Genomic DNA, 96,236 nt, shown 5'->3' on the forward strand with positions numbered 1-96,236 from the left:
CAAATATAAGTATTTTCACTCATCCTTAACGAATTATCAGTTTATCAGCAGACCCTAATTACAGGAATAACAAAACAGTTTGTTTTACCGCTACCCGTACCCGTTGAAACAACAACATTTTTTCCTGCAACGATTTTCTCGACTGCTTTTTCTTGGTGCAAATACAAAGGACGAGAAACAGGAAGTTTTGGTTCGTGTATCTTGTCTTTTTCCAAATCTCTGAAAAGTGAAGACAATATACCTTTTTCTATCAGTTCATCAAGCGTTTTGCCCGACTTGAACGAATCTTTAATCTCAACAAAAGGTCCACTTGAAACCGTTTTTTCTAATTCTTCAACTAATCTTTTTTGCAGATTTTGATTACGGAAATGAAAGGTTGTACTTATATAACCAATGTACTCTTTCTTTATTTCTTCTGCGGCTTTTGCTGGATTAAACATATTCTTCTTCTTTAAATCTATATAAATTCATCTCGTCATACAGCTCATTTTGTTGTGCAATATTGCAAATACCCTTTCGTCTTTTATCGAAAAACAAACCACCGATAAAGTCATTTTCGCCTTCATAGCCTGCCACTAACCAAAGCGTAAAATTATCTCTCAGTTCAATCCTTACAGGATTTACTTTGTCATAATCTCCATTTTCGTTTTCCATTCTGTTTAACACTCTTGTTTCTCCATTTTGGTCTATTACGCACAATTGTCCTGTGTAATAAACATTTTCTTCTTCTTTAACTAATTCCAATTTGTCAATGAAGTATTTTGGAATAAATGAAATCCATTCAAAAGATTTTGCATTCATACAAGTTGCTGCCAATAGTTTGATTACTTTGTTTTTAAACCTCAATTTATCGAGAGTGCCAACCACTAAATCACCCTCAAAAATAGTATCGTACTTTTCTTCTTTTGAAAAGACATTTTTGTCTTTAATTTTCACAATTATTTTATAAAAATCTTCATCAAAATTACCAAATTGAATGTTTGTTGCACCAACTTTTTTCCTTCCGCTTTTCTCATTTTTTCCATTTGCTTTCGCAATAAGGAAAAAATCATTGTCTTTATCTCCAATAAAAGTATTCTCTACATCCCAACAAACTTTTCCATTTCTGTAAATTAACGGATTTTCCACAAAATGCTCCTTGGTGGCGATATTGAAAAGGTCAAATTTGTTTTTTCCATCTGAAAAACGAACAGAAATATTTGTGTAATTTTCATTAGCATAAATGGCTCGACCAATTTCAAATTTTCCGCTCTGATTTTTTGCAATTTCAAATGATTTACCGTCAACTTTCCCAAGAATAGATACTGTTTCATTTTCTTTTGGGCTGTCTATTTCCAATAAGTCTCCATTTTTCAACAAATCTTTATACCATATTTTTTTGTTAATCGGCTCATTATGCCATTCATCATCGTTTATTCGCCATTTCAAATAAGGTACTTTTACAACAAGAACACCATCGTTTAAGGGGCAAATAACTTCTTCATCTTGTTTACTCCAAGATAATTCTATTGTTTCATTATTGCTGTTTATGGTAATTTTTCGCCCAATGTCTCCGTAGTAAAATGGATTATTGAATTGTATATCAATCTCAGACAATACGATGATAGTTTCTTTTAATAGTTCCTTTTCTTTTTCGTAAGAATATAAGGATATTTCAGTTGGGTAATATTCGGAAATTAACCCAAGTATTTTTAATCCAAATTGATAACAATTCAGTTCAATCCGTTCGTAATTCAGTTCTTGTAGTTTGTAACGTTTATTGTCTATTTTCAATTCCAATGCTTTTAAATTGAAATTTTCGGGTATCATTAACTTAACAGCATTTTTGTACACAATGCAAGAAATATCATCTAATATCCATTCAACATCGGCTACACTCCCTATCAAACAAGCATTTTTGCCTAAACTTGCCGTCTTTGTTTTATCTATGAAAAAGACTTGCTTCGTTTCGCCGACTAAGCATTCTCCTGCATTTGGATAAATATTGTATAGATTTGTTCCAAAAGTTGATAGTTCGCCTGGAACACTTTTTAGTGCATCTATATCTTTTGAATAAACGAAGTAATTTGTCGGTTTATTTATTTGGCTGAAAATTTCTTTTTCGCCTTCAAACAAAATAAATTCTCTGTTAAGTGAAGAGGTTTTGCTCTTTTCCGAATCAAATATAACTATCTCGTTTTCCTTAATTTCAATCTTAATAGTGATAGCATCGGCACACTTCAACAATTCATTTAATTTAAACTCCTTTGTTTTTGTGGCAACAACCAATTCACCTCTTTTAGTCCTTAATTCTTCTGAATAAAGTTGTTCGCCATTCACATAAACCGCAAGCCATATTTTATTATTGCTGTTGTCTAACCTGATTGACGGAATGCAGAGAAAAACCTCATTTTCGTTTCTAATGTATTTCGCAACAATATCATGCTTTGAAACTGTTGGAACTCGTTTTTTGTGTACTATATCATCTGAAAGTTTTTCGGATTCAGTTTTATTTTTCCACCAATCAACAATATATCGTTCTAATCTTGTGTTTTCTTCGACTATCTCCCTATTAAATAGTTTGTTTATATTATAGAATGTATCTTTTATGAATTTAATGAACTCGACAGATAAGCTCTCATTCAAAACAAAAGAGCGTAAACCAATTTTTATAGAATATGCACTCGACCCGATAGAAACTAACTTATCTTCTCGATAGCCGCCTCCTAACACATTTTTCATTTGCTCTGCAGCAATTTCACAAAGCCATTCATCATCACTTGTAAAACCAAAATCTAAATCTTTTTTAAATACATTGTAACAAAGGTCAAAAAATGAACAAATACTGTTTTTGGGTGCAAACGAGTGCATCATCAAGGTGGCATAGTACTTTTGTCCATATGTAACCACTGGAATATTACAACTTCTACCGAGCCAACCAATTACATCTCTGTATTTTTGACAAAGTTGTTGATTAACATCAGAACCAAATAATATTTTAAATACATAATCCCAATATCCGCTGTTTTCTTCACTATCTTCATCAGTGCCGGATTGTTTCCAACGTTTTGCTATTTCAACAAGTGTCGCGAATATCAGATTATGATGATTTTTATTAAAATCATCACTTAAACTACCAACAACATCTACCATTAAGGAATATTCTTCTTCGGTAAAATCATGGTTTCCAATTAATTTATTTTCATTGAAAACTTTTTCTATCTGTTGAAGTAATCCATTCATGTTAATCGCAAATTCTTATTTCATACAAAAATAATAAACATCTAAGAATTAGACATGTTTCTATCTAAAAACCTTTATTTTATCTATTTCTTAGGTTTAGTTTCCTCATACATCTGATACCAATACATCGCTTTCTCTTTCCATTCTCTGTATTCATGAATGAAATATCCGGCAAGGAATGCAGAAGCCAAAGTAATTACCCACATCACAATATACCACTTCAAGCCTTTGGATGGTTGTTTTACTTTTCGAAGTTTATTTTCCATTTCGTTGATAAAGTTCCGGCTTAGTTGTTCAAACTTGTTAGTGTCAATAGAGATTTGCTTCTCACATAAGATATTTACACTCTCCCTGACTTGGTTTGCCGTTTCATCGTTCATTCGGGATATTTCCCTGAGCTGGTAGATTTGACCGCTCAGGATATTATCTGCTGTTTCGCGGGAAATATCCTCTTTTCCGGCAAACTTATTCCGGCGTTTGGAGTTTTTACTGTTGTCGTCCATAATATCGTTTTTTAGCTTTCTTCTTTTTATGTTTCAATGTATTATCTTCTTCTTCGGGATTGTGCCTATTGGGAGTAAACAAGTCTGCCAATAGCGAAGCTATGTCGGAACTTACTCCTGAATAGGATTGTTGATTGCTTGCATCTTGGTTGTGACTCTGCCGAATTTGTTGCGAATGATCCTCTTCCAGTGAAGAGGAAAAATTGTTGGCAAGCGACCGGAATCCAAACTCCCGACCTATTTCAGATGCTTTGAATGTCTGCCCCTCGTAAGTGAAGCGGATACCATAGGTATTCCCTTGCTTGTTCTTTGCTGATTCAACACCTATACTTTCGTTTTCCAATCCACGCAAAAAGCCCTCTAAACTGACGTTCTTGAATAATTCATAATAGGCAATTTGTTGGAGCTTTTCTTTTGTCTTTTGGCGTGCAGGGTCTGTATAGGCTTTCAGATGCTCTTTTTGTTTCTGAACATCCTTAGCTATCGTCAGTCCCATTTCACGGCTTATCTCTTCCGCAATCTTTGCCGAACGGTTGCTCATAAAGGTTGTATCGAATACTTTACTATCTACTCCGATGCGGTTTGCAATCAGGTGGATATGTGGTTTTCCTGTGTCTTTATGGGTGCAGGCTATCCATTGATGATTCTGCAATCCCATTTTTTTAGCGAATGTCCGTGCTATTTTAATCATATCTCCCGGTTTGAGTTTACCAATATCCTGCGGAGATATACCGATTTCATAACGCATATATTTGTTCTTGCATCGGTAGTTGTATTGATTAACCATTTCAAACTCCCGGAGAATGTCGGCAGGCGAATCACTTTCAACCATGTTCCTGCCGACTATCTTATCCAGCTTACCCTCACGCAAGGCATAATTAATCGCATTACCTCCGTGTGCTATTGCTTTTCCTTTTCCAATCATACGCCTAAAAGAATCGGTTATACAACTGTCGGGATTGTTCCAGATATTCCGCAATGGCGATCACTAATTGTGGGTCTTTGTTCCGTATAAGATTGGCAAGTCGGGCAATGGCATTATTATGTTCTTTCAGCTCCCGGAAGTATAAAATCTCTGTCGGGCTTAGCTTCGGGCTGGCAAGTATCCTACCTGTCAGGCATTGTTGCCGGCAATACTCGGAAAGGCTTACTCCCGACCTTTCAGCCATGCCCTCGATTCTCTCTTTTTCTAATTCCGTACATCGGAATTTTATATAGCTATTTTTCATTTGACTACTGATTATTTTGATAAAAAAACTGTCGAGAGCGAAGCGATTGCATTTTCCCGCCAGCGAAAGCGGTTCAGGCGGCAAGCGCAGTTTGTGGTAACAAACTGACGTCTTGCAATGCACTTCGCGCAAAGGTTAGCTCTACATCCTGTGCCCTTTCCTTTTCGTTGGAATCTGCCGTTTAAAAGAAGAGACGGCATTATTCTCTTTGACCTCTTTTTTGGGCTTAAATTTATCCCGCCAGTAATCGTTCAGGTCTTTATGATTTCGATAGAAAACAGACTGGTCGATTACCTCTTTACAAACCGGGCTTAAACATTGAACAGCCCGCTTGCCTGCTTCATCATTATCAAGAAAAGCGTGTATTGTCTGGTGGGTTTGAAGAAAAGGAATCGCTTTTGGAAGATTGGCTAATGAATTTAATATTGCCGAATCTATTGTTGGCGAAGCGTTCTGTTTTAGTGAGAGATAAGAGAGAAAATCAATAAAACCCTCGAATAGCATAACTGCATCATTGCCATTGTTTATAGTCGTAATATTCTTTGGAGTAGTACTTCCTTTGAAATACTTGTTCCGAAGTTCCCAGCCTCCGGCATCATTCTGAAAACCTATTGCAAAATATGGCTTACCATTTACTGAGTAATAAACTTCTTTGCAATATCGGTTTGCAATATCGGTCGAAATTCGTCTTTCTTTTAGATAATCAAGCAAAGCTGGATTTGACAATGACTGTATTTTGCGAATCGTTACTGTAGGTTCTTGTGTTTCCGGAATATTATTTCGTTGAAAAGAAAAAGGGCTCGTCTGTTGTACTGTCGTTATGTTGTACTGACTTAATGAAGTAATAACTTCATTCATTGAAGCATTATTGATTCGCATAACGAGGTCGATAATGCTTCCACCCTCGCCAGTTCCGTAATCAATCCACAAATTTTGATTGTAATCTACTTTCAAGCTGGCATCTCTATCTTCCCGGAAGGGAGAGTGATACATACCATATCGAACATTCTCTTTCGTCGGACATATCCCTATTTGCCCAAGATATTCCCGGATACTTATTTTCTTTATATCTTCTAAAGTCATAATCTTAAATTTTTGTTGATTTGTTGCGAAACGGATATATTTCGCAGATAATAAATGAGTTACGGTATCAACAGGCTCGCAACAAATCTTAGTTTCTAAACTCTTTGTTCTCCACAATCTTCGTTTTGTGGTATCTTTGTTGCGCTGTTGTTGCTTAGTTGTTCTTTTTGATTTTTAATTAGTTATAGATAAAAAAGAACATTACAACAGAATTTTATCTACCAAAGACTTTTCTATTTCTACGAAACGTCCTTTTTTTCTCACTGAATCCAATTCTCCATCAAATCTCTGCGAATAGAGGGTGTAATAACTGTTGTTCTCAGAATGGACACCCCAGTTATCTTTCAGTATATTGCGAATTTGATTGAGGTCGGCTTTCAGTCCGGCATTTTGAACTGCGTTTAATAAATCCTTTGTACAACAACGAAAAGTTATCTGTCCGGTCAACTCCATCATCTCGTTACAGTGAGAAGCCATTTCTATTTCAATCTTACTGGAATTGTATTTCTTGATTTTGTTCAGAGCAGGCGTTTCGAGTAAAGCTGGATTGAACCACATTCGAGACTCGTTCTGAGTGGATAGCTCTCTGTGAAGAAGAAAATGCAGAAAATGAGGAATTTCCTTTTCCATTAATTGTTTCAAGTCGGTTAAATAGTTCTCGACCGGACTGACTTTCCTAACCCAAAAACGGATTTCTTCCTTTGGAATTATAATCGGATTTCGTTCATTATTGGAACATAGAACGAATTTGGCGAAGAATTCAATCTCTCGTCGGTCTTTCCCTTTCGCTTCGATTTTATAATCTCCAGCTGTTGATAGATTCTTAATCTTTTCAGTATCTTCCATTTTGTTAAGGAGAAGTTCATCAATAAGAACCAGCAATCTATTCGCCCAATCAGCATTGAACTGACTTTTGAAGTCTTCGTTTGTGTTAAACGTAGCGTTTTTGCAGAATATCATCTTTAGAAACTTCAGGAAGGTGCTTTTTCCGGTGTTACGTTCAGTCGAGACTAATAAGATGATCGGTAGGATTTGAGTAGGCTTCTTGTAGAGTAGCTGTATATAATCATACGCCAGTTCTATCTGTTCCTCGAAAATATGTTCAAGGAACATGCAAATATATGGAAACTCTCCCTCGCAAGGAACGTGATTGACGGGTTCATATTGGTTTAGATAAGTCCCATATACCTGCATATAGTTGATATGATTCGGAATAATGCAAAAACCATCATACTTTTCAATCTCCGGCAGGTTATTCTTGCCATAATCCTGTCGAAGAGTTTCATAACTCCAAATTATCTTCTCCTCAATATAGTCGCCACTGATTAGCGGACGGCGGACAATCTTGTATAAAGTTGTGCCGACTCGGATATACTTTTCTTTATTTCCCATGACGTACTCCTTTCCTGCCGGTGCGTATCGCTTCGACATCTACGAGTTTGTACCGCTTTCGCCCTCCGAATGGGTAAGACTTGATATAACCTGTCTTCTCCCAACTCCATAAAGTGGAAGAATCAATTTTGAGGAGATTCAGCACCTCTTTTCTGCTGAGAAAGTCTTCTGGAGATTGGTCGTTCGTTTTTGGCTTGATACTACTGACCATCTCTTTGAAGATTTCTCGCAAATCTTCGAGTTTGAGTGTTACACTAACATTCGCCCCGGAATTCAATAAATCACGATAATTCATAATCGGAAATTTTAGAATTAAACAATAAATTACTTTCGGACTCAATCGAATCCGAGGCAAATAAAAAGAGAGATTTTTCGGAGACCCAAATCACTGGGTTATCTCCTCAAAATCTCTCCATTATCTCTAAAAAAAAGGATTATGAACGGTTTTCGGACATATATTTCGGGATATCGTCTATGTTCGGAATGGTGTGTTTCCGTGTTTGGTAGTCGTAAAGTTTCCCTTTTATTGTTGAGGGGGATAATTTATTCAGTTCGGAAAATACTGTTTTAAGCCAAGGAACTACTTCTTGTTTGTCATGCTCAAAATAGTGAGACATGTTCCATCCAAAGTGAAACATATCAGGGTTCTTTAGCTCTCTTGGCTTGATTGGAATTAGATTATCCGGCAAGCTCTCTTTTCGTGCAAAGTATTTGATATACTCATCAAGCCTTAGCAGTTCGTCATTTGTTATGTAGGGAGCCATCGTCAGATGGGAATATTCAATAAACAAATTTATTTTTGCTATTTCTTTATCAATGAATAGTTTATCTGCATTTCGCCTTATCTCGTCTATTGATTGAAGTCTCAACATTTCTTCTTTTTCACTGAGGGCGTTATTTATGTCTTCAATAACTATGCTTGTGGATTTGTTTTTTCTAGGCAATTTTTTCATTACCCAAGGAACAATACTATGAGCTAAAGTTGCAAGGATTATCAAATATAAAACAATGCATATACCGAGAATAATTATAAAAGTTAGATTTGCTGTACCAGTATCAAAGCCTTTCTCAAGCATAATTCTTCGTCCAATCATGGATATGATTACTCCGACAAGAACAACTATCGAGAGTAAAATTATATGGCTGTTGATTTTTCGGTAATCCATAACTTTGTGCTTAGTTTATTTTCCAGTAACCGCCTCTGTCTCCACCGACACGTTCAAGAATACCTTTGGCTTTAAGAGAATCTATATACCTATAAACAGTTGTCGTTCCTATATTTAGTTTTTCAGCTATGGATTTTCTTGATATCTTATTATCTTCTTTAATAAGAGCAACAATATCGGCTTCTTTTTGAGTCAAATTTTCTGCACCACTATCTATACCATTTTCTGCACCATCTGCACTATTTTCTGCACCGTTTTTTATGTCATCTGCACCATCCTCCGGTTTTGGGTCTGCATTCATAACAGTAACTTTGAAAGTGAAAATGTCTTTGAAATCAAAAATGGCTTGTCCGTTTTTATTTTCTTCGAGTATCTCCTGCACCATGTTTATTCCCCGGTTGAAGCGATTTACATAACCAAGGGTTTTCATTGCTTCTGCAATAACAGGATTACGATAGTCGTTTGCATTAGGAAAGTTTTCCGGTTGCACTTTACCATAAAGACCTCCCGGATTATCCAATTCTATCCTATCGGAATATTCATAAAACTTTGCAGGTGCATTTGTTTGATAATTACGGTGCATGATGAGATTCATCGCCAACTCTCTTATCGCCTCGTATGGATAATTGATTTTCATTTCCTCCCGCAAAACCGTAACAAATACCGGACGCTGTTTCTGAATAGTGTATTTGATAAAATAGTCTATCTCTCGCAGCATCGTAATTAGATTACCGGAAAACTGTCTTTCGTTTATTACCTTGGATGTTATTTTCTTTCCGGCAAATTCAACATACTGTATATATGATCCAAAGAGAATACGCTTTGGGTCTTTCCCTATTAATAAGATTCCGGCTACTGTTGGACAGTCTGAAGCTATATCGAAAAGTGTTAATGATGCCAATTGCTGTTTAATATCTCGTTTATCTGCCTTTAAGGTGTCAGTATTTACCATTTTAGGAAGATATTCTGTCCTAAATAAATCTAAGTCCAAGTCATCAATGGTGCTGTGTAAGCAAGGAGTAGTGTCGTATGTGGGAGATTTGACTTCGCTTTTTTCACGAAGGATTCTATCTTCTTCTTCATTGGCTTCGCTTTTTCTTGCTCCAATACGAACATAAGTCGTTCCTTTGTATTTAACGGGTGTAATTTTACTCGGTAGAACTTCAACGACAGCAAGGTCTCCTTCTGGAAAAGAAACTTTTTCTACCATCAATGCAGGTTTGGGCTGTATATTTCCATCAGAACGAAGACCGGCAAGACTACGCAACAATTCATCTGTAACTTTCAATCCGCAAAGAGTGCCATTGTCATGTGCTCCTACCATTAGATAGCCCGGCAATTTCTTATTGGGAAGATCATTAGCATAGGCACATATAGCTTTTGCAAACTTATCTGTATCTTTTGTTGAGATTGTTCGCTCGACACGTTCGTTCTCTATATCTTCCAGTAATTCTTTTATTTCGTCTTTTGAAATCATAAAAATCTGATATTTAATACAAAAGTACGTTTTTATTCTAACATACCGATTAATTCTTTCTTCATCTCGTCATCAATGGTTCTGTACCGGGCAAATGCTTTACTCCCCTCTTTATGTCCGCTCAATGCACCAACCAAATTCGGATCTTTTACTTTTTTATAGATATTTCCAATAAAACTACGCCTTGCCATATGTGAAGAAGCAACTGCATAAAGAGGTCTCTGAACTTCTTCTCTGGTTTGTTGGTCGAGAACTGTAACCATACGATCCAATCCGGCTCTTTTGAATGCTTCTTTTATCTTTCGGTTATAATCTTGTTCTGTATTATATGGAAAAATGGTTTCTCTCTCGTAATCTTTATATTTCTCAATGAGCTGTTTTGCCGTATCACTCAACGGAACTCGAACGGTTATTGCTCGTTCCTCTTTTGTTTTTCTCGGAATATATTCAATCGCATTGTCAATAATGCTTTTATAGGTCATTTTGTATAGGTCGCTAACCCTGCAACCAATCAGACATTGAAAAACAAAAATATCACGTTGGGTTTCCAGCTCTGCATTATCGGACAAATCAGCGTCTAATAGTTTGTTTCGCTCGTCATTGCTTATATAGATGGGAGTACCATAGACAATCTCGCCAATGGTAAAATGTTTGAATGGATTATTTGTGGTGTACTCATTATCGTTTGCCCAAATAATAAAGCTACGAAAACGGAGCATCATATCAGCAACGGAGTTTTGTCCACGAGGTTTCGGAATGCCTTTGGGAACTACGTTGCCATCTTCGTCTAATGTAGGTGGGCGTTTTCTCTTCGGAGTTTTAACTGCTATTTTGCTTGAATACGGAAATTCTTCATATATGGCTGGATATTTGAGAAAAGCCTCCCTCTCATTTCCTAGAAAATCTTCGATCTGTTGTAGTAAATCTAAAGATAAGTTGGCAAAAGACAGCTTAAATCCTCTATGCCCCTCTTTTTTCTTGAATAACTCAAAGCGGTGCAGACATCGCATTATTACTTTGAAATTTTTTTGACGTGGGACTGACAATTTATGAATAGAAAGGTATTTCTCCATCACATCAAAGAAGAATTCTTCTTTGGGAGCAACAGATTTTCGAGTAGGTTTATAAAACTTCTTTATTTCTTTTTCAATGAAAGGTCTGTCTATCGTGTTTTTATCTTCACTTGTATTTATGAGATTTTCAAGGTGTTCGGTCAGAGCTTTGAGTTTAGAACGCTTTTCTAGCAATAGTTCTCTTTCTTCTCCCTGTATCAGCGGAATATTAATATCATTTTTCTTCCCCCAGCGTTTTCTATCAACCCAAATGCCAGAGCCCACCCGGATACGAATATCACGAGAAACATACAACCGCAAACTTATCTCTGACTCTCCCGCGGTATTGACTGCTTTTCCTAAATAAAAATTGGTCTGTGCCATAAGTGAAAAATTTCTATATTCGCAAAGGTACAATAAATAAGAAAATTAGCAAGTTTCCGTGTCCGCAATTTGTCCGCATTTTTCAAAAAGTACTAAAATCGCATCCAAACATACTCAATCAAAATCAACCATTACATATTGTGTATCAAACAAATATACGTTGTTTCCAATTTTATTGATTTGGATGGTTTTGAACTTACCAAAACCGGCTCTGGGTACTGAGGCGGAGAAAGTTGAAAAACTCTCTCCGCTTTTTGTTTTTATACCTCGTAATTCATTGGTTTGCTGATAAATTAAATCAAGTACCATATTATAAGAATTGGTTCGATATGAATTTCCATCAAATGCGACTTTTTCGGGGAACATTGAACTTAATAGCTTGCATTTCATTTCAACCTTACCTTCTTTTATATAGTAATCCATATTGTCTATCAGGCCAATAGAGTACTTCAATTTTGGTTCGATATTAGAACGGTTTAGGTTTTCTTCTATTGTCTTTTTTTCTTGAATGACTGCAATTTCTTTTTATACCTTTCCTTCATCCTATCGTAATCATCCTGTTTTACTTTTCATCTATATACATATCCTCTAATTTGCTTCTTCTTGGTTCATATTTGCCATTTCAATACATACCCTGAGATAATGGGGCGTAAAGTGAACTTTTTTTCGGAACAAGATAAGGCTGCTAATCCAACTGAACACAGCAACAAAGCCAAATGTAATGCAAGCTATTGGAAACCATAAGTATGTTAATAGAATGCATTTCTTTTTTAACAGTTCATATTTATCCATCAAATAATTCCAGATCTTACGATTGGCTTCCTTTTGAGAGTATTTGATATAAGCTAGTTTGTTCATGGATCAAAAATTAGAGTTTATTTAAATTTGATTGCATGCATCTTGCGTCTTTTAGTTATACGTTATACTATACTCCTATTTTGAGGATTACACTCTCTCCAAACTTCTATAAATTATTTTATTTTTTCTTCTCGCAGATATTTTAAAGGGGAAAGTAGTCGTTCACCAAGGCTACGGTCATCGGTAATAATCTCAGCTTGCCCCGATAGTTCACCTGTAAAATTGAGTATTTTTCCTGACGTCGTCATTAATCCTTTAGTTAATTCTACTTCCACAGTATATTTATCTTCTGTTGGAACAAGGGATATATTCCTTATTTTAGCTTTAAGTATTCCATACTCCATATAGGGATATCCATTCAATTTGATGTTTGTAACCTGACCTACTTTAACTTTTCCATATCCAAAAGATGCGATAGCCGTTTTCCCTATGATTTCTCCTGGCTGTTCGGATATAACGGCAAAGACCTTATCCCCCGATTCTACAAACTGGTCTTTTTGCCAGAAAGTATTAAATGTTACAGTTCCATTTATTGGAGATATTAACAAATATGTTTGCTTCCATGCTTCAATGGCGGTAACTAATTCTCTGTATGCCGATCTTAATTCTGAATAATATTGATTCTTGTCCTGAAGGTGTTGCAGAGATAGTTTTTTAACGGATTCATTCATCTGTACAGATTCTACATTCTCATGTATAATTGATGTCTGGAGCTGATGAAAGGATTGTTGCAGGTTTAAATAGGTTTGTTCAGCTGTTTCCAGCTCAGCTTTGGAGATTACACCTCTGTTATATAAACTTTCTTCCCTTTTGTAAGCTGATCGTGCTAATGTCAATTCATTTTCTTTTAATTTCAATTGTTTTTTTTAAGCAATGAAATAGTTCTTCTTTTCTGATATTTGTTTTTGAAGAGCCAGTTTCTCTTGGCTTGTGAGATTGACGGAATGAAAGTTATCATAGTTTACAGCAGCTCTTGTAAATAATGAAAACGTCGATTGTAAATCGCCGAGTTCATATGAGCATGTATAAAGTTCTGTTGGGATATAGAATACGGAATCGGATATAACCACTTGATTTAGCAAATTACCCAGTTTATTTACATCATTTGTTTGTGCTGCATTGTCTATTACAGCCAGAAGATCATATTGGTTTACGTGTTGTTTTTCTCTGCATAATAAATCCTTAATTCGTCCGCTGGATTTTGCAACAAGCCATACTGGAGGGTTCTGTGTCGTTATAACAATCTCTCCAGTTACAATATCAGGATATTTAAAGAAAAAACAACCGATAAACAATACTAGAATCACTCCGCAGATAACCGATATACCATACCTTATAAGAGCATGTGGCGGACGGGTCAGGATTTCCTTGACCTCATCACTGCGTAATTCTATTTTATCCGATTCTTTCAATTTCATCTATAGTTCCAGTTGGTTTTTTACGAGGCTGTAATAAGCGCCTTTATTATTTGTTAACTCTTCGTGTGTTCCTATTTCCACGATTTCGCCTTTTTCCAGCACTACAATCTGATCAGCGTGGCGTACAGTACTTAACCGATGGGCGACAATGATAGAGGTACGTCCTTTAAAAAAATCCCAAAGATTTTCCATGATGGTACGTTCATTATTTGCGTCTAAAGCATTTGTTGCTTCATCAAAGAATACGAATTCCGGATCTTTATATACGGCCCTAGCTATAAGAATCCGTTGTTTCTGACCTTGACTTAATCCATGCCCTTCACTTCCAATTTTAGTATTGTACGAAAGGGGGAGTGACTCTATAAATTCACGAATATTTGCGGTTATAACAGCATTCATTAAGCGTTCCTTATCGATATTTTCTACCTCAGGCGCTATGTTTTTCGCAATTGTATCAGAAAATATAAACCCATCTTGCATAACTACTCCGCATTTTTTACGCCATTCGCGGATACTGTAACTATTTAGGTTGTTTTCACCTAAAAGGATATCACCTTTATCCAAAGAGTAGAATCTCAGCAGAAGTTTTAACAAAGTTGTTTTACCGCTACCGCTAGTTCCAACTATGGCCGTTTGTTTGCCATAGGGAATTAGGAATTCAATATCTTTTATAACGGTTTTACCAATTGATGTTTTATCATAAGAGAAGTTTATTCTCCTTATATTCAGATCTTTATTTGATGGGATATTCTGTATTTGTATCTCATCCATACTCTCCTCTTCTTCTTTTTCATGTATTTCGCTTAAACGCTCTATGCTAAGTTTTGCATCCTGTGTTTGTCGGAAAAAATTTATCATTTGATCAATAGGGCCATTTAGTTGTCCTATAATATACTGTACAGCCGACATCATTCCCAAAGTCATATCTCCTTGCACTACTAATTGAGCAACTAAAGCCGTTATAATAAGATTCTTTACCTGATTAATCAATATAGCACCAGAATTTTGGTACTGTCCTAACGCAAGACCTTTTATACGGATACGAAATAGTTTTGCTTGTATACGTTCCCACTCCCAACGCTTCTGTCGTTCACAAGCATTAAGCTTAATTTCTTGCATGCCTGTTATAAGTTGCACTATATTGCTTTGATTAGCCGATTGTTGCGCGAAATTTTTGCGGTCAAGCTCTTCTCTTCGTTTCATAAATATCCATACCCAGCAGAAATACAGGATACTGCCAATAAAAAAGATAATAAATATTTTCACGCTGTATAGCAATAGTACAATACTGAAAATGATAATATTGAAAAATGAGAATAAAATGTTTAAAGTCGAATTTGTCAGATAATTTTGTATGCGATCATGGTCATTTATACGCTGCAGAATATCTCCGACCATTTTCGTATCAAAATATTCCATAGGTAAACGCATGAGTTTAATAAGATAATCTGAAATCAAGGCAATATTGATTCGTGTTCCCAAATGTAAAAGTATCCATCCCCGTATAAATTCTACTGATGTGCTACTAAGAATTAATACGAGCTGGGCTATAAGTACCAGATAGATAAAACTAAGATTTTGAGTGTTGATACCAAAATCAACAATAGATTGTGTAAGAAAAGGAATTATTAGTTGAATAATACTTCCAAAGAGCAGACCTAAAAATAATTGAGATATGAACTTCTTATAAGGTTTTAAATAAGCAAAAAGGAATCTGAGTCCTACGCGCTCAGCCTTATTAGTTTTCTGCTCATAAAAGTCGGGGGTAGGCTCCAAAAGTAAAGATACACCAACTTTTTCTCCTTCATTAACTGAGCTAATCCAACAATGGCAGAATTCGTCTTTCGTATATTTAAATTTTCCTCCTGAAGGATCTGCAATATATATATAATCAATACCTCTTTTTCTCTTTATTTTATATACAACAACAAAGTGTGATTGATTCCAGTGAATGATACAGGGTAATGTTGCGTCTTTTAAATTATCAAAAGGAATCATTATACCCATTGTACGAAAGCCTATGTTTTCTGCAGCTTCACTGATGCCTAAAAGTGATACACCTTCCCGCGTTATACGTGATTTCTCCTTTAAATCCTCCAATGAATAAGTTCGCCCATAATACGCTGCCACCATTCTTAAACAAGTAGGGCCACAATCAACTAAATCGTGCTGAATAAAAAGAGGGAAGATGTTTTTGTGCATAGAAATGATAACAATATGATAACGTTAAAGAATGTATTTTTATAAAAATTCTAAATAATTTTGAATCTATAAAAAGGACTTATATGATTTCAAAAACCGAGGAAAAAGAATTTTATAAAACAATTTATATATTAACTTTTGGTAAAGAGTTCCATTATTTTTACTCGAATGAAAGTGAGACTATATTAAACTTTCTGAAAAGAGAATTCTGGGGTGAAGATTTGCGTCTCAGAATAAATCTTCTTGCTAAACTCCTTTATTTTGATTCTTTAGTGAATCCACAGATAAGCTCCGAATTAAGAGTAAAATCCAAAGAGCTAATACTGTATGCTACTCACATGCTAGAATAAGTCCCACCCCCTTAATGTTTTTTATAGAAATTGAGGCATCTTCTGATAAATAACGTCTCATTTTGCTGATAAATACATCTAGACTTCTAGATGTAAAATAGTCATTTGTACCCCAAAATTTGATTAGTATATCTTCTCGAAGAACAACTTCTCCTTTTTTATCACATAATAAATTCAATATTTGGGATTCTCTGGAAGTAAGGTTTTGCTTTTTTGAATTATAGTCTAAGTGATAGAGCGTAGGGTCAAATAGATATTTTCCGATTTTATATATCTTTTCTTTATGTTTTATTACCTGATTATATTTTAGCTGCATCAATGCTTTAATATGAGCATCTAATTCATCTGGTAAAAAAGGCTTTTTTATATAATTATTTACTCCGGCTTCATATCCGATTTTAACGTCTGTAGACGAACTCTTTCCTGTAGCAAAAATAATTGGTATATCTGTGTTAGATTTCCGAATGTGTTTTACCATATCTATTCCATTTAAAATTGGCATATCAATATCTGATACAATTACATCGGGAGTATAGTCTGCTAATATTTGTAAACCCTCATCACCATTTACGGATGTTATCACTTCATAACCACCAATGATTTCCTCAAGGCTGCTTTTTATAATATAGGCTAAATTTATATCATCTTCTATTAATAATAGTTTTATCATTTTTATTTGGTATTATTATAGTAAATTCACTGTATAGATCCAATAAACTATTAATTTTTATTTCTCCATCATGTGCCGTAACAACCTGATAAACATGATTTAACCCCAATCCAAATCCACTTTTGTGATTCTCCTTTTTCAGAGAAATTACACGTTCAAACTTATCAAATATACGCTTTTGATCTCTCAACGAAATACCTATTCCATTATCTTTTATTTTTATTATTGTGTTGGATGCATTTTTTAAACAAACAATAGTTATTACAACTTCATTTTTAGAATACTTGATCGCATTATCAATCAAATTGCTAAATGCTTCATACATATATTCTCTATCTGCGTAGATAGTATTTATATTATTATATTCTGTAATGAACTGGATATTCTTTTCTGAATTTAATTTATATTTCTCTATTAATTTGTCGAATATTGATTTTATATCAATATGTTGTTTGGATAAGTTTACCTTTTTTTCTTCAAATTTAGCAATAGTCAATATTTTGTTTGTGAGAGATAAGAGATGCTCTCCTTCTGCAGTTAGAATACTGTAATACTGATCTTTTAATTGTGGTTTGTTATCCAATTTACCTCCTTTTAGAGTATTTACTCCCATTAATATTGTTGTTATAGGATTTTTCATGTCATGGATCATTGCATGTGTAAAATCTTGTCTGATTTCAGCAATGCGATCCTGTCGGGTAATTATTCGGATTTGAAAGAAAAGGCAATAGCCAATAAAGATTGCTATTATAAATGAGGTTATAAGTAATAATAACATTCTGCTGAATATCATTCGATTAGGTGATTTTACTGTTGTTTGAATCATTTCCGATCGATCGGTTTTGATCGGTTTCTGAATCCGAATCCCTGACGATAATTCCTGTTGGAAACCAGTCTCTATTTTTTCTATAATTTCACCATCTGCTCCAATCTTTACTATAGAATAATTAATCTGGTCAAGATTCTTTTTTAACGTTTCTTTCCAGATGCTATCTAATTTAGATATAGAAAAAGGATATCCCTCTGAAGATAAGAATTCACTAAAGATTATAGCATTTGTATAAGAACTATTCTCAGGTTTTGCTCCTGTTACAGTTCTACCACTCGGTATGCGAGATGAATTATTTAATCGAAGGTATACTTCTTTTTCAATTGATTGGACGAATTCTTTTTCGAGTTTATCTTCCAACTCTTTTTCATAGAAAGAATATGTATTATAGAGCCAAATCCCTTGTAGGGCAAATATTAATACAAGGCCGATACAGGTAACTATTTTTATAAGATTATTCTTCATTTTCACGAGATTATACAGTAAACAAATATAACAATATTTAAATAACATTCATATAACATTATATAATTTTTTGATAACATATTGTTTCGTTTTATCTGCCTTACTTTGTTATCAGAATTAATTATCAACTTAAATTATTACAATATGAAAAAAAAATTCGAAAATTTCAGAAAATACGAATTAAGTAAAAATATGTTATCCAGAGTTAAAGGTGGTGGACAATGGGTAAAACTCGAAAACGGAGAGTATGTCTGGGTCGACAATTAAAGATCGTGTTAACAATTATATAACATAAAGATGATATTTCAATAACCTGCTTCAAAGGAAAATGAACAGATATTTGCATTACAAGAAATTATAAACTAAAATAAAAAGTTATGAGACTAGCAGATTTAACAATGGATGATTTCGATTTATTAGAGGAAACAGATCTTGGACTAATAAAAGGAGGTCGGACTAAAAATGTATCGGAGAAAAAAAGAATTTCGGATAATAATTACATTTCTAACGATGACAACTTTTCATTTTTTCTCAAAGGGTACAGACATTAATCTATAAAATTATATTGATCAATTATAAGTAAGTGGAAGCCGAAAAACTTAGAGAGAGTAGGCACTTTTAATTAAAAAATTAAAACTATGAAACCAGAAGAATTAAAAAAAGAAGAAGAACATGTAAATCTAGAGAACGATATCATTGAGGAAGCAGAGGCTGATGCATTAAAAGGAGGTAAAGCTGACTTAGCTCAAGAGTCAGTTGCTCCTGGTACTGCAGGACTCAATGTTTGTTGCAATTTTTAATACATAAAAATATTAGCTATGAAACCAGAAGAATTAAAAAAAGAAGAACAGGTAAATCTTGAAAACGATATCATTGATGAATCGGAGGCTGATGCATTAAAAGGAGGTAAAGCTGACTTAGCTCAAGATTCAGTTGCTCCTGGTATTGCCGGACTCAATGTTTGTTGCAATTTGTAATACATAAAAATATTAATTATGAAACCAGAAAAGTTAAAAAAAGAAGAGGAACAGGTAAATCTTGAAAACGATATCATTGGGGAAATAGAAGCTGATGCATTAAAAGGAGGTAAAACAGCTATTGTTCAAGATTCTGTATCCCGTGACACAGATGGAATTTCAGCTTGTTGCAATCCTACTTAACATAAGTATAACAATAAAAAACGAGAAGGATAAGTAACTGAACCATAAAATTAGTTCCTTTTAGGATTCTGTACTACATCGATCTGATAAAATTTAAGTAGTTGTAAAACAGATTAATTTAACTTTTTTACAAATTAGGAGGTTAATAAGGAAGCCTCCTAATTTTAACAATTTAATTAGGAAATTAATATGAACCAAATATTCACTAATAAAGATTACAAATACACATTAGGAAAAGAATGGGTATTGAGGGATGATTCTGAATATATGAATAAATATTCGGCATTGAACATAAACACTGGTCAAATATTATATTTAAATCAACCCCTTTTTGCTTTTTTAAAGATAATGTCGACAAATTCACTGTCTTTCAATCAAATAACAGAGATGTTCAGGCAGAAAGATATTAATTTTGACTGGAAACATTTCTTTGATATATATAAGAAAAATAACCCTATCAATTTATTAATTCCATCAACTATTCCTTACCAAGAAAAATATCAAAAATATAATATTGATACACATGGTTTATCTGCTCCAGTAGCATCTACTCCATTTGATGCTGAAATCCATTTAACACATAAATGTAATTTAAGATGTTTACATTGTTTCCAAGAATCTGATGCAAAAAGTAATAAGTTCTCACATTTGAGTTTAGAAAAATGGCTTGATATTTTTGATCAATTTGAACAAATGAAAATGTTTCAAATTACAATTTCAGGTGGCGAACCTTTATACTACAAATATTTTAATGAATTGATGGAAGAGATTATCAAAAAGAAACTATGTTACAATATATTGACTAATGGAACTTTAATTAGTGAAAAAAACATCCAATTATTATCTAGTCCAAATATTTTCTTAAATATCTCTTTAGATGGACATAATGCGAACCTGCATGATTCTTTGAGAGGAAAAGGTACTTTTTCTAGGACTGAAAATGCAATAAAGAAATTACTAAATCATGATGCAAAAATAAATATCTCATATACTGTTCATAAAGAGAATTATCAACATATTCGGGATATGGTAATATACGCAGTAAAAATGAATATCAAGTCTATTACTTTTAGTGCTATTGACGCAATGGGACGTGCTGAACTTAATAACAGATTATTACTGTCAGCCAAAGAGTATAAGCAAATAAAAGAGAATATTGAAAACTTAAACTTAGAGTTTGGAGAAAAAATAAAACTTTCTTTTGTTAACCTATCCGAACCAGGCTCAATAACTAATTTATCAACAGATTATATATATTGTTCAGCAGGAACTCGTCGAATAGCAATCAGTGCAAATGGTATTTTATATCCATGTGTATATGGATTTGGTCATGAAGAATTGGCTATTGGGGATATAAAAGAGAAATCAATCATAGACTGCTGGGTTGATTATGAAAAATGGGCAAACTACAGAGGAAAAATAAAATTACAGAATCTAGAAAAATGTGGAGGATGCTCTTTAAAACAAAAATGCACATTAAAATTCTGCCGGCTAAAAGGATATGAAAAAGAAAAAAACTTTTTAGCGAAGCCTAAAAATTGTCTTGCAGATAGAATATATCAATTACAATAAACTAAATAGATATGAAATACTTCTTATTTACTCTTTTTGCTTCTCTTTTTGCCAATACAGCAAATCTTCATGCAAATTTCATATTGTCAGGTAAGATAATAGACTCAATAGAGCACACGCCTATCGAGTTTGCAAATATTGTCATTCTATCGCCAAAAGATTCAACATTTGTTTCAGGAACAATTACTGATGAAGAAGGCTATTTCAAAATTGACAAGTTGGAGCAAAAAGAATATATTTTAAAAATATCATTTATTGGATACAACAGCTATTTTAAAAATATCATTTTACGTTCCGACATAAACAATCTTGAAGATATTATGCTGGCTCCGTCTGCTAAAATGTTGAATGAAATTGTTGTTACACCCAAAGAGGTGCCATTTAAACTCACAGGCAATAGTGGACTAATCGCTAATGTCAGCACCTCTCTCCTAAATAGTGTTGGCACAGCTAATGATGTCATACAAAGGATGCCTGGCATTATTGTGACAGACAACAACATTTCGGTATTAGGAAAAGGTAATCCCATAATATACGTAAATAACAGGCGGTTAAATGATAATCAAGAGTTGGAAAGAATTGAATCATCTGAAATTTCTACTATTGAACTGCTTACTAACCCTGGAGCAAAATATGATGCATCGGGACGTGCTGTATTAATTATCAAAACTAAAAAAAAGCAGAACGGATTTTCATTTCAGATAACAGAAAGATTGAGACAAGCAGCTTATTTAGGGGATAATGAGAATGTTAATATTGCATATTCTACAAGCAATTTAAATCTTTTTGCATCATATTATCATCTTTATGGCAAGATGAAAACAAATGAGAAAGAGTATATTCGTGTTACTTCCGATAATCTATGGGAACATGATTTAGAATCGCCTTATAAATATACAAATGATATTCAGCAAATAAATTTAGGATTGGATTGGAATATTAATGACAAACATGCTGTTGGAGGACAATATCAGTATTATTTTCAATCATCTAGAAATTGGGCTGATATTAAAGGAAAGTCGGTTCTAAATAGTAGTTTCTATGATGAATATATTGCAAACTCATTTATCAAAGAAAAGCCATACAAGCATATCGTTAATGCTTTTTATAAGGGTTCTTATAATAATAGATTCTCGTTACAAATAGACCTTGATTATATCAAAAATCATGGAAGAAGAGATCAGAATACAGAGGAAGTCTCTAATATGGAAAATAGAATAGTAAATACACTCAGCCAATCCGATTATGATCTTTATGCGATGAAGATGACGAATAATTATAAATCGACTATTGGGCTATTAGAATTTGGAGGAGAATATAATAATATTTCTGGATCAGGTTTTATGTTAAATCCAGAAGGTTATACAAAAAATAATATATATACTACAAATGAACAAAAAGCGGCTGCTTTTATAAATTACTCAAAGGAAATTGGTGGTTTTGGGCTCACTGCAGGCTTGCGTTATGAATATACTCATATAAAAGCAACACAGGATAGCATAAAAACCACAAAAACAAACCAGATATATAATGCTTTATATCCTAGTTTCTCCATTGCAAAGAATATAGAAGATGTTCAACTGAGTTTGAGGACCACAAAACGTGTGCAACGTCCTAATTTTTCTGATTTAAATGGTAATACCATATATTTGAATCGCTTTTTATTACAGACTGGAAACCCTTATTTGAAGAAGGTGGATATATTTGATATGAATATACAAGCTAATTATAAAATGTTTTATATCAATGTTGGATATACTTATGAGAAAAATCCAATTACATTTACTCAAAAGGAAGAAGATAATTCAGAATCGATTATACTGGCTGTCGATAATTTCCCCAAATATCAGGAACTTAATATCATTTCCAATTTTAGTCATGAAATTGGAAGATGGTATCCTAATTACACGATAGGTATAAGAGCTCCCTTTTTTTCAGTCGATTATTTAGATAGAAGTGAAACGTATAATAAAACAGATTTATCTTTTAGAGCATATAATGACTTCACTTTACCTTATAATTTTATATTGTCTCTTAATTTCTCCTATCAAAGTAACTTTAGTTATTATTTGATGGATATGAGGCACTATGAAAAAATAGACTTGGGTTTAAGGAAATCATTTTTTGAAAATCGGCTGAAGTTAAACCTGGAAATCCGTGATGTTTTCAATTGGGTAAAAGAAGGAAATGTAATGAAAGTTAATAACGTTTATTTTGATCAATATAAAAAGAGGGAAACCAGATATGGACAACTTACCATAACTTACTTATTCAATAATTATAAGAAGAAATACAGAGGCTCAAACGCAGCTAAAGATGATATTAATCGATTCTAGGTGAGATATTGCTATGAAAAAATTTCCTATATATATACAACCGGATGCTATGGACTGCGGGCCTACATGCTTACGCATGATTTCTGCCTATTATGGTTATAATTGTACCTTAGAAACGTTACGTAATCATTCATACATAGGTAAAGACGGTGTTTCATTATTGGGAATAAGTAAAGCTGCTGAAAAAATTGGACTTAAATCAATAGGTGGACGGTTTACATTTGAAAAATTAATTGAAAAAGCTCCGTTACCTTGTATTGCACACTGGAATCAAGAACATTTTGTTGTAGTTCACCATATCAAAAAGAAAAAATCGGGTTATGATTTATATATAGCAGATCCGGGCAAAGGATTATTAAAATACTCCGATGAGGAATTTAATTCTCATTGGATAAGTACTAAAAAAGATGGTAAAGAGAAAGGAATTGTTCTTATTCTGGAGCCAACAGCAGATTTTTATCAGAAGGAGACAGAAAAAACTAAAATAGATAGTAAATTAAAATTTCTGGGACGTTATTTTATTAAATATAAAAAGTTTTTCAATCAATTATTTATTGGATTATTTATTGCTTGTCTTCTACAACTTCTGTTTCCTTTTTTGACACAAGCAATTGTTGATATTGGAATTGGGAATAAGAATATAAATTTTATATGGCTATTATTAGTCGCTCAATTAATGCTACTACTCGGCCGGGCAAGTATCGATTTTATACGAAGGCGGATTTTACTTCATATCAGTACTCGTATTAACATCTCTCTAATATCTGATTTTTTCATCAAATTGATGAGACTTCCCATGTCATTCTTTGACACGAAGCTTATGGGAGATTTGTTGCAACGCATTGATGATCACAATAGGGTTGAACGGTTCCTTACAGCTCAGTCTTTAAATCTTATATTTTCTCTTTTCAGTTTTATTATATTTGGAATAGTCCTCTTTATATATAGTATCAAAATATTCTTAATATTTATAACTGGTAGTTTACTGTATGGCATTTGGATATTTTTCTTTCTTGAAAAACGCAGGGTGCTGGACTATAAATACTTTGAACAGCAAGCCATTAACCGAAGTAAAACATATCAGTTAATAAATGGGATGCAGGAAATTAAATTGCAAAATAGCGAACAACAGAAACGTTGGGAATGGGAAGATACTCAGGCTGATCTTTTTAATGTAAGCCTCAAATCGCTTTCTTTACAACAAACACAGGAGGCGGGAAGTATTTGTATCAATGAGATCAAAAATTTATTAATCACTGTTTTCGCTGCTACTGCAGTTATCCATGGAGATATGACATTGGGGATGATGCTTTCGACTCAATATATTATTGGGCAATTAAACTCTCCGGTAGAACAAATGATGCAATTTATATATCAATATCAGGATGTTAGCATTAGTCTGGAAAGAATGAGTGAAATACATAATAAAAGTGATGAAGATTCAGATAACAGAATAATCTCAGAATATTCTAATTTAAAGGATAAGACAATCTATGTTAATAACCTTGATTTTCAATATGAAGGTTCTTTGTCAAAAAAAATACTAAATGGAATTAGTGTAATAATTCCGGAAGGTAAAGTGACAGCAATTGTTGGAGCTAGTGGTAGTGGAAAAACGACACTCATTAAACTACTGCTTGGAAACTATTCTGCGACAAATGGAAATATAACAATAGGAAATTCTTCTATCGACAGAATGAATCTATATTGGTGGCGTTCCCAATGCGGAGCTGTAATGCAAGACGGTTTCATATTTTCAGAATCTATCGCTAAAAATATAGCTGTTTCAGATGAACAAATAGACATATACAGATTGCAAAATGCTGCTAAAACAGCAAATATTGATGAGTATATTTCAAATCTGCCTTTGGGTTATAATACAATTATCGGACAAGAAGGACAAGGCCTAAGTCAAGGCCAAAAACAACGAATACTAATAGCTAGGGCAGTATATAAAAATCCTCAATTTATCTTTTTAGATGAAGCAACAAATGCATTGGATGCAAATAATGAGAAAATAATAGTCGAAAATCTGGAAAACTTTTATAAAGGAAAAACTGTAATAGTAGTTGCTCATCGTTTAAGTACAGTGAAAAATGCCGACCAGATCATTGTTCTTGATGGGGGAGGGATCGTTGAACGAGGGGATCATGAAGAATTAGTTCAATTAAGAGGCAAATACTTTCAATTAATAAAGAATCAATTAGAACTTGGAAATTAATAGATTATGTCAGAGTATAAAGATATTGAATTGCGTAGCGAGAAGGTTCGTAACATTATCGGAAAAGTTCCTTCTATTATATTAAGAATTGGGACCTTTATAATCTCTTTTTTAATAATACTCTTTTTAAGTATCGCTTATTTGGTTCCATTCCCTCAATATAATAAGATTATAATTTCATTATATGTAAATCCTACAATTCAAATAGGAGAAGCTTCTCGTTCTGGGATAATTACAATTAATACAAATAAAACTGAAATTTTATTAGATGAATACGTTGGGTCATTAAAAACAGGGCATGATTCTATTATTGTATATAAAGCAATGAACAAAGGTGAAATTTTATACAATTGCGACAATGGGGATTACATAGAAAAAGGAGAGGTCATTTTTTCGATAATACCTGATTCTATCCACTCAATATATGGTATATTCTACATCACTTCCGACCAAATGAAAATTATTCAAAAGGGGCAAGAAGTAGAAATATTATTAGATGAACATTCTTTCATGAGTAAAATATCTGATATATATCCAATAAGCAAAACAAATAATAATGGAACTTTATATAAAGCAAAAATCGATTTTCATGATATTTCTAAAGAAATTAAATTATATAACGATAAAGATATTACGGGAAAAATACTCATTTCAAAGAAACCTTTATTGCAAAGGATATTAAATATTCAACTGTGAATATTCTTATGGTTGTGTACATTGTATAAAATGCTTTTTTTGCCTGACGACTTATTGGGAAATACAAACCAAATTTCATCGGCAGTATAGAAGTTATCCGTTAGCCACTTTCGCCAATCTCCTCGATTTTTTAGATGCTTGATTTTATTTTCTGTTGTCATAACAGTTCATTCAAATTGGTTATTTTACAGCCTTTACTTTCATAGTATTGCAGCATCTCGTCAATTTTCCTTTTATCATAACTCGTAATGCAATCTGACAAGACATTGACATTATAATTTGCCTTAACCAAGTTATAACAGGTTGATTTGACACAAGCAATGGCATCTGCTCCTGTTATATAGAAATCAGATATTCCGTTTTTATTAACAAAGTCTGCGAACTCCTCACTGCTTAATGCGTTTCCTTTGAATTTTGTGAAAATATTTTTTGATACTATTTTCAAATCCGAAACTAATTCAGCCCCTTGTGTGTTGGGTTTAAAAGTCCTGGTGCCGTCTGATAAGTTTTCGTGTCTTATATAAACAACGTGAATACCATTATTGACCGCCCAATCTATGGCTTTATTTATATTGCCGATTATTTCCTTATAATTCTTTGTTATATCATTTTGAATATCTATTATTACTAATACTTTTTCCATTTTGCTTACTTTTTTATGTCCTTGCCGGCCGGTTTATATTTTGTTTTCATTGTCCTATTGCCTATAAAACCATAATATACTTGTAAAATGATATGAATATATGAAATATCCGGACTAATAAATAAAAAATCTCCCCTCTTAATATAGAAAGAGTAAAAGTAGTTGATTCTGATATATTTATCCTTCTGTTCGGTACTTCTATTGTATTGTTTACAAAGATATACAATTATATGACCTGGGAACCTACTCTCTCAACTCATAAATTAAGTATGAACCTCCAGAAGATTTGTACATCGCAGCCCATCATTTGAATGAGGATAGTCGTCAGATCCTAGAGCCTATAACTCAGTTGTCTGGACAAGAAGATGTGATTCGGCAAGTTATTCTTTTCCAGTTTTAATCCAGGTTGCCTTTTTCCATAACCGTTCTAATGGTCCCTGACGGTGTGAACGAAGCCACCAGCGGCAAAAGAAGAACTGAATAAGAAACATTCCGATCCCCATTAAGAAACAGGCTGTAATACCTGTATACTGGTAAAGGCCTAACCCCCAGTTGTAAAATAAAAATCCTCCGATTAAAGACTGCGATAGGTAGTTTGTCAAACTCATGCGCCCATAAGGAGCTAATTGATGAAGAACTCGTCCAGCCTTTGTCAGGTAATAAACAAGTATTACTCCTGCAAACAGAATTCCTGTAAATGCAATATTTGATAGTGACTTAAGTATAAGTGTGGAAGGTACAAGTAGTGCCTCCCGATCTATAAAGTCGGGAAGTATAGCTATCAAACCGTAAATGGGGAAGAAGGCTATAACGGCTATAATGAATACTTTGATCCAGAATTTTATATTTTTTTCTGAATATGGAAATATGTTGCTGCGTCCGATGAGCATACCTATCATAAAAAGTGCAGCGGTTTGAGTAACCCTTCCATGCAACAGCATCCAGCCCATATTAGCTACATTGCCTGTCCATATTGCAGTTTTGCACATTTCCAGGAAAGAACCTTCTTTTTGAACTGTATTGACTATTTCCCAGAAAGGAGCATCGAACTCAGCATTCGCTGTGTATTCGGGGTTGATGAGTGCATAAACTATTTGTCCCCATTCGATAGGTTGCAGTAATAGGATAACCGCTATAACCGCGATTGTGCGGGAAGAAAGGCGACAGACCGCTATCATTATATAACCGACCAATGCATAAAGTACCAATATCTCACCTGGAAATAAAGTTGAATTGATGCAGGCTATAAAAAAAAGCAATACTAACCGCCAGGCAAACCGTCCACGGAAATCTTTCCCTTTTTCTTTTTGCGAGTTGTCTTGAATAAAGAAGCTGAATCCGAAAAGCAAGGCGAAAATGCAATAGGCTTTACCGGAAAAGGCAAAAAATACACTATCCCAGATTACCCTGTCCGTAAATATAAGGAAATTACTGGTTTCTTCCGGAAAGCTATTTAGGCTGAACCCTTCGATAAAATGGATAAGGGTAATTCCCATTACAGCAAAACCACGTAATACATCTGCTATTTCTATGCGATTATTAGTGGTTAGTGTAGAAGACGAGTGCATGCTTTTTAGAGTTTAAAATGTTAACAGATTCTTTTATTTGAGTTGCAAATCTATTATAAACCTTTTATATTCTTTGAAAAATACTATTCAATAAACAATAAAATATGACCTTTAAGGCTTTTGACGATGGGCATTATTTTTGTCCTTTCGTGAATAATCGGCTGAGAATCATATGTTCTTCGGAATTTACGAAATGTGCGGGCCGTCCTGATCCGCGATGCCCAAGACCGCCGCCCCCTTCTGTAAAAGCAAGATTCTTAGTGTTCTTATAAATACTTGATATACGTTAATCGGGATATTAATAACTTTGATTTTTCCCGATCTTTTTATACAGGAAAATATTTCTCAGACGTATTTCAGTAAAGAAGGAATAGACAACAATTCCACATTTCTGCCATCTATCTTTAATAAACCTTCGTCAGCCATCCTTTTTATTTCATTGGCTAGCGCCGGACGGGTCACACTCAGGTATTCGGCCAACTGAGTCTGGTTGTGTTCCATAACAGAAAATGTGTCACTTTGTTTGTGCTCGAACAGATAATAGATAAAGCGGCTTCTTATGCTCTTGTATGATAGAATCCGGAGTCTGCTTACGGTACATGCGTTGCAATTTCCGGTGAGCCTCAAAAAGTTCTTTAAAAGCTCCGGCTCTGAACTTATCAGTTTAAAAGCCGATTCTTTCGTCGCCTTAAATAAAATACCGTCTTCCATAACGGTGAAGGTCGCGGGAAATATACTATTCCCGTCAAACAGGTGAGGGGTGGCAAATGCCCGTGGGCCAATAAGGTTCTCCACCTTGACATTGTTACCCGAAACATCGATAATATTTACCTCAAGATTTCCTTTCAAGAGAATGTACATATGCAGGCAGGGCGTGTTCTGACGGATAATAATTTCGCCTTTGGATATTTCGGTCACAGTATAATCCAGTTTATCTAACAAAGTCCTCTTCGCATCCTCATTCAGTCCCCTGAATAAAGGGATTTTGTGGATGATATTGATTTGTTGGTCGGTCAGATAATTATTGTGCTCCATCAATCTTGTACTTTAAGGTTTATCAAAGATAATTCTAGTTGTTTACTTTACAAAAGAGTTACAGCTTTTTAGCAAGTATGTTTCTTAAAAACGGACAATATGGATCAATCTGTTTTTATCCGTTATTGTAATCATTTTTTTATCGGCTGTTAACAATCCGTCGTGCTGCATATTTGAAAGTTCACGTTCCAGCGATTGGCGCGAAACTCCGAAGTATTCGGCCAGTGCACTTTTGGTTTTATCCAGCTCTATGGTATCCTCCTGTTTCATTTTCGATAAGTTAAGTATATATACAGCCAGCTTCTGACGGATAGTCCTGAAAGACATAAAATGAAGCTTCTTACTTAACCGGGATGCAAAGTCGGCCGAGATATCCAAATAATTCTTCAACAGGGTCTGGTTCATACTCAGCATTCTGAGCACCGATTGTTTTGGTATCACCAGCGCGGTGACATCCTCCCGCGCGATTGCCTGGACAGGAAAACGATTGTCCGGCCCGAATAGAAACAGGATGGCAAGAGGGCTTGGCGCATATATGTCTTCTACTTTCACTACCTTTCCTGAAGGGTCGGTCATTTCACCCTTTACGCTGCCCGAAAGTAGTATAATGAGCCTGTTACATAGTTCATCCTGTAGGGCCAGGACCTCTCCTTTTCTAAATTCTGTTTCGGTAATTTTCAGTTCCGAAAATATCATTTCTATTTCTGCTTCATGTATTGAACGAAAAAGCGGAATCTTTTTTAATGCTGTTAAATCCATATCCTAATCTGTGTATTCAAAGATAAAGATATAATTATTTTGGCTAACGTCGCATATGTGACATATTTCAAACGTACTACCAACTTAATTTTGTAAAAAATAAAAAGGGTAAATAATGAAAAGAACGATCATAAAAATAGATGAAGAACTATGTGACGGTTGCGGTGCCTGCGTATCAGGTTGCCATGAAGGAGCTTTACAGCTTATCAATGACAAAGCCGTTATGATTAGTGATCTCTATTGCGACGGTCTTGGTGCTTGTATAGGAGAATGTCCCGTCGGTGCTATTACTCTCGAAGAACGTGAAGCTGAACCCTATGACGAGTATGCTGTGATGGAACGCATGCTCCCGAAAGGGGAGAAGGTAATACTCGCTCACCTGAACCATCTGAAAGAGCATGAGGAATACGAACTGTTACATCAGGGATTGGAGTATCTGAAAAAGCGTAATGTGAAAGTGAACTTTCCTGCCGAAAATAAACAAAACTCAATTACGCAGGACAAACCCGCTTGCGGCTGTCCGGGCAGCATGATGCAGGAGATTAAAAGGCCTGCCCCATCCGGATTCACGATGGCTGCGCCTGTGATAGTACAACCATCCGAACTGAGACAATTTCCTGTACAGCTTCATTTACTAAATCCGAATGCCGGATTTCTTCGTGGAGCCAATCTGTTACTGGCTGCCGATTGTACAGCGTTTGCCAGTGGCGAGTTCCATAGCCGTTTCCTTAAAGGCAAGGCTCTTGCTATTGCCTGTCCTAAGTTAGACAGTAATACGCAATCGTATATAGATAAGTTAATTGAGATGATTGATGAGGCGCAAATAGATACCCTTACCGTGCTTATCATGGAGGTTCCGTGTTGCGGAGGATTAGTACGGATAGTACAGATGGCAAGGGAAGAGGCTGAGAGGAACGTCCCTGTGAAAGTAATCGTCCTTTCGGTGCAGGGCGATGTGAAAAAAGAAGAATGGATATAATCACTAACTAAAAAATATTATCATGGACATGTTTTGTTTTCAGTGCCAGGAGACAGCTAAAGGCACAGGTTGCGCATTAATGGGTGTGTGCGGTAAAACTCCGGAAGTTTCGAATATTCAGGATTTACTGTTGTTCGTAACCAGAGGGATTGCCGTATACAACAACGAACTGAGAAAAGAAGGAAAGGCTTCATCTACAGCAGTCAAGTTTATTGTCGATGCTATGTTTATCAGCATTACCAATGCTAACTTCGATTTCGAAGCGATAAAGGAGAAAGTAAAGGAAGGTTTATCATTGAAAGCAGAATTATCTGCCCGGCTGGGAAATACATCTATTATTCTTCCGGACGAATGTACATGGAATGGCGATGAATCCGGATTCATGGATAAAGCACTTGAGGTAGGGGTGTTGCGCACAAAAGATGAAGATATACGTTCGCTGAAGGAACTGACGCATTACGGGCTTAAAGGTATGGCAGCCTATGCCGAGCATGCTTATAACCTGGATAAGACGGATGATGAGATATACATGTTTATGCAGCGTGCATTAGCTGAAATTACAAGAGAGGATATTTCAGTAAACGAACTGGTTGCCCTGGCTCTCGAAACAGGTAAATACGGTGTACAGGTAATGGCATTGCTGGATGCGGCCAATACCGGACGATTCGGGAATCCTGAAATTACACAGGTAAATATCGGTGTGGGAAAGAATCCGGGAATTCTTATCAGCGGACATGACCTGAGGGATATTGAAGAACTCTTGCAACAGACCGAAGGTATGGGGGTAGATGTTTATACCCATAGCGAAATGTTGCCGGCACACTACTATCCGCATCTGAAAAAATATAAACATCTGGTCGGTAATTATGGCGGTGCATGGTGGCAGCAAAAAGAAGATTTCGAGTCGTTTAACGGGCCAATCTTATTTACTACAAACTGTATCGTACCTCCTTCCAAAAACGCGACATACAAAGGACGTATATTTACCACAGGTGCTTCCGGCCTTGATGGTGCAAAACATATACCGGAGCGTAAAGACGGGCAGCAGAAAGATTTTTCGGAAATAATAGAAATGGCGAAAAACTGCCAGGCTCCGAAGGAAATCGAAAACGGAACAATCGTGGGTGGGTTTGCCCATGCGCAGGTGATGGCATTAGCCGATAAGGTTGTGGATGCCGTAAAATCGGGTGCAATAAAAAAATTCTTTGTAATGGCAGGTTGTGACGGACGCATGAAAGGCCGTAATTATTACACAGACTTTGCAGAGGCATTGCCTGACGATACGGTTATTCTTACTGCCGGTTGTGCCAAATACCGATATAATAAATTGTCATTGGGCGATATAGGCGGTATTCCGCGTGTATTGGATGCCGGACAGTGTAACGATAGCTATTCATTGGCAGTCATCGCCCTCAAACTGAAAGAAGTATTCGGGCTGGAGGATATTAATGACCTGCCTATCGCTTTCAATATAGCATGGTATGAACAAAAAGCAGTGATAGTATTACTTGCTCTGCTTCATCTGGGAGTGAAGAATATACATCTCGGACCAACTCTTCCGGGATTCCTTTCTCCGAATGTAGCGAAAGTACTGGTTGAGAATTTTGGAATCGGTGGTATATCTTCTGTTGAGGAAGATATTGAAATGTTCCTTGCCAGCTAAGGATATCAGATAAGTATATAATGAAAGCCGGATACATTCATGTATCCGGCTTTTATTTGCGATTATATGGGGGTATTAATCTGCAGTTAAGATTATTAGTGTTGTATAAAATTGTTGGTTTTTTTCTAACGCGCCAGTCGGCTTGTATTTGGCTGCACCGATTTGGCTAACGCCGATTTTCAATTCCGCTTCGCTCCAATTCATTTTGCCTTGATGCAAAACGAAACAAAAAATCAAGGCTGCATCCCCCGGCGACCCAAAACCGCAGCTTCGGTGGGGCAAAATAATACGGAATCATCTTTAGCCGGATTATCAGCAGAGTGTAGCAGCTACCATATTTTGCCCTACACCTCCGCTTTACGGATTGGGGACCCCGCCTGCGGGACGAGGCCGGAATCGCAATGCGACGACAAGACAAAAGCTCTTCAGGCTCTGGCCATATGTGCATCAGCCAACTTGTAACTTGTAACTGCCCGCAGGGCGTAGTAACTTGTAACTAAAAATAGAACCTTTTATTCCAACTTATTAATACGGAAGAACTTTCTCAATTAGAATAGACATGGATGCTATTCTGTGCGGCAGGAAGATAATTGACGCCGATCCAGGTGATCATAAGTAAAACAAACGCGATTGGCAGCATCCATAAAACAAACTTAACATGATATTTTTGCAGCCGCATATGGATATAGACTAAATATCCCGCCGATGTAATAAACGCCCATGTCTCTTTTGGGTCCCACGACCAGTAGTGTCCCCATGCCTCCTTTGCCCATACTGCTCCCATGAGCATTCCCAGTATGAGGAAGCCGAAACCGATATAAACAACATTATCCATCAGCTTGTACAGGTTATCATCCAGCCTGTCTTTTTTCAGATTTACCAACTGAATAATAGCAGCAATGGTCGCAGCCCCAAGCATGGCATAGGATAAAATATAGACTGTAACGTGCGGCACAAACCAATAGCTTTGGAGGGCAGGCATCAGATTGGTCGAATGTATTTCCGGCTTGAATATATTTACACAGACAAAAACGCAGGCGACCAGGCTGGAGAATGACAACAGCCATTTATATTTCCAATGCTTGTATGTAAAATAACCAACTGTTGCCAGAAAGAATGAGTACCATAACCGGGTTTCACCTGTTGTACGGAGCGGAGGGCGTTCCTGTCCTATCCATAAGCCGATGATAAACGCGGCAAAAATAGCAATGCCGGCTATCATTAGTCCTTCTACGATAAATGTTTTCTTACATTTATATACCAGTGCTCCTGCGCTTATCCAGCAAATCATTGCAGGTATTGCAAACCAAAGAAATTCATCCCAAGTCATCTTCCGCCTTTCTTTTTTTGTTTCCCGACCATAATAAACATATCGAACCTACGGACAATAGAATTATTCCGGCATAGACAGGATAGAGCCACGGGTCGTATACCAGCTCCATACTGCTGTATGTGGACATTCTGCCGGCCTGATTGTCATATCCGTACTGGTAGATAGTCCAACTGCCTATTCTTAAAGGTTTATTTACTTCCAGAACCGCGTGCTGTTCGCTTCCATCTTCCATGAATACATCTATGTCCGACAGGAATCTCTTTGGCTCGGGTTGTGTCATTACAATACAATATTGAGAGTCGAGAGGTAATGTCATATATAACTGTGCCATATTGCCTCCGCATACCCATCCTTTACGCATCTCGCCTGTTTGTTTGTTCCTTGCCGATACTTTTGCTGCCGGACTGGAGCCGGGCATAGGCACAGCCTGATAAGTACTGTCACTGTTGCGTACTGCCTGATGGATATATTCTTCAAGTCTGATATCCCATTTATCGAGTGTGCCATTAGGCCTTTTCTCGTCTATCTGGAAATAATCAGGTTTGTTTTTAGGCTGAGATTCGCCGCTTTCCCTGTCTATTATTGTGAGTTTGGGCGGGTATTCTTCCATCTCGAAATCATTGAGCTGTATGGCGACTGGAAGTTCCAGCACATCTTTGTTTTCGCTGTAGACACGCCATTCCACTTCACCTTCGCGGACATGCATTACATATCTCTTTATATCGGCGGCTCCCAGCCCTGCGGCAAAAAGGAGAATCCAGAGCCCTATATGATTGAAATAGAAAGCATAATCCTGCTTGCGGAAAGCGACCAGCCTTCTTACAATCAGTGAACCTAAGGAAATCAGCGTAAGGAAATATATCAGCACGAAAGGCCAGCTGCTTGTTACCTGCCTGAATCCAAGCACCGTGAATATATCTTTATCGTGAGGATCGAGACGCGCGAATTGCGGAGTAAGTCCCATTATCAGCCCCAATACCAACAGCGCAGCAATGAGGGTTACCGAAAGCGGAACACCCGATATCCATTGGTAGAAAGCACTTTTGCGGGCGAATGAGAGTAATATGAGAAATGCTATTACCGCGCCACCGAGGATAAGGTTGACCGGAGCCTGTAGCAGGTAAAAGTCAAACTTTCCTACTGTAATCTGAAGCATAAAACCAATGAAGGCAAAACCTGCCACAAAAGCGATACTTTCTTTGTACCGCCACGGGAATTGCCACATCTTACGTTTTCCTTGTTCCATATGTATATGAAGAGAAGAAAGTGCCTGAAGCCTTTCCCAGACACTCTCTTCTTTTTTTATCTGCCGTTTAAGGGCCTGTTTAAATATTTGCTGTTAATTTCCCCTCTTTTTTAGCTTTTTCGAGCCATTGAGGAACTACTGTTTTTATCCAGTTGTCTTTCTTATCTTTCAGGGTCTTCATATCCAGGCCGATGTATGCCTGAGCCTTATCTTTGGTAGATATATCCGGCATCTGCATATCGGTTACTCCATGGCTGAACAGTACTTTCTGCAATTCAAGCTGGGCAAGCATTGTTTTGTCGAGGCTGTGAGCCAGTATCCGCTGAGTTTCCACCGGAGCATGGAAGGACGCTCCGTGAGAAGCTACTGCGAAGTCCCAGCGCCATTGCGCCTGACGAAGCAGTTTGAGAGATGCTGCCATTTCTTTGTCGTCTGCCCCTTTGTCCCATGCTGTTTTAGCCATGATGTGAGCTTTCGACAGTTCCTGTTCTATACGATCGCGGATTTCTAATGCTTTGTCCTGATATTGGTAAACATAGTTTTTCAGGTTCTCTTCGCTGTCTCTGTGACAGGTCTGGCAGGTATTCGATACGTTCTTCAATGGGCTCATCACCTGATGGTTCGAATATTTTATACCGCCTTCCGACATGTATGGCATATGGCAATCGGCGCATGACAGGCCGCGTTGGGCATGAGGTCCCAGCAGGAATATTTCATAATCCGGGTGCTGGGCTTTCAGCATAGGGGTTTTACTTAATGCATGTGTCCAGTCTGTAAATTCTGCTTCGTCGTAATATTTCTCCATCGCTTCCACAGTCATGCCTCCATCCCAGGGGAATGTAAGGTATTTGTTGTCTTTTGTAAAATAATATTCAACATGGCATTGCGCGCAAACCAGCGACCGCATTTCCTGAGGTGTGGCCTGTGTGATATCTTTTCCCTGACGTTGAAATGCTTCTATTAATGCCGGACGGGTAATTGTCAGATTCATAGTGACAGGGTCGTGGCAGTCGGCACAGCCGATAGGGTTTACTACCTCCGCACCCCAATCGCTCCATTTGGCTTTATAATAATTCTCAATACCTTTTTCGTGCATCAGGCGTGGTACATCGGGGCTTTTGCATGTCCAGCAGGTACCCGGCTGCATATCGCCCTCTCCGTTTTCGGGGCATCCTGTACGAAGTGTATTGCGTACGTCCTCAATGGCATGCATATGTCCGCGCGGTGCGGAATAGTCACGTGAAAAAGCGTATCCGGCCCATAATACCACCATTTCGGGACGCGACTCCAGCACATCTTCGGGCATATTGCCCAGATGCTTGCTTTTGAAATCCATATCGGCAGTCTTTTTCCACGTATTATACTCTCTCGGGTAGTTTATGCCCCATTCTTCATTGTGAGGGTTTATCCCGGTTATCTCTATTTTTTTATTGTTGTACAGTGTAGCTATTTCGGCACGGCGTTCTGTTATGGAGGCAGCCAGGATGCCTAATGCAAACACTCCTACCATGACAACGGCAAATATGCCCCATCCGATAATCGGTTTCCGTTTGATTGCTTCTGCTAATTTCTTGAACATAATTTATAGAGTTTTTAGTTGTTTATTTTTATAGGTTTAGATTCAGTTTTTATTCATTCTCTTCTTCAGCCACTCCGGTACGGGTGAGGCGGGTAGGGGAACAATCGCGTTAGGCGAGGAGGACAAATTGCTTATCTTGGAATGGGGCACTTGTGTGTGGCAGTCCCAGCACGCTTTGCCCTTTCCTTCCTGCACGTCGCAGTAATTTATCATACCTGTATTCACAAATTCAGTATTGAGTTGCGTGTGGCAACGGATGCAATTGTCCATTATCACCCCGTAGCTTTCGTCCCGAGGACGGATTACCTGCGGCTCTCCGTTTATGGTAAATACGGCGGCATGGTAAAGCCCGTCTTTAGCTTTAAATGCATATTTATTAAGGATGTTGTCCTGCGGTACATGGCAGTCGTTGCAGGTAGCCCATTGCGCGTGCGAACTATGGTTCCATGACTGATAGTATGGAGTCATAATGTGGCAGTTGATACAGGCTGCCGGATCGTCCGAAAGATAGGAGTGAGCCCTCGACATATAGACTGAGTATCCTCCCAATCCGACTATAATACCTCCTACGACAAACAAGGGTACTATAAACTGGTTAGGTATATGGCTCAGGAGTTTTTTTATCATGGTATGCTAATTTAAGGTTGCAGACCTATTTGTTACTTGTTATGTAAAAGAACAACAGTGATCTATGGTTCTATATTATATCATTAAATGCTTTCTTTTACCTGGTTACTGTTTAAATTTTCCTCAAAACGCAATCTGCAGTTGTGCTATCACTACATTTGAATTTTGCGCATCCCATTTGTTCGAATAGTCCGAATAGGTATAGTTGAGTTGTATCCGGCACTGAGGATAAAAATAATAATTTATTCCGACAGTATAATCAATTACCTCGCTATTAATATCTTTATTCCTGTTATAATAATCGGCTTTTAGTAAGGCGTTCAGTTTTTTTGGAACAAGGTAATACAGCCCCATGGCATAAACCCCTTCCTTTTCTATTCCGCCATCGTTGCCATTTACCCACTCGGCACGGGCATTGAAACGCTCCGATTTATAATCTGCGCTCACGTACCATCTGTCGCGTACGTGGTCGGATGTCACCGTTTCCCCGGCTCTGGCATATGAGGCCTGTCCAAAGTAGACTCCTCCTCCGACCCTCAGCCCTTGTACGGGTTGGAGCAATAGCATTCCGGCAAAGTCCTTGGCATTGTTCGTTTCACCGGTGGTAACACCTGTTCCCTGGAATACTCCGGCGGAGTATTGCAACAGATTATGCTTTTCCATCGGGAAAAGTTCTCCTGAAATCATGGCTCCGGCGTCGCGTCCGAAATTGTTTTTATTGTTTTGTTTTTTCAATACATCGTCCTCTCCTGCATATCCTACCAGATTGGATATGGTGCGGGAATAGGCCGCTGTTTCCAGTGTGGCCGGTACATACTGGCTTTCCAGTGTGAACGGGCTTTTGAATTGTCCTACTTTGAGATTGAACTCTTTGGCTGCCGTCCATTCTCCCCAGAATTCCTGAACAGATGGATTTACCATCTCTAAAAGGAAACCGTAGCGGAACGAATCGTTTAGTTTTCCACTTACCGATATAAACAGATTCTTAGCTTTGAAGTCGTTGTGTATTTTGTCTACATCGGAGTATCTGTACATTAACTGCCCGTTTCCTCCAAACTGCATATAAGGGGTATTGAAGGCTTGCCTTACTTTTTCTACTTTCTGCGGAAGGGTTGCTTTTTGTTCTTTATTTGCCGCCTCTTTTTTAATTTCATCGGCTTCAGACCGGGTAAGTACATTTTTCTCAACCAGTTTCTTCAGTAACTCGTCAGATTCCTGCGCGTAGAAAGTGCTGAATGATAAGCAAAAGATTATAAAAACAAAAATTTTCTTCATTTCTACAAGTATTAGATATTTCATTATACAAAATATGCGAATATTCTGCAAAAAAAGTGTAATATATATTACACCTTGAAAATGAATGTTTCTTACATATAGATTTTGTAGCGATCGGGATAGTATGTTTGTTGAGAAAATTTATCTATATTATAGTTGATCGTTCTTTGAAGTATTGATTAAAGCAGTTACGAGTTACTTCGCCCTTCAGGCAGTTACGAGTTACAAGTTAGTTAACTGTTTACTGTTAACTGATACATGTGTTACCTTTGTTACCTTTTAACAGTTACAAGTTACTTCGCCCTTCGGGCAGTTACGAGTTACAAGTTAGTTCACTGTTTACTGCTAACTGTTTACTGTTAACTGATATATGTGTTACCTTTGTAACCTTTTTGGAGAAAGACACGAAAGACAGGTTGTTAACTATTCTCTGACGGGATGCTTCGTTTCTCTAAGCATGACAAACCACGATACTGTTGACTGATGACTGCAAAAAGTTATTAACTTTGTGCCCAATGATTACATTATTTGCAGATGGCAGATTCACTTAAAAGGAAAACAGGTGTAGCTTTGTTCTGGAGCTTTATCGATAAAGGCGGACAGCAAATTATAACGCTGGTTTTCTTTTATATTCTCGTCCGTCTGATATCGAAAGAAGACATCGGGACAGTGAACCTGTTAGCCATTTTCACCATTATTTCGGGTATGTTGCAGGAGAGCGGTTATTCATCGGCACTGATCCGGAAAAGGGAAGTACATCCCGAAGAGTACACCTCTGTTTTTTATTTTAATATATCGATCAGTCTTATTTTATACACAATTCTTTTCTTTTGCGCTCCCCTCATCAGCTGGTTTTATGAAAAACCGGTATTGACAGACCTGGCTCGCTTTGTATTCCTTGCTTTTGTCTTCAATGCATTCGCCATCATCCAGAATGTGAACCTGGTGAGAGAGATGAACTTCAAACTCAATACCCGGATTACACTTGTCGCATGGTGCGTATCGGGGCTGATAGCCATACTGATGGCGTACAACGGATACGGGATATGGAGTATGGCTGCCCAGCAGGTTTTACAAAGTTTCATCAGGAGCTTACTGCTATGGATTTTCGTAAAATGGAGGCCTAGTGGGAAATTTGTATTCCTACATATCAAAAAGATGTCGTCTTACAGTATTAACCTGTTGATCTCAGGGCTTTTTGGACAAATATGCAACAATATATCACCTTTGATTATCGGTAAAAAGTTCTCTATTCCTCAGGTAGCCTCATACAGCCAGGGGCTGAAACTGACAAATATCCCGCAATCGGTTATCAGTGAGGGGATAAGGAGTGTGGCTTATCCCTTATTGTCGAAGATAGGAGAAGATGACCAAAGAAGCAAAAAGGCATACCGGAAAGTTATGCGCATAACCTCGTTTATCTCTTTCCCCGTGGCTATGTTGCTGATAGTAACAGCTGGCCCGATAGTATCCATCTACTTGCCGAGCGAATGGGCGGATGTAGTCCCCATACTGCAAATATTATCTATCGGAGGTGCTTTTCTGCCTCTCTTCAGCCTTATCTCGTCCCTGTTGCAATTCAAAGGGGAATCGAAGCTGTTGTTAAAAATAGAAGCATGCAAAAATGTGCTTGTACTGGTAGCGATTGCCATTGGGGTACAATTCGGGATACAAGGGCTGGTAATAGGATTAAGCCTCGTTAATGTACTCGCTTTTTTTGCCGGCATGTTTATTGCCGGAAAACGTATAACATACTCGTTTGTCGAGATACTGAGGGATACGGTACCATACATCATTATATCTGTGGCCTCATTTGCTCCGTTTACCATGCTCTCTCTGGTTGGATTGGAAAATATATTTTTATTACTTTTAATGCCGGCCTTTGTGGGAAGTTGTATTTATCTGCTGATAATGAAACTCTTCGGGTCAGTCATAATGGAGGAAACGATAGATTTCGTGAAGCAGTCTTATAATAAAACCTTTAAACGATAGCCCTTATGTCTAAAGTTTCCATACTGATGCCTGTTTATAATGCCGGACAATATCTGTCCGAGGCAATAGACAGCATATGCTCACAGAGCTTCAAAGATTGGGAACTGATACTTATAAACGATGGGTCTACAGATAATAGCGAAACGATTATAAGCCGCTATAGCGACAATCGGATGTACTATATAAAGAACCCTGTAAATCTGGGTCTTATAAAAACCCTGAATAAAGGTATCGACTTTTGCGGAGGAGAATATATCGCCCGTATGGATGCGGATGACATTTCTTTTCCTGAACGGTTGAGGAAACAGATAGATTTTATGGATGCCCACCCTGACTATCTGATGTGTGGTACTAACGCCGCTGTCATCAATAGCCGGGGCGGCAGAACGGGAAAAATACGGAACCTTCCTGACAATGATTTACTCCAAATCAGTCTCCTCTTCTCGCCATCGTTTGTGCATCCTAGTGTAATGATCCGGCGTGAGGTGCTGTTGGAGAACAGATATGATGAAGCATATAAGCACGTCGAAGATTATGAACTTTGGTGCCGGATAGCAAAGCATGGAAAAGTAGCTAATCTGGAAGATGAACTACTGGCATACCGCTGGCACGACAGCAACGTATCCGTATTAAACAATGAAATACAGGATAAGCTGAAAGATAAAATCATCTCTGATGAATTGGGAATGTTGGATATTACACCTACTGACGAGGAATTATTTTGTCACAGGATTACTTTCAGCCTCTATAGTCTGGGGAATAAGCAAGAGGTCCCCGTTCCCCGATTCAACGATATTTCCGGTTGGTTCTCGAAACTTATCCGGCAAAACAGGATAAAGAGGACGTACAATCAGAAAGGTTTCGTTGCATTCCTTTGGGCCCGGTGGATTGTGCTCTGTGTATCTCAAAAGAAGTATGGCGGAATAATACCGCCGTTTGCTTCATTGAAGCCTACTGTACTCATGAAATTACTAAAGCTTATGTTTTTCTTAAGAAATAAATGATAACGAAGCGCCGGGACTCAAATGACAAAAGAATAACAAAAATGAAAGACAGGGACAGGTTCATTCACCAAATGAGTTTTTTTACATACATTATTAAAGAGAAACATATAAAAATATTGTAAATTTGCCAGGCATTTTTAGAAGGATTTAACAATGAATAAACGGATAAAATTTATCTTCGACTTAGACGGAACGGTCACGGCAGAGGAAACTTTGCCCCTGATAGCTGAGCACTTCAATATTCAAGAAGAAATAGGTGCAATCACAAAGGAAACTATTCAGGGAAATATTCCTTTTATTGAAAGTTTTATCCGGCGAGTAAATATTTTAGGGAAACTTCCGGTTTCAGAAATATCTTCATTGCTTGAAAATGCAAAATTATATCCGCTTTTACAGAATTTCATAAGAGAAAACAAAGAACATTGCGTCATTGCCACCGGCAACTTAGAGTGCTGGGTAGACAAATTGCTCAAACGTATAGGTTGTGAATCCTTTTATTCTGAAGGTATTGTCAAGCTGAATAAAGTAGAACAAATTACAACTATTCTGAAGAAAGAAATTGTAGTGGAAAACTTTCAAAAAAGCGGTTATACAGTGGTATATATCGGAGATGGCAACAATGATATGGAAGCAATGCGCATAGCAGATATAGCCATAGCTGCAGGTATGACCCATTTCCCGTCTCAAAGCCTGTTGCCGATATCTGATTATTTGATTTTTAACGAAAAAGCATTATGTCGTCAACTAAATCAGTTGTTATAAGTTGTGCCGGAGTCGGCTCGCGATTAGGGCTCGGACAGACCAAAGCCTTGATCAAGATCAATGGAAGATCATTAATATCGTGGCAATTGGAAGCATTCAAAGATATTGAAGATTTGCGTATCGTTGTAGGATATCAGGCCAACGATGTTGTAAAAGAAGTACTGCAATACAGAGATGATGTCATATTTGTATTCAATCACCGTTATTTCGAGACAAAAACAGGTGCAAGTTTTTACCTGGGAGCACAACATGCGAACGAATATGTGTTGGAATGGGACGGAGACTTACTGGTTCACCCCGACGATGTAAAAAGAATATTGTCAGAGGATGGTGAGTTTATTTGTTATGCCGAAAAGGCATCGGATGAAGCTGTTTTTGTAAACACAACCGAAGATGGCAGCGTAATCTCATTTTCCCGGGAAAACGGTGATTATGAATGGACAGGGCCGGCATGTATCAGAAAAGACAAGCTGGGATATTCTTCCGGTAATGTTTTCAATCAGCTGGAACCTTACCTGCCCATGAAGGGGATAGAAGTCAGGGCATATGACATAGATACTTACCAGGACTACCAGCGGGTTGTTGAACATGTTAAAGAATGGTATAAATAAAAACGGTATGGAAAACAAACAAGCTGTAGAGTATTGGAAGACAAAGGCCTCGGCCAATCCGGACGAAAAAACGACAAAGGTAAACCCTATAAACGATTATACACAAATTGACGCGGACTTTATTCTTAAATTTGCCGATAAAGACTCTGATATTCTGGATTTAGCCAGTGGCACAGGGCTTACGATAAACAAGTTTTATGATAGGGTCCGTCATATCGATGCTGTTGAGTTATTTCCGGACTTCTCCAGATTTATAAAGAAATCTCCCAATATCACGGTTGTCAATCAAGATATTCTGCAGTTTGGAACAAACAAAAAGTACGATGTAATTACCATGTTCGGTATTGTATCCTACTTTAATAAGGAAGAAGTAACTTATCTATACCAGAAGTATCTCAATCTATTAAAACCCGGAGGAAAACTGATCGTCAAGAATCAGTTTGGAGTAGCAGAAGACGTGGAAGTATCGGGCTTTTCCGAAGAGTTGCAGCAAAATTATTTCTCTCAATACCGCCACTTAGACAAGGAGATAGAAACATTAGAAGTAATCGGTTATTGCAATATCGAAACGTTCGATATTTATCCTCCTGAATGTAATAGATGGGATAATACGCATTTTTATGCGATTGTCGCCAAAAAATAAATGTTTATGCAAGAAGATTTTTCAATATATAACGGTGAAGGCACAATCCTCCGCCGAGCTCAAATGAGAATGCTGGATATTCTATCGGAAGTAGATAAAATATGCAGGAAGCATAATATCACTTACTGGTTAGATGGGGGGACATGCTTAGGGGCGGTACGCCACAAAGGGTTCATACCTTGGGATGATGATATAGACATCGCTGTTATGAGAAACGACTACAAACGGCTGCGTAAAATACTGAAAAAGGAACTGCCGGAGAATATGGTTTTTCAGGATGAGACTACAGAAAGACTGTACCCTGCTAAAATGGCAAAAGTAAGAGATAAGAATTCTTACTTTGAGGAAACAGAAATGAAGACGGCTTTGAAAGAGCAAGGGATTTTCATAGATATTTTTCCCGTGGAAAAAGGATATGTAAAAGTAAAAACATTCATTGACTTCTTTTATGGACGGGCCTTTAGGCGTCTTCGTCATCATAACGGCAATAGAAAGGAGTATGTAATAGCCTTGTTGATGTGGCCATTTGCCTGCACAATGGTAGGGATAGCACGCTTCTTCAATTTCCTTATTACGTCCGACGATCTGATATACAGCTATGGTATCCCTACTTTAAACAAGTATCAGCTTCACGCCAGGGACTTTGTGCCGACAAAGCCCATCGTGTTTGAAAATAAAGAATTTATGGCTCCTGCAAATGCCGATGCTTATCTGAGACGTTTATATGGCGACTACATGCAGATCCCGCCCAAAGAGAAACGGAGGATTCATGCTTCAGTCATCAGGTTCTTTGACTAGAGGCCCATTTCTTTGAACAGCTTCTTCTCGCGTTCTTTCGCTTTTTCTACCGAGGCCGGATTCTTTGGATCTATACCATATTTGGATGGGGCCGGTATTATCAGTTTAGTACCGAGCGTTATATTATTTATGTTTTTGATAACACCTTTGTTTTCTTCATATATATAGACGCAGAATGACTTGTGTCCGTAGTATTTCAAGGCTATATTCCGAAGCGTATGCCCGGGCTGTATGGTCTCTGTTGCTAATGGTTTTGCCGGGTCTTTAGCCGGTTGGGCAACAACCTTCGCCTCACCGCCATCCGGCTCAGTCTGCGATAGTTTTGTATCCTGCTGGGATTCGTTCTTAGCTTGTTGTGCAATATCCTTTATTTGAGTCGAGTCCTGTTTCTGAGCCAGCGAATCCACTGGTGGTTTCTTATCAAAAACGATTACATTCTTCCGGCCTTTATCCTCAGAGGATCCCGTTAAGAAAGCGGCCAGTTCCTGAAAATAGTATCCGCCAACGGCAAACCCCGCTAAAATAAGGAGTACAACAAAGCCTAAAGAGATAAACCGTCTGCGCCTGGACTTTTTGCTATGATTGTAGAACATAGAGTCAATATCCGTACTGGGTGTGGATGTTCTGAAAGCCCTGGTAGCCGTCGTTCCTGCTTTTTCGTGAACTGTTTCATCAACACTTTCTTCAGCGCTCTCCTCGTCGGAGTTTATTCCGGCTTCTTCTTTAGCTTCCATTATGGCAGACTCCGCTTCTGTTTCTTCAGGTAGAGGAGCTTCTTCCACTTCTTCAGCTCCTGCAACAGCTTCTTCCACGGATTCCTCAGGGATAACGATATACTCTGTAATTTCTTCTTCAACAATAGCTGCATCCGGAGTATCATCCTGGTCTTCTGCAATATCCTCATCGGCCTCGTCCTCTACATTTTCGAAAGACACCCCATCTTCAAGTATAACACTCTCGAAATGGGCAAAAGGCCGGTTGACTGCTTCTTTTAATGATTTATCAGGAATAAAACTAAGTTTATAATGAGCCGGAATCTCTATAGCTTCTCCGGTATTGACATCTACGCTTTTACGCGCGTTTACCTTTACCAGTTTGAATACACCGAAGTCCTTTATACGCACCGGATCATTGCTTTCTATACTCTCTGAGATGACCGCAATAAGTTCCCTCAAAAAAGTTTCCGCCTCCTTCTTTGTTATGCCTTGTTTTTTTGCCAGAAGGTCAATTAAATCCTGTAGACTAAGTCTCTCATCCATTTACTTCCAGATTTTTAAGGTTATCTTTTATTGTTTGCCCGGGACGAAATGCCAGTGAGATTTTGGGAGGAACAAGGAAACGCTGCTTTGATACGGGGTTAACGGATATCCGTTCCCCTTTTTTCTTAGTCTCAAAAAGGCCGAAACCCTGAATATTGATTGAGTTCCCGTCTTCAAGATTGCTGTTAATTATGGAAACTGTAGTTTCCAATACTTCAGAAGTCTGCCGTTGTGTCCATCCTAGCCTTTTAGCCAGCGCTGCTATTAATTCCTGGTTTGTCATAGCATTTGTATTTAGATTTAAATCACTTCTCCATATAAATCGAATGGCTGGGCGCCCGTTATCTTAATATTATAAAAGTCCCCAATATTAAGCATTTTATTTTTCTTAATCAAGACTTCCGGATCTACTTCTGGCGAATCATATTCCGTACGGCCGATATAATAATCCGATTCTTCCCTGTCTACGATTACTTTAAGGGTATTTCCTATTTTCTGTTCGTTTATATCAAGAGCAATCCGTTCTTGCAAAGCCATCAAAACGTCCATCCGCTCCTGCTTTACGGCATCTGATATTTCATCTCTGTAATGAGCATAGGCGTATGTTCCGTCTTCATGCGAATAAGGGAACGCGCCCATTCTATCGAAACGTACATCCTTCACGAACTGGAGCAATTCCTCAAAGTCTTTATGGGATTCTCCGGGATGCCCAACCATAAGGGTAGTACGGATGTGGATACAGGGGACTTCTTCCCTGATACGCTTTATCAGGTCGTATGTCTGTTCCTTTGTTATATTGCGGCGCATCTTTTTCAGCATATTGTCGCTGATATGTTGCAACGCTATATCCAGATATTTACACACATTATCATTCTCCCGCATCACCCGTAACAGATCGTAAGGGAAATTTGCCGGATATGCATAATGTAAACGTATCCACTCTACACCTTCAATCTTTGCTATACGGTCTATCAATTCCGGCAACTTAGCCTGCTTATAATTATCCAGGCCATAGAATGACAAATCCTGTGCAATAACCTGAAACTCTTTTACACCGGAAGCTACCAGATGCCTTACCTCTTCTTCGACTTCTTCTATCTGCCTGGACTGATGCTTACCGGTCATGATCGGGATGGAGCAATAAGAGCAGGCACGATTACAACCTTCCGAAATTTTCAGATAAGCGTAATGAGAAGGAGTCGTAATATTGCGTTCCAGCGCTAACTCCTTATGATATGATTTACCCAAATCGGAGATGAGGGCTTTCCATCCAAATTTTCCGTAAAAGCTATCGACTTCGGGTATTTCGGCTTTCAGTTCCTCCATATACCTGTCGGTAAGGCAACCCATTACAAATAGCTTATTCAATTTCCGTTCTTTTTTAGCCTCTGCAAACTCAAGAATCATATTGATAGACTCTTCTTTCGCATCACCAATAAAGCCGCATGTGTTTATAACTACAATTTCTCCTTCCGACTTATCCGGATCATGTTTTACGGTGTAGCCGTTTGCCAACAATTGTTTCATCAATAACTCGGAGTCTACCAGGTTTTTAGAACAACCGAGCGTGATGACATCTATTCTGTTTTTCTTCATTTCTTATTCTCCAAAGAGACTGTTGACAAACTCGCGGCGGCGAAACACCTGAAGATCGTCAATACCCTCTCCCAAACCTATATATTTTACCGGTATCTTAAATTGATCGGAAATACCAATTACAACCCCTCCTTTTGCCGTACCATCCAGTTTGGTGATAGCCAAGGCTGTAACATCGGTAGCAGCCGTAAACTGTGTAGCTTGTTCAAATGCATTTTGTCCGGTAGAACCGTCGAGAACAAGTAGCACTTCATGCGGTGCTCCGGGGACTATTTTGTCCATCACTTTCTTAATTTTAGAAAGTTCGTTCATTAAGCCGATTTTATTATGAAGCCGCCCTGCAGTATCTATTATTACGATATCAGCATTGTTCGACTTTGCAGAACTCAATGTATCGAAGGCTACAGAAGCCGGATCGGAACCCATTGCCTGTTTGATGACCGGGACACCTACGCGTTCGCCCCAGATAACCAACTGCTCAACGGCTGCTGCACGAAATGTATCAGCCGCACCAAGATATACGGATTTACCCGCTTTCTTAAACTGGTTAGCCAGCTTGCCGATTGTAGTTGTTTTGCCGACTCCGTTTACGCCGACAACCATTATCACATATGGTGTCACAGCTTCCGGAATAGAAAAATCATCATTATCTACTGCATTATTCTCAGTCAATAAATCGGCTATTTCTTCCCGCAGCAGATTTTTCAGTTCCTTATCGTCTACATATTTATCTTTTGCCGCTCTTTTTTCGATACGTTCGATAATCTTCAATGTGGTATTTACGCCTACATCCGACATTATCAGTACTTCTTCGAGTTGATCGAGCACATCATCGTCTACTTTCGATTTTCCGGCTATAACACGCGATAATTTGGAAAACATCGACTCTTTGGTCTTTTCCAAACCTTTATCCAGTGTTTCCTTTTTTTGTTTCGAAAAGAAATCAAATAATCCCATAGATGTTTTTATTTCAATACATAACTAACATTTGTAATCAGCAAAGATAGTGAATTTAGGCCACACATATGATGAATGTCCACATAAAAATATAGGGCAAACGCACGAAAAATCAGCAGTTACCAATTAATGTCCATACAGTTCTTTTAGCTTACTGCTCGTTAAAAAGTAACAAAGGTAACACTATTTACAGTAAGCAGTCATTAACCCGTAAGATATAAAAACTTTGCGCCTTAGCGTCTCTGCGTGAAACAAAACAGGGCGCCAGCCAACTTGTAACTCGTAACTGCCCTAGGGCGCAGTAACTTGTAACTTTTTTTGAATCCTTAAACATTAAATTTTTAAATCCTAAATCCAGCACTTCAAAGAACTATCAGCTAAAAGCTAATACTAATTGCTTATTACATAGATAAACCTCTACAAAGAAAAAACACAATCCAGTGTATTTGCCCTGATATAAAATGATTAATGCCGGATATTCTTGCAAACATGCAGCTTTTACAAATCCCATTGCATCTATCTTATATTAACCTAAACAATTTGAATATGAAGAATATCGCTTTCTTTTTCACTTCTCTTATTTTATTTATAAGTTGCGATGATAACAGTATACCTCCTGTTTCTGTAAAGCTGGAACCATTCATTATTGAGAATTATTCGGCGGACGCAAGACAGTTATACTTTAACGAAGTTTTTAAGAACCCGAATAACCCGGATCATAATAATCCGGAGTTGAATGTCGATGAAGAAAGAAAAGTCCTGGAAATAATTCAGGCTGTTTACAATTTGCAGTCTCTGGAGAGGGATACCGTATTCAATATCTATAAAATTCATGGATACTATTGTTATAACTTTAATTCCATATACCTGAAGGTTAATACAGCTTTACCCGCTATAAGAAAACTGGCTGAAGGAATTATTCCGACAGGAGATGCTGAACTGGATAAAGTCCTGACAAAATATAAACCGGAATCCGTTAAGCCTTTCTATGGTTATCCTGAGTTTCCGTGGCTAACAATTACTACAAAGAAAGAATATAATATGATTCCTGTGGAAGCCGAATTCAGGAGGCTAAAATCCGTGCTGACCGCCGAGTTCAACAATGGCTGCGTTGGCGGGGGAAATACAATTGATTTAGAAAGGAAAGGCAATACGGCAACTATTATATTCAGTATTGGGGAGGGTGATTGTCCGGCAGGATGTATTTATCACAGATACTGGAAATTTGAGGTCACAAACGGTATGGCCCGGTTTATGAATTCATATTCAAACTATTAGACAGTAGCCACTTTTTCTAAATAAAAAACCTCTTTGTTTCTGCGACAAAGAGGTTTCTTTATATTTTAATATGGCGATTATTTAGCGAAATAATCTTTTACTGATTCGTTTGGAACCATTTCTTCTTTAAATGTGTAAGCGCCTGTTTTAGGGGACTTTACCATTTTGATTACTTTAGCATAGTTACGACCGTCTTTTGCTGATGGGTCACGATAACCTGCGACTGTTTTCTTTGCCATGGTTTATCTTGTTTTACTTGATTTCTTTATGTACAGTTACTCTTTTCAATATGGGATTGTACTTTTTCAGTTCCAATCTCTCTGTAGTATTTTTTCTGTTCTTAGTAGTAATGTAGCGGGATGTGCCCGGCATACCACTGGCTTTGTGCTCTGTGCACTCCATTATTACCTGGATTCTGTTTCCTTTTGCTTTCTTAGCCATTTCCTGTTCCTCCTAAATAATTAAGCGTTTAAATAACCATCTGCGGCCGCTCTTTTGATTGCAGCGTCCAATCCAATTTTATTGATTGTACGAAGGCCTGCAGCTGAAACATTCAGGCTAACCCAACAATCTTCTTCTACCCAGTAGAATTTCTTTTTAAAAAGATTGACATTAAATTTTCTCTTAGTCTTTCTGTTCGAGTGAGAAACATTATTGCCAACCATAGCTTTTTTTCCTGTAATTTGACAAATCTTGGACATCGCTATTGTGTTTTATATGTTTATTTTTATATTATATCCTATCCAAATCGGGTTGCAAATTTAGTCATATTTTTCAAACCTACAAATATTTATATCGTTAAAGTTCTTTTTATTTCCAGTTTCAACCCTACTAATACTCTTAATGTGATCGCTATAAACTATTTTTAATTCATTTTTCAGGTGGATTTACTATCCAGGAGACAGACAGGCAGTCTTATTCATATTGGTAAATAATATTTGTATCTTTGTGATATGAATAACAAACGCATACTCATCACAGGAGCCAGTGGCTTTATCGGCAGCTTTTTGGTCGAAAAGGCTTTGGAAAAAGGCTATGAAACCTGGGCCGGAATCCGCAAAAGCAGCAGTCGCGAATATTTGCAGGATAAACGTATTCAGTTCATCGACCTCCCCTTTCATGATAAAGATAAATTAACGGAGGACTTATGCCGCTTTGTTTCCGAACATGGCAAATTCGATTATATTATTCATAATGCCGGAGTCACAAAATGTTTAAACCCCAGCGATTTCGACAAGGTTAATTTCCAATATACAGCCAATTTCATAGATGCGCTCAAAGCGGCAGATGCTGTTCCCGGAAAGTTCGTATTAATGAGCAGCCTCAGTGTGTGCGGGCTTGGAGATGAAACAAACTACATCCCGCTAAAAATAACCGACACCCCCAATCCGAATACAGCATACGGGAAAAGCAAACTGAAGGCGGAGATGTACCTGCAATCAACCGATGATTTTCCATACATTATTCTACGGCCAACAGGTGTGTACGGGCCACGCGAAAAGGATTATTTCCTAATGGTAAAGACTGTGAAATCAGGTTTGGATGTCGGTGCAGGATTCAGGCCTCAGCACCTGACTTTCATATATGTCAAAGATCTGGTCGATGCCGCGTTTCTCGGATTGGAAAGCGACATTCGTAAGGGGGCCTATTTTGTTACCGATGGAGATGTATATACCGATAAGGAATATACCCGGTTGGTAAAAGAATCTATAGGCAAAAAACATGTACTCAGCGTGAAAGTCCCCCTGTGGCTATTAAAAACCATATCCGCAATAGCTGAAAATATATCCAGACTGACGAAGAAGCCATCTACCTTAAATAGGGATAAATATAAAATAATGAGACAACGCAACTGGGAATGCGACATTACTCCTCTTTCCAATGACCTCGGGTTTTCCCCAAAATATAACCTGAAGAAAGGTCTGGAAGAATCTGTCAAGTGGTATAAAGAAAACGGTTGGCTATAATCTGTTTACAATATGGCCACAGTCAATATATTCCGGTTGAGAACCGGCAGAATTGACGGCTTTTGCATTACCTTTTTCAGTAGGAAGGGAAATAAAAAAACAAGATGAAGTTCCCGGTTATTTACCAACTCGCCTGCTCGTACTTATTTATAAAATTTTCAAAGAACAACCATCTGGAACAACTACCTAAAAATCTCTGGTATAGATAAAGATTATGCATTTCCATAATCCTTTTAACTAAAACATCAAATAGTAAACCAGACATTACAAAACAGACAAAAACGTGATTATCACTAAGAAGAACGGATAATTTGTCATTAAAAATGACTAACAAATTTCTTTGGTACCAAATTATTTGTTATTTTTGTACAGCTTTTCAAAAAGGATGTTTTATAACATAAATATTTTATTCCTACTAAAGCGTTTAAATAGGATATACTCGATTTTTTAACTATAAAATTAAAAACAAAATGATTAAAGTAGGTATTAACGGATTTGGACGTATTGGTCGTCTGGTATTCCGTGCTGCGCAAGGCAGAAGTGACATTCAAGTTGTTGGTATCAATGACCTTATCGATGTTGAATATATGGCATATATGCTAAAATACGATACTGTTCATGGAAAATTCAATGGTACAGTTGAAGTAAAAGACGGCAAATTGGTAGTAAACGGAAACGCTATCCGTGTAACTGCTGAAAAAAATCCTGCTGACTTGAAATGGAATGAAATCGGCGCTGAATATATCGTAGAGTCTACTGGTCTTTTCCTTGAAAAACCTAAAGCTCAGGGCCATATCGACGCCGGTGCTAAATATGTAGTTATGTCTGGTCCTTCAAAAGACGATACCCGTATGTTCGTTTGCGGAGTAAACCACGATAAATATGAAAAAGGCGAGCAATTCGTTTCTAACGCTTCTTGTACTACAAACTGTCTTGCTCCTATCGCTAAAGTATTGAATGACAAATTCGGTATCGTAGAAGCTTTGATGACTACAGTTCACGCTACTACTGCTACTCAAAAAACAGTAGACGGACCTTCAGCTAAAGACTGGAGAGGCGGACGTGCTGCTGCTGGTAACATCATCCCTTCTTCTACAGGTGCTGCTAAAGCTGTAGGTAAAGTTATCCCTGAGCTTAACGGAAAACTTACAGGTATGTCAATGCGTGTTCCTACTCTTGACGTTTCTGTTGTTGACTTAACTGCCCGTCTTGCTAAAGAAACCAGCTACGAGGATATCTGTAAAGCTATGAAAGAAGCTTCTGAAGGCGAATTGAAAGGTGTACTCGGATATACTGAAGATGCTGTTGTTTCTTCTGATTTCATCGGAGACGCACGTACTTCTATCTTCGACGCTAAAGCTGGTATCCAATTGAGCCCAACTTTCGTTAAAGTTGTTAGCTGGTATGACAACGAGTGGGGATTCTCAACTAAAATGCTTGAGCTTATCGCTCACATGGCTAAAGTTAACGCATAATATACGATAGCTTAATATATAGGAAAGAGCAGCCGGAAGGTTGCTCTTTTTTTGTTATATACAGAAAACCAGGAGCATCAATATGTGCCGGAGAATACCGATGGTGTATCTCTCTCTGCCTTTAAACAGAAAGCCCCGCCATACAGCAGGGCTTATCTTCCATAACCCTACCTGTCTATTCCCTCCAATGTAAACAAGAACGCATAGTCCAGAGCAATGTCTTTCAGGTAGTCGAACCGGCCGCTGGCCCCGCCGTGCCCGAATTCCATATTCGTTTTCAGCAACAGCACATTATTGTCGGTCTTCATATCCCTTAGCTTAGCCACCCATTTGGCCGGCTCGAAGTATTGCACCTGACTATCGTGCAAACCTGTGGTGACAAGTATATTCGGATAGTCTTTCTTCTCTACATTTTCGTATGGACTGTAACTTTTCATATAGAAATACGCATCCTTATCCTTAGGATTCCCCCATTCATCAAACTCATTCGTCGTTAGAGGGATACTTTCATCCAGCATGGTATTCACCACGTCCACAAAAGGCACATCGGCTATCACTCCATGCCAAAGTCCCGGATTCATATTTATAACCGCGCCGATAAGAAGCCCTCCGGCACTACCGCCCTGAGCATACAAATGCTCCTTGCCGGTATAATTTTCTTTCACAAGGAATTCGCCACAGTCGATGAAATCTGTGAATGTATTTATCTTTTTCATCAGTTTACCGTCTTCGTACCACTGGCGCCCCATTTCCTGACCTCCGCGAATATGAGCTATCGCATATATGAATCCTCTGTCTAAAAGGCTCAGGCGATTGCTGCTGAAAGAAGCATCCATGCTGGCACCATAACTTCCATAGCCATAAAGCAGCAATGGAGTTTTACTGTCTTTCTTTGTTGTTTTCTTGTACACAAGCGAGATAGGCACTTTTGTACCGTCTTTGGCCGTGGCGTACAATCTCTCGGTCCGGTAATCCTCTTTATTGTACCCTCCCACCACTTCGCGTTCTTTCATCAGCGTTTTCTCATGGGTGTCCATATTGTAATCGAATGTGGAGCTCGGCGTAGTCATAGATGTATAGCCGTAACGGACGATATTGCTTTCGTATTCCGGATTCGAAGCCGTATAAGCCATGTAGGTAGGCTCTCCGAAATCAATATAATGTTCTTTCCCGTCTTTCAGGCTGCGTACACAAAGCTTTACAAGCCCTTCCTTCCGTTCCTCGAGCACGATAAAATCTTTAAATTCATCAACACTTTCCAGCAATACATCTGCACGGTGAGGAATATATTCTTTCCAGTTGTCCACACTTGTTTTATCCAGTGAGCATTCCATTACCCGGAAGTTCTTCGCATCCTTATTGGTAAGGATAAGAAACCTGTCGGCCAAAGGAATTATATCATACAATACATCTTTCATCCTTGGCTGGAATGATTTGAAGGCAGACTCTGGCTTATCGGCTTCGATGAAGAATGTCTCTGACGACAAGGTTGCCTGTGACTGGATAAAGATATATTTCCGGTTCTTGGTCTTACCCACTCCTATGTAATTACTTTTATCCTTTTCTTCATAAACAGTCACATCCGAAGATGCATCCGTACCTAAAGTGTGACGTTTGATTTTTTCCGACAATAAGGTTACCGGATTTTTCGACGTATAAAATACAGTCTTGTTATCTGCCGCCCATGTAGCTCCTCCGCTTGTATTCGGAATCGTTTCTTTATAAACTTCACCTGTCTCCAGATTTTTAAAATATATTGTATATTGTCTACGGCTGACCTCATCCACGCCATAGGCCATCAGTTTATTGTCTTCACTGATCGAGATGCCGCCGACAGCATAATAAGAATGCCCTTCTGCCATTTTATCCACATCGAGCAGTATTTCTTCCGAAGCTTCGAGACTTCCTTTTTTCCGGCAATACTTATAATATTGTTTCCCTTCTTCGGTTCGCGTATAATAATAGTAACCGTTTTTGAAGGTCGGCACACTTTCGTCCGTTTCTTTTATCCGGCCTTTCATCTCATTAAACAATGCTTCCTGAAAACCGGCTGTACCACCCATTACAGTATCCAGATAGGCATTCTCTGCCTTCAGGTAATCTACCACCAATGTGCTGTCCGGCCCTTTACCAAAAAAGTCATACATCCAGTAATACTCATCATTTACAGTATCCCCGTGTATAATACGGAGATGTTCTTTCTTTTCGGCTATCGGGGCTTTTGCCTCTTTAAAGCCGTTTTTATTATTTGTTGTACACGACATAAAAATGAATAGGATCAGAGTGGAAAACAATACTTTTTTCATACTCTTTGCTTTTTATTTGTTAACATTTATAAACTCCCCTAAAATTACGCTGTTCTTTTTTCTTATCAAAATATGTTTTAGATAACATCCATACAAGGAAGAAAAAAGTAACAGTTTTTTCAGTGAACAGTTATCAGTAAACAGTATTTCATGCAGAGACGCTAAGCCGCAAAAGGTAACAAAGGTAACAGATATATCAGTTAACAGTAAAACAGTTAGCAGTAAACAGTGAACTAACTTGTAACTCGTAACTGCCCGAAGGGCGAAGTAACTCGTAACTGCTTTAATCAATACTTCAAAGAACTATAAGCTAATGGCTAAAAGCTACCAGCTATTATATAGATAAACCTATTGAAATATAATTACATGTTAATCACTAAGTAATAGGCGTTGATGGCTCTCTGTCCGAAGTATTTGGTTATCTTTGCAGGTAAATAAAATTTATAGAAATTAGTAATACTTTTCTTTTAATGAAAAAAATCACATTAATCTTAACAATTCTGACGGTGATATTAGCTTCGTGTCAGGATAAGAATGCGTACACTATTGAGGGTAATTTCACTGAAAATACATTTGATGGTAAGATGATATATCTTCAAAAGATCGACAGTATGAGAGCCGAATCATCATCAGTGATAGACTCGGTAATATTGAAAGACGGGAAATTCAAGTTCAAAGGAACTACCGACGGCAATCCTATCATGGGCTTTATATCTGTTGGTAAATTGGAATCTCCTGAGGCTGATTCTCCTGTAGGAACACTTATCCTGGAGCCGGGAGCGATAAAGATAACATTGGAAAAAAATGCAGTAACTACAAGCGGTACCCCAAGAAATGATGAGTTTAATAAGGTTCAAACCGCGATGAACAAAATGGCTGCTTTATATAAGGAGGTAAACGATGCCGGAGGTGTACAGGGTGTGCCTGATGCCAATTCGAGAATGCAGACGTTGCAGGAGGAAATGCAAAAAGCCAACTTTGAGTTTACAAAGGCTAATATGGGAAACAAAGCCGGAGAGTTTTTATTCTACTCCTCTGCGTCTATGTTTACAATGGAGCAGCTGCGGGAATTGTTGCCGTTGGCTGACAGTACGTTCCGTAACACTCCGGAAATGAAAGCCCTGGAGAAAGAACTGAACAGGATCGTTCCGGAAGTGGGTCAACCGTTTGCCGATGTACAGTTGGTAGATATGACAGGCAAGGCTGTAGCCCTGTCCGAATACGCAGGCAAGAGCAAATGCGTACTTATCGATTTTTGGGCTTCGTGGTGTGGCCCGTGTATTCAGGAAATGCCAAACCTTGTGAAAACATATAACGCATATAAAGCCAAAGGCCTTGAAATTGTAGGGGTATCTGTAGATGAAGACAGACAAGCATGGCTGAATGCGGTAAAAACGCATAACATGACATGGATACAATTAGGCGATGACACAAAGTCGGCATCAGAGTTATACGGTGTGAACACTATACCGCATACTGTTCTGTTGGATCAGGATGGTATCATCATAGCCAAAGATCTCAGAGGACCTGCACTGGAAGCTAAGATTGCTGAAGTACTCAATTAAACAATATGATAACATTCCTTGTTTTATTACTAACGGTTTGAATTATTAAATTCGGAAACTTATATATTAACTATCTTATTTATTAATAAAATGAAGAAAATTATATTTTCACTAGCATCTGTACTGATACTGGTTACATCTTGCGGGGAAAAAGACCAGTTTACCATCGATGGTACGGTAGCCGGAGCACCTGATAGCACAAAGGTGTATTTGCAAACACTGGAGGATAACTGGAAAGATCAGGTCGCAATCGATTCTGCTTATGTAACTAATGGTAAATTTGAGTTTAAAGGATTGGCTAAAGAAGGGGCTAAAATTCATTTCCTGGCATTGGGCCAATATACAGATAAAGTTAAGAGGCCGGTTTTATTGGTCGTAGAACCAGGGCAAATCAAAGTTGCACTGGATAGTGTTTCTACGATTAAAGGGACAGCTTCGAATGATGCCTATCAGGCTCTGAATACCAAACTGAACGGATTTGACACGGAACTGAAGGCTGTATTTGAAAAATCGAAACTCGATACGGCTAAGGTTGCACAAGCCGAATTGGAAAAACAGTATGAAGAGATAGATGCTCAGAAGACAAAAGAAATATATGGCTATGTGAAAGCTAATATACAAAGCCAGATAGGCGCTTATATATTCGCGTCCAGATCGTATTTATTTACCCTGGATCAACTGAAAGAGTTATTCGCATCTGTAAAACCTGAGTACAAAAACAATGAAAGGATGGCAAAGCTGGAAGCCCATATACAGGCTCTGGATGCAACATCGGAAGGCAAGGTATTTACAGACCTGAAAGGGAAAACCCCTGACGGGAAAGATGCTGCATTGGCCGATTATGCAGGTAAAGGCAAATATGTGCTTGTAGATTTTTGGGCATCTTGGTGTCCTCCATGCCGTGCCGAAATGCCAAAACTGGTAGAGGCATATAAGCAATATAACACAAAAGATTTTGAAATCGTAGGTATTTCACTGGACAGGACGAACGAGGACTGGGTAAAAGGAATTAAAGACCTGGGAATTACATGGCCTCAGATATCCGACCTGAAATTCTGGGATAGCGAACTTGCCGGTGCTTATGGTGTGAATTCCATACCCCATCTTGTGTTGCTTGACAAAGACGGTAAGATTATGGCTCGTGGGCTAAGTGCCGATGAAGCTGTAGCCAAATTGGTGGAATTGCTTAAATAATCAAGCTGCAAAATAAGAAAAGAGCTTATCAGTAATGGTAAGCTCTTTTTTTGTATTCATAAACTTGTAAGTTTTACTCTTTCCTTGCTATCCTAACCCCGATTTTCTCAATACCTTTCAGCCGCTGGTCGCGCATACCATGCCTTATTATTATCTGATGATTACGTCTTTCCTTAAAAATAATGTTGTCGTCAAAAACAAAAGAAGCCTGATATAATGTGCCGAATCCTGAACCTGCCCATTTCCCTAATTTATCGGCCAACAGGTATTCTTTTTCCCGTTTTGTATATAAAGAATCGTTATAAATGTCTGTTTGCACAAAGAACCAGATATTCTGATACGGGTAATTCACATTGTTGGTCACCTCAAAGGATATCGTATACGGAACGTTCAATTCGAAAACGGTGGAATCTATATTGAATATCAGCTTATCATTCTGTGCCCACTCCGCATCTTTTATTTCATGGAAACGGTAATATATCTCCTGCTTGTTGCAGGAGACAGCTATGATAGTTAACAGTATGCCGCATAAGGCGGATAGAGACTTATGCGTCAGGCTTTTTTTGGTCGGGCTTCCCATTTCTGTTATGTCGGTTTCTGTCGTTCCTGTTATTCTTGTGATTGTTGTTTTTATTCTGATTCTGTTGATTATTGTTTTCGGGCCTGTTGTTATTATTCGGTCTGGCATTCGGATTAGGGTTTGCCTGCTTGTTATTGCCTGCCTGCCTGTTGTTATCGGGCCTGTTATTTCCTCCCTGATTGTTCGGTGCGCCTTGTCCGCCATTTTCAGACCTGTTCTTTACAAACTTTTTCTTCTTATTATTCCGGTTACTGTTGCCACTGTTGTTGTCGAAGCGAGTGATGTTTTCCTGCAATATATCGTGCGAGGTAACTTTTTCTGCCTGTTCCTGCGGCTCGGTGGCAAGATGTGTAGGCTTTCCTCCCTGCTTGTTGATCCTTATTATTTCATACACTCTGTCCTTGGGCAGCGTAACGAGGTTTGCCGCAAAATGCCTGTCTGTAGAATATGTCATTTCTCCCGAAAGGATATCAGTCTTGAAATGGTAGAATGAAGCATCTTTAGTTTCTAAGACCACTTCCCTTGAAGGCAATTTACGTTGCGCTTCCACATAAGTATCCACTTCGAAATTAAGGCAGCATTTCAGCTTTCCGCACTGCCCCGCGAGCTTTTGAGGGTTTAGCGGAATATCCTGCAAGCGTGCTGCTGATGTGGAAACCGATACGAAATTAGACATGGAACTGGAGCAACACAATTCGCGGCCGCATGGGCCTATACCACCTACACGTCCGGCTTCCTGACGCGCACCGATCTGCTTCATTTCTATTTTTACACGGAATTCGGATGCATATACTTTTATCAATTGACGGAAGTCTACCCGCTCATCCGCTATGTAGTAAAAAATAGCTTTATTACCATCTCCCTGAAATTCCACATCACTGATTTTCATACCAAGGCTTAGCTCTTCAGCTATTTCGCGCGCACGGAGCATCGTTTTGTGCTCTTTGGCTCTGGCCTCGTTCCATTTATCGATATCGGTCTGTTTTGCAATACGATAGATACGTTTGGTTTCGCCACGATAATTATTTTTAAGCATTTGCAGCTGAACCAGCTTTCCTGTCAGGGTTACTTCTCCTATATCATGTCCGGGAGATGCTTCCACAGCTACAATATCGCCCCGGTATATCTCTACATTGTTGCTGTTCAGGTAATAACCTTTTCGTGTATTCTTGAACTGTACCTCTACCATTTGTGATTCTCCGGCAACTTCCGGTAAATCCTGTAGCCAGTTGTAAACTTCCAGTTTATTTGTTCCCGAGCAGCATGAACCGCCCTTCTTGGAGCAGCCGCCTCCTGATTTACATGAACAACCGCCACCCGACTTGCACGAGCAACTTCCTCCGGAACTACAGCCCCCACCTGAGCCGCATCCGCAACTTTTTGTGGCTACAGCGTATCCTGTTTCAGTACCCATTGTTTCCAAAGCTTTTTTGTTCGCTCTGGCACAGGTACATCCCACGGGCGTTTTGCAGGTACCCTGGCAATCGTGTGGGACAAATGTATTTTGATTTTCCATTATATATTTATTTTAATTAATTAAGACAAAGCCCCTTCTACGGCTTTGTGGGTCTATATTTATTGTTTTATAAGCATGGTTATTTTCAGGCAAAGATCGAAAAATACCATCTTTGCATTTACATTTTGCTCTATGTGCCTTTCTGCTAAGGCCAGTTCGTTCATAAATCCTATTATGTTACGTTCGTTGATGAATGGGGCGAAGCGGGTTCCAAAGTTTGCTTCGTCCTGAGCCAGATATATCATTTCAGGCTGACTCATGTTACTGACAAAATACTCGCGGATCATTCGCTGGCAGTATTTCAGGAAACCTTTCTGGTTTTCGCGTCCTACTCCGGCTATTTCATTACCGATTGCTTTTATTTCTTTTATATTGCGGGCATATGAAGCTCGCATCATCTGGATGAAGAGATTGAAAAAGAATTTATGTTCCTCATTCAGACTGATTGTTTCTAAAGCCTTCAGGTAGTTTCCGTTTGCCAGATGAGCTACGTTTGCAGCATCTTCGGGACTGATATTATAGGCTGATTCCAAAGCCTCGGTTATATCCGTCTCTTTTACACCATGTATGTTGACACGCTGGCAACGCGATTGTATGGTAGTGATAATATTATCCGGAATATCAGAAACCAATAGGAATATCGTATTGTCTGTCGGTTCCTCTATTATTTTCAGCAGTTTGTTGGCGCACGATTCGTGCATCTTCTCGGGAAGCCAGATAATCATTACTTTATATTTGGCCTCATATATTCTTAAGCTCAGCTTACGGATAATTTCTTCACTTTCTTTGGCATAGATCAGCCCCTGCGAATTTTCTGCATCGATATGATCGAGCCACTGGCTGAGATTGAAATAGCTGCTCTGTTTGATAAATTCGCGCCATTCGGTAATATAATCGTCGCAAACTTCTTTTTTCTTTGCAGCCTTTTTTATAATCGGGAAAACAAAGTGTAAGTCAGGATGCGCCAGATGATTATATTTTACACATGACGGGCATTTACCACACGAATCTGTTTCCGATGGATTCTCACAATTCAGATATTGGGCATAAGCAAGTGCCAGAGGGAATTTTCCAACTCCTTCCTGTCCGCAAAAAAGCTGGGCATGAGGGATAATTCCCTTTCCTGCCGAACTTATCAGCCGCTCTTTTACTTCGTTTTGCCCTATTATATCTTTGAAAAACAAATTTCTTTCTAATTATAAGTTATAAAGTTAAGAATTACTTTTTTAATAATAATCCAATATCTAGTATATCTCTTTAGCTATCCGTCTTACGCTTTCGGTCGCCAACAATGAATAAAAGTGCAGGCTTGGCACTCCGTGTGCAATCAGTTCCTTGCATTGCTTTATGCCCCATTCCACACCTACTTCCTTAGATTCGTCATCTGTTTTACACTTGCGAAGCTCAATCGCCAGTTCTTCCGGAATGCTTGAACGGAATATCCGTGGAAGCACTTCCAGTTGGCTCATCAGTACAATTGGCTTTACACCCGGAATAATCGGCTGAGTGATTCCTGCCTTACGGCATTTATCTACAAATGAAAAATATTTTTCATTGTCGAAAAACATCTGGGTAACAAAATATTCAGCGCCATTGTCGGCCTTTTGTTTCATGTAATGTATGTCCGATTCCATACTTGGAGCGTCCTCATGTATTTCGGGATAACATGCCATACCGTAAGCGAACGGGGTGGCATTTTTTTCAAAGGTGGTACCGTCGGCTGCAATGCCTTCGTTGAACTTATTCACCTGAACTTGCAGATCGGTAGCGTATTCGTTCCTGTTCGGATATATCTGCTCCGGAGCAAGGCGTTTCGTATCACCTCTTAATAACAGAAGATTATGTACATGCAGAAAATTCAGGTCTATCAATGCATATTCGGATTCTTCCTGAGAAAATCCTTTGCATATCATGTGCGGGACAGCCGTTACATTATATTTGTGCTGGATAGATGCGGCAATCGCTACCGAGCCGGGACGTTTACGGATGTTAACCCTCTTTACTGACCCGTCAGGCATTTCCTGATCGAGATATTCGCTATGATGTGTCGTTATATTAATATATTGAGGATCGAATTCAATCAGCTTATCAATGATATTATACACTTTTTCGATATTATTTCCTTTTAGCGGAGGTAGTATTTCGAACGAAAAAGCGGTTTTGTCATTTTTGTTTATTAATTCAGTTACGGTCATATCTTAATATCTTTTTATTTACTGGTTAATTATGGCATCCTTAGATCCATTTGCTTATTGTCATATTATCTGATTTGGTATTCTCTCCTATTTAAAGAAGATTCTCATTATGTCATTCCCGTTGGCGACTAGCAGCAGAAGGAGTAAAAACAGCATGCCGCCTACCTGTGCATATTCCATAAATTTCTCATTCGGTTGCCGTTTGGTAATGGCTTCGTATAACAGGAACATAATGTGTCCTCCGTCCAGCGCCGGAATAGGGAGTATATTCATAAAGGCAAGTACGATGGACAGAAATGCAGTCATAGACCAGAATGCGTACCAGTTCCATTGAGCCGGAAACATATTTCCGATGCCGGCAAACCCACTCAGGTTTTTCACTCCTTCTTTGGAGAATACAAAGCGTATCTGCGCCACGTATCCTTTAAGTGTTGCTACACCATTGTTGATTCCCGCCGGAAATGATTCGAAAAAGCCATAGTGGTCGGTCTGCATATTCTTTTTCGAGAAAATATCGGACATCTTTGTCGAAGATGTGAAACCGATAACGCCCGATGTGTCTATTGCTGCTGAAACTGTCTGTACTTCGCCGTTTCTGTAGAAAGTGATTGTCAGCGTATGCTTTTCATTATCCCCCAGTTTATTGCTTATCCTTGTTACATATTTTTGGATACCCAGCTGAGAGGTAATCGATTGTGAATCGAGAGCGGTTATGCTATCTCCGCGTATCAGGCCGATTCTTTTAGCCTCGGAGTTTTCGCTTACGCTATCCACAACAGGTGCAGACCAATATTCATAAGCCACTTGTTTCGATGCAATTACACTGTCGGCAAAGCTTTCGGGGAGAGTCAACTCCATTTGTTTGCCATTGCGTACGATGGTTACGGTCTTGGCGTCGATGAAATGCATAAATGTATTCATATCGAGAACCCCGCGTCCCAAAACAAGTTCTTTGCCGTCGGCGCTCACCAGTATATCTTTATCCTGAAATCCTCCGTTTCTTTTTACTGTTTCGGAGAAAACCATCCCATCTTTTACATTCTTCAGAGGCAGGTATTCATCACCCCATACAAACAGCATCATAGAGAAGATGATGATAGCCAGTATGAAATTGAACAAAACACCGCCTACCATCACAAGCAGACGTTGCCATGCCGGTTTGGAGCGGAACTCCCATGGCTGGGGGGGAAGAGCCATTTGCTCCTTATCCATCGATTCGTCTATCATTCCCGATATTTTCACATATCCGCCTAATGGCAACCATCCGATTCCGTATTCTGTATCGCTGTTCTTTGGCTTATATTTGAACAGGGAGAACCACGGATTGAAGAATAAATAGAACTTCTCAACTCTTATCTTGAAGAGGCGGGCGAATAAGAAATGCCCGAACTCATGTATAATAACCAGTATCGATAAACTTAGGATTAATTGTAACGCTTTAATTAAAATTGTTTCCATTAAAAAATCAGAGTGTTATTTGATAAATTCTTTTGCTATGTGACGGGCTTCCGTATCGGTCTGCACGTAATCTTCATACGACGGAGCCTGAATAAAACTTGTTTTGTGCATTGTTTTTTCTATGACCTCGCTCATTTCCAGAAATCCGACTTTGTCTTTCAGGAAAGCAGCTACCGCTATTTCGTTTGCCGCATTCATGATGCAGGCCATATTTCCTTTTACCCGCGCGGCCTCGAAAGCAAATGCCAGGTTGCGGAATCGCTCTATGTCGGGTTTTTCGAATGTCATTGTTTTCAGTTTGAAGAAGTCGAGCCGTTCGAAATTCGATTTCAATCTGTTGGGGTAAGCCAACGCGTATTGTATCGGCAGATGCATGTCGGGTAGTCCCAATTGTGCGATGATGGACGAATCCTCGAATTGTACCATCGAGTGTATGATGGATTGCGGATGCACAACAACCTCAATCTGGTCGGGGGTGACATCAAACAGCCATTTGGCTTCTATCATTTCCAGTCCTTTATTCATCAGGGATGCCGAATCGATCGTAACTTTTGCTCCCATGTCCCAGTTGGGATGTTTCAGGGCTTCGGCCTTTGTAACTATTGCCAGTTGTTGTGCAGAATGGTTTCTGAACGGGCCTCCGGATGCAGTAAGGATAATCTTTTCGATAGGAGAGCGTTCACCGTTGAGACATTGGAATATGGCAGAGTGCTCCGAATCGACAGGCAATATCGGTACTTTATGCTCAATGGCCAGGCTGGTAATCAGTTCACCTGCAACAACCAGAGTCTCTTTGTTTGCCAAAGCAATTACTTTTCCTGCTTTTATGGCGTTTATAGTGGGCTTCAGACCCGAGTAGCCAACCATAGCGGTTAGTACCATGTGGATAGGTTCGCTTTGCACTACCTGTGCTATCGACTCGCTTCCGGCCCATACTTTGATCGGTAAATGCTGTAGGGCCTCTTTTAGTTGGGTATATTTATTTTCGTTGGCAATGACTACGACCTCAGGGGAGAACTCCTCTGCCTGTCTGATGAGTAAATCTATATTTTCATTGGCGGTTAGTGCGTATATTTCAAAATGGTCAGGATTTTCTCTGACTATATCGAGCGCTTGTGTTCCAATTGATCCTGTAGAGCCTAGTATTGCAATATTCCTTTTCATATGTGGTTTTAGAAAGATATATAGTTTTCAGGATTTACGGCATTGCCTCTATACCAAAGTTCAAATTCGAGCGTTGGAGTTGTTTTACTTTCTCCTTTTTCATCATCTTCTTCTTTGGTTTCTATTATAGCTATAGCCTCTCCTGTACGCACCTTATCTCCTGTTTTCTTTAGTAGTAGTGTGTTGTACCTGTATACTGAAATAAATCCGTTTTTATGCTGGATTTGTATTGTATGTCCTGTCTTTAGATCATATCCGGCAAAAATGACTACACCCTCCAGTGTTGCCAGTACCGTTTCTTTAGGGGAGGTTTTTATCGTTACCCCGAAGTGTCCGCCGGAAGGATCGAATCTGTTTGTTATTATTCCCCTGACCGGCCTGAAGAATACAACACCTTCCATTGGATTGGTGGTATTGGATGATAATACAGAGAGGTTGTACCGCTCTTCGTCTTCGTATCGTTTGGTATATTCTTTCTCCAGATCTGTTTTCTTGAGTAAGGGGTCATTTTCGGATACAGATATCGTATCGAGAATCTTTACCGAATCGATCTGACGGGTGCCGTCAAAAATACTGCGGAGATTACTTATATAAGCCTCCTGATATTTCAATTGCTGTTCGAGAGAGTCTGTCTTAATTGCCGACCGGATTGCTTTTTCCCTTACTTCGGCATCGAGATAACCCGGCAGGTAGTAGCGGATCGGTGTTGCTATGATAATAGCAGATGTAATTGCAATGAGAAAAAAAGCGAATACCAGAACCAAGACAGCACCTGAAAACATAGAAGCTTTAATCTTCCATATCTCTTCAAGTGTATTTTCATTCATTACGGAAAGGCGGTATTTGAAGTGCAACCGCTTCCATAGATTATGTTTGTTTTTTTTCTTCTTTATCATTCGGTGCTATGGCTTTTCTAACCATCAAAAGGCTTTCAAATTCTAATTATTTGACATATGTAGCCACTAATCTGCAAATTTAAGAAAAAAGCGATATATTACGGGAAGAAGAGGCAGAAGATTGTATTAAAATATCCTTTTTTTAAATATTTATTCCAAAAGGGACGCATTCTTATTTTTTTTAGCTATTTTTGCAGCCTGTAAATCTCGGAATATTAAATTGTTCCTAAGATGCAGTTATAATAATCTACATTTGTTGTAAGTTGAGTATGAGTTTATTAACTGATAAGTTATATCGGTACGACGCGGCCAGAAATACACGGGCTGCAGGAATTTACCCTTATTTTAGACAAATCCAGAGCGATCAGGACACCGAAGTCGTTATAAATGGGAAAAAGGTGTTAATGTTCGGATCAAATGCCTATCTGGGATTAACCAATCACCCGAAAGTAAAAGAAGCAGCCATAGAAGCTACCCGTAAGTATGGGACAGGGATGGCCGGTTCCCGTTTCCTGAATGGTACTCTTGATATCCATATCGAACTGGAAAAAAAGCTTGCAAAATTTGTAGGCAAAGAAGATGCTATCGTTTATTCGACAGGCTTCAATGTGAATCAAGGTGTAATATCTTGTATTACAGGGCGTGAAGATTACATATTGTGGGATGAGCTGGACCATGCTTCCATTATTGAAGGAGCAAGGGTTTCTTATTCTACAAAGTTGAAATTCCGTCACAATGATATGGAATCTCTCGAAAAACAGCTGCAAAGATGTGAACCTGACAAGGTGAAACTTATTGTGGTTGACGGGGTATTCAGTATGGAGGGCGATATAGCAAACCTTCCTGAAATAGTGAAACTCGCCAAACAATATAACGCCAGTGTAATGGTAGACGAGGCTCATAGCTTAGGGGTTCTCGGTAAAGATTACAGTGGAAAAGGACTTGTGGAACAAACAGGTTTAGTTGACGATGTGGAACTTATAATGGGAACATTCAGTAAATCTTTAGCTTCGCTTGGCGGATTTATCGCCGGAAGCGAAACTATTCTCGACTATCTGCGACACAATTCCCGCGCTTATATATTTACAGCCAGTGCTACACCGGCAGCTACAGCAGCAGCCAGCGCAGCGTTGGATATCATCATTTCGGAACCTGAGCGCATTAAGCATTTGTGGGATATTACTAATTATGCATTAGACGGTTTCCGTAGCAGAGGTTTTGAGATAGGACATACCGCTACTCCTATTATCCCGTTATTTATCAGGGATAATGAGAAGACGTTCATGATAACAAAATGGCTTTTCGAAGAAGGCATCTTTGTTAACCCTGTAGTGTCTCCGGCTGTTGCTCCGGCAGATACCCTGATCCGTTTCTCTCTGATGGCTACACATACCAAAGAACAGGTTGATATAGCTTTTGAGAAAATAGAAAAAGTATTCAAAAAAGCAGGAATATCCCTGGAAGCTGATGCCCGATAGGCAGAGCGACATTATATAACTGTATTACAAAATAAGATAGCCCTCTGTCCGTTAAAAGATAGAGGGTTTATTGTTTAGTAGCGAACCTATTTATTACTTTTGTGTCTGCAACAATAATAGTTGGTTACGATTAAATAATGTTGCGTTTATAAACAGGTGCTTATGAAAAAGATATCTCTATTATTGTTTATAGTCATTGTATCACTGCGTCTGGCGGCTCAGGATACGGGGGCTGAACTTGAAGCCCGTATCAGCTATGAAGTGGAAAGGCGGGATGCGGCAAATGAAACAATAACCGAAGAAGAGATAAAAAATAAGATATTCTCGGCTCCGGCGACATTCAGTTTCTATGGCTCCGGAGGCAGTAAGGCTGTCTATTATACATGGCTTCTCTACAAGAAGGGGGATTTGGAGAATCCTGTAGCACGTTATTCGGATAAGGATATAACAAGATATACCTTCGAAGAATTTGGAGAATATATTATGAAACTGGAGGTTGCAGACAATGATTCCAATACGTCTGAAGATACATTCTCATTTACTATTTCCGAATCTTATCTGGATCAGCCTAATTATTTTTCTCCGGGAGATTCTCCGGGTGCGAATGACGAGTTTCGGGTTGCATACAGGTCTATCGTGAAATTTAAGTGCACTATTTTCAATCGTTGGGGGCAAAAACTCTTTGAATTTACCGATCCGGCTAAGGGCTGGGACGGGACATATAAAGGGAAATATGTGAATACCGGGGTTTACTACTATGTAATAGATGCTTTGGGCTCTGATGGAATCAGATATAAAAGGGGAGGGGATATAAATATTCTCCGTTCCCGCTGAAATGGCTGTTGAAATAAATTTTTATTGTACCTCTAATTTGTTGTTTTATCATTATAATTTTATCTATAGTTATTTACTCCGGCTTTTAATTGATGCTCTCCGGGGAAATAAAAAGTTGGAAACGGAAAAGTGAAAGTTGAATAGAATTATCAATTGACGAAGCTAAATTGACAAAGTAAAAAATAGTATAAAAAGTGTCAACTTTGTCAACTTTTTATGAGTGGTAAGTTTTAAGTGTAAGGGTATTATGTTTATTCACTGTTATTTACGATGTGTATGCTGCACTGAACAATAAGCTGGGCAAAAAAATGGGATATGCATTACACCCCTGTAAGACTTTTCGATAGAGATTAATTGATTTGAAGGGTTTGCCCTAATAATAAGAGAGAGATTGCTAAGTTCTGATAAAAAAAACTATATTTGAGACATAACCAGTAACTATAAATATGAAATACATCCTGTTGTTCGTCCTTTTTATCCTGCTTTCGGCATCCATGTTTTCTCAGGAGTATAATCTCGCAGGTATGCAGGGGTTAAGGAATGAGAAAGGTGAAGTAATGCTGGAATTGAGCGGGTATGAGATTGCCATTATAACTGTTAAGGGACAGATAAATAATGAAAAGACAATCGATGCCATAAAAAAGAAGTATAATATAGAAACGGTTCTGGCCGAATATTCCGAACCCGAAATTCAGAGAACAAATAAGATAATAGAATCTGAATCGAAGATAAAAGATCGTCCGAAGGCAAAGCTTAGTCAGGTATTTTATATATTCGGTAAATCTGATAAAGAAGTGGAAGTTGTCTCATTTCAGACGCTAAACCAGCGTGATATTGTATTGGAAGAGGAGGTTGTCAGGGTATTTCTCGAAAACGGACTTACATATTATATCTCGGATGAAAGGACTGCTAATTCTATTTCGTTCGCCGGTCGGGAAATAAATCTCGGTTCGGCATGTGCCTGGATGAGTCCGCATAATGTGAACTGTAAAGGCGGACAGATGAGCTGGTCGGAGTTTCCATCGTTCGAAAGTGCCAATCTGGATATCAATACACGTATTGAAGCCAATATAAATGAGAATATGGATATACTGGCTGAGGATGATATCGATGTCGTATTCGAAGGGATTCCTTCCCTTGCCCACCGTGTGGTGTATAAACAAAAGTCAGGATTTGGACGGAGAACAAACCCGCTGATAGTTTATTATATAGTGCAGGAGGTCAGGGGGCGATATATAAGTTGTGTATTGAGTAATTACGGATATAACAGGAATGACTATGAACTGGCCCCGCTTTTACAGGAAGTGATGAGCATACCTGTATTGCCGGATACCGCATATAACCAGTTCGATATACCTCAGTTTGAAGAAAGCAGGAAACAAGAGCCCGGGGAGAAAGAATATCTTGTAAACCTTATCGAGATCCGTGCCGGAAGCTGGTTGCCGCTAGGCAGTTTGAGGAATGCGTATAAAGCGGCTCCATCTATTGGCGCTTATATAGGCTATCCCATAAAGAAAGTAATGGCCGTGGATATCGGTTTTCAGGTGGCTTTTCCTGTAAGCCGGGAACTTTTCGATTATTATTACCGGAAAGAGCCCTATGCTACAAAAGCCGATGTAGTAGTGAATGTGAACGCGCGTTTCCGTTATCAGCAGGAGGCCGCCAGAAATGTTTACTGGACCACCTATGCAGGGGCCGGGGTGATTTCAGTTCAGACCGATCTGGAAAAAGAATATTACGATGACGGAGAAAGCAAATGGTATAGTTTTGAAACATTAGATGTCTTTGGTGGCGTGAATATCCGGTATAAGAAAGTAGGGCTGTATCTCGAATATCATTATACACCATATTCCATCGCTAATAAGGTAAGGGCGAATTATGGGAATAGCGCAGTGAATCTGGGCGTGGCGGTTTGCTTTTAATCGTATGCCCGTATTTTATTCAGCTTTCTTGGCCTCCTCCCATAAGGCATCCATTTCGGACAGGGTCATATCTTTCAGGATTTTCCCCTGCTTCTTTGCCGCTTGTTCGATATAGTTGAACCTATGGATAAACTTTTGGTTTGTACGTTCCAATGCATTATCGGGATTGACCTTATACAGGCGGGCTGCGTTAATCAGGCTGAAAAACATATCTCCGAACTCAGCTTCTGTCTTATCGGCATCCATATTCGCTATTTCATTTTTCAGTTCTGTGAACTCTTCCGAAACCTTATCCCATACATCCTCTTTCTTTTTCCAGTCAAATCCGGCATTACGAGCTTTATCCTGTATCCGGTGGGCTTTAGCGATCGAAGGTAAGGATGCCGGTACTCCTTCGAGGATGGTTTTGTTTCCGCCTCTTTCTTTCAGTTTGAGTTGCTCCCATGATTTCTCCACATCGCCGGCTGTCTTGGCTGCATCATTACCGAATACATGGGGGTGGCGGAATATGAGTTTGTCGCATAGGGCGTTGCATACATCGGCAATATCATAGGTTTCTTTTTCTTCTCCTATTTTTGCATAGAATATGACGTGAAGAAGCACATCTCCCAGTTCTTTCTTAATCTCGTTATCATTGTTTTTAATGATGGCCTCACAGAGTTCGTATACTTCTTCGATTGTGTTTGTGCGCAGACTTTCGTTTGTTTGTTTGGCATCCCAGGGACATTTTACCCGTAGTTCGTCCATGATGTCGAGAAGCCTGCCGAATGCTTCCAGCTTTTGTTCTTTTGTATGCATAGTCGCTTATTTTACTATTTAGAGAAAAAGCAGGATCTTTCAAACCTGCTTCCTCGTCCTTTATTTTGTTTCTTCTTTTGCTTTCTTGAAATTGGTGAGTCCCTTATTCAGGAAGTCGATATACTTGTTCACATCTTCATCGTAGGCGTATGAAGGGCCTATTGGTTTTCCCGCATGGTCGAGCAATACATAGTATGGTTGGGAATTGGTCCCAAACTTATGCCGTTGCAGGTAACTCCACTTATCTCCGATTGTTTTTAGCTTAGTTGTTTTGCCGTTTTCTTCCACCTCTATAACCTCCGGCAATTTCTTCTTGTCGTCCACCATCAATGTTATCAGCACATAATCCTTTTCAAGAAGGTCTTTCACACGGGCATTGGTCCATACGGAAGCCTCCATTTTGCGGCAGTTGACACAACCATATCCCGAAAAGTCTATCATCACAGGCTTATTGTTCTTACGGGCATATTCCATACCGGTTTCATAATCATCGAAAATGGCATGAACTTCACCCTTATACAGACTGAAATCCTGGGTAAATAACGGAGGAGAGAAAGCGCTTATCGATTTCAGTGGCGCCCCCCACAAGCCCGGGATCATATAAATGGCAAATGCAAATGAGATGATAGCCAAAAAGAGGCGTGGCACAGATACATGTTTCAGGTCGCTATCGTGCGGTAATTTAAGTTTACCCAACAGATAAACGCCAAGTAATGCAAAAATGGCAATCCACAATACAAGGAACACTTCACGGTCAAGTATGCCCCATCCATAAGCCAAATCGGCTACAGAGAAGAATTTGAGAGCTAAAGCCAATTCCAGAAAGCCTAGCACGACTTTAACCGAATTGAGCCATCCTCCCGATTTAGGCATGCTTTCGAGCCATGACGGGAATATCGCAAATAACGAGAATGGTATAGCCAGAGCCAATGCAAAGCCAGACATTCCTATTGCAGGGGCGACAATCGAACCTGAGCCGGCAGCTTGTACCAGCAATGTCCCTATAATAGGCCCTGTGCAGGAGAATGAAACCAAAGCCAGCGTAAATGCCATGAAGAAAATGCTGATAATACCTGTCGTAGAATCGGCCTTCTGGTCCATCTTATTCGTCCATGAAGAAGGTAAAACCAGTTCGAACGCGCCGAAAAACGATATGGCGAAAACAACCAGCAGGGCAAAGAATATCAGATTGAAAATAGCGCTGGTTGCCAGATCATTCAGTGCACTTGCGCCGAATATAGCTGTGATAAGCAATCCTAATGCAACATATATAATAATGATGCCCAAGCCGTAAGTCATGGCATCCTTTATAGCCTTGCCTTTGTTCTTTTTGTTCCGTTTCAGGAAAAAGCTGACAGTCATAGGTATCATCGGCCATACACAAGGTGTAAGTAAGGCCAGAAGCCCCCCGCCGAAACCTCCCAGAAATATCCAGAACAATGATTGGTCGGAAGTATCTCCGGCCGCACCATAGGCTCTCACTTCTTCTATCACAGGCATCCATAGGTCGCTGTTACTGGCAGGTGTTGCCGCCATCTGATTTAATGAGTCTGATGTTGCTGTATCTACAGATGGGGTTTCGTCTGCGGTTCCGGTAGATATTCCGCTGGCGGGAACCAATGTTGCCGGTAGATCTTTGGATTTGAAATTCAAATCTATTTTTATAGGGATACATTGTCCGTCTACTTCGCTGCATACCTGGGAGCGTAAATCTCCTTCGAGTATAAATGCAGCTTTGTCCGTAACTTTCAGGCGCTGTATGAATGTAGCCTGTGTTTCGTAATACCCGATTTCCATCTGGAATATTTCATCGTAACTCTTTTTCAGTTTTGAGTTTACAGCTTTAAATTCACCTGCTTTGGTTGCGCCTTTCAGGTTGTCTATGGTCAGGCTGGTCGGCATAGGACCACCTTCGGGAATGTGTATGTCGTAAAGGTGCCATGTAGGATCAATTTTAAAATTAGCGGTTAATTCTACTTCGCCGTTTCCCTTGTCTACAAGCTTAACTGTCCATGTTGCAGGATCCTGGGCATATATTCCAGTTATTGATAGAACTGATAAAATCAGGTATAATAATGTTTTTTTCATAAACAACATCTATATCGATGGTTATTATATTATTTATAAGAATGACAAAGTTAAAAAAAAGAGTGTATAATAGCAGAGTGACAATCTCTTTTTTAGATTATTTGGGTAATATACTTTAATTTGTTGTTACAGGGATATGCCTCCTTTGTAATAATATCTTTATGATATTGCAAATGCAAGTTGATAGATCTGATGTATATGATGATAAAAGAATCGCCCGGAGCAAGTATGCCTGCAGAGCGATTCTCAAAATATTACAATCTATTATCGACTTACGTTATCTCTTCAATTCATGATACAGTATGTGACTTTGCGCCCTTTTTCGTCATATATATTTACCATACTTTTATATTTGTAGGCGGGCTTGTCAGTATTATTCTCGTTTATGCTTTTGGTGCCCGTCGGAGAGTTACCTGAATAGATTTCGATAGATATATCGAATAACTGGTTCCGGATCGGTTTTGGCAGAGTGACAGAGAATTCCTGCATAGTAGAACCCCCGCCCATATAAGTGTAAATATATAATACAGGAGCATTGTCTGCTTCGTAAACATAAGTCGTTTGGGTGTACACGTGAGCACCATTGTCTACAAGAGCGATGGGTGCAGCATATGTAAAATAATCTGTAGTTGGAAGATTGTTTTTTGTTCTGCCAATAACGTAAGTGTATTTAGCTGCATTCTGTATCAAAAAACTGTTATTTGTGCTTAAAGTCGGGTTCTCCGGAAAAGTAACGTTTATCCTTATCTTTGCACAGGATCTGACTAAATCGACAACTGCCGGGCTGTGAGCGGCATCATTAAAGTTGAAGTTGAGAGTAGAACCATACATACAGAAGCCATTTGCGGGAGCCAGATTATTCCTTTTGTCTACAGCCGGGGTAGTCAGTGCTTTTAAGGCATCGACAGTTGAAACACTGTTAAGTGTGGCTGTATTGTCATAATTAGCGACAATATAGATATCTTTACGAAGTACGGTAGCGGGATCTAATGGTAACGTTATCAATTTATAATCATCAACAGACGAAAATCCGGAATACACATATTTGTTCGTAATCACATTTGATGATGGCTCCGTAAAAAAGACACTGATATTTTTTACGGTTTGTTCACTTTGCAGATTATCTCCATCGATAACCTTGGTACTGAACCCTGCATATTGTATAAGCTTTATTGAAACACTCTTGCGGTTATTACCTGGATAGTCTTCCGTATTTTCACTGCAGCTTGAATAAAAGAGGAGCAGTATTATTGATAATATGTAATAATATATTTTTTGCATGTCAATTTTATTCTACAACTCTTACACAACGTGAAATGGTACTACTGAAATCGTACCTTTCAAACTGTTCGTAAAGGACTTTTTCTCTATTTCCGGGAATACTGAGATCCAGGTAGCCAGCGTACCAATATGCTCTAACCTGAACTACTACTTCAGAATAAAACCAAGCTAAACCACTGTTATTCGGAGGGGCAGAATAAGGCCATCCTCCCGGATAATCGGTCTCTCTTATCATAATATCACCGGGAGTAAAGAACCGGTCAATAACATCCAGTTTAATATCGCCCAGATTGTCTTTTCCATTATCAGAAAGTACTATGCCGGATAGATCCACGCCTGTTAATCTTTGCAATAGAGCCTGTGCTTCCTGCCTGAAAGGTAATGGGTAGAATGGCAGATTGTAACTTACACCTTCCCATGTATTGGATTGCCAGATTCTGTATGTCTGATCAAATAATGTAAGGAAAGACATCATTTCACATGAATTGATAAGGCGCCAGCCTTCACCATATTTCTTTTCGCAATAGTACGGAGGGCTTCCCCGCGTTATTGAAGGGCCTTGAATTACAGGATCCCAGTAATTTACCACATCACCATATGCTCCTTGCAGACCTTGTGGCAAAATTTCATCTTTGTTCAGTATTTCAATCTTCCTTGAAGTTTCGCACAAAACAGGGATGATAATAACACTTGAGTCGGTAGGGATTACAGGGGGGACTGCAATCGTTTTATCTCCGTGGAAAATATATTTGTATTCATCTTTATTCCAGGGCTCAATATATGCTTTAATCTGGATACCGCCCTGAGAGTTGACATAAGCATTCACTATATAGTGATAATTGCGTATAACACTATTGGACGATATGGAGGGGATATTTCGTCTTTGTAGAGCAATTCCGCTTTTTCCCTGATCTGTTTCTATCGGGAAGGCTTTATTGTTGATGTGCAGTTCGGTAAAATCCGTACTGTTTTCCTGAATAAGAAATTCGGGAATAAAGAATGTAACAGCCCCGATACTATCGTTTCCATAATCAAGTCCGGAAATATCAGCCGGCTTTGAGTTTGTCTTTTGTCCGTTATAGTAATTATCTACCGGAGGAATTGATAAGTCGGCCGCTATGTTTGATAATTGTACGGAGGTAATAGTATTTGCCGGAATATTGCTTCCTGCTACTTTTTTTCTGAAAATCACATCTACTTTAGCCAAAGATCTTATCAGTTCGACTTTTCCTGTCGGAATAGCCAGCGAAGCGGGATTTTGCTCGGTGCCACCACTTATAACCGAAATATTATCATATATGCCAGACATAACAAAACGTCCGTTTCGCTCAGTTTCACTGGGAATGAAATCAGGATTGTATTGCAAATTGAGGAACCGGGCATCTGTAGAAAATTGCGATTTATTTTCAATAGCCATAAGTGCCGATACGAAATCTTTGGTGTAAACCGACTCATTGGCAATAAAGTAAAAATCGTAAGTGCCCGGGCGTATAATAATACTTTTACTATGATTGGCAAAGCCATTCGGAAAATATAGTTTTTGATTGAATACTATTTGTCCGTCAGACGTGTTGAATACGAGCATCCGCAGTTCATCTACACGATCCTCCCAGTTTACCTTATCTTCGTTAATGCCAGAGGATGAAGCTTTCAACGATAGTGAAATAACAGCTTCGTCTTCGTTATCCGGGACCTTTCCCTGGTCATCATTGCTGCAACTTGTAGCTAAAAACAGGGAGGAGAAGATAATTATAAAACATTTTATTTTTTTTGTTATGTTACCAACCGGTTTCATATCATCTTGATTTCTTCTGATTATATCTCAGTTTCATAACTATGTACCAGCCAGTTATTGACCCATATTTCCATAATGGTGTATGTTCCGCAACTACATTGGTCTCTGGTTGTAAATCTGATTATAAAATCATGGTCGCAAGCCAGATTTACGTCCGGATTCTTCAATAACAGGGTCCCTAGCAGGCTACCTCTGTATAGTTCGGCTCCGTTGAGCTTGCTTTTTATTATGATATTATTATTATGTCCTGTTTCAAGTTTAAGCAGTGTAAAACGGGCTTCCATAACCCCACCTCTTACTATATGTTCTGCGGAATGTTCTATCACTTCGTCAGAAGCGACACTTCCGTCTATATTCATAGAACCGTTATCCGACTCTATTTCAATTTCATATTCTTCTGCCTTTAATAATCCTTCGACTGAAATCTCAATACGATTGGTAATTTCCTGCATATTGACAGCCGTATTTTCAAAAATTGATTCCGAGTTATCGGCTTGCGGTACATATACAGCAGGGCTTTCCCCGTAATATACCCTGGTGCCGTTTATACTTGATGCTTTCTGTGCAGCCCGCTTTAAGCGAAAAAGCAGTCCGTTTTTTGTAGTCGATCCTACTTTAAGTGTTATAAGATCATAAAGGTCAGCATTTATTCCTGACCATGCTATAACAGTGTAGAGCCCGCTTTCGGTTTCAATGGTCTGACGGAAGTCTTTCTGTAATTTTGTATCATTTAACTGCCTGGAAGAAACTAATATGCCATTCTTATCAAATACACCAATCGTGAGGTTTTTTATCTGTTCGGGATAACTAACGTCAATATCGCACGATGATTTGGAATAAAAGTTTACATTTATTCCCTGTACACAATCTTTATAATCATCTTTGATACATCCCGAGAAAATGGAGAGAATAATCAAACCCGTCAACAGAATTGGTTTACTACTTAAATTCATTTTTGTTATTTCAATTAGCAGTATAAGTTTGTAATTATATCCTTTGGGGATTGGCATGCCCCAAAGGATATTTGGGGTCTCTTATATTATAACTCTATATCATAAGAATGTACAGTCCAGTCCAGAATAGATATATCAACTGTCATATATGTTTGTTCAGGAGATAACGGGTCCACTGGATCAATAGGGGTTTGCGGTTCGTCCGGATTACCGGGCTTAGGGTCCGGATTGTCTGTGCCCGGAACCAAAGGATTCCAGTTAAGTCCTATTTTCTTGAAAGCAGAAATATTTATGTGATAAATATTATTTCTTACCACAGGCGAATTGAGGGGTTTTGCAGTATTATCAGGATTAAGCCATGCGTATTGAAGCATTTTCCCTCCTTCATATAGTGCTACTTTCTGATTTTGAACGGCAGCTTGTGCTGCTCCTTTGGTAGAGTATATTTTCCCATCGGTTTCCCCCACGTAGAATGTGCCGTTAGTAAGAGCACCTCCATCAGCTATAGCAGATGGCAGAGGAGTGAATTTGGCCCTGACTAATACATATGCAGTGTTACCCTTTTTGTACTGAGATGTTTTTACATCGCCTTCTGTATGGGTGTTTTCAAATAAAAATTTTCCCCGGAGGGATTTATATCCGTCACCGGCGATAGGTCTTGCCGGAACAGTAGCAGGTGTCGTTAAATCCGCATAATCATAATATTGGGGCGCATCGGTACTGTAAGTACCTAAGGCAGGTACATAGGAGCTACCCCAGGTAACATGATCCGTTTGGGATGAGAAGTAAACTTTGTTGGTACCTTGTGCTACAGAGTAAGTCATATTGGAGATTGTTCCTATTTTAGCTCCGTTGTCATCTAACAGGTCGGTTGATGCTGTGGAGGTTACGATGACGCGGGAAGCAATACGTTCTGCTTGTATGCTTATTCTATTGGTCCCTGTAGTTACTTCCTGGACGGTTATATCCGGCTCAATATATGTAGGGGAGCTCTTTCCGGTCATCGTGATAACATCATAGTTTACTCCGGAGACAGTTTTAATCTGTGCCAGACCTGCAATGGGTAAAAGGTTATTGCTCGCAGGCGTGGTTGTACCTAATGGATTGGGACTGTTTAATACAACGTAAACAACTTTTGTGCCGGATGTAGTTCTGAACGGCTGGCTGGGAGAAATGACCGTTCCGCTGGCGGACAGATCCGTACCCGAGAACCGTTTTGCTTCCATCGTTTTATCTGTTCCGAGCATATAAACGTCGAGCGTTTGTATGCCGTCATTTCCTACATATTCTCCATCAGGGTTGTAATCTCCCGGTAAAGCCTTTGTTGAGCCTTTAGGAAGGGAGATGGATAAATTGATATAGGTCGGAGAGCCTTCGGCCTCACCGCCTTCTGTATCCTCTGTGTCATTATTGCTACAGGCTATAAAGCCGAGTACAATAGCAGATGCTAAAAAATACTTTTTGGAATTCATAATGCTTCTTAATTGATTTATTACAAGACTCTTATTGTCGGTTATTTGTGTTTGTTGAAAATTCAAAGGATTCATTTTTACACATAGTAATCTCCCCTTCATTGCCCAATATATTATCTGGATTCTGAAATATATTCTGCAATAAAAAAAATACAGTTACTACGTCTTTAATGATTATGCCCTAAAAATGGAGTTTTAAGTTTTATACTCTAATTCAAATTTTTATACCCTGATTCTTTATGCTTTATGCTGTTGTCCTCTTTCCCTACTATAACGCCTTAGAATATAAAAAGTTCTGAATAAATCATTAAAATTATTACACTGATATATTTATAGTTATATATAACTTTATCTTTATATATTATTTTAACAGATGTTAATATACTCTGTTGACGATGAATACTGTTTTATTTCCTGTTTTTGATGTATAATTGGAGGAAAATAAATTGTAACTTTGTGATATTTAAATTCTTAATGTTAAAAAATAGAATTAAATGATGAGCCCGGTTTATTGCAGTATTATAGGGCACGGAGGCACATGATTTTTTGTCCTTGTCTGCTGCCGTCAGGAGCGTTACATCAATTATTGCTGATTGCTTATGATTACTAAAAGTTGAAGCTATGAAATCAATAAACAAAACGACAGATTCTAAAGTGTTGGTCAGAATAGAAAAATTACAGGATAAAGAAGTCCTGCTGGATTATGAAGAGAATGATACAGCGATACCTTCCCCTGTGTTAGGAGGTACATTGATCAGTACATGGGCGCAGGAAGCGGAACCGGAGGAAAAATACTACCTTATCATTGATGACTGTAGCTACGAAGTGAATAAATCTTTGTATGAGAATGTGGATACCGGTGATCTTGTACGGATGATATACAGCCAGGATGGAAAGGTATTGCTTTCGATAACACCGGATGCCGGTGATTGATTAAAACAGAATTTTATGTAAGAATAATATTTCGTAGGATGCGTATAGGAATTATATAAATAATTATTACATTTGCGCCTGATTTACATTACACAAACTATTATAAAAAAGGACTACTCAGAATGGAACGGTTATTATTGATAACATTTCTATTTTTTGTACTAATGGGAATGCAGGAAAGCCTTGACGCACACCGGATGCAGAAGGTATAAGGCTCCTCAGGGAAGGGACTGGTCCTTCGGAAGTGAAGAAAACAGAAGCACGTAACGGAGTGTTGCGTTATGTGGGAGGAGATTATCTGATACTGGTACTTGGGGTAGGTGCATACATTATGATAAAGAAAAAGAAGTCTAAGGGAATAGATCTTTAAATACAGAGCCGATATTTAGTTTTCGGCTTTTTTTATGCTTAATTGGTAATATGAAAAACAAATTTAAGAATGGAAGAGAAAAAAGTAGTATTGGGAATTAAAGAAAAACCGAGACCGGCGCAATGGTTGCTGTTGAGTATCCAGCATCTGTTTGCCATGTTTGGCGCTACGGTTTTAGTTCCGGCCCTGACAGGAATGAGCCCTGCAGTAGCATTGATCTCCAGCGGTATAGGTACGCTTGTTTTTATAGCAATAACGAAGGGGAAGGTACCGTCTTATCTGGGGTCTTCATTTGCCTTTATCAATCCTATTATCGCCGTAAAGGCTTTAGAACTTGATCCTGCGTCAGGAGTGGGTATGGGGAGTTTTCTGGTTGGTAGTTTTCTTGTAGGGGTGACTTATTCCGTTGTAGCTCTTGTTATTACTAAGGCGGGGACTAAATGGCTGATGAAATTATTGCCACCTGTAGTTGTAGGTCCTGTTATCATGGTTATTGGATTGGGGCTTTCGGCGACAGCAGTGAATATGTCAACAAATAATCCGGCCGGAGATTACGACCTTACTTATGTGATAGTTGGTTTGGTTACTCTTACTATAACTATTCTCACAGCTATATTTACCCGTGGTTTCCTGAGTGTAATACCTGTACTTGTGGGTATTGTAGGGGGGTATGTATTTTCTATAATCCTGGGTGTTGTTGACCTGCAGGCAGTTATAGATGCCAAATGGATTCAGTTGCCCCCATTCGAAGTGCCTTTTGTTCATTATACACCATCATTTACATGGAGAATATTCCTGATGATGGTTCCTGTGGCTATCGTTCCTATTGCCGAACATATCGGTCATCAGTTGGTACTCAGCAAAGTTGTAAATAAAGACCTTATAAAAGATCCGGGACTGGATCGTTCCATGTTGGGCGATGGTGTTGCTACAATGATTGCCGCTTCTATCGGAGGACCTCCGGTAACAACATACGGCGAGAATATCGGAGTGTTGGCTATTACACGTGCGTTCAGTATCTATCTGTTTGTCGGTGCCGCCGTCTTTGCCATACTGTTTGGCTTTTGCGGTAAAATAGCGGCCTTGCTTACTACCATTCCGACTCCGGTTATGGGAGGGGTTTCTATCTTATTGTTTGGTATTATCGCTTCCAGCGGTCTGCGTATGTTGGTGGAGAATAAAGTGGATTTCAGCCGCAAACGTAACCTTATCATATCATCGGTTATTCTGGTTATCGGTATCGGCGGTGCAGCGATTCATATAGGAAAAACATTTTCACTCGAGGGCATGGCGCTGGCTTCTATCATAGGAGTGGTGTTAAACCAGGTATTGCCCGGTAAACAAGTCGTTGATTTTGACGAAATGTTTAAAGATTAAGCATAAACTAATTGCGGGTTATGGATTGTAAATTATCTCATTTGTATTTATAATCCATACTCGTTTTCCTTTATTTCCGGACCCCTGACGGCTCAGGGATATACTCCTTAATATAAGGTATTCCCTTGTATATCCTGCACAATTTTATACCTTTTTTCAGCATTAAATATAATAAATGCCGAATTTTCACCATGTTATAATAAGTTAATCGGTGTGATTTCCGGCGTAGCCGTTATATCCCTATTTTTAAGTGGTTTATCCGGAAATATGCTGTAAAACATACTTAAAATGCTGTTAAATAGTCCTTTTTTAAAGGAATTGGGGTTGCGAGCTTTTGAAATAAGTTTTATATTTGACGGTTATATAAACTAAACCGCATTTATTTCGAGGCCTGAATTATGGAAAAAACCCTTGTTATTCTGAAACCTTCATGCGTTCAACGAGCGTTGATGGGAGAGGTTATTTCCCGCTTTGAAAAGAAAGGTTTACGTTTAGCAGGAATGAAAATGATGCAATTGACCGACACTATTTTAAACGAACATTATGCTCATTTGAAAGAACGCCCGTTTTTTCAGCGAGTAAAGGATTCTATGCAAATATGCCCCGTTATAATTCAATGCTGGGAGGGGATTGATGCGGCCAAAGTCGTTCGTTCTCTAATCGGGGTGACTAACGGACGAGAGGCTCTTCCGGGAACAATCAGAGGCGATTTTTCGGTAAGTGCCCAGGAAAATATTGTACATGCTTCGGATTCCGCAGAATCGGCAAAAATAGAATTAAAAAGATTCTTTACAGATAACGAGATTTTTGATTATAAACTATCTACATATGCACACTTGTATGCATGTGACGAGATCTAAATTATATTATGCAAGAAAAGAAAAACAGTTTGACCGGAGGCTTGAAAAAACTGAGGCTACTACCTGTAGCAGCTATGTTTTTACTACCTATGAGTAGTTTCGCCCAACACACTGCCAATACCTCAGAATCTAATGCAGACAGAGTAGAATTAAAGTATAAGCAACGTCACAGCCGGATGAATGCTAATAATCTTTATGCCGATGGAATAAAGATCAAAAGAGACCTTTCTATATTGAAGGAAGTTCAGGAAGAACGCGTGCTTGCAGCGGATGAAATTCCTGCCGAAGACCTTTACAGCGGTATATGGAACAACCGTTATGTAAATGCTTACCGCTCTATAGAAAATATACCAGATACATTTACTGTGAATCTTTCCAATTTTACAATGCCTACAATGGGATATGTAACTTCCAATTTCGGCCCTCGCCGTCGCAGGATGCACTATGGTATAGACCTGAAAGTGCAGACCGGTGATACGATCTATGCCGCATTTGATGGAAAAGTACGTGTAAAGCAATATGAACGTCGTGGATACGGCTATTATCTGGCGCTCCGTCATCCGAATGGATTAGAAACTGTATACGGACATTTATCTAAGTTTCTGGTAGATGAGGATGATGTGGTAAAATCGGGAGATCCGATCGCATTAGGTGGAAATACAGGCCGTTCTACAGGCTCGCACCTGCATTTCGAAATGCGCTTTCTGGGAAACCCTATTAATCCGGTAAATATAGTTGATTTCGAAAATAAAGTGTGTCATAAAGATACATATACAGTTACAGCTGCAAGTTACAGCAGAAGTTCGAAAGGGGTGAATGTAAATACACTGGCTTCAACCACCCGATCGAAAGCAAATGTCAAAAATAAATATGCTTCAGGAAATGTCAATTATCACCGTATAAAGTCCGGTGATACATTGGGGGCCATAGCCCGTAAATATGGGACGACAGTGAGCAAAATCTGTGCACTGAACAGCATTACAGCAAAAACTACATTACGTTTGGGCAAATCCTTGAGGGTGTCTTAAACTGTGGTTGATTTATGAATAATAATAAGGCTGCCAGAACTAATTCTTGCAGCCTTTGTTATTTATATAGAGGCCGGATGATGAATGATCGATGTCCGTTTTCTTTACAAACTGCTTTTATTGATCGGATAAAACAACTTAATTAAGGTTTGATTCTTTGGTTTTAATATTTTTTTAGAACTTTGTGCTTAAATTATACTGAATATAGAGTGATAGTGCCGGTTTACAGAGAAAATAAATAGAAGCGTTTTATAAGCAGTATTTATGCAAAGAAAAATACAGGAAATAATATTTTATTATGCTTATTTTTCTCCTGAATATTTGGGAGTCGGTATTGTTTTGTTAAAGAACTTTTCACGCTATAACCGTGCCTTGGAAAAAAATGGCTTTATTCTGATTTATTAATTAGAATAAAGCCATTATTGTAATACACAAAAAATATAGAAATAACAGGGCATATATACTTTGGGCTATAACATATGAAACTTATCCTACACGTATAAAACCGCAATAATATGACAGAACCTTTTGATCTGAAATCGTTTAATAAATTTTATACAGATTATCATCCTCGTTTTATCCGTTTTGCAAATACATATGTAAGGGATATATCCATTGCGGAGGATATCACCACAGAAGCTTTTATGGCATACTGGGAGAACAGGCAGAATCTTGCATCCGGGTCTAACGTTAAAGCTTATGTATTGACTATCATAAAAAACAAGTGCCTTAATTATCTCGAACATAAAAGTCTGCAAAATAAAACACTCGACAATATACAGACTCTGGCGCACTGGGAGCTCAATATGCGTATTACAACACTTTCGGCGTGTAATCCGGAAGAGCTTTTTTCGGCAGAAGTGGAAAAGATAATCAATCAGACCCTGGCGTCTCTGCCGGAAAGAACGCTGGAAATTTTTAGAATGAGCCGTTACGAAAATAAATCACATAAGGAAATAGCAGAGGCGTTGAACATTACAACGAAGGGTGTCGAGTTTCATATCACAAAAGCTTTGTCGCAGCTTCGTTCCAGCCTTAAAGATTACATGTCTGTATTCCTGGCATTCTTCTCTATTTAAAAAAAAACGATTTTTCTACTAGGGATGTTTGTGTCTCACCTGTTGTTTATATAGAGGTTAATGAAAAATGGATTTTAAACTATTATATAAATTTTTTGAAGGTCTTACGACTCAGGCTGAAGATGAGCTTATAAGGCAGTGGGTAACGGATTCTCCTGAGAATGAGAAACGCTTTTTCGAAGAACGGAGGATGTTTGACGCCATACTTCTTAATAGTAAAGAGCTGGATATTGAAGAGAATACAGGGCAGTTGCCTGTCCCTTCCGGAAATCGCCGGCGTATATCTGCCTATTTTAGAGAATTTATAAAGATAGCGGCAGTCATAGCCATTACTTTATCCGGCAGCTGGTATTATTTCCTCCATTTAAATAAGACAGACAGGCGAGTAGCTGTCCAAACGATTTCGGTACCTGCCGGACAGCGTTTAAACATAATATTGCCGGATGGAACGGATGTGTGGCTGAATGCCAAAACAACAATAAAATACCCTGTGTCCTTTAACGAAAAAGAACGGTTGATATTGTTGGAAGGACAAGCCTATTTTAATGTTGCAAAGAATAAAGATGTACCTTTTCTTGTTAAAACGCAAGACGGCATAATCCAGGCGCTAGGTACAAAGTTTGATGTAATGGCCTATCCGGACACTCGCAGTTTCGAAACAATGCTGATGGAAGGGAAAGTAAAAGTAAGGGCTGCATGCGATTCTTTACGGTCGGTAATATTAACGCCTAACAATAAGGCGTATCTGAAAAACGGAAAGTTGGAAACCGAATATGTAGACGACTTTAGTGCTTATGAATGGAAGGATGGCCTGATTAGCTTCAAGAATGAACCTTTTGCCCAAATAATGAAATCGTTTGAGAAGGTATATGATATAAAAATTATAATTGAAAATCCTCAGGTTGGCAATCTTATATACACAGGTAAATTCCGTGTTATAGATGGAGTAGACTATGCCTTGCGTGTATTGCAGAAGGATGTTAATTTCAAATATGAAAGGGATACCGAAAAGCATATTGTGTATATAAAATAGATATTGGCAGGCAGTGTGAAAAATAGATGTGTAAAGGACAGGATTTATCCGTAAAAGACATATAACCGCATAACGAAAGGGAATATGGTATTATAAATTGTTTTCTGTAATTTATTAATAAGTAGATACAATCAATCGTTTAACCTTATAAAAAAATGACCGCCTATGAGAAACATTTAAAAACGCTTTTATCGTGTAAACGAAAAAGCCAATAAGTGCGGCAACACCTATTGGCTAGGGAAATCAATACAATTTTTTAGACCGTATTAATCAAAAACATCGTAAATCTATGGAAAATAAAGTTTTTCACGACCGCTTTTTGTTGAAAAATGAAAAAATTAAACATTTTTTTAGAATCATGAAAATCACGACGTTACTATTGTTTGTCGGAATGCTCTCTATTTATGCCGAAGACTCTTACTCCCAAAAGGCAAGAGTTACCATCAACGAAAAAAATATTCGTCTTGATAAGGTTTTGACCGAAATAGAGAAACAGACCGATTATTTGTTCATCTATAACGATAAAGTAGAAACAGACCAAAACGTATCTGTGAAGGCTAATACAAAGCCTGTTTACCAGGTGTTGAACGATTTGTTTAAAGAAACGAATGTCAGTTATTCGATGGAAGGCTCACATATCATTCTGTCGAATAAAAACGGACAGGGTGCCCTTGCTGTAAATACTCCTTTACAGGAAGGAAAAACAATAACCGGTAAAGTTCAGGACGAACAGGGAGAACCGTTGGTCGGGGTAAGTGTCGCGGTAAAAGGGACTACCACCGGAACTGTAACAGACATGGATGGAGCATATACGCTCAAAGTAGCGAATCCGAATGCCGCACTGGTCTTTTCTTTTATTGGCTTTGTTACTCAGGAAGTAGAATTGAAAGGACAAAGTCTTGTAAATATAACTTTGACGGAAGATGTAAAAATGCTTGATGATATTGTTGTCACTGCGTTAGGTATCAAAAGGCAGCAAAGATCATTGGGTTATTCAACTACTTCTGTGGGAGGTGATGACTTTACACAGTCACGTGATATTAATATAGGGAATGCGCTTTCGGGTAAAGTCGCCGGAGTATCTGTAGCGGGTAATGCCACCGGAGCAGGCGGTAGTAGCCGTGTAATCATTCGTGGAAACGCTTCCCTGACAGGGAATAACCAGCCTCTGTATGTAATCGATGGAGTTCCGTTCAATAACTCCAATCTAGGAAGTGCAGGTACATGGGGGGGAATGGATATGGGTGACGGATTGTCTAATATCAGTCCGGATGATATTGCCAGTATCCAGGTTCTGAAAGGTGCTGCTGCATCCGCGCTTTATGGATACCGCGGAGGTAATGGGGCCATTTTGGTTACAACTAAATCAGGAAAGAAAGGGCAACCGACCAGTATTGAATTTAACAACAGCCTGACATTCAATAATATTTACGATTACCGTGATTTCCAGAAAACATTTGGTCAGGGAGAAAACGGTATACGCCCGATGACCCAGGAGTCTGCGGTAAAAACGGAAACTTCAAGCTGGGGTGAACGCCTCGACGGCGGAAAAGCCATAAATTTTTTGGGAAATGAATACAAATATTCATATGTCGACAACTGGGATAGCTTTTACCGTACCGGGGTCAATGACGCAGCTTCGTTATCGGTGAGCGGAGCATCCGACAAGATAATCTACCGTTTTGGGCTGTCTAATATGTATGATAAAAGCATCCTTCCTAATTCATACATCAGTCAGCAGGGTATCAACATGAACAGCACCTATAATGTAACTTCAAAGATACAGTTGATGGTGAATGCCAACTATGTGTTTGAAAAATTCAAAGGGCGTTCCAATCTATCGGATGGAAACGGAAACACCAACGCATCATTGCTATACAGGGCCAACTCCTTTGACGTACGCTGGCTGGAACGCGGGACACCCGGGTCAGACTGGGGTACGACAGCAGACGGAAAGGAATTGATCGGAGGAGATAATGTATATTTCAATAATCCATACTGGTTACAATACAGAAAAACAAACGAGACAAATAAGAATCGTTTGACTGGAGGTCTCACTTTGAAATATGACATCTTTGACTGGTTGTATATACAAGGGGCGGTAACCCGTGACGGATACAGCCTTGATTTCAAGCAGGTTCAACCAATGGGTGCTGCAGCTGACCCTGCCGGTTGGCTGACAGAATATTCAAAAACCTTTTCTGAAATAAATCTGAACTATTTGATCGGATTCAACAAAACCTTTGGGGACTGGAGTACCGCAGCTACTTTTGGAGGAAACCGCCAGCGTAACATTACGAAACAGTGGATGGCAGATGGTGTTCGTCCGTTTCTTGTTCCGGGATTCACCTCTGTAAATAATGTAGGAAACCGCCCTATGAGTAAGAGTCATATTGAATATCGTGTCAATTCGATCTATGCGACAGCTGACTTCGGATATAAAAATCAGATATTCCTGAATCTTACAGGAAGAAATGACTGGTTTTCAACACTGAATCCGGATAATAATAGTTATTTCTACCCTTCTGCCGGCGTATCATGGGTATTTACAGATACTTTCGATGTTCCGGCCGCGTTTGAATTTGGTAAAGTACGTGTAGCATATGCTTCCGCTTCGAATGGAACCGATCCGTATCAGAATATACTGACATATAAACTAAATAATTATATATTCAACGGACAAAATAATGCCACAGTCAATAATGAAACTTATCCGAACCCGAATCTGAAACCCGTCCGCATTTCAGAGTGGGAGGCGGGCCTGAATCTTGCCTTCTTTAAGAACCGTTTGTCTTTTGATATGGCTTATTATATAAAGAATACTAAAGACGACATCGCCAGAATTACGACCAGCAGTGCTTCCGGCTTTAGCTCAACTATCATGAATGTAGGAGAAATTAAAAATAATGGGCTCGAATTTATGGTAGATGCCGTGCCTGTACAGACCCAGAACTTGATGTGGAATACGACTTTTAATATTGCCTATAATAACAGCGAAGTAAAATATCTGGGCGAAAACGGAGGAATTCCCGTAACAAATCTAAGTATAGACGGTGCCTCCGCGCGCAGTGGAAATGTAACCGTACAAAATATCGTAGGTAAACCATACGGCGAGCTGGTAGGTTATAAATACAAACGGGTCGATGGACAGATTGTTTATAAAGATGGTATAGCTCAGAGTTCGGATGAACTTGAAAATTTAGGTTCGGGAGTATATAAACTGACAGGAGGATGGCGCAATCAGCTTACATTCAAAGACTGGACATTGTCATTCCTGATAGATTTTAAATTAGGAGCTAAATTATTTTCTGGAACAAACTATTCTTTATACAGCAACGGACTTCACAAAAACACTCTTGAAGGTAGAGGTGAAGATGGTAAAGGTACTATCATAGGAAATGGAGTAATGCTGGATGCGTCAGGCAACTACGTTGCAAACAATGTCGCTGTGTCGGCACAGGAATACTGGAAAGGAATTGTGTCAAACAATATCGCTGAAGAATTCATTTATAATGCCAGCTTCATAAAATTCCGTGAATTGTCATTAGGGTACAATTTTCCAAAATCTATATTAGGACAGAACAGCGCGGTAAAAGGATTGTCCGTTTCTTTGGTGGCACGTAATCTATGGACTATCTTGAAACACACCGACAATATAGATCCGGAATCCGCATACAATAATACTAACGGACAAGGACTGGAGTTGAACGGATACCCGGCTGTAAGAAGTCTCGGATTCAATGTGAACATTAAGTTTTAATCTTGTAAAATAGGATAATGATGAAAAAAATAATTCTATATATATATGCAACAGTTTGCTTGATCGGTTTTACTACAAGTTGCAATGATTTTGGAGATGTAAATAATGATCCCGAACATTTAAATCCGGGAAATATGGATTATGGTTTGATGTTCACTCAGGTACAATCCCAAATAGCAGGGTCCGACTGGGATATTTGGCGTAATTCATGTATATATGCAGCTAATATGATGCAGCATACTGCATCGGCCGATTGGTCCCAGGGTGTTTTCTATACCTGGTCCGAAGGATATAATGCCGCTTATTGGGATGGTTTTTATGTAGGAGGCAGAGCTCCTATAAGAAATATAATTGAGGTAATAGCCCAGTGGAAAGATAAGCCGGGCTATGCGAATGAGGTACAGTACGCCAGGGTAATGAAAGCTTTCATGCTTCACCGCATGACCGATCTTTACGGGGATGTTCCTTACTTTGAAGCTGGCCAGCCAAGTCTTACCGGTTATCCGAAATACGATACCCAGGAATCGATCTATGATGACTTACTGAAAGAACTGGATGAAGTAAATACTGCGCTAAGTAGTCCTTCGTCCCAGAATACTATTGGTAGTGCGGACGTAATATATAAAGGTAATCCTGAAAAATGGCGCAAATTTGCAAATTCACTGATGCTTCGCATAGCAATGAGACTTAGTAAAGCAGATGCCGGAAAAGCTAAAACATGGACAGAAAAGGCCGTGGCTAACGGATTATTTACAAACGCTGAAGACAACGCGGCATTACCTCATGCCGATGGGTTGGTAACGGACGACTCAGCTGAACCTTTCGGGAAAATCCTTTCGAATGAGGACCCGGCTAAGTTTTATTTAAGCGAATATTTTATTGGTCAGCTAAAAGAGACAAAAGATCCCCGTATCCATTTGATCGCGACAAGATGTTCTACTAATCCTGAAGAAAAATGGTTAGGTGATTTCGATTTCGGAGATAGCTCCGATGCCGGCAAACTGATAGGCTTACCTATAGGGTACAGAGCTGCAGAAGGTAATTGGGATTTAGCGAACGCTCCCGGTTACCCCGGACAAGATTGGAGAAAATACTATGCCTTGCCGAACAGAAAAACATATTCCCGTCCCGATGTGCCGTCAATGCTAGTCACATATACCGAGAATAATTTACTCCTGGCAGATGCTGCTGCGCGGGGTTTTATTCCGGGTGGAAATGCTACTGCAAAAGAATATCTCGAAAAGGGAATAAGAGCGGCTATGCATCAATTCTCATTCTATATAGCCGCCAGGACAGAATATAATCTTTATTTGTCAGATGCAAGCATAAATGATTATGTCACCGAAGCTTTGAACAGGTTTGATGCAAACCAGCTCAAAGAGATCAACTGGCAATATTATGTCACGACGTTTGGCGATGAATATGAAACATTTGCTAACTGGCGCCGCACAGGATATCCTGAAATAAAGTCAGTTTATGCTGCGCCTCACAACCGTCCGACTTATCCGAACAGCATAAGCTCGGAGATTCCCCGCAGGTTTACGTATCCGATAAACGAGTCTCAGAATAATGCGGGAAACTATAACGATGCAGTCAAGAGGCTTTCGGATGGAGACAAGATGACGTCTCGTGTCTGGTGGGACAAGGAATAATCCGATATTCTTCTGATCATAAGCAGGAAGTACCCCTAAAATAAGGTGCTTTCTGCTTTCGGGTCTAAGATACCCCGACCAGCTTTGCAGCCCTCGTTCCGTATCTTTTTGTCCATGAGAGATCCCATTGTTTTGATATCATTTTGGGAACTCCGTTTTCAAATAAATGCGTAAGATGGCATAAAAAAATTTCTTCTAAAAAGATAATATTTTATAACAGCCTGTAATCAGGTATTCAAACAAAAGGCAGAGAAGGGGGTTGTCTTTAAAAAGACCGCCCTGTTCTTTATCTGTTATAAATTATTAAATGATTGACAAATATCTTTTTGTTTCAGTTTATTATGTAAATTTGTCATAATTGTAATTGTTGCCTGTGAATCTTTGATTAATTCTGGATATAATAATGCCTTCAGATATCGTAGAGCGGGCTTGGAAACTATAAATCGAATATAACAAAACTAAATATACAATTAAAAATCAGACAATGAGATCGAATTTTAATCGCATTGCAAAAACAATCTGTTTGGGTATTATCTCAGGCACTTTGTTTTATTCATGTAATGAATCGGAAAAAGGTACGGAACTTGTAAATCTTACCCAGTACGTCGATCCTTATATAGGGACAGGTGATCATGGGCATGTATTTGTAGGAGCCGACGTTCCGTTCGGATTGGTACAGTTGGGCCCTACAAACTTTTCTCAGGGCTGGGACTGGTGTTCGGGTTATCATATCACCGACTCCACAATTATCGGATTCGGACATATGCACCTGAGTGGTACAGGAATAGGTGATCTCGGTGATATTGGCTTTATGCCGGCTACCGGCGATGTAAAACTTACACGGGGAAATCTGAAAGATCCTGAGTCGGGGATTTATTCATTATTCAGAAGGGAAACTGAAAAAGTAAAACCCGGTTATTATGCTGTACATCTCGACAGGTTTAATGTCGATGTGGAACTGACAGCAACCAAGAGGGTAGGTTTCCATAAATATACATTCCCCCGGTCCGATTTGTCGAAAGTTATTATCGACCTGCAACATGGTATAGGCTGGGATGCTCCCGTGGAAGGTTATCTGACTCAGGAGAATGATTCTGTCATATCGGGTTACCGCTATTCGAAAGGCTGGGCTAATGACCAGAAGATTTTCTTCACAGCTGTTTTCTCCAAGCCGATGAAGGGATTTATTGTGTCGGATACTACCGCTGTGCAGGAAGGTAACACCATAAAGGCGACAAGGGCATACGGACAGGTACTGTTCGATACAAAGGATAAAGAGGATATATTTGTAAAAGTGGCCTTGTCCCCGGTAAGTATCGATAATGCAAAACTGAATATGCAGGCTGAACTTTCGGGCTGGGATTTTGAGAAGACTGTCGCCGATGCAGATAAAGCTTGGAATGAAGAACTGAATAAAATCATTATTACAACGGACAACGAGCAGACTAAACGTACATTCTATACGGCGCTTTATCATACAATGATAGCTCCTTCCGAATTCTGTGACGTGAATAACGATTACAGAGGCTCTGACGGACAAATGCATGAGAAAGGCGCGTTTAAGAATTATACGACATTCTCGTTGTGGGATACCTATCGTGCGGCTCATCCGTTGATGTCGATTATACATCCCGAAAAGATGAGCGATATTGTCAACACGATGCTCACAATATATAAACAGCAGGGTAAACTGCCCGTATGGCATCTGATGGGTTGCGAAACCGATTGTATGGTGGGTAATCTGGGGATTTCGGTTGTAGCGGACGCTATCCTGAAAGGATATGACGGATTTGATAAGGAACTGGCGTTCGAAGCGATGAAAAATTCGGCAATGCTGGACGAAAGAGGCTTGAAATACCTGAAAGAATATGGCTATATCCCTTACGACAAAGGAGAGAGCGAAGGCTTGTCGAAATGTATGGAATATGCTATCGCTGACTGGAGTATAGCCCAGGTGGCTCAAAAGTTGGGTAAAACGGAAGATTATGATTACTTCCTGAAGCGGAGTAAATCTTATACACATTATTTCGATAAATCGGTAGGATTTATGAGAGGCCTGTCGTCTGACGGTAAGTTCAGGACCCCGTTCAATCCGTTTGAATCCGTCCACCGCGATAATGACTATACAGAGGGTAATGCATGGCAATATACATGGCTGGTACCACACGATATAAAAGGACTTGTAGACTTGTTCGGAAGTAAAGAGACATTTGTTCAGAAGCTGGATTCCCTGTTTATCGTGGAAGGTTCGCTGGGTGAGCATGCATCCCCGGATATCAGCGGGCTGATAGGCCAATATGCCCACGGAAACGAGCCCAGCCATCATATCCTGTATATATATCCTTACATCGGTCAACCGTGGAAGACTGCCGACAAGGTACGTCAGGTAATGTCGGAACTTTACCACGACCAGCCGGCCGGACTTTCGGGAAATGAGGATGTAGGCCAGATGTCGGCATGGTATGTATTGTCTGCTCTGGGCTTTTACCAGGTTGAGCCGGCCGGAGGTAAATATATTTTCGGAAGTCCCGTTATAAATGAAGCAACAGTTAAGGTAAAAGACGGAAAGACTCTTAAAATTGTAGCGAAAGATAATAGTGCTGCTAATAAGTACATCCAGAGTGTGACATTTAACGGCAAAGACTACGATAAGTTCTATATAGACTTTAAAGACATAGAAGCCGGTGGTACACTGGAATTTGTGATGGGGGATAAGCCGTCCGAAACCTGGGGTACAAGAGGTGAAATATAAGATATAGAATCCCTTTTACACATCATAGGGATTTTTATTAAGGGTGAAGCCGCCAGAAGTGATTCTCGCGGCTTTGATTTTTGGTCCCCTATTCCCCTTTGGGGTGGTTGGGTGAGGCTCCTCTACCACTCAATTGGTTCAATCCCTTTCGATTTCAGATATTTATTTGCTTCGCTGAAATGATTGTTCCCAAAGAATCCGTTGTGCGCGGATAATGGCGATGGATGTACTGATCTTAATACTAGATGTTTATTCGTATCTATGAATGCTGCCTTTCTCTGGGCGTAAGCACCCCAGAGGATAAATACAATATTTTCACGTCCTTCGGCTAATTTATGTATAGCCGCATCGGTAAATGTTTCCCAGCCTTTTTTCTGGTGAGAACCAGCCATGTGCGCCTGTACGGTCAGTGTAGCGTTGAGGAGCAATACACCCTGATTTGCCCAGCGCGTCAGATTACCTGATCCGGGTACAGGGATTCCCATGTCGCGGTTTATTTCTTTGAAGATATTTACCAGAGAGGGAGGGGCCGGCATACCATCAGGTACGGAAAAAGACAAGCCATGTGCCTGACCGTCGTTGTGATATGGGTCTTGTCCGAGAATTACCACTTTTACCTTGTCGAATGGAGTGTGTTCGAAAGCATTGAATATTAATTTCGCAGGAGGGAATATTTGTTTTGTACGGTATTCATGTCTCACAAAATCAGTTAGTTCTACAAAATAGTCTTTGTCGAATTCATCTTTCAACTGTTCTTTCCAACTTTCCTCTATTTTTACATCCATAATTCGTAAGTTAGTTTTATGTTAGATACTAAGTAACTGCTCAAATTAACAAATTGCCGGGTATAAAGATACAATTTTTGTGATGTAGTCCGATAAAAATAAATCATGGATTAGGGTAACCGCTCTTAGTGTAGTTTAACTTGTAACTAAAAATAGGACGTTAACACCCCCCCCCGATGGCGCGGACTTCCAGTCCGTGTCTTATTGACAGGGCAAAAATGTTTGCTACGCAACACACAGACGGGACGTCTGCGCGAGCGGGCGCTAAGAAAAACTTTTTGGGTGAAGAAGTAAAGTTTCTATTATAAAATAAGTAGTGGCAATCAGTGATTGAAGTGATTATTGTAGGATATAAATGTTCAATTTTTAGTTACAAGTTACTACGCCCTGTGGGCAGTTACGAGTTACGAGTCGGCTGACGCACGTATGGCCAGAGCCTGAAGAACCTTTGTCTTGTCGCCGCATCGCGATTCCGGCCTCGTCCCGCGCGAGCGGGCGCGTGTTGTCTTTAGGGGCTTTGCTCCTGGTTGCGCGTCAGCAGGCGCCGTATACTTCACGGACGGGGTACCCGTAGGATTAAAAGACGAAAAAAACGGAAACGTGTTTGAGCTTATCCGCCAATTCGTATTTTACGACTTTTAGAGCGAGTTTTTCCGTTTCGTCTTTTTGTCCGTTACGGGTCGGCCTTTGAAGTGGGGCGCTAAAGCACTTTTGGTTCCTTTTGGGGCTTTGGCCAAAAGGAACACAAGGAATTTTAATTCCGCGTAGAAAAAATGCATAGAATAATTGAACGTTAAAATCCAACTGCTGATTCGCATAATATGCTGTGTTAATTTTTTATGAAATCAAAATACATTTATCTATACTAAAAAAAGCAGATAATGGATAAATAGTCATTGCCTGCCGCACACCTATAATTATTTAAAAAATATGGCAAAGTATAGTGAAGAATTAGTGGATAAAATCGTTTTTCTTATCGAAGAAGAGTTTTATACTACGACTCAGGTATGTAAGGCATTGGGTTTTAGCAGGCAGGCTTATTATAGCTGGATGGATACGAAACCCGGATTCAGGAAAGAGGTGGACATGGCCGTCAGCCGCCGTAGCGAAGCGATGCAGACAATGATGCAGGTCGCGCTGAAAAAGAAACTGGAGGGATATATGACAACAGTGGAAAAGGATATATATGTTCCTGATGAAAGGAATCCTGATGAACTGGTTTTCAAATCGAAAGTGATAATAAAGAAGGAATGTCCTCCTGATCTGCGGACAATAAAGATGTTGCTGGAAAGGAACAGCCCCTCCCGGCCTCCCCAAGGGGAGGAGATGTATACGACGAGAGATAATCGAGTGATTGAGGAAGAGACCGTTACAGATAACATAAAAAAGGATATTATTGAAGATGAAGAAAAAGAGGTTTCGGAAGTGATTGAGGAGAATGAAGATGCAGAGGCTGCGGAGATGATGGAAAAACCGGATAAGGCCTGTGCCGGGCAGCGGCAAGGAACAGGCACGGCCGTGATAGTGAGTAACAGAAGGCCGGTATATAATAAGGGAAAGAAAAGAAAGAAAAAGCGAAGAGGTAATTAAGTATTCCATAAATATTAATGATATACTTTTCTTTCTCTTGTCATGCTGACGAAGGAAGCATCCCGACCCATTTGTCAGGGAAAGAAGGAAAGAGATACTTCGTTCCTCAGGATGACAAGAATATATTAATATATTACCCCCCAAACGATTTATATATATTAGATAGTAAGAGAGGACAGGCGCAAACG

At 38.9% G+C, this 96,236-nt stretch carries 84 protein-coding genes and 2 pseudogenes; 37 read left to right on the forward strand and 49 right to left on the reverse strand.

Translation table 11 applies throughout. The features are described from left to right. Positions 1 to 44 precede the first annotated feature (44 nt). From ACFO6W_RS17265 to ACFO6W_RS17345, 17 genes and pseudogenes are all read right to left on the reverse strand, one after another. Positions 45 to 440, reverse strand: a complete 396-nt coding sequence (locus tag ACFO6W_RS17265; protein WP_379998689.1) for a DEAD/DEAH box helicase — start codon at positions 438 to 440, stop codon at positions 45 to 47. Then, positions 433 to 3,222, reverse strand: a complete 2,790-nt coding sequence (locus tag ACFO6W_RS17270; RefSeq protein WP_379998691.1) for a hypothetical protein — start codon at positions 3,220 to 3,222, stop codon at positions 433 to 435. Before ACFO6W_RS17270 ends, ACFO6W_RS17265 begins: the two co-directional genes overlap by 8 nt. An 83-nt stretch (positions 3,223 to 3,305) precedes the next feature. Then, a complete protein-coding gene (locus ACFO6W_RS17275; protein ID WP_379998693.1) occupies positions 3,306 to 3,725 on the reverse strand; it encodes a hypothetical protein in 420 nt (139 codons plus the stop codon). Further along, positions 3,709 to 4,650, reverse strand: coding sequence for a relaxase/mobilization nuclease domain-containing protein (locus ACFO6W_RS17280; protein ID WP_379998695.1), 942 nt, complete (start codon positions 4,648 to 4,650; stop codon positions 3,709 to 3,711). Before ACFO6W_RS17280 ends, ACFO6W_RS17275 begins: the two co-directional genes overlap by 17 nt. A gap of 4 nt (positions 4,651 to 4,654) precedes the next feature. Then, positions 4,655 to 4,954 (reverse strand): plasmid mobilization protein, encoded by a 300-nt coding sequence (locus tag ACFO6W_RS17285; protein ID WP_379998697.1) that lies wholly within the window; start codon positions 4,952 to 4,954, stop codon positions 4,655 to 4,657. Between the two features lie 141 nt (positions 4,955 to 5,095). Continuing rightward, positions 5,096 to 6,037, reverse strand: a complete 942-nt coding sequence (locus tag ACFO6W_RS17290; RefSeq protein ID WP_379998699.1) for a toprim domain-containing protein — start codon at positions 6,035 to 6,037, stop codon at positions 5,096 to 5,098. 201 nt (positions 6,038 to 6,238) lie between these two features. Then, the gene (locus ACFO6W_RS17295; protein WP_379998701.1) at positions 6,239 to 7,429 is read right to left on the reverse strand and encodes a primase-helicase family protein; all 1,191 of its coding nucleotides are present in this window, start codon (positions 7,427 to 7,429) and stop codon (positions 6,239 to 6,241) included. Beyond that, a complete protein-coding gene (locus tag ACFO6W_RS17300; RefSeq protein WP_379998703.1) occupies positions 7,419 to 7,724 on the reverse strand; it encodes a helix-turn-helix transcriptional regulator in 306 nt (101 codons plus the stop codon). Before ACFO6W_RS17300 ends, ACFO6W_RS17295 begins: the two co-directional genes overlap by 11 nt. Positions 7,725 to 7,863: 139 nt before the next feature. Further along, complete coding sequence (locus tag ACFO6W_RS17305) at positions 7,864 to 8,595, reverse strand: magnesium transporter (protein WP_379998705.1); 732 nt, start codon at positions 8,593 to 8,595, stop codon at positions 7,864 to 7,866. 10 nt (positions 8,596 to 8,605) lie between these two features. Next, on the reverse strand, positions 8,606 to 10,072 hold the full coding sequence (locus ACFO6W_RS17310) for an RNA-binding domain-containing protein (RefSeq protein ID WP_379998707.1): 1,467 nt from the start codon (positions 10,070 to 10,072) through the stop codon (positions 8,606 to 8,608). A 32-nt stretch (positions 10,073 to 10,104) separates the two neighbouring features. Beyond that, positions 10,105 to 11,508, reverse strand: coding sequence for a site-specific integrase (locus ACFO6W_RS17315; protein ID WP_379998709.1), 1,404 nt, complete (start codon positions 11,506 to 11,508; stop codon positions 10,105 to 10,107). 114 nt (positions 11,509 to 11,622) lie between these two features. Beyond that, a pseudogene (locus tag ACFO6W_RS17320) lies at positions 11,623 to 12,118 on the reverse strand (hypothetical protein); the annotation flags it as partial. Positions 12,119 to 12,479: 361 nt separating this feature from the next. Next, on the reverse strand, positions 12,480 to 13,223 hold the full coding sequence (locus ACFO6W_RS17325; protein WP_379998711.1) for an HlyD family secretion protein: 744 nt from the start codon (positions 13,221 to 13,223) through the stop codon (positions 12,480 to 12,482). 9 nt (positions 13,224 to 13,232) lie between these two features. Next, positions 13,233 to 13,784 (reverse strand): HlyD family secretion protein, encoded by a 552-nt coding sequence (locus ACFO6W_RS17330; RefSeq protein WP_379998713.1) that lies wholly within the window; start codon positions 13,782 to 13,784, stop codon positions 13,233 to 13,235. Next, positions 13,785 to 15,986 (reverse strand): peptidase domain-containing ABC transporter, encoded by a 2,202-nt coding sequence (locus ACFO6W_RS17335; RefSeq protein WP_379998714.1) that lies wholly within the window; start codon positions 15,984 to 15,986, stop codon positions 13,785 to 13,787. Positions 15,987 to 16,316: 330 nt separating this feature from the next. Beyond that, the gene (locus ACFO6W_RS17340; RefSeq protein ID WP_379998715.1) at positions 16,317 to 17,006 is read right to left on the reverse strand and encodes a response regulator transcription factor; all 690 of its coding nucleotides are present in this window, start codon (positions 17,004 to 17,006) and stop codon (positions 16,317 to 16,319) included. After that, complete coding sequence (locus ACFO6W_RS17345) at positions 16,978 to 18,300, reverse strand: sensor histidine kinase (protein ID WP_379998716.1); 1,323 nt, start codon at positions 18,298 to 18,300, stop codon at positions 16,978 to 16,980. The genes ACFO6W_RS17340 and ACFO6W_RS17345 overlap by 29 nt, the downstream gene beginning before the upstream one ends. 144 nt (positions 18,301 to 18,444) lie before the next feature. Between ACFO6W_RS17345 and ACFO6W_RS17350 the strand changes: the two genes are divergently transcribed. From ACFO6W_RS17350 to ACFO6W_RS17390, 9 genes are all read left to right on the forward strand, one after another. Beyond that, positions 18,445 to 18,567 carry a hypothetical protein gene (locus tag ACFO6W_RS17350; protein WP_379998718.1) on the forward strand — a complete coding sequence of 41 codons (123 nt, stop codon included), beginning with the start codon at positions 18,445 to 18,447 and terminating at the stop codon, positions 18,565 to 18,567. A gap of 110 nt (positions 18,568 to 18,677) precedes the next feature. Further along, positions 18,678 to 18,851 carry a hypothetical protein gene (locus ACFO6W_RS17355; RefSeq protein ID WP_379998720.1) on the forward strand — a complete coding sequence of 58 codons (174 nt, stop codon included), beginning with the start codon at positions 18,678 to 18,680 and terminating at the stop codon, positions 18,849 to 18,851. Positions 18,852 to 18,938: 87 nt separating this feature from the next. After that, entirely contained in the window at positions 18,939 to 19,100 is a 162-nt protein-coding gene (locus ACFO6W_RS17360) for a hypothetical protein (protein ID WP_379998722.1), read from the forward strand. An 18-nt stretch (positions 19,101 to 19,118) separates the two neighbouring features. Continuing rightward, entirely contained in the window at positions 19,119 to 19,277 is a 159-nt protein-coding gene (locus ACFO6W_RS17365; RefSeq protein ID WP_379998723.1) for a hypothetical protein, read from the forward strand. Positions 19,278 to 19,295: 18 nt separating this feature from the next. Then, entirely contained in the window at positions 19,296 to 19,460 is a 165-nt protein-coding gene (locus ACFO6W_RS17370; protein WP_379998725.1) for a hypothetical protein, read from the forward strand. A 189-nt stretch (positions 19,461 to 19,649) separates the two neighbouring features. After that, the gene (locus ACFO6W_RS17375; RefSeq protein WP_379998727.1) at positions 19,650 to 21,032 is read left to right on the forward strand and encodes a radical SAM protein; all 1,383 of its coding nucleotides are present in this window, start codon (positions 19,650 to 19,652) and stop codon (positions 21,030 to 21,032) included. 11 nt (positions 21,033 to 21,043) lie between these two features. After that, positions 21,044 to 23,368 carry an outer membrane beta-barrel protein gene (locus ACFO6W_RS17380; RefSeq protein ID WP_379998729.1) on the forward strand — a complete coding sequence of 775 codons (2,325 nt, stop codon included), beginning with the start codon at positions 21,044 to 21,046 and terminating at the stop codon, positions 23,366 to 23,368. Positions 23,369 to 23,381: 13 nt separating this feature from the next. Continuing rightward, the gene (locus ACFO6W_RS17385; protein ID WP_379998731.1) at positions 23,382 to 25,589 is read left to right on the forward strand and encodes a peptidase domain-containing ABC transporter; all 2,208 of its coding nucleotides are present in this window, start codon (positions 23,382 to 23,384) and stop codon (positions 25,587 to 25,589) included. A gap of 6 nt (positions 25,590 to 25,595) precedes the next feature. Continuing rightward, positions 25,596 to 26,285 carry an HlyD family secretion protein gene (locus ACFO6W_RS17390; protein ID WP_379998733.1) on the forward strand — a complete coding sequence of 230 codons (690 nt, stop codon included), beginning with the start codon at positions 25,596 to 25,598 and terminating at the stop codon, positions 26,283 to 26,285. A 20-nt stretch (positions 26,286 to 26,305) separates the two neighbouring features. Here the strand turns inward: ACFO6W_RS17390 and ACFO6W_RS26510 are convergent. The 5 genes and pseudogenes from ACFO6W_RS26510 to ACFO6W_RS17410 form a co-directional block, all read right to left on the reverse strand. Next, a pseudogene (locus ACFO6W_RS26510) lies at positions 26,306 to 26,446 on the reverse strand (YdeI/OmpD-associated family protein); the annotation flags it as partial. Next, positions 26,443 to 26,928, reverse strand: coding sequence for a cysteine hydrolase family protein (locus ACFO6W_RS17395; protein WP_379998735.1), 486 nt, complete (start codon positions 26,926 to 26,928; stop codon positions 26,443 to 26,445). The pseudogene ACFO6W_RS26510 and the gene ACFO6W_RS17395, both read right to left, overlap by 4 nt. A gap of 380 nt (positions 26,929 to 27,308) precedes the next feature. Beyond that, positions 27,309 to 28,496, reverse strand: a complete 1,188-nt coding sequence (locus tag ACFO6W_RS17400) for a DUF418 domain-containing protein (protein ID WP_379998737.1) — start codon at positions 28,494 to 28,496, stop codon at positions 27,309 to 27,311. 345 nt (positions 28,497 to 28,841) lie between these two features. Continuing rightward, complete coding sequence (locus ACFO6W_RS17405; RefSeq protein ID WP_379998739.1) at positions 28,842 to 29,531, reverse strand: Crp/Fnr family transcriptional regulator; 690 nt, start codon at positions 29,529 to 29,531, stop codon at positions 28,842 to 28,844. 84 nt (positions 29,532 to 29,615) lie between these two features. Beyond that, positions 29,616 to 30,290 (reverse strand): Crp/Fnr family transcriptional regulator, encoded by a 675-nt coding sequence (locus ACFO6W_RS17410; RefSeq protein ID WP_379998742.1) that lies wholly within the window; start codon positions 30,288 to 30,290, stop codon positions 29,616 to 29,618. Positions 30,291 to 30,405: 115 nt separating this feature from the next. Between ACFO6W_RS17410 and ACFO6W_RS17415 the strand changes: the two genes are divergently transcribed. From ACFO6W_RS17415 to ACFO6W_RS17425, 3 genes are all read left to right on the forward strand, one after another. Then, positions 30,406 to 31,269 (forward strand): ATP-binding protein, encoded by an 864-nt coding sequence (locus tag ACFO6W_RS17415; protein WP_379998744.1) that lies wholly within the window; start codon positions 30,406 to 30,408, stop codon positions 31,267 to 31,269. Between the two features lie 22 nt (positions 31,270 to 31,291). Then, complete coding sequence (hcp, locus tag ACFO6W_RS17420) at positions 31,292 to 32,932, forward strand: hydroxylamine reductase (RefSeq protein ID WP_379998746.1); 1,641 nt, start codon at positions 31,292 to 31,294, stop codon at positions 32,930 to 32,932. Between the two features lie 213 nt (positions 32,933 to 33,145). Beyond that, complete coding sequence (locus ACFO6W_RS17425; RefSeq protein WP_379998748.1) at positions 33,146 to 33,394, forward strand: hypothetical protein; 249 nt, start codon at positions 33,146 to 33,148, stop codon at positions 33,392 to 33,394. Between the two features lie 82 nt (positions 33,395 to 33,476). On the opposite strand, the gene ccsA is transcribed toward ACFO6W_RS17425, so the two are convergent. The 5 genes from ccsA to ACFO6W_RS17450 form a co-directional block, all read right to left on the reverse strand. Beyond that, on the reverse strand, positions 33,477 to 34,262 hold the full coding sequence (ccsA, locus tag ACFO6W_RS17430) for a cytochrome c biogenesis protein CcsA (protein ID WP_379998750.1): 786 nt from the start codon (positions 34,260 to 34,262) through the stop codon (positions 33,477 to 33,479). After that, on the reverse strand, positions 34,249 to 35,511 hold the full coding sequence (locus ACFO6W_RS17435) for a cytochrome c biogenesis ResB family protein (protein ID WP_379998752.1): 1,263 nt from the start codon (positions 35,509 to 35,511) through the stop codon (positions 34,249 to 34,251). The genes ccsA and ACFO6W_RS17435 overlap by 14 nt, the downstream gene beginning before the upstream one ends. A 79-nt stretch (positions 35,512 to 35,590) precedes the next feature. Continuing rightward, entirely contained in the window at positions 35,591 to 37,090 is a 1,500-nt protein-coding gene (nrfA, locus tag ACFO6W_RS17440; RefSeq protein ID WP_379998754.1) for an ammonia-forming cytochrome c nitrite reductase, read from the reverse strand. 42 nt (positions 37,091 to 37,132) lie between these two features. After that, complete coding sequence (gene nrfH, locus ACFO6W_RS17445; RefSeq protein ID WP_379998756.1) at positions 37,133 to 37,717, reverse strand: cytochrome c nitrite reductase small subunit; 585 nt, start codon at positions 37,715 to 37,717, stop codon at positions 37,133 to 37,135. 123 nt (positions 37,718 to 37,840) lie between these two features. Continuing rightward, positions 37,841 to 38,992, reverse strand: a complete 1,152-nt coding sequence (locus ACFO6W_RS17450; RefSeq protein ID WP_379998758.1) for a porin — start codon at positions 38,990 to 38,992, stop codon at positions 37,841 to 37,843. 534 nt (positions 38,993 to 39,526) lie between these two features. Here ACFO6W_RS17450 and ACFO6W_RS17455 point away from each other — a divergent pair. From ACFO6W_RS17455 to ACFO6W_RS17480, 6 genes are all read left to right on the forward strand, one after another. Further along, the gene (locus tag ACFO6W_RS17455) at positions 39,527 to 40,984 is read left to right on the forward strand and encodes a lipopolysaccharide biosynthesis protein (protein ID WP_379998760.1); all 1,458 of its coding nucleotides are present in this window, start codon (positions 39,527 to 39,529) and stop codon (positions 40,982 to 40,984) included. A gap of 5 nt (positions 40,985 to 40,989) precedes the next feature. After that, a complete protein-coding gene (locus tag ACFO6W_RS17460) occupies positions 40,990 to 41,988 on the forward strand; it encodes a glycosyltransferase family 2 protein (RefSeq protein WP_379998762.1) in 999 nt (332 codons plus the stop codon). Positions 41,989 to 42,141: 153 nt separating this feature from the next. Beyond that, a complete protein-coding gene (locus ACFO6W_RS17465; RefSeq protein ID WP_379998764.1) occupies positions 42,142 to 42,750 on the forward strand; it encodes an HAD-IB family phosphatase in 609 nt (202 codons plus the stop codon). Next, positions 42,723 to 43,361 carry a phosphocholine cytidylyltransferase family protein gene (locus ACFO6W_RS17470; RefSeq protein WP_379998766.1) on the forward strand — a complete coding sequence of 213 codons (639 nt, stop codon included), beginning with the start codon at positions 42,723 to 42,725 and terminating at the stop codon, positions 43,359 to 43,361. The genes ACFO6W_RS17465 and ACFO6W_RS17470 overlap by 28 nt, the downstream gene beginning before the upstream one ends. A gap of 7 nt (positions 43,362 to 43,368) precedes the next feature. Beyond that, the gene (locus tag ACFO6W_RS17475) at positions 43,369 to 44,004 is read left to right on the forward strand and encodes a class I SAM-dependent methyltransferase (RefSeq protein ID WP_379998768.1); all 636 of its coding nucleotides are present in this window, start codon (positions 43,369 to 43,371) and stop codon (positions 44,002 to 44,004) included. 6 nt (positions 44,005 to 44,010) lie between these two features. Continuing rightward, positions 44,011 to 44,802 (forward strand): LicD family protein, encoded by a 792-nt coding sequence (locus tag ACFO6W_RS17480; RefSeq protein WP_379998770.1) that lies wholly within the window; start codon positions 44,011 to 44,013, stop codon positions 44,800 to 44,802. Here the strand turns inward: ACFO6W_RS17480 and ACFO6W_RS17485 are convergent. Genes ACFO6W_RS17485 through ftsY form a run of 4 tightly spaced genes read right to left on the reverse strand, consistent with a single transcriptional unit; the run spans position 44,799 to position 48,614 of the window. Then, positions 44,799 to 46,061 (reverse strand): HU family DNA-binding protein, encoded by a 1,263-nt coding sequence (locus ACFO6W_RS17485; protein ID WP_379998772.1) that lies wholly within the window; start codon positions 46,059 to 46,061, stop codon positions 44,799 to 44,801. The two genes, ACFO6W_RS17480 and ACFO6W_RS17485, sit on opposite strands and share 4 nt — an antisense overlap. Continuing rightward, positions 46,054 to 46,344, reverse strand: coding sequence for an HU family DNA-binding protein (locus ACFO6W_RS17490; protein ID WP_379998774.1), 291 nt, complete (start codon positions 46,342 to 46,344; stop codon positions 46,054 to 46,056). The genes ACFO6W_RS17485 and ACFO6W_RS17490 overlap by 8 nt, the downstream gene beginning before the upstream one ends. Positions 46,345 to 46,361: 17 nt before the next feature. After that, complete coding sequence (rimO, locus tag ACFO6W_RS17495) at positions 46,362 to 47,657, reverse strand: 30S ribosomal protein S12 methylthiotransferase RimO (RefSeq protein WP_379998776.1); 1,296 nt, start codon at positions 47,655 to 47,657, stop codon at positions 46,362 to 46,364. A gap of 3 nt (positions 47,658 to 47,660) precedes the next feature. Then, the gene (gene ftsY, locus ACFO6W_RS17500; protein WP_379998778.1) at positions 47,661 to 48,614 is read right to left on the reverse strand and encodes a signal recognition particle-docking protein FtsY; all 954 of its coding nucleotides are present in this window, start codon (positions 48,612 to 48,614) and stop codon (positions 47,661 to 47,663) included. Positions 48,615 to 49,160: 546 nt separating this feature from the next. Between ftsY and ACFO6W_RS17505 the strand changes: the two genes are divergently transcribed. Beyond that, positions 49,161 to 49,892 carry a hypothetical protein gene (locus ACFO6W_RS17505; RefSeq protein ID WP_379998780.1) on the forward strand — a complete coding sequence of 244 codons (732 nt, stop codon included), beginning with the start codon at positions 49,161 to 49,163 and terminating at the stop codon, positions 49,890 to 49,892. Positions 49,893 to 49,969: 77 nt separating this feature from the next. Here ACFO6W_RS17505 and ACFO6W_RS17510 read toward each other — a convergent pair whose 3' ends face one another. The 3 genes from ACFO6W_RS17510 to rpmB are packed head-to-tail and all read right to left on the reverse strand — an operon-like array spanning position 49,970 to position 50,593. After that, positions 49,970 to 50,131: a DUF4295 domain-containing protein gene (locus ACFO6W_RS17510; protein WP_006801312.1), complete on the reverse strand. Its 162-nt coding sequence runs from the start codon at positions 50,129 to 50,131 to the stop codon at positions 49,970 to 49,972. 13 nt (positions 50,132 to 50,144) lie between these two features. Continuing rightward, complete coding sequence (gene rpmG / locus ACFO6W_RS17515; protein ID WP_006801313.1) at positions 50,145 to 50,333, reverse strand: 50S ribosomal protein L33; 189 nt, start codon at positions 50,331 to 50,333, stop codon at positions 50,145 to 50,147. Positions 50,334 to 50,353: 20 nt separating this feature from the next. Beyond that, complete coding sequence (gene rpmB, locus ACFO6W_RS17520) at positions 50,354 to 50,593, reverse strand: 50S ribosomal protein L28 (protein WP_006801314.1); 240 nt, start codon at positions 50,591 to 50,593, stop codon at positions 50,354 to 50,356. A 252-nt stretch (positions 50,594 to 50,845) separates the two neighbouring features. Here rpmB and ACFO6W_RS17525 point away from each other — a divergent pair, with 252 nt between their 5' ends. Then, positions 50,846 to 51,859, forward strand: a complete 1,014-nt coding sequence (locus ACFO6W_RS17525; protein WP_379998783.1) for an NAD-dependent epimerase/dehydratase family protein — start codon at positions 50,846 to 50,848, stop codon at positions 51,857 to 51,859. Between the two features lie 470 nt (positions 51,860 to 52,329). Further along, entirely contained in the window at positions 52,330 to 53,334 is a 1,005-nt protein-coding gene (gene gap, locus ACFO6W_RS17530) for a type I glyceraldehyde-3-phosphate dehydrogenase (protein WP_006801304.1), read from the forward strand. Between the two features lie 167 nt (positions 53,335 to 53,501). Here the strand turns inward: gap and ACFO6W_RS17535 are convergent, their stop codons facing one another. Beyond that, the gene (locus ACFO6W_RS17535; RefSeq protein WP_379998785.1) at positions 53,502 to 55,640 is read right to left on the reverse strand and encodes a S9 family peptidase; all 2,139 of its coding nucleotides are present in this window, start codon (positions 55,638 to 55,640) and stop codon (positions 53,502 to 53,504) included. A gap of 470 nt (positions 55,641 to 56,110) precedes the next feature. Here ACFO6W_RS17535 and ACFO6W_RS17540 point away from each other — a divergent pair, with 470 nt between their 5' ends. Further along, positions 56,111 to 57,205: a redoxin family protein gene (locus tag ACFO6W_RS17540; protein WP_379998787.1), complete on the forward strand. Its 1,095-nt coding sequence runs from the start codon at positions 56,111 to 56,113 to the stop codon at positions 57,203 to 57,205. 90 nt (positions 57,206 to 57,295) lie between these two features. Next, complete coding sequence (locus ACFO6W_RS17545; RefSeq protein ID WP_379998789.1) at positions 57,296 to 58,399, forward strand: thioredoxin-like domain-containing protein; 1,104 nt, start codon at positions 57,296 to 57,298, stop codon at positions 58,397 to 58,399. A 73-nt stretch (positions 58,400 to 58,472) separates the two neighbouring features. Here ACFO6W_RS17545 and ACFO6W_RS17550 read toward each other — a convergent pair whose 3' ends face one another. From ACFO6W_RS17550 to ACFO6W_RS17580, 7 genes are all read right to left on the reverse strand, one after another. Continuing rightward, entirely contained in the window at positions 58,473 to 58,979 is a 507-nt protein-coding gene (locus ACFO6W_RS17550; protein WP_379998791.1) for a gliding motility lipoprotein GldH, read from the reverse strand. Next, complete coding sequence (locus tag ACFO6W_RS17555; RefSeq protein ID WP_379998793.1) at positions 58,945 to 60,495, reverse strand: PSP1 domain-containing protein; 1,551 nt, start codon at positions 60,493 to 60,495, stop codon at positions 58,945 to 58,947. The genes ACFO6W_RS17550 and ACFO6W_RS17555 overlap by 35 nt, the downstream gene beginning before the upstream one ends. 59 nt (positions 60,496 to 60,554) lie before the next feature. Further along, complete coding sequence (locus ACFO6W_RS17560) at positions 60,555 to 61,679, reverse strand: DNA polymerase III subunit (RefSeq protein ID WP_379998795.1); 1,125 nt, start codon at positions 61,677 to 61,679, stop codon at positions 60,555 to 60,557. Between the two features lie 60 nt (positions 61,680 to 61,739). Next, positions 61,740 to 62,690, reverse strand: coding sequence for a methylenetetrahydrofolate reductase (locus tag ACFO6W_RS17565; protein ID WP_379998797.1), 951 nt, complete (start codon positions 62,688 to 62,690; stop codon positions 61,740 to 61,742). Positions 62,691 to 62,777: 87 nt separating this feature from the next. Beyond that, positions 62,778 to 64,148, reverse strand: coding sequence for an RIP metalloprotease RseP (rseP, locus tag ACFO6W_RS17570; RefSeq protein ID WP_379998799.1), 1,371 nt, complete (start codon positions 64,146 to 64,148; stop codon positions 62,778 to 62,780). Between the two features lie 15 nt (positions 64,149 to 64,163). Further along, positions 64,164 to 65,312, reverse strand: a complete 1,149-nt coding sequence (locus ACFO6W_RS17575) for a 1-deoxy-D-xylulose-5-phosphate reductoisomerase (RefSeq protein WP_379998801.1) — start codon at positions 65,310 to 65,312, stop codon at positions 64,164 to 64,166. 8 nt (positions 65,313 to 65,320) lie between these two features. After that, positions 65,321 to 66,208, reverse strand: a complete 888-nt coding sequence (locus ACFO6W_RS17580; protein WP_379998803.1) for a murein hydrolase activator EnvC family protein — start codon at positions 66,206 to 66,208, stop codon at positions 65,321 to 65,323. A 269-nt stretch (positions 66,209 to 66,477) separates the two neighbouring features. Here ACFO6W_RS17580 and spt point away from each other — a divergent pair, with 269 nt between their 5' ends. The 3 genes from spt to ACFO6W_RS17595 all read left to right on the forward strand — a co-directional run bounded on the left by spt (position 66,478) and on the right by ACFO6W_RS17595 (position 70,442). Continuing rightward, on the forward strand, positions 66,478 to 67,686 hold the full coding sequence (gene spt, locus ACFO6W_RS17585; RefSeq protein ID WP_379998805.1) for a serine palmitoyltransferase: 1,209 nt from the start codon (positions 66,478 to 66,480) through the stop codon (positions 67,684 to 67,686). A 162-nt stretch (positions 67,687 to 67,848) separates the two neighbouring features. Then, positions 67,849 to 68,520: a T9SS type B sorting domain-containing protein gene (locus ACFO6W_RS17590; RefSeq protein ID WP_379998807.1), complete on the forward strand. Its 672-nt coding sequence runs from the start codon at positions 67,849 to 67,851 to the stop codon at positions 68,518 to 68,520. Positions 68,521 to 68,966: 446 nt separating this feature from the next. Next, the gene (locus ACFO6W_RS17595) at positions 68,967 to 70,442 is read left to right on the forward strand and encodes a hypothetical protein (protein ID WP_379998809.1); all 1,476 of its coding nucleotides are present in this window, start codon (positions 68,967 to 68,969) and stop codon (positions 70,440 to 70,442) included. A gap of 15 nt (positions 70,443 to 70,457) precedes the next feature. Here the strand turns inward: ACFO6W_RS17595 and mazG are convergent, their stop codons facing one another. The 6 genes from mazG to ACFO6W_RS17625 form a co-directional block, all read right to left on the reverse strand. Next, entirely contained in the window at positions 70,458 to 71,240 is a 783-nt protein-coding gene (mazG, locus tag ACFO6W_RS17600; RefSeq protein ID WP_379998811.1) for a nucleoside triphosphate pyrophosphohydrolase, read from the reverse strand. A 60-nt stretch (positions 71,241 to 71,300) separates the two neighbouring features. Beyond that, positions 71,301 to 73,337 carry a protein-disulfide reductase DsbD family protein gene (locus ACFO6W_RS17605; RefSeq protein WP_379998813.1) on the reverse strand — a complete coding sequence of 679 codons (2,037 nt, stop codon included), beginning with the start codon at positions 73,335 to 73,337 and terminating at the stop codon, positions 71,301 to 71,303. Between the two features lie 276 nt (positions 73,338 to 73,613). Next, complete coding sequence (locus tag ACFO6W_RS17610; RefSeq protein ID WP_379998815.1) at positions 73,614 to 74,609, reverse strand: hypothetical protein; 996 nt, start codon at positions 74,607 to 74,609, stop codon at positions 73,614 to 73,616. Between the two features lie 7 nt (positions 74,610 to 74,616). After that, positions 74,617 to 76,404, reverse strand: coding sequence for a hypothetical protein (locus ACFO6W_RS17615; protein ID WP_379998817.1), 1,788 nt, complete (start codon positions 76,402 to 76,404; stop codon positions 74,617 to 74,619). A 20-nt stretch (positions 76,405 to 76,424) separates the two neighbouring features. Further along, the gene (locus ACFO6W_RS17620; protein WP_379998819.1) at positions 76,425 to 77,357 is read right to left on the reverse strand and encodes a FimB/Mfa2 family fimbrial subunit; all 933 of its coding nucleotides are present in this window, start codon (positions 77,355 to 77,357) and stop codon (positions 76,425 to 76,427) included. An 86-nt stretch (positions 77,358 to 77,443) separates the two neighbouring features. Beyond that, positions 77,444 to 78,829 carry an Mfa1 family fimbria major subunit gene (locus ACFO6W_RS17625; protein WP_379998821.1) on the reverse strand — a complete coding sequence of 462 codons (1,386 nt, stop codon included), beginning with the start codon at positions 78,827 to 78,829 and terminating at the stop codon, positions 77,444 to 77,446. Positions 78,830 to 79,450: 621 nt separating this feature from the next. On the opposite strand from ACFO6W_RS17625, the gene ACFO6W_RS17630 reads away from it, so the two are divergent. The 10 genes from ACFO6W_RS17630 to ACFO6W_RS17675 all read left to right on the forward strand — a co-directional run bounded on the left by ACFO6W_RS17630 (position 79,451) and on the right by ACFO6W_RS17675 (position 93,673). Next, positions 79,451 to 79,762 carry a hypothetical protein gene (locus tag ACFO6W_RS17630; RefSeq protein WP_379998823.1) on the forward strand — a complete coding sequence of 104 codons (312 nt, stop codon included), beginning with the start codon at positions 79,451 to 79,453 and terminating at the stop codon, positions 79,760 to 79,762. Between the two features lie 244 nt (positions 79,763 to 80,006). Beyond that, positions 80,007 to 80,132, forward strand: coding sequence for a hypothetical protein (locus ACFO6W_RS17635; protein ID WP_379998825.1), 126 nt, complete (start codon positions 80,007 to 80,009; stop codon positions 80,130 to 80,132). Positions 80,133 to 80,201: 69 nt separating this feature from the next. Next, positions 80,202 to 81,509 carry a solute carrier family 23 protein gene (locus ACFO6W_RS17640; RefSeq protein WP_379998827.1) on the forward strand — a complete coding sequence of 436 codons (1,308 nt, stop codon included), beginning with the start codon at positions 80,202 to 80,204 and terminating at the stop codon, positions 81,507 to 81,509. Between the two features lie 398 nt (positions 81,510 to 81,907). Continuing rightward, positions 81,908 to 82,369 carry a nucleoside-diphosphate kinase gene (gene ndk, locus ACFO6W_RS17645; RefSeq protein WP_379998829.1) on the forward strand — a complete coding sequence of 154 codons (462 nt, stop codon included), beginning with the start codon at positions 81,908 to 81,910 and terminating at the stop codon, positions 82,367 to 82,369. An 8-nt stretch (positions 82,370 to 82,377) separates the two neighbouring features. Next, positions 82,378 to 83,397 (forward strand): peptidoglycan DD-metalloendopeptidase family protein, encoded by a 1,020-nt coding sequence (locus ACFO6W_RS17650; RefSeq protein WP_379998831.1) that lies wholly within the window; start codon positions 82,378 to 82,380, stop codon positions 83,395 to 83,397. A gap of 515 nt (positions 83,398 to 83,912) precedes the next feature. Beyond that, positions 83,913 to 84,476 (forward strand): RNA polymerase sigma-70 factor, encoded by a 564-nt coding sequence (locus tag ACFO6W_RS17655; RefSeq protein ID WP_379998833.1) that lies wholly within the window; start codon positions 83,913 to 83,915, stop codon positions 84,474 to 84,476. 67 nt (positions 84,477 to 84,543) lie between these two features. Next, on the forward strand, positions 84,544 to 85,509 hold the full coding sequence (locus ACFO6W_RS17660) for a FecR family protein (RefSeq protein ID WP_379998835.1): 966 nt from the start codon (positions 84,544 to 84,546) through the stop codon (positions 85,507 to 85,509). A 358-nt stretch (positions 85,510 to 85,867) separates the two neighbouring features. Continuing rightward, positions 85,868 to 89,269, forward strand: a complete 3,402-nt coding sequence (locus tag ACFO6W_RS17665; protein ID WP_379998837.1) for a SusC/RagA family TonB-linked outer membrane protein — start codon at positions 85,868 to 85,870, stop codon at positions 89,267 to 89,269. A 20-nt stretch (positions 89,270 to 89,289) separates the two neighbouring features. Further along, positions 89,290 to 90,921 carry a SusD/RagB family nutrient-binding outer membrane lipoprotein gene (locus ACFO6W_RS17670; protein WP_379998839.1) on the forward strand — a complete coding sequence of 544 codons (1,632 nt, stop codon included), beginning with the start codon at positions 89,290 to 89,292 and terminating at the stop codon, positions 90,919 to 90,921. A gap of 484 nt (positions 90,922 to 91,405) precedes the next feature. After that, positions 91,406 to 93,673 carry a GH92 family glycosyl hydrolase gene (locus ACFO6W_RS17675; RefSeq protein WP_379998841.1) on the forward strand — a complete coding sequence of 756 codons (2,268 nt, stop codon included), beginning with the start codon at positions 91,406 to 91,408 and terminating at the stop codon, positions 93,671 to 93,673. Positions 93,674 to 93,795: 122 nt separating this feature from the next. On the opposite strand, the gene ung is transcribed toward ACFO6W_RS17675, so the two are convergent. Then, positions 93,796 to 94,458: a uracil-DNA glycosylase gene (gene ung / locus ACFO6W_RS17680; protein WP_291113096.1), complete on the reverse strand. Its 663-nt coding sequence runs from the start codon at positions 94,456 to 94,458 to the stop codon at positions 93,796 to 93,798. A 930-nt stretch (positions 94,459 to 95,388) separates the two neighbouring features. Between ung and ACFO6W_RS17685 the strand changes: the two genes are divergently transcribed. Then, positions 95,389 to 96,048: a hypothetical protein gene (locus ACFO6W_RS17685; protein WP_379998844.1), complete on the forward strand. Its 660-nt coding sequence runs from the start codon at positions 95,389 to 95,391 to the stop codon at positions 96,046 to 96,048. The last annotated feature ends 188 nt before the right edge of the window (positions 96,049 to 96,236 follow it).

Origin of the sequence: Dysgonomonas termitidis (assembly GCF_042654545.1) — a bacterium.
In the GTDB taxonomy this organism is placed as follows: Bacteria; Bacteroidota; Bacteroidia; order Bacteroidales; family Dysgonomonadaceae; genus Dysgonomonas; species Dysgonomonas termitidis.

Coding starts and splice junctions, on each gene's coding strand:
- ACFO6W_RS17620 (WP_379998819.1), bottom strand. CDS start 77,357: ATGAATTTAAGTAGTAAACCAATTCTGTTGACGGGTTTGATTATTCTC.
- ACFO6W_RS17275 (WP_379998693.1), bottom strand. CDS start 3,725: ATGGACGACAACAGTAAAAACTCCAAACGCCGGAATAAGTTTGCCGGA.
- ACFO6W_RS17505 (WP_379998780.1), top strand. CDS start 49,161: ATGAAGAATATCGCTTTCTTTTTCACTTCTCTTATTTTATTTATAAGT.
- ACFO6W_RS17575 (WP_379998801.1), bottom strand. CDS start 65,312: ATGAAAAGGAATATTGCAATACTAGGCTCTACAGGATCAATTGGAACA.
- ACFO6W_RS17655 (WP_379998833.1), top strand. CDS start 83,913: ATGACAGAACCTTTTGATCTGAAATCGTTTAATAAATTTTATACAGAT.
- mazG (WP_379998811.1), bottom strand. CDS start 71,240: ATGCATACAAAAGAACAAAAGCTGGAAGCATTCGGCAGGCTTCTCGAC.
- ACFO6W_RS17490 (WP_379998774.1), bottom strand. CDS start 46,344: ATGACAAACCAGGAATTAATAGCAGCGCTGGCTAAAAGGCTAGGATGG.
- ACFO6W_RS17485 (WP_379998772.1), bottom strand. CDS start 46,061: ATGGATGAGAGACTTAGTCTACAGGATTTAATTGACCTTCTGGCAAAA.
- ACFO6W_RS17595 (WP_379998809.1), top strand. CDS start 68,967: ATGAAATACATCCTGTTGTTCGTCCTTTTTATCCTGCTTTCGGCATCC.
- ACFO6W_RS17350 (WP_379998718.1), top strand. CDS start 18,445: ATGAAAAAAAAATTCGAAAATTTCAGAAAATACGAATTAAGTAAAAAT.
- ndk (WP_379998829.1), top strand. CDS start 81,908: ATGGAAAAAACCCTTGTTATTCTGAAACCTTCATGCGTTCAACGAGCG.
- gap (WP_006801304.1), top strand. CDS start 52,330: ATGATTAAAGTAGGTATTAACGGATTTGGACGTATTGGTCGTCTGGTA.
- ACFO6W_RS17465 (WP_379998764.1), top strand. CDS start 42,142: ATGAATAAACGGATAAAATTTATCTTCGACTTAGACGGAACGGTCACG.
- ACFO6W_RS17335 (WP_379998714.1), bottom strand. CDS start 15,986: ATGCACAAAAACATCTTCCCTCTTTTTATTCAGCACGATTTAGTTGAT.
- nrfH (WP_379998756.1), bottom strand. CDS start 37,717: ATGATAAAAAAACTCCTGAGCCATATACCTAACCAGTTTATAGTACCC.
- ACFO6W_RS17590 (WP_379998807.1), top strand. CDS start 67,849: ATGAAAAAGATATCTCTATTATTGTTTATAGTCATTGTATCACTGCGT.
- ACFO6W_RS17480 (WP_379998770.1), top strand. CDS start 44,011: ATGCAAGAAGATTTTTCAATATATAACGGTGAAGGCACAATCCTCCGC.
- ACFO6W_RS17300 (WP_379998703.1), bottom strand. CDS start 7,724: ATGAATTATCGTGATTTATTGAATTCCGGGGCGAATGTTAGTGTAACA.
- ACFO6W_RS17315 (WP_379998709.1), bottom strand. CDS start 11,508: ATGGCACAGACCAATTTTTATTTAGGAAAAGCAGTCAATACCGCGGGA.
- rimO (WP_379998776.1), bottom strand. CDS start 47,657: ATGAAGAAAAACAGAATAGATGTCATCACGCTCGGTTGTTCTAAAAAC.
- ACFO6W_RS17625 (WP_379998821.1), bottom strand. CDS start 78,829: ATGAATTCCAAAAAGTATTTTTTAGCATCTGCTATTGTACTCGGCTTT.
- ACFO6W_RS17610 (WP_379998815.1), bottom strand. CDS start 74,609: ATGCAAAAAATATATTATTACATATTATCAATAATACTGCTCCTCTTT.
- ACFO6W_RS17285 (WP_379998697.1), bottom strand. CDS start 4,954: ATGAAAAATAGCTATATAAAATTCCGATGTACGGAATTAGAAAAAGAG.
- ACFO6W_RS17265 (WP_379998689.1), bottom strand. CDS start 440: ATGTTTAATCCAGCAAAAGCCGCAGAAGAAATAAAGAAAGAGTACATT.
- ACFO6W_RS17630 (WP_379998823.1), top strand. CDS start 79,451: ATGAAATCAATAAACAAAACGACAGATTCTAAAGTGTTGGTCAGAATA.
- ACFO6W_RS17605 (WP_379998813.1), bottom strand. CDS start 73,337: ATGTTGTTTATGAAAAAAACATTATTATACCTGATTTTATCAGTTCTA.
- ACFO6W_RS17580 (WP_379998803.1), bottom strand. CDS start 66,208: ATGATAAAGAAGAAAAAAAACAAACATAATCTATGGAAGCGGTTGCAC.
- ACFO6W_RS17305 (WP_379998705.1), bottom strand. CDS start 8,595: ATGGATTACCGAAAAATCAACAGCCATATAATTTTACTCTCGATAGTT.
- ACFO6W_RS17345 (WP_379998716.1), bottom strand. CDS start 18,300: ATGAAGAATAATCTTATAAAAATAGTTACCTGTATCGGCCTTGTATTA.
- ACFO6W_RS17555 (WP_379998793.1), bottom strand. CDS start 60,495: ATGGAAAATCAAAATACATTTGTCCCACACGATTGCCAGGGTACCTGC.
- ccsA (WP_379998750.1), bottom strand. CDS start 34,262: ATGACTTGGGATGAATTTCTTTGGTTTGCAATACCTGCAATGATTTGC.
- hcp (WP_379998746.1), top strand. CDS start 31,292: ATGGACATGTTTTGTTTTCAGTGCCAGGAGACAGCTAAAGGCACAGGT.
- ung (WP_291113096.1), bottom strand. CDS start 94,458: ATGGATGTAAAAATAGAGGAAAGTTGGAAAGAACAGTTGAAAGATGAA.
- ACFO6W_RS17470 (WP_379998766.1), top strand. CDS start 42,723: ATGTCGTCAACTAAATCAGTTGTTATAAGTTGTGCCGGAGTCGGCTCG.
- ACFO6W_RS17360 (WP_379998722.1), top strand. CDS start 18,939: ATGAAACCAGAAGAATTAAAAAAAGAAGAAGAACATGTAAATCTAGAG.
- spt (WP_379998805.1), top strand. CDS start 66,478: ATGAGTTTATTAACTGATAAGTTATATCGGTACGACGCGGCCAGAAAT.
- ACFO6W_RS17450 (WP_379998758.1), bottom strand. CDS start 38,992: ATGAAGAAAATTTTTGTTTTTATAATCTTTTGCTTATCATTCAGCACT.
- rpmG (WP_006801313.1), bottom strand. CDS start 50,333: ATGGCTAAGAAAGCAAAAGGAAACAGAATCCAGGTAATAATGGAGTGC.
- ACFO6W_RS17280 (WP_379998695.1), bottom strand. CDS start 4,650: ATGATTGGAAAAGGAAAAGCAATAGCACACGGAGGTAATGCGATTAAT.
- ACFO6W_RS17290 (WP_379998699.1), bottom strand. CDS start 6,037: ATGACTTTAGAAGATATAAAGAAAATAAGTATCCGGGAATATCTTGGG.
- ACFO6W_RS17375 (WP_379998727.1), top strand. CDS start 19,650: ATGAACCAAATATTCACTAATAAAGATTACAAATACACATTAGGAAAA.
- ACFO6W_RS17535 (WP_379998785.1), bottom strand. CDS start 55,640: ATGAAAAAAGTATTGTTTTCCACTCTGATCCTATTCATTTTTATGTCG.
- ACFO6W_RS17460 (WP_379998762.1), top strand. CDS start 40,990: ATGTCTAAAGTTTCCATACTGATGCCTGTTTATAATGCCGGACAATAT.
- ACFO6W_RS17670 (WP_379998839.1), top strand. CDS start 89,290: ATGAAAAAAATAATTCTATATATATATGCAACAGTTTGCTTGATCGGT.
- ACFO6W_RS17475 (WP_379998768.1), top strand. CDS start 43,369: ATGGAAAACAAACAAGCTGTAGAGTATTGGAAGACAAAGGCCTCGGCC.
- ACFO6W_RS17550 (WP_379998791.1), bottom strand. CDS start 58,979: ATGGGAAGCCCGACCAAAAAAAGCCTGACGCATAAGTCTCTATCCGCC.
- ACFO6W_RS17330 (WP_379998713.1), bottom strand. CDS start 13,784: ATGAAATTGAAAGAATCGGATAAAATAGAATTACGCAGTGATGAGGTC.
- ACFO6W_RS17410 (WP_379998742.1), bottom strand. CDS start 30,290: ATGGATTTAACAGCATTAAAAAAGATTCCGCTTTTTCGTTCAATACAT.
- ACFO6W_RS17455 (WP_379998760.1), top strand. CDS start 39,527: ATGGCAGATTCACTTAAAAGGAAAACAGGTGTAGCTTTGTTCTGGAGC.
- ACFO6W_RS17565 (WP_379998797.1), bottom strand. CDS start 62,690: ATGACCGTAACTGAATTAATAAACAAAAATGACAAAACCGCTTTTTCG.
- ACFO6W_RS17685 (WP_379998844.1), top strand. CDS start 95,389: ATGGCAAAGTATAGTGAAGAATTAGTGGATAAAATCGTTTTTCTTATC.
- ACFO6W_RS17395 (WP_379998735.1), bottom strand. CDS start 26,928: ATGGAAAAAGTATTAGTAATAATAGATATTCAAAATGATATAACAAAG.
- ftsY (WP_379998778.1), bottom strand. CDS start 48,614: ATGGGATTATTTGATTTCTTTTCGAAACAAAAAAAGGAAACACTGGAT.
- rseP (WP_379998799.1), bottom strand. CDS start 64,148: ATGGAAACAATTTTAATTAAAGCGTTACAATTAATCCTAAGTTTATCG.
- ACFO6W_RS17525 (WP_379998783.1), top strand. CDS start 50,846: ATGAATAACAAACGCATACTCATCACAGGAGCCAGTGGCTTTATCGGC.
- ACFO6W_RS17425 (WP_379998748.1), top strand. CDS start 33,146: ATGCAAAACGAAACAAAAAATCAAGGCTGCATCCCCCGGCGACCCAAA.
- ACFO6W_RS17640 (WP_379998827.1), top strand. CDS start 80,202: ATGGAAGAGAAAAAAGTAGTATTGGGAATTAAAGAAAAACCGAGACCG.
- nrfA (WP_379998754.1), bottom strand. CDS start 37,090: ATGTTCAAGAAATTAGCAGAAGCAATCAAACGGAAACCGATTATCGGA.
- ACFO6W_RS17660 (WP_379998835.1), top strand. CDS start 84,544: ATGGATTTTAAACTATTATATAAATTTTTTGAAGGTCTTACGACTCAG.
- ACFO6W_RS17545 (WP_379998789.1), top strand. CDS start 57,296: ATGAAGAAAATTATATTTTCACTAGCATCTGTACTGATACTGGTTACA.
- ACFO6W_RS17270 (WP_379998691.1), bottom strand. CDS start 3,222: ATGAATGGATTACTTCAACAGATAGAAAAAGTTTTCAATGAAAATAAA.
- ACFO6W_RS17405 (WP_379998739.1), bottom strand. CDS start 29,531: ATGGAGCACAATAATTATCTGACCGACCAACAAATCAATATCATCCAC.
- ACFO6W_RS17340 (WP_379998715.1), bottom strand. CDS start 17,006: ATGATAAAACTATTATTAATAGAAGATGATATAAATTTAGCCTATATT.
- ACFO6W_RS17540 (WP_379998787.1), top strand. CDS start 56,111: ATGAAAAAAATCACATTAATCTTAACAATTCTGACGGTGATATTAGCT.
- ACFO6W_RS17665 (WP_379998837.1), top strand. CDS start 85,868: ATGAAAATCACGACGTTACTATTGTTTGTCGGAATGCTCTCTATTTAT.
- ACFO6W_RS17435 (WP_379998752.1), bottom strand. CDS start 35,511: ATGGAACAAGGAAAACGTAAGATGTGGCAATTCCCGTGGCGGTACAAA.
- ACFO6W_RS17355 (WP_379998720.1), top strand. CDS start 18,678: ATGAGACTAGCAGATTTAACAATGGATGATTTCGATTTATTAGAGGAA.
- ACFO6W_RS17370 (WP_379998725.1), top strand. CDS start 19,296: ATGAAACCAGAAAAGTTAAAAAAAGAAGAGGAACAGGTAAATCTTGAA.
- ACFO6W_RS17615 (WP_379998817.1), bottom strand. CDS start 76,404: ATGAAACCGGTTGGTAACATAACAAAAAAAATAAAATGTTTTATAATT.
- ACFO6W_RS17385 (WP_379998731.1), top strand. CDS start 23,382: ATGAAAAAATTTCCTATATATATACAACCGGATGCTATGGACTGCGGG.
- ACFO6W_RS17650 (WP_379998831.1), top strand. CDS start 82,378: ATGCAAGAAAAGAAAAACAGTTTGACCGGAGGCTTGAAAAAACTGAGG.
- rpmB (WP_006801314.1), bottom strand. CDS start 50,593: ATGTCCAAGATTTGTCAAATTACAGGAAAAAAAGCTATGGTTGGCAAT.
- ACFO6W_RS17380 (WP_379998729.1), top strand. CDS start 21,044: ATGAAATACTTCTTATTTACTCTTTTTGCTTCTCTTTTTGCCAATACA.
- ACFO6W_RS17400 (WP_379998737.1), bottom strand. CDS start 28,496: ATGCACTCGTCTTCTACACTAACCACTAATAATCGCATAGAAATAGCA.
- ACFO6W_RS17310 (WP_379998707.1), bottom strand. CDS start 10,072: ATGATTTCAAAAGACGAAATAAAAGAATTACTGGAAGATATAGAGAAC.
- ACFO6W_RS17390 (WP_379998733.1), top strand. CDS start 25,596: ATGTCAGAGTATAAAGATATTGAATTGCGTAGCGAGAAGGTTCGTAAC.
- ACFO6W_RS17675 (WP_379998841.1), top strand. CDS start 91,406: ATGAGATCGAATTTTAATCGCATTGCAAAAACAATCTGTTTGGGTATT.
- ACFO6W_RS17510 (WP_006801312.1), bottom strand. CDS start 50,131: ATGGCAAAGAAAACAGTCGCAGGTTATCGTGACCCATCAGCAAAAGAC.
- ACFO6W_RS17295 (WP_379998701.1), bottom strand. CDS start 7,429: ATGGGAAATAAAGAAAAGTATATCCGAGTCGGCACAACTTTATACAAG.
- ACFO6W_RS17365 (WP_379998723.1), top strand. CDS start 19,119: ATGAAACCAGAAGAATTAAAAAAAGAAGAACAGGTAAATCTTGAAAAC.
- ACFO6W_RS17415 (WP_379998744.1), top strand. CDS start 30,406: ATGAAAAGAACGATCATAAAAATAGATGAAGAACTATGTGACGGTTGC.